Below are 110,309 nucleotides of genomic sequence, written 5' to 3' on the forward strand. Positions count from 1 at the left end.
GCGCCCGCCGCATCTCGTGGCCACACACATCACACGTCACAGCCGGATCCTGTCATGCAACGCCACACCCGCCGTCGGCAGCGGAGTCTTCGACCGAACCGCATTTTGTTAGGGGTTCTTAGTGAGCTCTTTCAGAGCGGCCACTGATCGGGTGACGGGCTAACGTCCCGCAACGCACGAAGCTCCCGTGCCGTTGAGAGAGGTGTTCGACGTCTCAACTCATCAGCTCAGAAGCCTCGTTGGTTCCCCATCCTGCCGCACTCGACCTGCCGCACGTCTTGGTCGAGTGGGTATCCATGCTCATCGTCACCCGTGAGGGTGACCGATACTGCAAGCTCCCGCCCCACCAGCGTGCCCTGGTCGGCCTGGTCGGCCTGGTCTACCTTCGTCGGCGCTACACGCTTACGCAGATCGCCGCCGGCTTCGGCATATCCGTCGGCACCGCCCACGCCTACGTCACGGCCGTCGTCGAGCACCTGTCCCGCCGGGCACCCGGACTGCTGCGGGTCCTGCGCGAGACGGATCCGGATCACGTCCTGCTCGACGGGACGCTCGCCGAGTGCGACCGCGTCGGCGACAGCCGGGCCGACTACTCGGCCAAGCACCGCCGGCACGGCGTGAACGTGCAGGTCGTCGCCGATCCCACGGGCGACCTCCTGTGGATCTCGCCCGCGCTGCCCGGCCGCATCCACGACCTGACCGCAGCCCGTACCCACCGCATTATCCGGATCTGCGAACGCCAGGGCGTTCCCGTCCTCGCCGACCGCGCCTACATCGGGGCCAGGCCCTGGGTGACCACACCGATCAGACGGCTTCCCGGCCGGGACCTCGCACAACCCAGCGGACAATCAACCGCGCCCTGTCAGCGGCGCGAGCACCGGTCGAACGAAGCATCGCGCGACTGAAGCCCTGGCGGATCTTCCGCCAGGCTCGCTGCAGTCCCAACCGCATGACCGTCATCGCCGCAGCCATCCTCACCCTGGAGCGTCACCGCTGAAAAGGCTCAGTGACCGCCAGGCGTGTCCCAGAGCTGCCGGAAGGTGCGGTTGCTCGCTGTCAATGAGGGAGCCAGCGGACGCGTGCCAGATCAAGCGGTCAACCACGGACACTCAGAGCCCGTGGCGGGGTAAGCGCCCGTTGAGAGACTCGTCGTCTGGCACCCGCGACGAGCTGCGAGAACGTATCCATGCGTTGCGCCAGGCTTACAAAGCAGATGTCGGCGGTTCGAAACCGTCCGCGCCCACAGACGAGAAGCCTCCGGCCGCAGCGGCCGGGGGCTTCTCCGCTTTGCTCGTGCGGGCCTCGTCGTCCGGGATCCGATCGGTGCCGTCGTCTCCGTCTCAGGCCCGGTGAGTGGGCGTTCCCCCATCGTTCAGGGCGTTGCTGATCTCCACCAGGCGGCTTCGGGGCAGGGCGAAGGCGTTGTCAGGGTTCCGGTAGGAGTGCCCTCCGTCGTTGATCCAGGCGCCGTCCGCCCGTCTCCAGTGGGCGTGGGCCCACTGGCCCTGGTTGTCGAGGAGGATGCGCGCCACCTCCGCGGATTCCTCGATGACGGTGAGGGCGGCGAGCGCGGAGGTGAGGGTGGCGGCCGCGTCGTCGGGAAGCAGTGCGTCGCCGAGCGTCGGGAAGAGCAGCAGGAGGCGGGCGTCGGCGCCGTCGAAGCCTTGTGCCGTCGGCTGCCGGGCGACGGACAACAGCTCCGGCCAGGCCAGGCCGGGCCCCATGAAGTGGCCGTCGTCCACGGCGACGGTCTCCGCCACCGGCCACGTCGGGTGATGGAGCAGGTAGTCCACCCCGCGCTCTCCCTCGATGTTGCGGTAGACGACGTGGAAGGTGTGCCCGGAGCGCAGGGGCACGTCGAACACCGGCCAGGCGCGCTCGTCGTGCAGCAGGTGGAGCAGGTCCATCGCGGCCTCCCAGTCGGCGCCGAACGCGGCCCGCTGAGCGTCCTCGCTCCGCAAGCAGGTGCCGAGGTGCACCGGCCAGAACAACGGGTCGTTCAGATAGGCGGAGCCCTGGACCAGCGGGCCTTCCTCGTAACCGGGAATCTTCAGCACGGGAGGATGGTGGCACGGTGGACTGACACCGCTTCGGCCGCGGGCTGTTCGAGCGGCCGGAATTCGTCTTTCTCAATTCTTGCTCAGAAGGGCGCTCTTTTCTGCCCGATCTCCGCGCCCATGGTTACGGTCGTCGCAGGGGTCGCCTCACTGACCTGGCAGGCGGTCCCGTGAGCGGTCTTGACGTGGGGGAAGCGTGCGGATGACGGAACGGGGCGGGCCGGACGGCGGGAGTGGTGGTGAGTTCGTGACGGCGTCGCGTAGGTCGTCGGTCGCGGTTCTTGTTCTCGGGTCCCTTCTGGTGGCCGGGTGCACCGAGAGTGCTGAGCCGGTGGGTGCTCCCTCGGTGTCGGTGGGGGTGAAGACGCCTCGGGGGGAGAGCGAGGGAAGTCAGGGGGAGCGGGCCAAGGCCGTGCTCGAGACGGTCTCGGGGGATGATCAGGGATTCGTGGAATCCGGGGTGGAGCGTGTGAGGGAGGGCCTGCACCATCGGTCCTCGCTCGTGAAGGGGGAGGTCTCCGTGGTGTGTGTGGGGACCGGGAGCGTGCGGGTCGTCGTCGGCGGTGGGGATCCGCAGGCCGTGCCGTGCGACGGGGTGGCCGTGAGGCGGGACGTGGAGAGCGCCCCGGAGGAGTTGCCCCTCGACGTCACCGCGGAAGCCGGAGCCACGGGCATGATCGCCTGGCAGGTCGTCTCCGTGGCTTCGGCTCCCTGAGTCGGGTCTCTCCGGGGGTCAGTAGGCCCGGGCGAAGACGCGGGCGCCGTTGTGGAAGGTGATGGTCAGGCCCGTCTGGGAGGCCGCTTCCGGTTGGGTGGACCAGCGTTCGACGGACGCGATCTCCGGAGAGGCGGCCTGGGCCAGGGCGGCGGCGAGCCAGGCCTCGGGGGAGTCGGTCTTCCGGGGCGGCTCCCCGGCGGGGATCGGGGCGCCGGTGGACGGTTCGTCGAGGAAGCCCTCGTGCTTGGCGCCCTCGGGCAGCTGACCGGTGAACTGCCACCGGCTCTCGGTCGCGCCCACCGTGATGACCACGCCGAAGGGGTGCTTGGTGTCACCGGACTCGGCGAGGGTCTGCACGCCGTCTGCTGTCGGGCTGTTCTTCACGATGTCGACGACGAAGTCGCTGAATCGCTGGGGGCGCATGTGCGGGCATGTCCTTTCTTGCGGGCTGTCCATCCTAGGGATCGTGGGGCGGGTGGTCGGATCCGCATGCGAAAGCCTCGGGCCGTGATCGGTCCGGGGTCCTTTGTGTTCGGGGTGGGGCTGCGTCAGGTCGAGTCTTGATCACTACCGTCTTCTTGTTGCCCGCCGTCGCTTCGGCGGCCCCTGGAGGCGGGGAGAATTGACGCGGACCTCGGGCCGCGGGTGTACTCCCCGCATGGCTGAAGCGGGGGTCGCGCCCGAACAGGGCGCGCAGGGCGGCGAGATGACGCCGCAGCGGTACATCGAGACGCGCGTCGAGCAGTACCAGGGGTGGTACGACGCCAAGGCGACCCACATGAAGGCGATGCACCTGCGGATGCGGACCGTGTCCGTCGTCGGCGGGGCGTTCGTGCCGGTGTTCGTGAACCTCGACCTGGGCTTCGCGCGGATCACGGCCACGGTCCTGAGCGTGGTCGTCGTCGCCGCGGTGTCGCTGGAGAGCGTCTACCGGTACCGGGAGCAGTGGAAGAACTACCGCTCCACCGAACAGCTCCTCGGGCACGAGCGCGTCTACTTCGAGACGAAGGTGGGGCCCTACCGCGGCCTGTCGAAGCGCGAGGCGTTCTCCGTGCTGGTCGCCCGGGTCGAGAAGGCCATCGCCAACGAGAACTCGGCCACCCTGAACGTCATGACGCTCGGCGGGCAGGTCAACTCCGACGTGCAGGTCGGGGTTCCCGCCGCCCGTACCGAGAGCGTGGTCGTGGAGAGCGTCCGGGCCGAGAGCGTGCAGACCGAGAGCGTGAAGGTGGAGAGTGCCCGGAGCGGAGTGGGCGGGGAGGGCGGCCAGTAGGAGCGTTTGTGGTGTGGGCCCCGGCGGTCTCCGGAGCCCACCCCCTCAGACGCGGTGCCGCGTCAGCACCACTTGTAGTCCACCCGCGTCGAGTTGTACGAGCAGGTGTCGACGCTCGCGCCGTTCGACTTGCGCAGCGTCGCCGTGTCCCGGTCGTTGTTCCAGACGTACGCCCCGCGGTTCTGGTAGACGTTCGCCGAGGTGTTCGTGCCGCGGCCCGTGCGGACCGTCACGGTCTTGCCCTTGCCCAGGACGAAGTTGCCGAACGTGTACTTGTGGTTGGCCGCGTCCGTGAGCGTCCAGCCCCGCAGGTTGACCGAGGCGCCGGTCGTGTTGCGTATCTGCACGTACTCGCCGTTGAGGCTGGCGGTGGACCGGTTGTCCGAACCGGGGCTGTCGTACCAGATCTTGTAGAGGTGGACCGAGCCGGCGGCCTGGGCCTGCGCGGGCAGCAGGAGGACGCCGGAGGCGGCGGCCGCGGTCACGGCCGCGAGCGTGCGTGCACGAAGCATGGATGTCCCTCGATTTCTGCCGGGTCCCCGCCGATGGGGATCCGGCGAGCACACAGGATACGCACGATCTTCACCCCCTCCGCACAACTTGCGGGAAAGCGGGGGCGGGAGGAGGCACGCCTGTTCTAGGCTCGCCGCATGGTCAGCGACGCCCCTCGGGACACCGACGCTCTCCGGGGCGGCGATACCCCCCGAGGCGGCGATACCTCCCGGGTCACCGACGCCCTCCGGGTCACCGACGCCCTCCGGGTCACCGACGCCCTCCGGGTCACCGTCCTCGGATCCGCCACCCCCTACCCCCGCCCGGGCAACGCCTGTTCCGGTTTCCTCGTCGAGGGCGGCGGCGCGCGGGTGTGGGTCGACGCCGGAACCGGCACCCTCGCGGAACTCCAGCGGTACGTCGCGCTCGACCGGGTCGACGCCGTGTGGCTCTCCCACCTGCACGCCGACCACAGCGCCGACCTCCTCACCGCCTCCTACGCCCTGCTGTACGCCGGGCTCGACCTCCCCCTGCCCCTCCCGCTCCTCGGCCCGCCCGGCACCGCCGACCGCCTCGCCGGCTTCCTCACCAACGGGCCCGTCCGCAGCCCCGTCGAGAAGGCCTTCGCCGTGGAGGAGCTGTACGACGGGCACGTCACCCGGATCGGCGGCCTCACCCTCCGCTCCCGGGCCGTCGAGCACGGCGGCCCGTCCGCCTTCGCCCTGCGCGTCGAGGACGGGCGGGGGTGCTCGCTCGTGTACTCCGGGGACTGCAAGCCCTGCCCCTCCCTCGTCGAACTCGCCCGTGACTGCGACCTGTTGCTCTGCGAGGCCGACGGGGACGGCCCCGGGCACCACTCGGCCGCGCAGGCCGGGCGGAGCGCCGCCGAGGCGCGGGCCCGCCGCCTCGTCCTCACCCACGTCGGACCCGGTACGGAGCCGGGCGAGGCCGTCGCGCTCGCCGCCGCCGCGTATTCCGGGGAGGTCGCCCACGCCGACCCCGGGCTGCGGTTCGTCCCCGGGGCGGGCCGGGAGGAGTGGATCGAGACCCCCGCCGGACCGGGTGCGTGACGCGGGCCCGCGCCCCACGGGCCCCCCGCGCGGCCCTCACGCGTCGAAGTCGTACTCCAGGACGTACGACGACGAGTCCAGGGTCATCTCGTTCAGCTCCACCGCCACCCCCGCCTCCGTGAAGGCCGTGCGGTCGACGAGGATCACCGGCGTCCCGAGCTCCAGGGCCAGCCGCTCCGACTCCTCCGCCGTCGGCATCCGGGAGCGGATCTCCTCCCGGAAGCGCACCGGCCGCCGGCCCAGCTCGGCCAGGCGGGCGTAGGTGCCGCCCGGGCCCGTGTCCCGCTCGGCGATCGGCGTCCCGCGCACCAGCTCGGCCGGGAGGTACGAGACGGAGAACAGCACCGGCCTGTCGTCCAGGACGAACCGGCGGCTCCGGACGCAGACGGGCGCGCCCGGCGGCAGGTTCAGCGCCTCCGCGACCCGGGCGCCGGCCTCCGCCTCGCCCACCTCGATCCGGTCGACCACCAGGTCCCGGTCCTCCACGTCCGCCGACCAGATCGAACGGCCACCGCCCCAGAGGTCGCCCGCCAGGCGCGGGATGCCCCGGCGGCGCAGCGGGCGGAAGACGCGGACGAACACCCCGGAGCCCTTGCGCGCCTCGGCGAGCCCCTCGGTCCGCAACACGGAGAGGGCCTGCCGGGCCGTCATCCGCGCCACCCCGTAGGTCGCCATCAGGTCGTTCTCGCCGGGGAGCCGGTCGCCCGGCGCGAAGGCGCCCGACCGGATCGCGTCCCTCAACTCATCAGCGATCCGCTGGTACTTGGGCCGTCGAGCGCTGTCCTGGTCGGTCACGGGTGGACCACTCCCTTCATCTGCGGGACACCCTACGGCGCGCCCCTCGACGCGGAAGCACACGTGTACGCCGTCCCGACCGGTCGATCCATCCATCGGGGGACATCTCTAGAGATACGTTGACAGGGCCGGGTCGCCGCGCTTCCCTGAGTGTCCCCATGCTTCAGGTTCCGGGACGGAGGGGACGCGTGCAGCCACTGCCCGAGGTCGGTGACCTCGTCCGTGACACCGCCACCGGGCGGGTCGGGTTCTACGTGGACAGCGTCTCCGGGCGCTTCCGCATCCGTGCCGTCCACGGCGGCACCGAGTGGGATGCCGAGCCCGTCGACGTCCAGCCCGCCACGCCCCTGCACGAGCTGCGGGCCCGTACCGCCGAGATCAACGCCCGGAGCAGACGCGGCCTCGGCGGCGTCGGGGCGTAGGGGGGCGTGATGGCGAGCCGGGCGGTTGTCAGTGGGGCGCGCCACACTGGAGGCATGTGCCGCAGCATCAAGACGCTCCGCCCGCCCGTGCTTCCCGAGGAGGCGACCGAGGACGACATCCGCGCCGCCGCCCTCCAGTACGTCCGGAAGGTCTCCGGCTTCCGCGCCCCCGCCGCCCACAACCGCGAGGTCTTCGAGCGGGCCGTGGACGAGATCGCCGAGGCCACCGCGAGACTCCTCGACGGCCTGGAGGTGCGCGGGGCGCACCCGCACCCCGCGAGGGCGCGCTCGTGACCCGCGCGAACGCACCCGCGCCCAGTAGGACCGCGCCCGTCCTCAGGAAGCGGGCGCCGGAGCCGTGGCCGGACGGCGCAGGAGGTACGCGGCGAGGCCGCCCGCCAGGAAGAGCGCGAGGGTCGACACCCCCGCGCTGAACCAGGTCGCGCCCAGCCACTGACCGCCCAGCCAGCCGAGCCCCACGCTGTACGACGCCCAGGTCACGCCCGCGAGGGCGGACCACGGCAGGAACTCCTTGCTCCGCCGCTTCGCCGCGCCCGCGCCCAGCGAGACCACGGAGCGGCCCGCCGGAGCGAAGCGCGCGAGCACCACGAGCAGTCCGCCGCCCCGGGCGAGCGCGGTGCCGAGACGTTCCTGCGCAAGGGAGAGGCGCCGTGAGCGGGCTATCGCCCGGTCCAGCCTCGCCCCGCCCCGGCGCGCCAGGCGGTACGCGAGGAAGTCGCCGAGCACCGAGGCCGTGGCCGCGCAGAGCAGCAGGGGGAGGAGCGACGGCACGTCGGGGGAGGCCGCGGTCGCCGTCGCGGCGGTCGCCGCCGTGGCCGCGGTGATCACCAGGAAGCCGCTCGGCAGCACGGGCAGGAAGACGTCGAGCAGGATCGACGTCGCCACCACCGGATAGATCCACGGGCCGGCGGTGAGCGACCGCAGCGAGCCCAGGCTGTCGAGCAGATTCACAGGGGCAGAGCCTACGCGGGATCGGGGTCCCGCCGCCGGGTGGGTGCCGGGCGGGCCCGGCGGGGTGCCGGCGCGCGACGTCGGTGCTGCGGACCGGTGTCACCGCCGGTGTCACCGCCGGTGCCGCGCGCCGGTGTTCGATCGTGCGGGAACCTGGAGGGAGTCGTCCGGTACGGGGTCGGTACCGGACGCACACCGCGTGCGGGAAAAGGCCGGAATCCGTGCTGCGGACCCCGGCCCCTTTCCTGTAGGACGCCGAGACTGATGAGCCTTCCGGTCCTGCTGGTCCTGTGCGTCTCCGGGCCGGGCGGGGGGACGGGGATCCGGCCCGGACCCGGGCTCAGGCCGTGACCGGCGCGGCCTGCTCCTCGTGCTCCTCGGTCTTCTTCGCGGTCCTCTCCCCGTGCGCGGTCGCGTCCGCGCCGTTCCGGCCCCCGGCCCCGAAGAGCCGGTCCAGGGCCAGCGCGCCCGGGCCGGTGAAGACGAGCAGGAAGAAGGCCCAGCAGAACAGGGCCGAGGTCTCGCCGCCGTTCTGGAGCGGGAAGAGGGCCCCGGGCTGGTGGACCTCGAAGTACGCGTACGCCATCGAGCCCGAGGCCAGGAAGGCGGCGCTGCGGGTGCCGAGGCCGAGCAGGACCAGGCCGCCCGCGACGAACTGGATCACCGCCGCGTACCAACCGGGCCAGGTGCCCGCCTCGACCGTGCCGCCGCCGTGGGCCCCGCCGAGGACGCCGAAGAGCGAGGCGGCGCCGTGGCAGAGGAAGAGCAGGCCGACGACCATGCGGAAGAGGCCGAGTGCGTACGGCCGGGCCTGGTCCAGGCGGGCCGTGAGGCCGGCCGCGCCCTCGGCACCGGTACGGGTGCCGGCGTTCGTGTCGACGGCCGTACCGGCCGCCTCGCCGGTCTTGCCCGGTGCGGTGGGATCGCTGGTGTTGCTCATGGGGTGGGACTCCTTCGGTCTGGCCTCGTCCGTCGGCGGACGAGGTGGGGGACGGAACCGATGAGTCCGTAGGTTAGGTTCACCTCACTAGTACTTGCAAGTTCAACATCGGACCGCCGGGAAGTGTGTGGTCGTGTTCACTTCCCGGCGAGCGTGCCGTGACGTTTCTTCAAGTGGACTGGTGTCAGCAGCCGTTGAGGACGGACTGGAGGGCGCTCTTCTCGGCGGAGTCGACGCTGAGGTTCCAGTGGTACTTCACGTGCACCCAGGCCCTGACGTACGTGCAGCGGTAGGCCGTCCGCGAGGGCAGCCACTTCGCCGGGTCGAGGTCGCCCTTGGCCTGGTTGACGTTGTCCGTGACGGCTATGAGCTGCGGGCGGGTCAGGTCGTTGGCGAAGGACTGGCGCTGGGCGGTGGTCCAGGAGCTGGCGCCGGAGCGCCAGGCCTCGGCGAGCGGGACCATGTGGTCGATGTCGAGGTCCGAGGCGGCGGTCCAGGTGGCGCCGTCGTACTCGGAGTACCAGCTGCCGCCGGTGGCGGCACAACTGGAGTCCGTGACGACGTTGTTGCCGTCCCGCTTGAGGACGGTCTCGCGGGTGTTGCAGGCGCCGGACTGGGTGATCCAGTGCGGGAAGAGGTCCCGGCTGTAGCCCGAGGTGGAACCTTCCGCCTTCACCGTGAGGGCGGCCAGGTAGGTGCGCGCGGTCGCGGCGCTGACCGGGGTGGGCATGGCGGCCTGGGCGGCGGGGGCGGTGGCGAGGAGGCCGGTGACGGTGAGGGCGGCGGAGGTGGCGAGCACGGCGAGTCGACGCGCGTAGACGCTGCGGACGGACATGTGAACTCCCTTGAGGTGGGGGGACCTTGGCGGGTGCCGTCCCCGTGGGGCACCGGGCGGCGGCCCGGTCATCGTGGCGGCGCCAGGTTTCCGTACGGGGTGCGCCAGGTAACAGGGTGACGACATGGGCACGTCACATCAAGGGGTGTGCGTGTGCTGACGGAGCGCCAGATTCCGCCCGGTGGTCGGGGGTTGAGGGGGCGGAGCGCGGGGTGGTGCGGGGTGCGGTGCGCGCGGGGGGCGCATACGGGGCGCCGCGCCGGTGGGGTGGCGCCGGTGGGTGGGGTCGGTCACCCGGGAGTGTGGGGCCGGGGGCCCGGCGCGTCCAGAGGCCCGGCGGAACGTGCGGCGCGTCCGCGCGGGCTCCGGGGTGTGTACGGGGCTCCGGGAGGGGCGTGCGGGGCTCCGGGGGCGTGCGTGACGCCGGGAGGCGTGCGCGCAAGTCCCTTCGCCCGTACGGAGGTTACGCGTTCGTCCGCGCGGGTGCCGGTCGGCGTCGGAGGCGGGTGGCCGCAACGAAAAGCGCTCGCGCGCGGCCGGACGGTCCGGCCGCGCGCGAGCGGGGGTGCGGGTGGGGGAGGGGCGTTACGACGCGGTGGTCGTCGTCAGCGTGATCGTGCCGTCCGGTGCCGCCTCGACCCGCAGGCGGGTGAGGTCCGGCACGTACGCGTCCGGTGCGAAGGCCGCCGCGCGCGGGCCCACGCCCACGACGCGCATGCCGGCCGCGCGGCCCGCCCGGATGCCGGCCTCGGAGTCCTCGAAGACCACGCAGTCCTCCGGGGCGAAGCCCAGTGCGGCCGCGCCCTTCAGGAAGCCCTCCGGGTCCGGCTTGCTGGCACCGACGCACTCGGCCGTGATCCGGATCTCCGGCACGCGCAGCTCCGCCGCCCCCATCCGCGCCTGGGCGAGCGCCTCGTCCGCCGAGGTCACCAGGGCGTGCGGCAGGTCCGCGATCGCGGCCATGAAGGCGGGTGCGCCGCCGACCGGCACGACCCCGTCGAGGTCGGCGGTCTCCTCGGCGAGCATGACCCGGTTGTCGGCGTGGTTCTCCTCCATCGGGCGGTCCGGGAGGAGCACGGCCATCGTCGCGTACCCCTGGCGGCCGTGGACCACCTGGAGCACGGCGTCCCCGTCCAGGCCCTGCCGCTCGGCCCAGCGGCGCCAGCAGCGTTCGACGACGGCGTCCGAGTTGACGAGGGTGCCGTCCATGTCGAGGAGGAGGGCGCGGGCGGTGAGCGTTGCCGGGGTGGTGGCAGGCATCGGGGTCTCCAGAGGGGGTGGCGCGGAGAACAAGGCGGACCCGCCCACCGGTCAGGGAGTGCGGGCGGGGCCACTTTGTTTTTTAACGATACAAAACCGGGGGCGGTCTTGGCCAACCGGCCCTCCCGGTGTCCGCATCCTGGGACTGTCGGCCGTCATCCGGTACCGCCTGTCGTCGCACCGGTCCCGGCCCCGATCCCGGCCCCGGCCCCGATCCCGGCCCCGGCCTTGGTCCCGGCCCCGGCCCGCGCCCTCGGCCCGTGACCCCGGGTCGCCCCGCCGCTCAGCCCCCCGACTGCTCCCCTTCCAGTACCGCGCGCGTGCTCGGCCCGTACACGCCCGGCGGGTCGTCCTGGATCGACCGCCAGCGCTGGAACTCCCGGACGGCCTCCCGGACCTTGTTGCCGTAGCGGCCGTCGACCGGGCCGAAGTAGACCCAGGCGGCCCGCAGCCGCCACTGGAGGTCCTCCACCTCGGGCCCCTCGTCGCCGTAGCTGAGGGTCATGGCCCGCTCGGGCTCCTCCGTCGCCTCCGGGGACCGCGTGGGCCCCGCGGTCGTCGCCGACGGCGTGCCCGTCGGCGACGCCGGGGCCGTGACGGCGGGAGGGGCCGCCGGACCGGTCGACGCGCCGGGACCCGCGGAGGCGTCGGCGGACCCCGAAGCCGAAGCGGAGGGGGAGGCGGAGGCCGTCGCGGACGGGGAGGCGGAGGGCGACGCGGACGTCCGGCGCGGCGTCGGGGACGACGACATCGGCTCCGGGCTCCCGGACGAGGGGGACGGCTCCTCGGACACGGCCGGGTTCAGGGACGCGCTCGTCGTCACCTCGGGCACGGCCGCCCGGTCGTCCGTCCCGCCCCCGCCGAGGGCGGCCGCCGCCAGGGCCGCCGTGCCCGCCACGGCGACGGCGGCCACCGCCGCGATCGCCACGCCGCGCCTGCGGCCCCGCGGCCGGTCCCCGCCGGGCGGGGGCGGCACCTCGCCGACCCCGCGCAGCAGCAGCGGCATCGTCTCGGAGGGGTCGCCCTCGTGGCCGGCGTACGGCACCGGCCCGGTGGCGTCCCCGTACGGGTGACCCTGCGGAGAGGGGCCCGGACGGACCGCCGCCAACCGGGCGGTCGGCGGATCCACGTCGGCGCCCCCCGCGCCGTACGCCTCCGCGTCGTGCGCCTTCGTTCCGTACGCCCCGCCATATGCCCCCGCTCCCGGCCCCGCCCCCGCTCCCGGCCCCGCTTTCGCTCCCGCCCCCGCTCCCGCGTCCTCCCCCGCGTTCAGCGTCACGTACGGCCGGATCCGCAGCGGATCGAAGTCCTCGGCCGCCGCCAGTTCGGCCCGGGCGCAGGCGCAGCCAGGTCTGTGTACACCGCATTCAGGACAGACGTGTCCGGTCATGATGGGTCCCCTCCCCGATACAACTGCGAGCGATTATGCAGCCCACCCCCTCCCGCTGGGGGAACAGGCGTGCCCCTCCGCAGGCCATAACCGGACATTCGGATCAGGATGGAGAGGCTGCCCGAGGAAAAGACGCCGAGGAGACGCCCATGGCCCAGGACCTACGCCCGTCCCCGCCCGGCGGAGGTGCCTCCGCACCGGGGGAGGGGCAGCGCCACAGCACCGTCCTCGTCGCGATCGGCGCGCTGCTGCTCGGCATGCTGCTCGCCGCGCTCGACCAGACCATCGTCTCCACCGCCCTGCCGACCATCGTCAGCGAGCTCGGCGGCATGGAGCACCTCTCCTGGGTGGTCACCGCCTACATGCTGGCGTCCACCGCCGCCACCCCCCTCTGGGGCAAGCTGGGCGACCAGTACGGACGCAAGAAGCTCTTCCAGGCCGCCATCGTCCTCTTCCTCATCGGCTCCGCCCTCTGCGGCATCGCCCAGAACATGCCGCAGCTCATCGGCTTCCGCGCCCTCCAGGGCCTCGGCGGCGGCGGACTCATGGTCCTGTCCATGGCGATCGTCGGCGACCTCGTCCCGCCCCGGGAGCGCGGCAAGTACCAGGGCCTCTTCGGCGCCGTCTTCGGCGCCACCAGCGTCCTCGGCCCCCTCCTCGGCGGCCTCTTCACCGAGCACCTCTCCTGGCGCTGGGTCTTCTACGTCAACCTGCCGATCGGGGTCGTCGCCCTCTTCGTGATCGCCGCCGTCCTGCACATCCCGGTCCGCTCCACGAAGCACACCATCGACTACCTCGGCACCTTCCTCATCGCCTCGGTCGCCACCTGCCTGGTCCTCGTCGCCTCCCTCGGCGGCACCACCTGGGACTGGGGATCGCCGCAGATCATCGGCCTCGCCGTGCTCGGAGCCGTACTCCTCGTCTGGTTCGTGTACGTCGAGGGACGGGCGGCCGAGCCCGTGCTGCCGCTCAAGCTGTTCCGGATCCGGACCTTCACCCTCGTCTCGGTCATCAGCTTCGTCGTCGGCTTCGCGATGTTCGGGGCGATGACCTACCTGCCGACGTTCCTCCAGGTGGTGCAGGGCGTCACCCCGACCATGTCCGGCGTCCACATGCTGCCGATGGTCCTCGGCCTGCTGCTCACCTCCACCGCCTCCGGCCAGGTCGTCAGCCGCACCGGCCGCTGGAAGGTCTTCCCCGTCGCCGGCACCGCCCTCACCGCGATCGGCCTGCTCCTCCTCCACCGCCTGACGGAGACCAGCTCCACCTGGGAGATGAGCGCCTACTTCTTCGTCTTCGGCGCGGGCCTCGGCCTCGTCATGCAGGTCCTCGTCCTCGTCGTGCAGAACGCCGTCTCCTACGAGGACCTCGGCGTCGCCACCTCCGGGGCCACCTTCTTCCGCTCCATCGGCGCGTCCTTCGGCGTCGCCGTCTTCGGCACGCTCTTCACCAACCGGCTCACCTCCAAACTGGAGGACGTCTTCGCCGCCGCCGGACCGGACCTGCCGCCCGGCGTCGGCCCCGGCCAGGTCGCCGCCGACCCGCGCGCCGTCGCCCAGCTCCCGCCCGAGCTGCGGCCCTCCGTGCTCCACGCGTACTCCACGTCCATCACCGACGTCTTCCTGTACGCGTCGCCCGTCGTCCTCGTCGCCTTCGTCATCGCCTGGTTCCTCAAGGAGGACCGGCTCCGCACCTCGGTCACCGCGCCCGACACCACGCAGACCCTCGCCTCCAACCCGGTCGAGCGCTCCTCGTACGACGAGTGCGCCCGCGCGCTGTCCGTCCTCGGCTCCCGCGAGGGACGCAAGGCGGTCTACGTGAAGATCACCGAGCGCGCCGGGCTCGACCTGCTGCCCGCCGCGAGCTGGCTGCTGCTGCGCATCCGCCGGCACGGCACCGTGGAGCCCGCCCGGCTCGCCGAGACCACCCCCGTACCGCTGCGGGCGATCACGGAGGCCTCCCGGCAGGTGGAGGAACGGCGCCTGGTCGCCCGCGAGGGCCTCCAGCTGATCCTCACCGAGGAGGGCGTACGGGTCTCCACCCGGCTCGCCAAGGCGCGGGAGGAGTCGCTCGCCGAACTCCTCGGCGACTGGTGGGACCCCGAACGGCCCACCGACCTGGTGAAACTCGTGGAGGAGCTGACGGCCGAACTGAGCGGCTCCGACGCGGAACGGCCCCGCACGTCGGAACCGCCCCGCGATCACCACGCGTGAGCGGGGGAGCGGGGGAGCGGGAGAGCACGTGAGCACGTGAGCACGTGAACGCTTGAGCGCGTGACGCGGTGGCGACGGCCCGTCACTCCGTCGCCGCCTCCCGCTCCCTCCGGCGCTCCTCGTACCGGTCGGGCGCGTAGAGGATCCACGACCAGGGCTCGGTGTACTCCTCGGCCACGGGCCCCACGCGGGCGGCGCCGTCGACACAGCGCGGATCGTCCCGCTCGGCCAGGCCGAAGGCCGCCCAGATCCGTGTCCGCTGCTCCTCGTCGTCGAGGAGCCCGGCCAGCGCGTCCCCGACGGCGGGCGCGGGATCCCGGCTCTCCGCGAGGTGGTGGGCGACGAGTCCACGGACGGCGGCGTCGGGGTCCCGGGCCAGGGTGAGCATGGCCTCCAGCCCCTCGGGGGTGCGGTAGGTCCACCACCCCCGGTCGCCCAGTGCCCGGCGCTCCAGGGCCCGGGGCACCATGAGGCGCACCCGCGGATCGGGGTGCGCGAGGTGGGAGAGCCCCAGGGGCTCGATCCTCGGGTCCTCGTGGTCGCCCAGACAGGCCAGGATCTCCGCCAGGACGCCCGGGTGCTCCTCCTCCGCCGCCCAGTCGAGGAAGAACTCCGGATTGCGCCGCGCGAACGGACCCGGGTCCTCGGACTCCTGGTCCCAGGTGTCGAGGAAGCCCACGACGTCCGCGCCGAAGCGCCGGTACAGGGGGTCGGAACGGGCGCGCAGCGCCGCCGCGGCCTCCCACGTCTCGTCGTCCTGCCGCTCGGCGAGGGTGGCGGTGATCTCCCACCAGGAGGCGAACCCACTGTCGGGGTGTTCGAGCGCGCACGCGCGTGCGGCCAGCTCGTCGACGCCCGGACGCAGCCCGAAGCGCTTCTCCAGGAGGGTGAGGACCCCTGTATGGCCGTCGCGGACGGCCGTCCCGCCGAGCCGGATCTCGTGGTACTCGGTGAACCACTCCCCGTCCCGCACCCGGACGGTCTCCACCGGGTCCGGGGAACCGGTCCGCTCGCGCAGCACGGCGACCGGGCCCCTCTCGTGCCACTCCCGGGCACGGGCCAGCAGTTCCGCGCGGGCGGCCCCGTCGAGCGGGGTCACATCCAGCAGGCTGGAGACGAGACCGACGGAGCCGCTGTCGACGGCCCGCAGCAGCGGGGTGCTCCCGTCGTCCAGCCGGCGGAGCACGTCCGCGCCGGCGGACGCCAGCTCCCCGGCGATCGACGACCTGAATGCGGCAACGGCCAGACAGAGCACGGACGTACCCCGCTCGTCGAGCGAATCAGGATCCGCGCCGTCCTCCAACAGGTTCCTGACGCCGCACTCGTCCCCGCTCGACACCGCCGCGACGAGCGGATCCCCCTCCATGCCTCCCCTCCCCCTCATACCGCTGCGACCGGAAGCAACTCCTTGCCGTACCAGATCTCCATGTACGGACCGGTGCAGTACGCCGGTATCTCCGCGTACCCGTGCCGCACGTACACGGTCCGCGCCTCGATCAGGTCCAGGCGCGTGTTGAGGACCGTCCGGCGGGCGCCGAGCGCGCGGGCCGCGTCCTCCAGGGCGTCCAGCAGGAGCCCGGCCCCGCCCCGGCCCCGGAAGGCGGGCCGCAGGTAGACCCGGGTCAGTTCGGCCCGGCCCCCGTCGAGGAGGAGCACCCCGCCGCATCCGGCCGGCTCGCCCCCGAACCGGGCGACCCGGAAGTCCCCGGTCGGCGGGGCGAGCAGCCCGGCCCCGTCGTCCGTCAGCCCCTCGTCGATCTCGGCCGCCGTCGCGGGCCGCTTCCAGTACCGGCTCGCGACCTCGTCGTAGTAGTCACGGCGCAGGGCGGTGGCGTCGGGAGTGCCGACGCGCTCGGGGGAGAGGGTCCAGGTCACGCGCGCCATTGTGGGACGCGCGCGACCGGCGGCGCACCCGGGTTTTACGGGCTCAGCCCTTCGGCGCCGCCTGCTGCACGACCTCGAACGACCACAGGGTCGACCCGGACGCGGCGGGCTTCGGCCGCTCGCCGCCGCCCTCGCCGCCACCCTGGTGGGCGGCCCGCATGGAACCGTTCATCCAGTTCTGGAAGTCCTCCTCGCTGCGCCAGCGGGTGTACACCAGGTACTGGTCGGTGCCCTCCAGGGGCCGCAGCAGCTCGAACCACTCGAACCCGTCGGACCCCTCGACGGCCCCGGCCCGCGAGGCGAACCGCTGCTCCAGCACCTCGCGCTGCTCGGCCGGCACGGTCAGGACGTTGATCTTCACCACACTGGGCACACGACACCTCTCAGCAAACACGGGCCGGGCGCCGCGCCCGGCCTCGAACGGACGCTATCCCAGGTAGGGGGCCGACCGGCGCTCCAGGGCGTGCCCGACGCGCAGCCGCTGGGTGTGGTGCATGGGGAGCGCGTCGAGTTCCCCGGGCGCCACGAAGCGGAGCTCCGTGCTCTCCTCCGAGATCGCCAGGGCGCCGCCCACGACCCGGGCCGTGAAGCAGACGTTGAACTGCCGGCGCACCTCTCCGTCGCCGTACGCGATGACGTGACGGGGGTCGGTGTACGTGCCGACGAGACCCGTGATCTCGACGTCCAGGCCCGTTTCCTCCTTGACCTCCCGCACGGCCGCGCCGGGCAGGGACTCGGTCATCTCCATCGCCCCGCCCGGCAGCGCCCACAGGTCGTCGTCACGACGCCGCTGGAGGAGGAGGCGGCCCGAGCCAGGAATCCCCGTCCCTCCGGGTAGAGGGGGAGCAGTCAAGATGCTCATAGAGGCAACGGTTCAGAGGCAGGGAGAGAACATGGGCGGCTTCGAGTCGACGGTTCCGGCGGACACGGTACGGACCCTGGCCGCGCGCTGGCTGTCCCGGCTCGGGGACGGGGACTTCGTCGTGTCGCCGGTCGGGTTGTGGCTGGCGCTCGGGGCCGTCGCGGCCGGGGCGCGGGGGCGGACCGCCGGGGAGTTGTACGGGCTGCTCGGGGTCGAGGGGGAGGCGGCCGCCGGGGCCGTGACCGGGGTCGGGCGGCGGCTCGCGGGGGCGGAGGGGCTCGCGGTGGCCACCGGGGTGTGGGCCCGGGTGCCGGTCCGCGAGGAGTTCCGGCGGGGGCTGCCCGACGTGCGGTTCGGGGAGTTGGGCGAGGGCGCGCAGAGCGCGCTCGACGCGTGGGTGCGGGAGGCCACCGGCGGGCGGATCGGGGGGCTGCCGCTCGGGCTCGACGGTTCCGAGGAGCTCGTCCTGCTCAACGCCCTCGCCCTGAAGGCCTCCTGGGCCGTGGCCTTTCCCCGGCACCTCACCCGCGACGAGCCCTTCACCGACGGGGACGGCCGCATCCGACCCGTACCGACCATGCGGCTGCGGATCCCGTCCGCCCGGGTCTGGTACGTCGACGGGGTCACCGTCGTGGAGCTGCCCTGCGCGGGGGAGGGGGCCGCCCCGGTGCGGTTCGTGCTCGGCGCGGAGGAGGCCGGGCCCGGCGAGGTGCTGCCCGCCGCCTGGGCCGGGCCCGGGGCGCGGAAGCGGCTCGCCGCCGACGCGGCCGACCTCCTCCTGCCGCGCTTCACCCTCCGTACGAGGACCGAGGCGCACGCGCACCTGGCGGCGCTCGGCCTCGACCTGGCCCTGCGCCCCGGAGCCGACTTCTCCGGCCTCTCCCCCGACCCCCTCTTCATCGACAAGGTGGTGCAGGAGGCGGTGGTCGAGGTCGCCGAGGAGGGCGTCGAGGCGGCGGCCGTCACCCAGGTCAGGATGGCCCGGAGCGCGGCCCCGCCCCGCCGCGAGGCGGTGGAGCGGATCGCCTTCGACCGGCCCTTCGGCGTCGTCGTCCTCGACGCCGAAGGGGAGTTGCCGCTCTTCGCGGGGTGGCGGCGGAGCGCGCCGACCCCCATGGACGGTCAGTCGACCACGCGGGCCAGCAGCAGCCCGTCGTAGCCCTTCGAGCCGACCGTCTGGAACGCGGTCGCGTCCAGGCGCGGTTCGCGGGCGACCAGGTCGAACATCTCGCGGGTGCCGGTGACGGACGGGTCGTCCGGGTGGGCGGTGGCGACCTTGCCGCCCCGCACCACGTTGTCGACGACGATCACCGTGCCCGGCCGGGAGAGCTTCAGGGCCCACTCCACGTAGTGCGGGTTGTTGACCTTGTCCGCGTCGATGAAGACCAGGTCGAACGGGCCCGCGCCCTCCGCCTCCAGCTGCGGCAGGCTGTCCAGGGCCGCGCCCGTGCGGACCTCGACGAGCTTGTCGAGACCGGCGCGGGCGATGTTGGAGCGGGCGACGTCCGCGTGGGCCGGGTCGTACTCCAGGGTGACCAGGCGCCCGTCGGCGGGCAGCGCGCGGGCCAGCCAGATCGTGCTGTAGCCGCCGAGGGTGCCGATCTCCAGGATGTTCCGCGCTCCCTGCACCCGGGCGAGGAGGTGGAGCAGCTTGCCCTGGTTGGGGGCGACGGCGATCTCCGGCAGGCCGGCCGCCGTCGAGGCGGCGAGCGCGGCGGACAGCGCCTCGTCGTCCGGGGCGAGCAGTTCGGTGAAGTAGGCGTCGACGTCGGTCCATTGCGAAGTGGTCATGCGGTCGAACGTACACCCGCCGCCGGGGCCCGGCGGCGTCGTGACGCCCGTACGGCCAGGAGCGTCGCCACCGCCGTGAGCAGCAGGCCGCCGCCCACCGTCAGGAGCCAGGCGGGGACGCCGCCGGCGACGGTCAGCAGCCGGTCGGTGTACACGACTTCGCGGTACGGGGTGTCGGCGACCCGCCGCAGGCGGTGGTCGTCGTCGATCCGCTCCGGGTGCGGGAACTCCTGCTCCAGGACCGTCAGATGGACCGGCCGGTCGCCCGCGAGCGCGGCCACGGCCCCCTCGGGCCGCTCGATCCGCCCCGCGAAGGTCACCTCGGGCCGGTCGCCGCCGATGGGGGAGCGGGGCTCCATCCGGTGGTCGGCCAGGACGGACAGGCCGAGGGTCTGGGGCGTCTTCGCGAGCCGCGAGAGCCGCATCGGATAGACCAGCTCGGGCGAGGCGAAGGCGATCCGCAGCGGGGTCAGCTCGCCCCGGAGGACGGAGCCCTTCTCCTCGGGCGCGAGGCGGACCGCCACGTACTCCCACGTCCGCTCGACGTACGGCCCGAGCGCGCCGGTGAGCCGGTCGGGCAGGTCGAAGCCGTTCGTGCGGAGCCAGTCGCCGAGCGCGTCCGGGTCGGTGGCGGTCAGCCGGGCCACGTCGAAGGGGCCGAGCCGCTCCCGGCCGACGACACCGACGCCGCTGCCCGCGCCGGGCGGCGCCCCGGCCCCGTCGCCGTGATCGGTGTCGAACGGCCAGTCGTCCTCGCGCGGCCAGAAGTGGAAGCGGTCGCGCCGCTCGGGCGCGGTGAGCCGGTCGATCTCGTCGAACAGCTCCGGGTCGCCGAGGGAGACGTCGGCCCGGCCCGGCACCGGCATGATCCAGGCCGCCCGCTCGGCGTCCCCATGGACGCTGAAGCGCATCACGATCGTCTCGGTGCGCCCGTCCCAGCGGACGGCGGACTCCTCGCGGTCGACGCCGATCCGCCGCGCCCCGTCCGGGATCATCGCGCCGCAACCGCAGGCGTACGCCGGTGCGACGAGCGAGCCGGCCTGGAGCGCGAGCAGCGCGACGAAGGCCGTCAGGATTCTTCTGATCAGGATGTGGTGTGTCCCCCGCATGGCGGTTTGGACGCGCGCGGGGAAGATCCGGTTCCTCGGGAAGGGCCCCCGGGAACGCCGCAGGCCCCGCCCCTCCGTGAGGAGGGCGGGGCCTTGCGTGTGCGCTGTGCGGTGCCGGGGCTGTTTCTCAGTACCAGCCGTGGGCCTGCCAGAACGCCCAGGCGGCGTTCGGGGAGCCGTAGCGCTCGTTCATGTAGTTGAGACCCCACTTGATCTGGGTGGCGGGGTTCGTCTTCCAGTCGGAGCCGGCCGAGGACATCTTCGAGGCCGGGAGGGCCTGGACCAGTCCGTAGGCGCCGCTGGAGGAGTTGGTGGCCTTGTGGTTCCAGCCGGACTCGTGGGCCACGATCTTGCTGAAGGACGCGTACTGCGAGGCGGGAACGATCTGTCGCGCGACATCCTGCGGGCTGGCGGCCGAGGCCGGGCCCGTCGTGCCGAGCACCGCGCCCGACGCGCCCAGCAGCACGGCTGCGGAGGCGGCGAAGGTCTTCTTGCGGGCGGCGACACGAGTGGTGAGCGAGCGGATCAAGGTTTCTACCTAACTTCGGGGACAGAGGCCGCGCCGGGCGTTTTCGGCACGCCGGAACCAGGGCCCCGGAGACCCGGGAACTGGAGGGACCGGCCTGCCTGAGGCGCTGCGGTGAGCACCGGCTGCCTGGCGACGTCCACCAGAGAAGCAGGGCCGGAACGGCGATGCAACGACCCCCTGTACGAGGAAGGTTCGGACCCGGGAGGAACGTCCCGGGCGGCGGGTGAGGTACGTTTCCGCAGGCTATGGGGGCTTGGGCGGGACTTTGGGTGGTTCTGTACTTCTACTATTCCGGCTCGTACGTGACCTAGGTCCTGTGGGGCGGCTCACTCGCGGAGGCCCCTTCCGGGCTCTCGAATGTGACCCGGGCCTCGAAGTTCGCCCGTCGCGTCGCCCGCCGCAGCGCCCTCAGGAGCGTGCCGCCGACCGTGAGCGTGAGGACGACGGTGAGCGCGGCCCGGCCGAGGTCCCAGCCGAGGGAGGTGGCGGTGACGTACGCGAGGAAGCGGACCAGGTTCTCGTGGAGCGGGGCGCCCGGCTGGAAGGAGATCCCGCTGCTCAGGCCCTGGAGCAGGACCCAGCCCTGGAGGTTCATGACCGTGCCGTACGCGAACGCCGCCGCGAAGCCGTACGCCGAGAGCATCAGGAGCTCGCCCCGGCCCCGCAGCGTCCGCTGCCCCGGCAGCAGCCCCGCCCCCATCGTGAACCAGCCCATCGACAGCATCTGGAACGGCATCCAGGGGCCCACACCGCCCGTGAGCAGCGCGGACGCGAACATCGTCACCGCGCCGAGGACGAAGCCGAAGCCCGGGCCCAGGACCCGGCCGCTCAGCACCATCAGGAAGAACATCGGCTCCAGGCCGGCCGTCCCCGCCCCCAGCGGGCGCAGCGCCGCGCCCACGGCGGCGAGCACCCCCAGCATCGCGACCGCCTTCGCGTCCATGCCGGAGTCCGCGATCGTCGCCACCACGACCGCGACGAGCAGCGGCAGCAGGGCCGCGAACAGCCACGGAGCGTCACCGGCGTGTGACGTCACGGCCGAGCCGGCGTCCGCGAACAGGGGCCAGCAGAAGGCGGCGATCCCGATCAGGGAGACGAGGACGAGGGCGGCGACCGAGCGGGGGCCGAGGCGGAGGGGGCGTGCGCTCATTCCGCTCCCTCCGGGCCTTCCAGCGCCCGCTCCACCTGCTCGACCGTGAGCCACGGCTGCGGGGCCAGGATCTTGGCCACCTGTGGCGAGAACGCGGGCGAGGAGACCACGACCTCGGCCGTCGGGCCGTCCGCGACCACCTCGCCGTCCGCGACGATCACCACCCGGTGGGCCAGCTCGGCCGCCAGCTCCACGTCGTGCGTGGCGAGCACGATCGCGTGCCCGTCCGCCGCGAGGGCGCGCAGGTGCTCGACGAGGCGGGCCTTGGCCGCGTAGTCCAGGCCCCGGGTCGGCTCGTCCAGGAGGAGCAGCGGCGGGCGGCCGGTCAGGACGACGGCCAGGGCGAGGGCGAGGCGCTGGCCCTCGGAGAGGTCCCGGGGGTGGGTGTCGTCCGCGACGCCCGGCAGCAGCTCGGACACCAGGGCCCGGCAGGTCCCGTCCTCCGCGCCCGCGTCCGCGTCGGCCGCCGCGCACTCGGCGGCGACGGTGTCCGCGTACAGCAGGTCCCTCGGCTCCTGCGGCACCAGGCCGACCTGGCGGATCAGCTCGCGCGGGTCCGTGGCGTGCGGGGCCCGGCCCGCGATCCGGACGGTGCCGGAGGTGGGGGCGATCATGCCGACGAGGGCGGCCAGGAGGGTCGACTTCCCGGCGCCGTTCCGTCCCATGAGGGCGACGGTCTCGCCGGGGTCGACGCGGAGGTCGATCGTGCGGAGGGCCTCCACGCGGGCGCGGCGGACGTGGAGGGAGGTGGTGAGGACGAGGGGGGTGGGGGGGTGTGCCTTGTCCTGGGGCTGGGACTGCGGGCGCCGTCGCGAGAAGAGGGAGAAGCCCCCACCCCGCCCTTTCCCGAAACCGGGGGCGCTGCCCCCGGGCCCCCGGCGGGTCGCGTCGCCGTCCGCGCTTACGGGGGCTCCGCCCCCGGACCCCCGCGCCTCAAACGCCGGCGGGGCTGAGATGCGGGCATCGTCCCCGGAAGGAGACGCCGAGCCGGTGGGTCGGGACGTGGTGGCGGTCCCCGTGTCCGCCGCATCCAGCCCGTCCGGCGTTTGAGGACCGGGGTCCGGGGCGGAGCCCCGGTTACGGGAAGTGGGGGTCCCCCCACGCCCTCGGGCGTAGGGGGAGGGGTGGGGGAGAGGCCCCGCAGGGACCCCCGCAGGAGTCCCCGTCCCGATCAACGGCTCCAGGCGCTCCTTCAGGCCCCCCGCCCTCCTCCTCGCGTCCCGCACCGTCAGCGGCAGTGGTGTCCAGCCCGCCAGGCGGCCCAGGGAGACCACCGGGGGGTGGATCGGGGAGAGGGACATGACGGTGGACGGGGGGCCCATGACCGCCTCCGGGAGGAGGAGGACCTGGTCGGCGTACTGGACGACGCGTTCGAGGCGGTGTTCCGCGAGGAGGACCGTCGTGCCGAGGTCGTGGACCAGGCGCTGGAGGACCGCGAGGACGTCCTCCGCCGCCGACGGGTCGAGCGCGGAGGTCGGCTCGTCGAGGACGAGGACCTTGGGGTGCGGGGTGAGGACGGAGCCGATCGCGACCCGCTGGCGCTGCCCGCCGGAGAGCGTCGCGATCGGACGGTCGCGGAGTTCGGCGAGGCCGAGGAGGTCGAGGGTCTCCTCGACCCGGCGCCGCATGACGCCGGGCGCGAGCCCCAGGGACTCCATCCCGTACGCGAGCTCGTCCTCGACCGTGTCGGTGACGAAGTGGGCCGACGGGTCCTGCCCCACCGTGCCGACCACGTCCGCCAGTTCGCGCGGCGGATGCGTACGGGTGTCCCGGCCGTCGACCGTCACCCGGCCCGTCAGCGTGCCGCCCGTGAAGTGGGGGACCAGGCCCGACACCGCGCCGAGGAGGGTCGACTTGCCCACGCCCGAGGGGCCCACCAGGAGGACCAGTTCCCCCTCCGGGACGGTGAGGTCGAGGTTCCGGAGCGTCGGCTCGGCGTCCTCCTCGTACCTCACGGAGACGTTCTCGAAGCGGATCACGGGTTCTCCTCGGGTACGGGGGCCACGAACGCCGGCACCAGGCCCACCAGGACCGACAGCGCGGGCAGCAGCGGCAGTTCCGGGGCCGCCAGGGGGACGACCCCGGGGTGCAGCGCCTCCGGGGCGTACGCGTTCGCCCGGATCATCAGGACCGCGACCGCCACCCCGGAGCCCGCCACCAGCCAGGACCGGGCGCCCCAGCGGTCGGGCCGGTACCGGGTGCGTACGGTCCGGCGCCCGCCGAGCCGGAGCCCGGCCACGGCGGCGAGGAGCCCGGCGCCGAGCAGCGGGAGCCCGTAGCCCGCGCCCTCCGCCGCGAGCAGCCCGTACGATCCGGCGCAGATGCCGAGGAGCCCGCCGAGGGTCAGGACGTTCGTGGTGCGGCGCACGGACGCCGGGACGTGGGCCGTCCGCCCGTAGCCCCGCGCGTCCATCGACGCCGCCACCGCGATCGAGCGTTCGAGGGCTCCCTCCAGGACCGGCAGGCCGATCTGGAGGACCGCCCGGACCCCGCCCGTGGGGCGGCCCCGCAGCCGGCGGGCGGTCCGCAGCCGGACCACGTCGGCGACCATGTTCGGCGCGAAGGTCATCGCCACGACGACGGCGACCCCCGCCTCGTAAAGAGCCCCCGGCAGCGACTTGAGCAGCCGCGCCGGGTTGGCGAGCGCGTTCGCGGCGCCCACGCAGATCAGCAGGGTCGCCAGCTTCGCGCCGTCGTACACCGCGAACAGCAGTTGCTCGGCCGTCACCCGGCCTCCGATCCGCACCCCCTGCGCCCAGTCGGGCAGCGGCACCTCGGGCAGCGTGAGGAGGAGGTGCGTGCCCGGGATCGGGGAGCCGAGGAGGAGGGAGAAGACGACGCGGAGGGCCACCACGAACAGGCCCAGCTTCACGAACGCGCCGTACGAGCGGGCCCAGGGCGCGTCCGTGCGGCGGGCCGCGACGACGTAGCCGGCGACGCCGACGATCAGGCCGAGCAGCAGCGGGTTGGTGGTCCGGGAGGCGGCGACGGCCAGGCCGAGCGCCCACAGCCACCACGCGCCCGCGTGCAGGGCGTTGGCCCGGGACGCGACGGGAGCCGTGAGCGCGCCGCGGAAGGCACGACGAGCGGGGGCGGTGCTCATCCGCGGCGGCGGGCCTTCCAGATCGCGGCCCCGCCGAGCGCCAGGACGGCCGCCCCGCCGACGAGCACGCCGACGGACGGACCGCCACCACCGTCCTGCTTCTCCCGCTTCTTCGGAGGGGTGGCCGTGGCGGTGGGCTCCTCGCCCACCTCCTCGCCGCAGCCCCGCGCCGGGTAGCCGGCGATCCCGCACAGCATGGCCCCGCTGTCGTACCGCAGCGGCTTCGCCACGGCGGCGAGCGCCTCCGCGCCGGTCGCGTCGGGGCGGAGCTGCGCGCAGCCGGTGGTGATCCGCCGCGGCGGCGGGGTCTCGCCGGGCGGGGCGTCGGCCGGGCCGCCGAAGTCGACGACGACCGCGACCCGCTTCGTGCCGTCCTTCGCCGCCACGTCCCCGCAGATCCGGGCGAAGTCCGGGGCGGCGGTGGGTTTGGCGGTGTCGTCGGCCTCCTGGCTGACCGCGAAGCGGAAGCCGACCGCGTCGCCGTCGGCGGGCCGGGCGGTCGCCGGGCCCTGCGTGGCGTACGCCCAGGGCTTGCCGCCGTCGCTCTCCCAGTACGACCAGTAGCGGTAGCCGGCGGCGTGCGCCGGGGCGGCCGCGACCCCGGCGAGGGTCAGCAGCGCCCCGGCCGCGGCGCCCGCGACCCTGGCGGTGGTCCTGGCCGCGCTGGTCCTGACCGTGGTCGTCCCGGCCGTGGTGGTCCCGGCCGCGGGGGTCCTGACGGCGGCGGAGGTCACTTCTTGCGGCCGCTCAGGAGGAAGCCGATGCCGACGCCGACGACCGTGCCGATGCCGATGATCCACCAGAGGTCGAAGCCGGAGTCCTCGTCGTCGCTGGTGGTGGAGGAGGCGGAGGTGTCGGGGCTCTTGGGCGCGGGCCCGGCGGCGTTGAGCCGCTCGACCAGGTCGACCGAGCCGAACTTGCGGGGGTCGGTCTCCGTCGCGCGGGCGGCCAGGACGAGCTGGGCGTAGGCGGCCGGGCCGTTCTCCTTCGCCCAGGCGGCGGAGTTCTTCTCCAGCCACTCCAGGGCGGGCATGGCCTCCTTGGCGGCACCGGCGGCGGAGAGCGCGACGACGGCGTCGGCGGTGTTGCCGAAGTCGGGCTGCTCGGCTGCATCGGCGGCGCCCGGCATGGGCGGCTGGACGAGGTGGTGGGTCTTCGCGAGGGCCTTCGCCAGGTAGGAGGCGCCGTTGAGGGCGGCCCGCTCGGGGGTCGGCTTCGACAGGTCGGCGCAGGCGGGCGCCTGCTCGGGGGAGGCCTTGGTGGCGACCATGCTCTTGCCGAGCCCGGCGAGGGCGGCGGCGGCGGTGGCGTCGGCGTTGGCGAACAGCTTCCCGGCCTTGTCGGGCTGGTACGCGAAGGCGCCGGGGCCCTCCTTGTCCGTGCAGGGCAGGGCGAAGGCGAGGAGCGCGTCGTAGGGGGTGCGGCCCCCGGCGGAGGTGAACGTGGTGGGGCGCGTGCCGGTCGCGGCGAGCGCGCCCACGACGACGGAGGTGGAGTTGGCGTCGCTGGCGCCGCCGACGCCGTAGCCCCAGCCGCCGTCCTCGTTCTGCACGGTCTTCAGCCAGGCGGTGCCGTCCTTGACGGCCTGGTCGGCCTTCTCGGGGGCGGCGCTCTGGCGGCGGACGGCGGCGAGCGCCTGCACGGCGACGGCGGTGGCGTTGGTGTCCCGCATCGTCTTCGCGTCGCAGGGCTTCGCGGCGTCCGCGCGGTAGGACGCGAAGGAGCCGTCGTCGCACTGCTGGCCGAGGAGCCACTCCACGGCCCGGTCGGAGGGCTGGTAGCCGGTGGCGCGCTGGGCGAGGAAGGCGAGCGACTGGCGCCAGACGCCGTCGTACGTCGGGTCCTTCGTGCCGTACAGACCGGCCGGGAGCTTCCCCGTGGTGGGGGTCGGGGAGGGGGCGGCGGAGGCCTGCCCGGCTGCTCCGGTGCCGAGTACGGCGACGGCGGCGAGCGCGGCGGCGGCTGCGCGGCGGACGGTGTTCATGGGGCCCTCTCCTGCGGCCGGGCACGGCACGTCTCGGGCACCGGGCTCGGCTCCGTATTCCTCGACGGTGCCGGCGGTCACGTCCCGTCCGGGGCATTCCGACTCGCCGCCCTCCGTGAAGGGGCGGCATACGGCTTGGGGCATCCCCTGCTCGAGCGCAGCCGAGAGCTTGGGGAAGGGTCAGTACCGGATTTCCACCGGTTTCCCCCCGTACGGGCATGATGACGACCCGCTCACTCTACCGGCCCGTACGCGCTGCTCACCGAGGGTGTGAGCGGCCTCGCACCGGTCCCCGGAAACGGACGGGCCGTCACGTCCCGCCCCGTGCGAAACTCCTGCGGCACCGCCGGACGATCACCGTCCGGCGGCGATCGACAGGGGTGGGAGACGACGGTGGGGAAGAACGTGCGCAAGGGGACGGCGGTCCGGGCGACCGTGATCGTGGCCGTGGTGCTCGGCGCCGCGGGCTGCGGCACGGGTGACGGCGGGCCGTCCGCCGTCCCGTCGGCGACGGCCCGGGCCGAGGACACCGGTCCGGTCACGAAGGCCTCGGCCCAGGCGGACATCGACGCGGCGGTCGCGGACGCGGGGGCCCCGGCCGACGATCCGGACTGGGCGAAGACGACCGCGGCCCGTTGCGGGGCCGGTTACCGCGGTTACGGGACGGAGGACGCGAAGGCCGATCTCGGCCGGTACGAGGCGGTGGTCGGCGAGCTGCGCGAGCGCGGCTGGCAGCCGTCCTTCGAGGTGCCCGAGCGCAAGGACGGGAACGGGACGGTCCAGATCGCCCACAAGTACTTCACGAAGCGCGGCTGGACCCTGTCGGCGGAGTTCCAGGGCTTCGAGACGGGACTGATCAACGTGTCGGCCGCCGACAAGGCCTGCATGGACGAGGTCCGGTCCCGCATCCCGCTCCCCGTGCAGTCCGCCCTGTCCGCGGGCGGGGCCGACGGACGGCGACCGTAGCGGCGGTCACCCGGTGGGCGCCCTCGTCCCGATCAGCCGGCACACCGTCTCGATGTCGATCTTCACCTGGGCGATCGAGGAGCGTCCCGACAGCCAGGTGATCAGGGCCGAGTGCCAGGTGTGCTCGATGACCCGGACCGCCGAGCGCTGTTCCGGCGTCGGGTGCCCGGTCCCCATCGCGTCCAGGACGATCGCGGTGGTCAGCCGCGAGACCTCGTCGACCTCGGCGCTCGCGCCCCGGTCCGCGAAGATCAGCGCCCGCACCATCGCGTCGGCGAGCTGCGGTTCCCGCTGGAGCGCCCGGAAGGCCCGCATGAGGGTCTCCGCGACCCGTTCCGCCGGGTCCGCGCCCGCCGGGGGCCGCTTGCGCAGGGTGGTGTGCAGGTGCCGGAGCTGGTCCTGCATCACCGCGACCAGCAGGTGGATCTTCGACGGGAAGTAGCGGTACAGCGTGCCCAGGGCCACGCCCGCCTCCTCGGCGACCTCCCGCATCTGCACGGCGTCGAACCCGCCCCGCGACGCGAGCCGCGTGCTGGCGTCCAGGATGCGCCGCCGCCGCGCCTCCTGACGCTCCGTGAGGGGTGCGGCGATGCCGTGGTCCGCTCTGTTCTCTGCGGTCATGGGGTCCCGATTCCGTGCGGTGGGGAGCGACAGTATGGCGGCGGCGGGGCCGTGGCGTGAATCACCCGCTCCGGATCTCACCGCGGCGCTACCTGCCGGTAGATTCTGTCCTTCCCGGACGGCCGGGCGACGGCCGAGTCTGTAACTTGTTCTAGATTAACGCCAGCGGTTACGCTCCGGCGAAACGCACGCTCGAAGGGGGCCGCGCATGACCGCCGAGGCCGTAGAGGCAGGCCCCCGACAGGGCGTCACCGACCCCGGTGACGTCCCCCAAGTTCTCGGCCGTGCTCGAACAGGGGGGACCCCCACGTTGCGGATCGCTCTCCTCACGTACAAGGGGAACCCCTTCTGCGGGGGCCAGGGCGTCTACGTCCGGCACCTCTCCCGCGAGCTCGCCCGCCTCGGCCACACCGTCGAGGTCATCGGCTCCCAGCCGTACCCGACCCTCGACGAGGGCGTGCCGCTCACCGAGATCGCCAGCCTCGACCTCTACCGCTCCCCGGACCCCTTCCGGACCCCGAAGCGCGACGAGTACCGCGACTGGATCGACGCCCTCGAAGTCGCCACCATGTGGACCGGCGGCTTCCCCGAGCCGCTCACCTTCTCCCTGCGGGCCCGGCGCATGCTCGCCGCCCGCCGCGGCGACTTCGACGTCGTCCACGACAACCAGACCCTCGGGTACGGACTCCTCGGCGGTCCGCGCGCGCTCGGCGCGCCCCTCGTCACCACGATCCACCACCCCATCACCGTCGACCGCGGCCTCGACCTCGACGCCGCCGACACCTGGAAGCGCCGCCTCTCGGTCCGCCGCTGGTACGCCTTCACCACCATGCAGAAGCGGGTCGCCCGCCGCCTGCCGTCCGTGCTCACCGTCTCCGGCACCTCCCGCCGGGAGATCGTCGAGCACCTCGGCGTCCGGGAGGACCGCGTCCGGGTCGTCCACATCGGCGCCGACACCGACCTCTGGTCCCCGGACCCCTCGGTCGCCGAGGTCCCCGGCCGGATCGTCACCACCTCCAGCGCCGACGTCCCCCTCAAGGGCCTGATCCACCTGATCGAGGCGCTCGCCAAGCTCCGCACCGAGAACCCCGACGCGCACCTCGTCGTCGTCGGCAAGCGCGCCGAGGACGGCCCGGTCGCCCGGGCCATCGAGCGGTACGGCCTCGAAGGCGCCGTCGAGTTCGTCAAGGGCATCAGCGACGCCGAGCTCGTCGACCTCGTCCGCTCCGCCCAGGTCTCCTGCGTGCCCTCGCTGTACGAGGGGTTCTCGCTGCCCGCCGCCGAGGCCATGGCCACCGGCACCCCGCTCGTCGCCACCACCGGCGGCGCCATCCCCGAGGTCGCGGGCCCCGACGGCGAGACCTGCCTCGCGGTGCCGCCCGGCGACGCGGACGCCCTCGCCGCCGCCCTCGGCCGGGTCCTCGGCGACCCCGACCTGCGCGCCCGGCTCGGCGCCGCCGGACGGGACCGGGTCCTCGACCGCTTCACCTGGGCCCGCGCGGCCCGGGGCACCGCGGAGCTGTACCGCGAGGCGATCGCCCGCCGCGGCGCCGCGGCGCGCGGAGGCGCCCGGTGACACCTCGTCCTGTTCGCCGGGTGCGGCCCGGTGGGCCGGTTGTGCCCACCCGTTCCGCCCCGCGGAACGCCTGCCCACAACCTTCCCTCCACCGCGAAAGCAGGCCCTCGTGCTGACCGTCGACTTCACCCGCTTCCCGCTCGCCCCCGGCGACCGCGTGCTCGACCTGGGCTGCGGTGCGGGCCGGCACGCCTTCGAGTGCTACCGGCGCGGCGCCCGGGTCGTGGCCCTCGACCAGAACGGCGAGGAGATCCGCGAGGTCGCCAAGTGGTTCGCGGCCATGAAGGAGGCCGGGGAGGCCCCCGCCGGCGCGACCGCGACCGCGATGGAGGGCGACGCCCTCAACCTCCCCTTCCCCGACGCCTCCTTCGACGTCGTCATCATCTCCGAGGTCATGGAGCACATCCCGGACGACAAGGGCGTCCTCGCCGAGATGGTCCGCGTCCTCAAGCCGGGCGGCCGGATCGCCATCACCGTCCCGCGCTACGGCCCCGAGAAGGTCTGCTGGGCGCTCTCCGACGAGTACCACGAGGTCGAGGGCGGCCACATCCGCATCTACAGGGCCGACGAGCTCCTCGGCAAGATCCGGCAGGCCGGCCTCAAGCCCTACGGCACCCACCACGCGCACGCGCTGCACTCGCCGTACTGGTGGCTGAAGTGCGCCTTCGGCGTGGACAACGACAAGGCGCTGCCGGTCCGGGCCTACCACAAGCTCCTGGTCTGGGACATCATGAAGAAGCCCGCCCTGACCCGGGTCGCCGAGCAGCTCCTCAACCCGGTCGTCGGCAAGAGCTTCGTGGCGTACGCCACCAAGCCCCACCTCCCGAAGGCCGATGCCGAGTGACGAGTCCCGAGCGGATCGCCGAGCACCTCGTCCTGCCCGGCGTGCTCACCGCCGAGCAGGCCGCCGAGACCGTCGCCGGGATCCTCGCCGTCCAGCGCGAGGACGGCGCCATCCCCTGGTTCCGCGGCCACCACCTCGACCCCTGGGACCACGTCGAGGCCGCCATGGCCCTGGACGCGGCCGGCGAGCACGCCGCCGCCGCCCGCGCCTACGCGTGGCTCGCCCGCCACCAGAACGCCGACGGCTCCTGGTACGCGGCCTACCACGACGGCGACCCGGAGCGGGTCACCGACCGCAGCCGGGAGTCCAACTTCGTCGCGTACGTGGCGGCCGGCGTCTGGCACCACCACCTGTCCACCGGCGACGACGCCTTCCTCGACCGGATGTGGCCCGTCGTCTACGCCGCCGTGGAGTTCGTCCTCGGGCTCCAGCAGTCCGGCGGCCAGATCGGCTGGAAGCGTGAGCCCTCCGGCGAGCCCGTCACCGACGCCCTCCTCACCGGCAGCTCCTCGATCCACCAGGCCCTGCGCTGCGCCCTCGCCATCGCCGAGGCCCGCGAGGAGCCGCAGCCGGACTGGGAGCTGGCGGCCGGGGCCCTCGGCCACGCGATCCGCCGCCACCCCGAGCGCTTCCTCGACAAGTCCCGCTACTCGATGGACTGGTACTACCCGGTCCTCGGCGGCGCGGTCACCGGCGAGGAGGCGAGGGCCCGGATCGACGCGTCCTGGGACGCGTTCGTCGTGCCCGGCCTCGGCGTGCGCTGCGTGGTCCCCAACCCGTGGGTCACCGGCGGCGAGAGCTGCGAACTCGCCCTCGCCCTCTGGGCGGTGGGCGAGTCCGACCGGGCCCTCACCATCCTCCAGGACATCCAGCACCTGCGGGCCGCGAACGGCATGTACTGGACGGGGTACGTCTTCGAGGGCGCCACGGAGGCCGACAAGGCGATGTGGCCCGAGGAGCAGACCAGCTGGACCGCCGGGTCCCTGCTGCTCGCGGTGGCCGCGCTCGGCGGCGAGGAGGCCACGGTCGCCGTCTTCGGCGGCGAGCGCCTCCCGGTCGGCCTCGAACCGGACTGCTGCGGGGACCTCACCCCCTGATACGAGCGCCTGGGACGAGCCCCCGGGACGAAGGGCCGGTACCCGTACGGAGCCGCCCCGGTGGCGCCCGTACGGCCCCGGGGCGAGGCTGGCGCCACAGCCCCCAGGGAGGACCCCGCCGTGCCCGGAACCCTTTCGCGCGGAGCCGTGGCGCTGCCGCTGTGCTGCGCCCTGCTCCTGACCACCGCCGCCTGCGGCAACGACGACGACGCGCAGAGCGCGAGCGCCTCCGCGAACCCGTCGGGGGCCCCGTCCCCGTCGGGCAGCGCCGAGCGGCAGAAGCTGGCCAAGACCCGGTTCGTGGCCAACGCCGGTCTCGCCGCGGGCGCCACGTACCAGTGGATCGTGAAGCCGTACCGCGCCGGCAAGTTCAAGAAGGGCGCGGACGGGCGCACCTTCGCCCTGGTGAAGGCCGGTCTCGCGGGCGCCTTCACGTACAACCGGCTCAAGGCGGCCGTGAACAACGCCCAGGGCGACCCGCTGCTCTCGAAGGCGGTCGCGCCGCTCACCGCGGGCATCGACTCGCTCAAGGACCTCGGCACCAAGTTCCGCAAGGGCGAGGTCGGCGAGGGGGACGTCGGTGCCTTCGAGAGCGTGATCAACAGCGTGAAGGACGCGGGGAAGAGCGCCGGCGCGGAGGTCAAGGACCAGGTGCCCAGCACGTCCCAGCTCGGCGGCTGAGCCCCGGGAACGACGAAGGCCCCCCGTCCGGACGGGGGGCCTTCGGCATGGACGGAACTCAGCCGCGCTGGATGCCGGTGGTGTCCTGGAGGACGCCGCGGCGCCCGTCCTGCGTCTGCGCCACCAGGGCCTGGCCGCGCTGCTCGACCGCCAGGTACCAGGTGCCGGGCGCCAGCTCCGCGATCGGGGCCTGTCCGCCGTCCTCCGCGTACAGCGGACGGGCGACCGGGACCGCGAACCAGAACGGGGCGAAGTCCGAGGCGGGCTGCGCCGGGGCCGGCTGCGGCTCGGGCTGCTGGGCGGCCTGCGGCTGGGGCTGGGGCTGCGGGGCGGGGGCCTGCGCGCCGAACGGGTGGCCCGCACCGTGCGAGGCGTCGTGCGCGCCCCCGTACGGCTGCTGCTGCGCGCCCGGGTAGCCGTAGCCGCCGGGGACGCCCTGCGGACCGGGCTGACCCGGCTGCATGCCGTACGGCTGCGGGGTCTGCGGACGCGGCGCGCCCACCAGCGGGGCCTGGAGGGCCGGGACGAGCGGACCGGCGACCGCGGCGGCGGCGAGGACGAGCGCGGCGATCAGGCCGAGGATCAGACCGGCGCCCGCGTCGACCTCACCGAGGTCGAGGACGGTCCAGAAGAGGGACCACGCGGTGAAGAGCGTCGCCGCGACCCCGACCTGGCCGAGGTCGAGCCCGAGGACCTTGCGGGGCTGGGGCAGCGCGCGGTTCAGGACGACCAGGGCCGCGCCGATCACTCCCACCAGGTAGACGCCGATGGCGTTCCCCAGCGAGTCCCAGGCGTTCGGGGCGTCGATCGTGAGGCCCTTGTAGGAGATGTAGTCCAGGAACGAGGCGATGAACAGCACCACCGCTGCGCCGATCAGCACGCCATCGCCTCGGGTGAGGGAGCGGATATTCACGTGAGAAGTCCTTCGTCGGGTCGTCGTCGCGTCGGTCGTCGTCGCGACGGAGTGGCGCTCGAGTTCGTGGCAGGGGGGTGGCCCCGTCGTACGGAGAATCTATCGCCCGCCGGTTCTACCCCTTGAGGTAGGTGCCGATGCCGTCCGCGATCCCCTGCGCCGCCTTCTGTCGCCACGCCGCCGAGGTGAGCAGCTTCGCGTCCTTCGGATCACGCATATTGCCGCATTCGACGAACACCTTGGGGACGGTTGAGAGATTGAGTCCGCCGAGATCGTCCCGCACGTCCAACCCGGTACCTCCGCCGAGGTAGTTGGAGGGCGCGGTGCCGGTGGCGCGGGCGAACCGGTCCGCGATCCGTTCGCCCAGCTCACGGGAGGGGCCGACGATCTTCGCGGTGTCGGCGGCGCCCTCCCGCACGCGCGCGGGGAGGATCACGTGGAAACCGCGGTTCCCGACGGCCGAACCGTCCGCGTGGACGGAGACGACGGCGTCGGCGCGGGCCTCGTTGCCGATCCGGGCCCGCTCGTCGATGCAGGGGCCCCAGGGGCGTTCGGCGTCGTGGGTGAGCACGACCTTCGCGCCCCGCGCGACGAGGAGGTCCCGCAGCCGGTGGGAGACGTCGAGGGTGAAGGACGCCTCGGTGTACCCGGCGTCGGTCGACGTGCCCGTGGTGTCGCACTCCTTGCGGTTCGTCCCGATGTTCACCTTCTGGTTGATTTCCTCGGAATGCTGGAAGTTGCCGGGGTTGTGACCGGGATCGACGACGACGGTCCTCCCGGTGAGGGAACGGTTCTCCGGCGCGGTGGAGGTGGAGGTGGGGGCGGAGGGGGAGGCGGGAACGGACGTGGACGGCTCCCGGGAGCCCGGGGCCTTGTCCGACGGCGGGGCGGCCGGGTCCGGGGCGGTCCCGCACCCGGCGAGCGCGGCGCAGCAGCCCGTGGCGGCGAGGACGAGGGCGAGGGTACGGCGGGCGGTCTTCCACTGGTCGTTCGGCACCCCGCGACTTTAGGCCGTGCGAAGGGCGAAAACGTGCAGGGGTGCGTCGCAGATTGGTCACCGCTCCCGAAGAACGGTGGACGCGTGTGCGGAGACGGTGAAGGGTATCCAGCAAGAGGCGACGGTGGAGTGCCACCGCGCATGGACCCACGAGGGGGACCGTGGTGGGGGAAGAACCGAACGACGCACGTCCCGAGCCGGCGGACAGAGTCCCGGGCGAGGACGCTCCGAACCAGAACCAGAACCAGAACCAGAACCAGAACCAGGGCCGCGGCGGGAGCGGGCAGGGCGGCCCGTCGGCTCCCGACCCGCGCGTGGGTCCGGCGCCCGAGGCGCCGCCCTGGGCCCCGGCGCGCCCGGCGGCTGCCCCGCCCCCGCCGGCCCAGCCGCCCGCCACGCCCACGCTCGCCTTCGGCCCGCCGCCGGAGGCGTCCGGGCAGCCGGCCGGACAGGACCCCCGACAGGCCCCCGAACAGCCCGCGGGCGAGCCCTCCGGCCCGGTCCCCGTCGGCGCGGGCGCCGCCGCGCCCGGATACGGCTACCCGCAGTCCGGCCCCGCGACCGCGCCCGGCTACGGGCCCCCGCCGGGATACGGACCGCCGGGGTACGGGCCTCCCGGCTACGGCCCGCCGCCCGGTCCCGGGACCCCGCCGCCCGCGCAGCCGCCCGGCCCGGCGAACCCGGCGCAGGCCGCCGCGATCGGCCTGCTCAACCTCTCCGGCCTCGGCCTGGGGTACGTGCTCCTGCGCAACTGGATCGGCGCCGCGCTCTGCTGGCTCGCCACGATCGCCCTGCTCGTGGTCGCGCTCCCCGCCGACGTCGACGGCGTGCCCGTCGGCGTCCTCGTCGGGTACGGCGTCGTCCTGCTCGCCGCCGCGGCCGACGGCTTCCGGCGCGGACTGCGCGCCACCCTCCGGATCGGCACCGGCCTCCGGCGCCTGGCGCTGCCGCTCGCCCTGGTGCTGCTCGCCGTGCCCGCCGGGGGCTCCCTCGCGTACGGGGCGGCCCGCGACGAGGCGAAGGAGGAGGCCCTGCTCGCCCGCCTCGCCACCGCCGACGAGCGGGTGAAGTCCGGCGAGGGCCTCCTCTTCGAGCGGGCCGAGCCCCTCTACCGGCTTGCGCTCGACACCTACCAGGACCTCGGCACGAAGCACGCGGGGTCGCGGGCCGGGAAACTGGTCCCCGCGCGCCTCGACGCGTACTACGCGCAGCTCTCCGCCCCGTACGAGAAGAAGGACTACTGCAAGGCGGTCGCGCCGCTCACGCACCTGCGGGGCCTGTCCGGCACGCTCGACAAGGACCTCCTCGGCTCCCGCCCGGCGAAGGCGGACGAGCCGCTGGCCGAGTCGCTCTACGAGTGCGGGACGGCCGCGCTCGGCGTGCAGTCCGCCGACCCCTCCGCCGACAAGAGCCTGAACGCGCTCCTGGAGACCTTCCCGAAGTCGGACCGGGCGACCCGCGTCGGACCGGCCGTCCGGGAGGCGATCAAGACGCGGTCCACCGCCATCGACGGCGGCACCGCCCCCTGCGACACGGTCGTCGAGCTGCGCACGATCAGCACCACCGTGGCCGCCATGCCGGACTCCGCCCTCGGGGGCGCCTCGGGGCAGGCGGAGGCGGCCGTCGAGAAGGGCGACTTCGCCTGCGGGACCTCGCAGTTCAAGAACAAGGACTTCGACGACGCGGCCACGACGATGACCCAGTTCGCCAAGGACCACCCGGGCAGCCCGAAGGCCGCGCACGCGCGCTCGATCGCCATCGCCGCCGAGATCGCGGACGAGGAGCCCGAGGCCGGCAAGAGCCTGCCCCCGGCGAAGGCTCCCGGCGGTGCCAAGATGGTCATGGTGGTGAGCAACGACGGCCCCGGCTCGGTCGACCTGCTCTACACGGGCCCGACGACCGGGAAGATCACGCTGAACGCGTGCGCGACCTGCACCAAGTACCCGGGCTCGGTCTTCCTGGACCCGAAGAAGATCAAGGCGTGCACCGGCCCGTCCTCGAAGTACCCGAAGGCGACTCTGCTGCTGCCCGCCGGCACCTACCACTTCCTCCAGAAGCGGGACGGCACCGGCACGTCGTCGGCCGGGGACACCAAGTCGAGCAAGACGAAGATCGAACCGGGCTACAGCTACACGAACTGCCTGTACGTGACGTCGGGATTCTGAGACGCGGAACCCCGCCCGGCGGCCGCCCTTCTCTCGTGAGGGGGCGGCCGTCGCCCGTTCCCGCCTCAGCGGCGGCGCAGCACGCGCAGCGAGTCGGTGACCGAGACCTCCTCGAAGTCGCCCGACTCCAGGGCGCGGAGGTAGATCCGGTACGGGGCCTGGCCGCCGTCCGCCGGGTCCGGGAAGACGTCGTGGATGACCAGCAGACCGCCGGGGGCGACCTTGGGGGCCCAGCCCTCGTAGTCGTTCACGGCGTGCTCGTCGGTGTGCCCGCCGTCGACGAACACGAGGCCGAGCTGCCCGGCCCACACCTTCGCCACCTGCGGGGAGCGCCCGACGACCGCGATCACGTGCTCCTCCAGGCCCGCCCTGCGCAGGGTCCGCCGGAAGGTCGGCAGGGTGTCCATGAGGCCCACCTCGGGGTCGACCACGGTCGGGTCGTGGTACTCCCACCCCGGCTGCTGCTCCTCGCTGCCCCGGTGGTGGTCCACGGTGACCGCGACCGTCCCCGCCTGCCGGGCCGCGTCCGCGAGCAGGATCGTGGACCGCCCGCAGTACGTCCCGACCTCCAGGAGCGGCAGCCCCAGCTTGGCGGCCTCGGCGGCGGCCCCGTACAGCGCGAGCCCCTCCCCGACGGGCATGAAGCCCTTCGCGGCCTCGAAGGCGGCAAGGATCTCGGGGTTGGGCTCGAACACGGTGGCTCCTACTGACGGGTACGGCGGTACGGGCGCCCATCGTGCCCTACCCGTCGCACTCGAACCACACCGTCTTCCCGCCGGCCCGCTCCTCGACCCCCCACCGGTCCGTCACGGCCTCCACGAGGACGAGTCCCCGCCCGCCCTCGTCCAGCTCCCCGCCCGCCTTCGCGACCAGGGTCCCGGGCACCCCGTCCGCCACCTCCACCCGCAGCCCGTGCGGCTCGCGCAGGATCAGCACGGAACACCTGCGGCCCGGCACGTGCCGGACGACGTTCGCGACGAGCTCGGTGAGCGCGAGGGTCGCGGGGTCGGACAATCGGACGAGTTCCCACCGCGTGAGGAACATGTGCAGGATGCGGCGCATGTGACCGGCCGAGTGCTCACCCACGGTGAACCCCATCCGGTAACTCGTGGCAAGTTCCGCAGGGTAGAGGTCTGTTGCCTGATTCATGCCCCCAGGATGGTCCTCTTTCGTTACGCTCGGCTACGGCCCGAACACAACGCCTTGATGCGTCGATCTGGGGGGTGACCTCGCCGTGGTCAACATCCGCAACCTCGATCCCAGCGCCTCGCCGCTGGACTATTACGGGGCGGAATTACGCCGTCTGAGGGAGGCGGCCGGACTGAACCAGTCGCAGCTCGGTGACGTCGTCTACTGCACGGGCTCGCTGATCGGCCAGATAGAGACGGCGAAGAAGGTCCCGACGAGGCGGTTCTCGGAACAACTCGACGCCGCGTTGATGACGGGCGGGACGTTCACGAGGCTGGTGGGCCTGGTGCTGCGGTGCCAGCTGCCGACCTGGTTCCAGCCGTACGCGGACATGGAGGCGCGGGCGACGTACATCTCCTCGTTCCAGCCCCAACTGGTCGTCGGTCTGCTCCAGACGGAGGCGTACGCGCGCGCCGTGCTCGGGGTACGGACGGAAGGGGATCTCGACGCCAAGGTCGCTGCCCGAATGGATCGGCAGCGGATCCTGGAGCGGGAGACGCCACCTCTGGTGTGGGTCGTCCTGACCGAGGCGGTACTGCGTCAGGAGATCGGAAGCAAGCGGGTCATGCGAGGCCAACTCGCCCACCTGTTGAGCATGCAGGAGCACGACTGGGTCAAGATCCAGATCTTGCCGTTCACGGCCGGGGCGCACGCTGGTCTGCCCGGCGAGTTCAACCTGCTGCGGTTCGACGACGACCCCGACCTCGTGTACACCGAGGACTTCGTACAAGGGCATATGACCGCCGATCCGGCCGCGTTCAGGGAGGGTTCGCTCCGTTACGATCACCTGCAAGCAGCCGCCCTCTCGGTGGAGGACTCGGCCGCACTGATCGCCCGTGTCATGGAGGAGCACTATGGGGAGCAACCAGAACCTGACGGGCGCGCGTTGGCGTAAGTCCTCGTACAGCGGCGACAACGGCGGTGACTGCGTCGAGTGCGCCCCGCTCGGCACCGCCGCCTGGCGTAAGTCCTCGTACAGCTCGGACACCGGCGGCAACTGCGTCGAGGTCGCCGACCTCACCGCGCACGTCGCCGTCCGGGACTCCAAGAACCCCGAAGGCCCCGCCTTCCTCGCCGCGCCGGCCGCCTTCGCGGCCTTCGTGAGCGCCGCCGCCGAGGGGCGTCTCGGCCGCTGACCGCGGCGACCCTCGTAGGAACGACGATCCCCGCCCCGGCACTACCCGCCGGGGCGGGGATCACGTACGTGGGCCTCGTCCGGGCCCGGCCTCAGAGGTCCAGCGCGTGGCCGGTCGTCGCGTCGACGTGGGACGGGACCTCGTCGTGGCGGTCGCCGACCGTGGACGTGCCGGTGGGCTCGAACAGGAGGATCGAGGCGCCGTCGGGGGAGGACGGGCGGTGCTCGGTGCCGCGCGGGACGGTGAAGACGGAGCCGCGGGGGAGGCGGACCGTACGCTCGCCGGCGGGCTCGCGCAGGGCGATGTGCAGTTCGCCGTCGAGGACGAGGAAGAACTCGTCGGTGTCGTCGTGGGCGTGCCAGACGTGCTCGCCCCGGACCTTCGCGACGCGGACGTCGTAGTCGTTGACGCGGGTGGCGACGCGGGGGCTCCAGAGGGCGTCGAAGGAGGCGAGGGCGGTGGCGAGGGAAAGGGGTTCGTTGCGCATGGACCGATCCTCGGCCGTGGCGCGGACCGGGCGCGAGTGCTAGGAATCGCACATGCCGCAAGGATCCTCGCAACCGCGTGCAGTCGCACCGCTCCACCGGGTCGTCGTGATCGTCGACGCGCACTCCAACCCCTTCGAGCTCGGCTGTGCCACGGAGGTCTTCGGGCTGCGCAGGCCGGAGCTGGGGGAGGGGCGGGAGCTGCTGTACGACTTCCGGCTCTGCTCGCCGGATCCGGACACCCTCATGCGGGACGGCTTCTTCACCCTCACCGGGGTCGCCGGCCTGGAGGCGGCGGACGGGGCGGACACGGTGATCGTGCCGAACCGGCCGGACGTGGAGGTGCCGCGCCGCCCGGACGTGCTCGACGCGGTGCGGCGGGCGCACGCGCGCGGGGCCCGGCTGGTCGGTTTCTGCAGCGGGGCCTTCACGCTGGCGGAGGCGGGGGTGCTGGACGGGCGGCGGGCCACGGCGCACTGGCAGTGGGCGGACTCCTTCCGGCGGCGGTTCCCGGCGGTGCGGTTCGAGGAGGACGTGCTGTTCGTGGACGACGGGGACGTCCTGACGGCGGCGGGGAGTTCGGCGGCGCTCGACCTCGGGCTGCACGTCGTCCGGCGCGACCACGGGGCGGAGACCGCGAACGCGGTCAGCCGGCGCCTGGTCTTCGCGGCCCACCGGGACGGCGGGCAGAAGCAGTTCGTCGAGCGCCCCGTACCGGACGTCCCGGACGCGTCGCTCGCGCCGGTCCTCGCGTGGGCGCAGGAGCGGCTCGACCGGCCGCTGACCGTCGCGGACCTGGCGGACCGGGCCGCCGTCAGCCCGGCGACCCTGCACCGCCGCTTCCGGGCGGAACTGGGCACGACGCCGCTGGCGTGGCTGACGGGCGAACGGGTCGCCCTGGCCTGCCGGTTGATCGAACGGGGCGAGGTCCGCCTCGACGCGGTCGCCCGGGGCAGCGGCCTGGGCACGGCGGCCCACCTGCGCACCCTGATGCGCCGCGAGACGGGCCTCACGCCGACGGAGTACCGCCACCGCTACGGGCCCCGGTACGGCGAGGGGGCGGCATGAAAGCGTGTGAGGGACACGGGCACGAGGGAGGGCATGCGCATGGGGTACGGAGTCTCCCTGCACCGGTTCGCCGACGGTGAGCCGGAGGTGCTGGACGACCGGGTGATCCGGGACGTGCTGGCGCCCCACGTCGCACGCGCGGGCCGGGACGCCGGGGAACTGCTGATCCGGGCGGCCGACGGGGGAGAGGCTGAGGTGGACGTGAGCGCCACCGGCGTCGGCGTGCACCGTTTCCCGCCCGGTGGCGTCGTGGACCTCGTCGCCGAACTGGCCGGCCGTCTCGGAGCCGCCGTCGTCCTTCCGGACGGCGTCCTCGTGGGCGACGAGGAACAACGGGCGAACCTGCCGGACGGGTTGCGGGAGACGGCCGTCGTCGTCGAGATGACGGGGCCGGGCCTGCGGGGCGCGCTCGACGGCTGAGGACGGGGACCGGCCCGTTCGGCGGGGACCCGGAACGTGATCACGACGAGGAGGCGGACATGGAAGCCCGTGAAGAGGACCCGTACCCGGACGTGACCGCCGCGGGCGGCCTCGTACAGGCCCTGCGGGAGGAGGCGGCGCGGCGCGGCCGTGACATCGGGCTGCCGTCCTGGGCCACCGACCCCCTCGCCGTCGACACGACGAGGGGCTACCTGTCCGTCGACCTCGCGCCGGAGGAGCGCCTGTTCCGGCTCCGCGTCCACATCCCCGACTTCGGCTGGGACATCGGCTCCACGGACGACCTCGGCACGCTCGTGGAGGCGATCGCCGCGTGGTGGGAGGGCGTGCCGTACGACGAACTCGCGGCGAGGTTCGGCTTCCTGGACCTCGACGGGTTCACCGGGGCGCTCGCGGCCGGGGAGCCCACGGCCACGCAGTGGGCCGGCCTCCTGTCGTCCGCGTACTACCGGGGGCAGCGGGACCTCCTGCGCCGCCTCCACGCGGACGGGGCGCTGCGGAACGCGTTCCCGACGATGTCGCACCGCGCGGTCCGCCTCCAGGTGGACCCGATGCACCGGGAGAGCCGCCAGGTCCTGGTGTACGAGCGGAGGGACGGGCACTACGAGGTCGTACGCGCCGGGGCCGCCCCGACCGAGGTCCCGGACGACGCCCTGATCGCCCACCTGCGGGCGGCGCTGTACGAGTGAGTTCCCCGGCCGGGGCTTCCCGCCCCGTCAAGAGGCCCCCGCCAGGATCGCCCGCAGTCCCCGTACCCCCGCCTTCCACTCCTCCCCGCCCGACTCCTCCCACAACTCCAGCAGCTCGGACGGCTCGACGAGCACACGGTCCAGGGCCGCCACGGCCTCCGGACGGAGCTCGGCCGGGAGCACGGGCAGCGGCTCCTTCGGACCGTACGACGTGGTGACCGGCTCCCCGCCGGGGCACTGCGCCGCGAGGAGGGCCGCCGAGGCGATCGCCTCCACCGCCACGTCCGCGTCGAGGTACTCACCACCGGTGCCGACCACCTCCCGGAAGGCCCCGCGCAGCACCTCCGCCTTCTTCTCCACCGGTGCCTCGTCCACCCGGTAGGAGAAGTCGGCGGCGGTGTCGTTGTCGAAGGGGCCGATGTCCCAGGTACCCATGGCGTACTCGCTCTCTCCAGTCGTCCGGACTCGTGGAGATCGTGACAGGCCCCACTGACAACGGGCGGTCCGCTCAGTCCTCGACGCCCAGGTCGGCGCGCATGGCCTTCTTCATCGCACCCACGTAGGGCCAGACCTCCTGGTGGAGTTCGTCCTCCATCGTCAGCAGTTCGGCCGCGTACGCGGTGGGGTTCGCCGCGTACTTCCTGAGCTTTCCGTAGGCCGCGTTCAAGCGCGACTTGGCCGCGCCGGAGGGGCGTGACACCACGTCGGGGACGATCATCTGGGCCTCCGCGTAGCTGTCCCGGTAGGCCAGCCTGGCCGTCTCCAGGTTCTCCAGGGACGCGGCGACGTCCTCGCCGCGTTCCAGTGCGTGGAGGTGGTTGGTCATCTCCGTCAGGTACTGGCGCGCGGCGGTGTTCAGCCTGATGTAGCAGGCGCGACGGAGCTCCAGGGTCTCGCGCTGTTTCTGCAGGGCCCGCTCCGCCCGGAGCAGCTCCTCGGCGTGGTCGCGTTCCTCGCGCCGCTGGTCGGCGGCGGCCTGCAGCTCCATGCGTTTGGTGCGGTCCGCGCGGACCTGCGTCAGGAGCGCGGCTCCCAGCGTTCCCGCCACGCCGACCACCGCGATCAACAGCGCCGACCAGTTCCCGCCCATGTTCCCTCCCGTGTACGGCCCGGTCCCCGGGACGATGCTGTCACAAGGGGGACCGGCTCAGGCGCGGTAGCCGGGCCAGTGAGGGTCCTCCCAGCGGGCGGGGCCGGTCAGGCCCATGAGCCTGACGCGGTGGAGCAGGTCCTCGTGGTCGCCCGAGGGGCCGAGCCGGGCGGGGGCGTGGCGGACGAGCCAGGCGGCGAGCTCGGTCCGGAAGAGCTCCTCGTTCTCCTCCTCCCAGGTGTCCCAGGGGAGTTCGTCGCCCAGCAGGTCGTAGTCCCAGTGGCCGGCGGCCTCGGCCAGGTGCCGGTCGGCCACGTCCTCGTCGAGCGCCTCCCAGACCGCGAGCCACGGGCCGAGCGTGCCGGACGCTTCTGCGCACAACGCGAGGAGTTCGTGGACGGGGACGACGGGGTCCGGATCGGTGAGGGCGTGGGCCCACCAGGCGCGCAGGAACTCCCGCACGGCCTCCGCCTGTCGCCCGGGCCACCGCCACCACTCGCCCCGGACGATCGCCCGTCCCACCTCGTGCATGCCGAGCAGGGGCTCCACCCGGCCGGCGACGAGCACCCCGGCGAACTGGGGCAGGATGCGGCGCAACACCGCGCCCTGGTCCCTCCAGTCGGGAGCCGTCCACGTGCGGTGCAGGAGGTCCGGGTCGAGCACGACGTCCGGGACCTTCAGGAGCGCCAGTTCCTCCTCGCTGCCCCAGTGGCAGTCGCACTGGACCTCGTCACTTCGGGCGGTCATGCCGCGGAAGGTGACGGCCAGGCCGTCCAGGGCGTGGTCGAGGCGGATTCGTGCGGGGGTCTCGTCGACGTTCATCGGTGTCGGGACCGCCTTGCCGGTACTCCGGACGACTTTCGCCGGCCCAAGATTCCCACCCTACCGGCCCCGGACGCCGTCGTTCGCGGGGGAATGCGAGCGGACGGTGGAGGGGCGGTCCGGACGCGGGCCCCGTGGGCCGGGACCGGACCGGGATCGGGCCACGGCCGTAGGACCCACGGCGTACGTACGGGTCGGAGGCCTCTGCGACCATGACCGTCATGCCGCAGACCGACTCCGTCACCAGCACGTCCCCCGCCCCTCCCGTCCCCGCGTCCCGCGCCTGGGCGGTCGTTCTGGTCGCCTGTGCCGGGCAGTTCCTCGTCGTGCTCGACGTCTCCGTCGTGAACGTGGCGCTGCCGTCGCTGCGGGCCGACCTCGGGCTCTCGGCGCTCGGTCTGCAGTGGGTGCTCAACGCGTACTCGATCGCCTTCGCCGGGTTCATGCTGCTCGGCGGGCGGGCCGCCGACCTCTACGGGCGCAAGGCGATGTTCCTGCTCGGGCTCGCCGTGTTCACCGTGGGGTCCGTCGCGGGCGGGCTCGCGCAGGAGGGCTGGCAGCTCGTCGCCGGGCGGGCCGTGCAGGGGCTCGGCGCCGCCGTCCTGTCGCCCGCCACCCTGACCCTGGTCACCGGCGCGGTCGCCCCCGGGCCCGCCAGGACCCGGGCCATCGGCACCTGGACGGCGGTCGGCGCGGCCGGCGGCGCGGCGGGCGGCTTCGTCGGCGGCCTCCTCGTCGACCTGCTGTCCTGGCGCTGGGTCCTCCTCGTCAACGTCCCCGTCGGCGTCCTCGTCCTCGCCGGCGCGCTCCTGTGGCTCCGCGAGAGCCGCCCCGGCACCGGCCGCCGCCTCGACCTGCCGGGCGCGATCCTCGTCACCGGCGGGCTCGCCACCCTCGCGTACGGCATCGTCCAGACCGAGGAGGCGGGCTGGGGCGACCCCAGGACCCTGCTCACGCTCCTCGGCGCGCTCGTCCTGCTCGCCGCGTTCGTCGCCGTGGAGGCCCGCGCGGCGGCCCCGCTGATGCCCCTGAAGATCTTCCGCACGCGCACGGTGTCGGCGGCCAACTCCGCGATCATGCTGTTCGGTTCGAGCTCCTTCGGCATGTGGTTCTTCATGACGGTGTACGCGCAGAACGTCCTCGGCTACACCCCGCTCCAGGCCGGCCTCGCCCTCGCCCCCAGCTCCCTCGCCGTCGTCCTGGGCTCCAAGCTCGCGCCCCGCCTGATGCCGGCCCTCGGCGCCCGGACCCTCGCCGTCACCGGCGCCCTCGTCGCCGCCTCCGGCTTCGCCTGGCAGTCCACGATGGGCGTCGACGGCACCTTCCTGACGACCATCCTGGGCCCCGGCATCCTCATGATGGGCGGCATCGGCCTGGCCACCACCCCGCTGGCCACCCTCGCCACCTCCAGCGCCGCCCCCGGCGACGCCGGTCTCGTCTCCGGCCTCGTCAACACCTCCCGCACCATGGGCGGCGCCCTCGGCCTCGCCACCCTCTCCACCGCCGCCGCCGCCGTCACCGGCCCGGTCCACGGCACCCCGGACCCGGCCGCCCTCACCTCCGGCTACGCGGCCGCCTTCCGCGTCTCCGCGTCGATCCTGCTCGGCGCGACCGTCCTGATGCTGCTGTGGCTGCCGAGGTCCGGGCGCCGGGACGCCGAGCACCCCTAGGGCGCTTCGTCTGGATCGTCCGGCGCTGCGTAACATCGCTCCTCAGGGGTGGGGAGGCGCAAGCGTGGGATTGTTCAGAAGCAAGCGCGGTGGGCAGCGGGTGCCTCCGCCCGAGCTGGTTGCCGAGGCCAAGGCGAATCCAGGGGGCTGGGTATACGAGATCGACGGAAGCACGGTCGATGATCCGAACGGAGCCGTGCCCCCTGAGGCCATCATCGCGGCTTGGCAGGTGGACGCTCGCGGCCGGCTCTCGGGCGGCTACCAGGCGAACCCGAACTACCGGCCTGGGGCGACAGAGCAGTAGCTCGTATCGGACGAGGCGATACGGCCGTTTCATCCCGGTCGTCGACTCGTTGGTCTGGCCGTGCCATCGACTGACGCGCGGTGGGCGCGGATCGAGCCGTTGCTCCCGGACCGGACGCCGCGGCGAGGTGGCCGGTGGCGGCACCTGGGAACGGCCGTTCACCGCGCTGATCGCGCAGGCCGACGCAGAGGAAGACCTCAACCGGATCGTCTCGGTCGACTCGACCGTCGTCCTCCGCGTCCCCCGGCGGCGAGGGCGGCCCCGCACCGGGCCGGACGTGGTCCTGGCCGGCAAGGCATACTCCTCACGCGTGATCCGCGAGCACCTGCGCAAGCGCGGGATCCGGGCGGTCGTCCTCATCCCGGCCGACCGACGCGGCCACCGTCTGCGGCGCGGCGGCCGGGGCGGCAGGCCACCCGCCTTCGACCGTGGGGCATACAAGCAGCGCGACACCGTCGAACACCGCATCAACCGCCTGAAACAGTGGCGAGGCATCACCACCCGCTACGACAAGACCGCGACCGTTTACCTGGCCGGACTCCACATCGCGGCATCTTCATGTGGTCTGCGCGGTGATCCGAACGAAACGCCCCGGGTTGCGCCAGCGGCCGGGTCTCCGGCGGCGGCAGCGAGGCGTGTGCGTCCAGGGCCTCCTCGGACGGAGGGAGCAGGCGGTGCCGCGCGGGTTGCGTATCCGGCCAACTGCCTGGCAACTTCCCCTTGTTCTGCTGATTTCAGGCCGATGCCCTGTTTATGTTGTGGGTATGACAATGGATCGGGCAGAGGTCGCGGAGGCTCGGTCGCACGTCGAGGCGGCATTGAAGAGCCTGCTGGCGTGCACCGAGGCGGACGACCCGCTGGGGCAGGCCCAGATCAGCAGCCTGCGGGCCGTCATCTGCCTGCTGCGGAGCAGGCAGGGACCGCTCGCCGCAGGGGAGCGCTGGGAGCTGCTGGACAAGTCGCGCGTTCGCACGAGGTCCTCTCTCACCATGATCTCCCACGTCCTGAGCCAGGAAACCGTCGGCGCATGAGCAGGTCCGGCCCCCGACGGCGTCCGACTATGCGAGAGCAGGTGTTCCGCCGGGTGCCGCTCCTGCGGACGCCGCCACGGCCTCCTCTTCCTTGGCGAGGCAATAGCCCAGTTGAAGACGGTTGTCGGCGCCCATCTGCTTGCGGATGCGGGCCAGGTGGTTGTGGTAGGTCCGCGGGCTGACCCCGAGACGGCGGGCGATCGCCGCGTCCGTCAGTCCTTCCACGAGCAGCCGTTTGATCATCTCGTGGATGGCGGGCATCACTTCGGTGGAAGCCCGAGTGGTTGAGGCGGGCCTGAACTGGACGGCACGCTGCCAGTTCCGGTCGAACACATCGGCCAGGAAGCCGACCAAGGCCTTGTCGTGCACGACGACGGCCACGGTGCGGTCCTGCTTGGCCGGCAGCAGCGCCTGCTTGCGGTCGATGACGAAGAGGCGCTCGAAGAACTCGTCCAGGGTGCGGACCTCACCGCCGGCCTCGGTCACAGCGGTGACGTAGGCCTTCGTCGGCTCGTTGAAACGCGCCGAGTGCTGGTAGAGCGTCTGCATCCGCACCCCGCGGCGCAGCTGGTCCTGGGCGAGCGGAAGAGCCGCCTCCAGAGTGGCGGCGGACCGGCCGCTACCCGGCTGGGCGGTCAGGATCTCCTCGGCCGCCTCGCGGCTGGCCCGGTCGACGTACTCGCGGATCTCGTTCATGCCGTGCAAGTACTCCACCGGCTGCGGGGCGCGCTCGCGCTGTGCTGCGTACATCCGGATGACGGGTTCGAGCTCGCGCTCCACCTCTGCCGCCCGGAGTTCCGCCCGCCAGGCGCGGGCGCGCCAGGCGGAGGTGAGGCGGCCTTCCACGCGGCGGGGGTCTATCGCCTGCAGGATCGTTCCGTCGGGGGACGGCTCAAGGAGTCCGAGCTCGACGAGTTCGGACACGCCGGGGAGGTCCACACCGGGCGTGAAGGCCTCTCCCCGGATCGTCCGGTCGAAAGCTTCAAGGGCTTCAGGCGACAGTTCCAGCCGTCCGTTGTCCACCTTCGACCGCATTTAGCCCCCTCAGATTCTTGCATTGCGCTAACCGGACGTGGCCGGTTGATGGCGATCCTAGCGCGGCTCGACCTAGCCTCAAGGAGGTCGAAGTCGACCCCTTGCACACAAAAGAAAACAACAGCGCAAATCGCATGAGGAGCAACAAAATGGCTCACAACAGTGGTCGATCCATGCGTTCCGTCTCCCGGCGGACGGGCGTGATCATGTGGGTCGCCGCGACAGCACTCCTCGCAGGTTTCGGCGGTGCCCAGATGTCGTTCGATCTCGGCTGGGACTCCCCGGCCCCCCGCACGGCCGCCGCCGATCTCGGCTGGGACTCCCCGGCCCCCCGTGCGGCCGCCGACCTCGGTTGGGACGCCCCTCCGGCCCGCCGCGCCTGACGATCCGACCGGGCGAGCGGGCCGCTGTGCGCCGCTGCGCCTCATCTGAAAGGAGAAGTGCATGGACACCGGCCACGAAGCCCTTCGCTTCGGTGACGTGCTGCAGCGGTCTCGCAAGCGCGTCGGGCTGACACAGGAGCAGCTCGCGGGCCTGTCCACGGTAAGCGTCCGAGCCATCAGGGATCTGGAACTGGGACGAGCGCACCGCCCCCGCGGCCAGACGGTGAAGCTCCTCGCCGACGCCCTCCGGCTCAGCGGCTCCCCGCGCGTGCTCCTCGAGTCCGCGGCGGGCCGGCCGGCTGAAGGCACCACCCTGCTGCGGATGTACGAGGGCGAGGCAGGCGCGCCCCCCGCTCCGACCGGACCGCTGTTCGGCCGGGTGCCCGAACTGGCCGTGATCGGCGAGGCCCTGGACCGTGAGCGGATGGTGGCTCTGGTGGGGCTGGCCGGCGTCGGCAAGACCCGACTGGCCCTCGAAGCGGTCCGCCGCCGCAGCACACACGGCGGGACCCCGACCCCCACCGTGTGGATCCCCCGCTCCGACGCCATGCCCCGTACCGGACCGGCCGCCGACCACTCGCGTGCCATGTTCATCTCCTGGGTGGTGGACCGCCTGCGCGGCGCGGAGCCTGTCGAGGAGCTGGCCGCCTTGATCGGCGACCGACCCATGGTGCTGGTGATCGACGCATACGAATCCTCCCCGGTCCGGCCGGAAATGCTGAGGTCGATCCTCGACCGGTGCGCCGGGCTGCAGGTGCTCGCCACGACCAGGGGAACGCGTCCATTCGCGGGCGTCCGGGCCGTTCCCGTACCGCCGCTACCGCTCGCAGCGACTGACAACGCGTGCGGTCCCGTCGGCGGGAGCTGTGCGTCGCCCGCCGTCGAACTGTTGCTGTCGCACCTGCGCTACACCCGTCCGACGCTGATCCATACGGAGGCCACGCTGGAGGCGGTGGCAGCCCTCTGCCGCACGCTGGACGGCATTCCCCTCGCTCTCGACCTGGCCGCCGCCTGGTTCCCCGTCTACCTGCCCGAGCAGATGGTGGCCATGGTTCAGGAGGGCCCACTGGACCTCTTGGAGCTGGTGCTCGGGACCGAGCCCGACGCGGGGCCCGGCTTCCGCACCCTGGTGGCAGAGGCGGTGTCCCACTTGAAGCCCGCGGAGAGCGAAGTGCTGCACGCGCTTCTGGCCAGGGATTCCTCCTGCCCCGCAAGCCTGCTGGTCAGGCAACTGGGCCTGCCCGTCGCCGAGACGACCCGCGCCCTGCACGCGCTGCTCCAGCGGGGGCTGATCCGGCACGAGACCGCGGCCGACGGGGCGGCCTCCGTGGAGGTGCTGAATCTGGTCCGGCACGTCGTGGCTTCTTCGCCCGGGTCGTGCGGAACCGCTTCCGAGTACACCCGGCCCTGATCCAGCGCTACGAGACGCCCCCTGGGCCCCGCTTTTCAGCTGCCGGTCTCCTGCCGAGCACCTGCCGACCAGTCGGAATGCCCGTCCTTAAGCTGATCGGCGTGTCCCTTTCCGCGGGTGCGGAACGAGCGAACGGAACCCAAGAACATGCCTGTTGCAGAAGCGTTTCCCGATGGAGGAGACACGGCGTCCCTCTTTCCGTTCGGGGGTTCGTGCTCGCTGCCGGGACATTGCGGGACGCTGCGGCGCACCGTTCTCCTGCCGGAGGAGTACGCGCACCGGGCAGCCGATCTGCTGCCCGCCGCAGCGCTGGTCCTCGGCCGGAAGTACAGCAACAGCACGGCCTTCCGCATCGGCGTCCGGCGGTCCTCCTGGTCCCCGGCCGACCGGAGCGCCGCCCTCGCCGTCACCATGCCGTCGTCGATGACGGCACGGCAGGTCCGCGAAGAGGTCGCGCGAACCCTGACCGGGCTGACTGCGGCCCCCGCCCCCCTTCCGGACACCGTGCCGCCGACCCTGCACTGCGTCCTGGACGGACCCGCTGACGATCGCCACGGATTCGACCTCTCCCTCTCGGTCGAGTCCCGGCCCGGACAGCGGACCGCACTGCATTTGGACTGCCACGAGCACATCCACGACTCCGCGTTCGCCGACCGGATGCTGGGCCACCTCGTGACTCTCCTCGGCCAGTTGGACGCGGAGCCGGACGTGACGATCGCGGGCCTGCGGCTGCTGACCGACCCCGAGCGGAGCCGGCTGCGCGAACTGAGCAGCGGCACCCGGCAGAAGCCGTACCCGAGCGAGAGCTCCATCTACACCCTCTTCGCCGAGCAGGCCGACGCCCATCCCGACCGGGAAGCCGTCAGCCACGACGAGGGCACCCTGACCTACCGGGAGCTGCAGGAACAGGCGCTGACCCTGGCCCTGGCCCTGCATGCCCGAGGCGTGCGTCCGCACGACCGCGTCGCGTTCCTGCTGGACAAGACCCCGCGGCTACTCGTGGCCATGCTCGCCGTCCTCCGCCTCGGGGCAGCCTATGTGCCCATCGCCGCCGGCGTTCCCGAACGGCGGCGCGCCTACCTGCTCGCCGACAGCGGCGCCTGCCTCCTCCTGTCCGAGGGCCCGGCGCCCGCGACCGACATTCCGGTCCTGGACCTGGCACAGACGTACGCGATCACGGATGCCGGGCACCGGCTACCGGACCCGGTCACCGGCCCGCTCGATGCCGCGTACGTGATGTACACGTCCGGCACCACCGGTCGGCCGAAGGGCGTGCTGGTCAACCAGCGCGCCGTCGTCCGCTTGGTCAAGAACACCGATTACGTGCGGCTGTCGTCCGACACCCGGATTCTGCAAACGGGCGCCATCGCCTTCGACGCCACCACCTTCGAGTTCTGGGGAGCACTGCTCAACGGGGGGACCGTCGCCCTGGTCCCGAGCGAGGAGGTCGTCGACGCGGCCGGCCTCGGCGCCGCCCTCGCGCGACACCGGGCCGACACGCTCTTCCTGACCACGGCTCTGTTCCACCAGATCGTGGAGCAGGAACCTTCGGTCCTGGCAGGCTGCCAGGTGCTCATCGGAGGCGAGACCCTCTCCGCACGGCACCTGACCAAGGCGATGGACGCGTGCCCCGGCAGCGAGTTCATCAATGTCTACGGCCCTACGGAGAACACCACCTTCTCCGTGACCCATCCCGTCACCGCGCGGTACACCGGCAGGGTGCCGATCGGGCGCCCGATCGCCCGCTCCACCGCGTACGTCCTGGACCTCGACGGCAACCCCCAGCCCCTCGGCGTCCCCGGTGAGCTGTACGTCGGCGGCGACGGACTCGGCGACGGGTACCTGAACCGCCCCGAGCTGAACGCCACCGCCTTCGTGCGGGGCGGGGCCGGGGAGGAGCCCGAGCGGCTCTACCGCACCGGTGATCTCGCCCTGTGGAACGAGAGCGGGCAGCTGGAATTCCTCGGCCGCACGGACCACCAAGTGAAGATCCGCGGCTACCGGATCGAACTCGCCGAAGTCGAAAGCCAGTTGACCCGACTGCCCGGGGTCCGCGAAGCCGTGGTCCTGCTGCGCCGCCGTGGCGCCGACCTGTCCCTGCTCAGTGCCTACGTCACCGCCGACGGGCCCGTCGACGCCGAGGCGCTGCGCGAGGGGCTCCTCGAGGAGCTCCCCGACCACATGGTGCCCGCGGAGTTCACGCAGGTCGACGCGATGCCGCTGAACCGCAACCAGAAGATCGACCGGGCGACGCTGGCCGCACTGGACCCCGTCGCCGCCGCCCCCGTCGCAGCGCGCCTCCGCGCCCCGCGCACGGCGACGGAGGTGACGGTGGCCGCCGTCTTCGCCGAGGTCCTGGGGGTGCCCTCGGTGAGCCTGGACGACAACTTCTTCGACATGGGTGGTCATTCGCTGCTCGCGACCCGGCTCTGGAGCCGGCTCCGGTCTGCGCTCGGCAGGGAGTTCCAGCTGCGGCAGATCCTCGACACCCCGACGGTCGGGGGTCTCGTGGCGAGCCTGGAACGGGACGGGGCGTCCACGGTCGCGCGTCCGAAGCTGGTCCGCCGGTCGTCCTGACGGCTCTTTTCTCGATTTGGAGTGGTAAGCATGTTTCCGTTGTCGTTCGCCCAGCAGCGGCTGTGGTTCTTCAACCGGTTGGAAGGGCCGAGCCACACGTACAACGTCCCGGTGGTGATCCGGATGTCCGGCACGCCGGACCCGGCCGTCCTGGAGGCGGCTCTCGCCGATCTCGCCGGCCGGCACGAGAGCCTGCGGACCGTGTTCGGCGAGGCGGACGGCGAGCCGTACCAGCACGTCCTTCCCGCCGGCGAGGCCGCTCTGGTGCCGGAGCGGCGGGACGTGGACCGGGAGAAGACCGACGCCGTACTGCGCGAGCTGGCGGAGCTTCCCTTCGACCTGGACGCGGACGTCCCGCCCGTGCGGGCCCACCTGCTGCGGATCGCCGAGGACGAGCAGGTGCTGGTGCTGGTGCTGCACCACATCGTCTGCGACGGATGGTCGATGACACCGCTGCTGCGGGACCTCGGCCAGGCGTACGCCGCGCGGGCCGAGGGCCGCGCGCCGGTATGGGAGCCGCTGCCCGTGCGGTACTCCGACTACACCTTGTGGCAGCGCGACCTGCTGGGCAGCGAGGACGATCCGCAGAGCCTGGTCCGCCGGCAGCTGCAGTTCTGGCGGGACTTCCTGGAAGGGCTCCCGGACGAGCTGGACCTCCCCCGGGACCGGCCGCGCCCGCAGGCCGCGAGCTACCGCGGCAAGGAGATCGGCTTCCGCATCGCCCCGGAGGTCCACGCCGGGCTCGCGGAGATCGCCCGGCAGACCCGCAGCACCCTGTTCATGGTGGCGCAGTCCGCCGTCGCGGCGCTGCTCTCCCGCCTGGGCGCGGGTACCGACATCCCCCTCGGCACGGCCATCGCCGGGCGTACCGACAACGCGCTCGACGACCTCGTCGGCCTCTTCATCAACACCCAGGTGCTGCGCACCGACGTGTCCGGACGCCCGACGTTCCGGGAGCTGGTGGAGCGGGTGCGGGAAACCGGTCTGGAGGCGTATGAGCACCAGGACCTGCCCTTCGAGCGGATCGTGGAGGAGCTCAACCCCGTCCGCACCCGCTCCCGGCACCCCCTGTTCCAGGTCGGCCTCGAACTGCACGGCGGCGCGCTGGAGCTGGAGCTCCCCGGCGTGGATACGCGGGTCGAACTGTTCAAGATGGCGCTGTCGAAGTTCGACCTGTCCTTCGTCCTCGTGGAGCAGCGGGCACCGGACGGCACCCCGCTGGGAATCGACGGCACCCTCGAGTACGCGACGGACCTCTTCGACGAGGGCACCGCGACCGTGCTCGTGGACCGGTTCGTCCGGTGGCTCGGGCAGCTGGCGGACGACCCGGACGGCGACCTCGCCACGGTCGACGTCCTCACCCGGGCCGAGCGCGACCTGCTGGAGCAGTGGACCGAGACGGCCTCGGAGCTGCCGGACAAGACCATCGGCACCCTCTTCGAGGAGCGTGCCGCCGCCACGCCCGACGCGCTCGCCCTCGTGGCCGGGGACACCCGGCTCACGTACGGCGAACTCAACGCCTGGGTGAACCGTCTCGCCCACCGCCTGCTGGCACTCGGCGTCGTGGCCGACGACCTGGTGGCCGTCGCGCTGCCGCGGACAGCGGAGGCGATCGTCGCCTGGCTCGCGGTCGTCAAGGCGGGCGGCGTCTACACCCCCGTCGACCCGCAGAGCCCCGTCGAGCGGATCCGCACCGTCCTCGCCGACGCCCGTCCTGCGGTGCTCGTCACCACCGAGGACGTCGCGGCCGGCCTGCGAGTGGCCGTACAGCTGCCGGCCCTGGTCACCGAGCACAGGCAGCAGGACCAGCCGGAGCACAACCCGACCGACGCGGACCGCCCCGTCCCGCTCGGCCTCGACCATGCCGCGTACGTGATCTACACCTCGGGGTCCACCGGCCGGCCCAAGGGCGTGACGGTGCTCCACCGTGCCCTGACGAACCTGTGGCACTTCCACACCGGCGTCACGTTCCCGCAGCCCACCGGCCCCGAGGACCGCAGGCGGGTGTCCCTGTCGGCCTCGCTCGCCTTCGACACGTCGTGGGAGGGCGTGCTGGCCATGATCGCCGGGCATGAGCTCCACCTGCTGGACGAGCTGACCCGCCGCGACCCCGCCCGCATGGTCGACTACGTGGTCCGCCACGGTGTCGCCCAGATCGACGTCACCCCGAGCTATGCGCAACAGCTGCTCGCCGAGGGGCTGCTGGACGGCGACACCCCGCTGCGGACGCTGATGCTCGGCGGCGAGGCCGTCAGCGAGACGCTGTGGAGCGAACTGCGCACCGCACCGGCCACCACCGTCTTCAACTACTACGGCCCCAGCGAGTTCTGCGTCGAGGCGTCCGGCTGCGCGCTGCCCGAGTACGAGAGTGCCAGCATCGGCCGCCCCGTCCACAACACCCGGGTACACGTGCTGGACGAACAGCTCAACCCGGTGCCGCCGGGTGTGCTGGGCGAGCTCTACCTCGCGGGCGCCAACCTCGGCCGCGGCTACATGGGGCGTGCGGCACTGACCGCCGAGCGGTTCGTCGCGAACCCGTACGGCGCACCCGGCGAGCGCATGTACCGCAGCGGCGACCTGGCCCGCTGGACGACGGACGGCTTCCTGCGCTTCGCCGGCCGTTCCGACGACCAGATCAAGCTGCGCGGCTTCCGGATCGAGCTGGGCGAGATCCAGGCGGCCGTCGACGCCCACTCCACGGTGGCGGACTCCGCGGTGATCGTCCGCGAGGACGTACCGGGTGACAAGCGCCTGGTGGCGTACGTCGTCCCGGAGAGGGGCCACACGGTGGACGTGGCCGCGCTGCGCGCCGAACTGGCGCTGGTGCTGCCCGACTACATGGTGCCGGCTGCCTTCGTGCCCTTGGACGTGCTGCCGTTGAACCGCAACGCCAAGCTCGACAAGCGTGCGCTGCCGGTCCCGGACTACGGATCGCTGTCCTCCGGCCGGGCCCCGGTCACCGAGCGGGAGAGGGCGGTCGCCGGACTGTTCGCCGAGATCCTCAAGGTCGAGGCGGTGTCCCTGGACGACAACTTCTTCGAGCTCGGCGGGCACTCGCTGCTCGCGACCCGCCTGGTGAACCGGATCCGGACCGTCCTGGGCGTCGAGGCCAATCTGATGAAGCTCTTCGACAACCCCACCGTCGCCGGCGTGGTGGCGAGCCTGGAGCAGGAACCGACCACCGGGGCGGAGCGCCCCAAGCTGGTACGCCGCACGGCGTGACCGCGACGCTCACGGGGCGGGTGCCGCGCAGCGGCGCCCGCCCCCTTGCGTGCAGGACAGACCCGATCGGACAGGAGAGACAGTGACACCGGAGATCGACGACCGCTTCGCGGCCCTCAAGGCGCGGTACGGGACGGATTCGCTGGAGCGGGTCGAGGAGATGCTGGAGCCGCGCCGCCGCAGCGACCGGCGCCACCCCCTCCAGCAGGCGGCCAAGTGGGTGCTGCCCGGAATCCCCCAGCAGCCGTGGCACGACCCGTACGCCTACCCGGAGCTGCTGCCGCTGGTCACCGCGCTCGAGGAGAACCACGCGCGGATCAAAGCGGAACAGGAGCTGGCCTGGGAGCAGCGCCGGGCGAGCTTCACGGACTACGAGCACTACCTCGTCCGCCAGCGCAACTGGCAGGCCCTCTACCTTTACCGCGACGGGGCACTGGTGGCGGACTCGGAGCCGCTCGCCCCGACGGCCTACAAAGTGCTCAAGGAGAACGCGGTCGACACCGGTGTGATCTGTCCGCTGCTCGAATCGCACTTCTCCACGCTGCTGCCCGGCGGGGCCATCAAACCGCACTGCGACCTGTGGAACTTCAGCATCAACCTGCACCTCGCCATCGACATCCCCGAGGGCACGGGCATCAGGGTGGCCGAGGAGACCCGCACCTGGGAGGAGGGCAGGACCCTCCTCTTCGACTACTCCTTCGAGCACGAGGCGTGGAACAGCGGCGACCGCACGCGGACCTGCCTGCTCGCCGACCTGTGGCATCCCGACACCACGGTGCCCGAGCGGGCGGCCCTCACCGTGCTCATGACCGAGATCCAGAAGATGATGGCCGGCTGACCACCGCCCGCCACGCGTTCCCTACTCCACATTCCTCACGAGGGGCCCCTGTGACGTTGACCTACTCCGCCAAGGCGGTGCTCGACCGGATCGATCTCGCCGATCCCCAGCTCTTCGCGGAGCCGGGGCACCACCGGGTGTTCCGGCTCCTGCGCGACCACGCCCCGGTGCACTGGAACCCGCAGCAGTCCGAGCCCGGCTTCTGGTCCGTCACGCGGTACGAGGACTGCCTCGCGGTCCAGAAGGACGGAGCCACCTTCAGCTCGGCCGGCACCAACACGCTCGGTGCGCAGCGCTGGACCGGCGACGAGGGTTCGGGCCGGATGCTCACCCACACCGACGGCCCCCGGCACACCGAGCTGCGGCAACTGGTCAACCGGGCGTTCACGCCGCGCGCGGTCGCCAGGCTGGAGCCGTACATCCGGTCGGTGATCCGGCAGTCGCTCGACGAGGCTCTGGAGCAGGGCGAGGTCGACTTCGTCGACACCGTCGCGCTGCTGCCCGTGGCCTCGATCGCCGCGCTGCTCGGCGTACCGCAGGAGGACTGGGCACTGTTGCTGCGCCTGACCACGGCAGCGTTCGGATCTGCCGACCAGGACCTGCGGACCTCTCCGAGCGCCCGTGCCAGTGCCGCCATGGCCCACGCGCAGCTGCTGCTGTACTGCCAGGACCTGATGAGCCAGCGCCGGGTCTCGCCGCGCGAGGACATCGTGACCTCCCTGGTCGAGGCGCAGGACAAGGGGCTGCTGGACGAGGAGGGCGCCATGCTCTTCTTCGACCTGCTGCTGCTCGGCGGGAACGAGACCACCCGGCACGGCGCCGTCGGCTCGCTGATCGCCTTCATGGAGCACCCGGAGCAGTGGCAGCGGCTGCGCGCGGACCGCGGCCTGCTGAACACCGCGGTCGGGGAGGTCCTGCGGTACGTGTCGCCGAGCCAGCACGTGCTGCGCCGGGCGGAGCGCGACGTCGAACTGCACGGTGTACGGATCGAGGCGGGCCAGGACGTGGCGATCTGGCACTTCTCGGCCAACCGGGACGAGCGCGTGTTCGCGGACGCCGACCGGTTCGACATCGCCCGGACGCACAACCCGCATCTGGCGCTGGGATCGGGGCCGCACTACTGCCTGGGAGCGGCCCTGGCCACCATGGAACTGCGCCTGTTCCTCGACGAGCTGTGCGAACGGGTGGGCTCCGCTGTCATGATCGAGCCGCCGGTGCGGCTCGCGTCCACGGTCATCAGCGGGTACAAGCACCTGCGCGTCCGGCTGCTTCCCGCATGAGCCCGCAGGGAACCGATTCCGTGACCACTTCCGCACCTGCCGCCGCGGCCGGCCCTGCCGCGCCGGCGCCCGCCGCCCCCCTGTGGCGCAGCAGGAACTTCCTGCTGCTCTGGGGCGGCCAGACCGTCGGCGAGCTGGGCGCGCGGATCTCCGGCGTCGCGGTGCCGCTGCTCGCGGCGACCACGCTGCACGCCAGTGTCTTCCAGATATCCCTGCTGTCCTTCCTCGGCTGGCTGCCGTACCTGCTCTTCTCGCTGCCCGCGGGGATCCTGGCCGACAGGGTCGACCAGCGGAAGCTGATGATCGTGTGCGACCTGGCCCGCATGGCGCTGATGCTCTCGCTGCCGCTGGCCGCGCTCCTGTGGGAGCTGAGGCTCTGGTACCTGTACCTGGTCGTCGGCGTCTGCGGGGTGTTCACCGTGCTGTTCAACGTGGCGTACAAGAGCATGCTGCCCAGGCTGGCCGGACCGGACCGGCTGGTCGACGCCAACGCGAAGATCGTGATGAGCCAGGAGTTCGCCGAGCTCATCGGGCCGACCGTCAGCGGTCTGCTGATCGGCCTCGTCGGCACCGCCCGGACCTTCTTCAGCAACGGGCTGGCCTTCCTCGTCAGCGCGGTGACGCTCGCGCTGCTCCGGGAGGCGCCCCGGCCTGCGGCGGCGGAGGCGTCCGACGGCGGCGGGCGGGCCGGGCTGCGGGCCGAGATGAGCGAAGGCCTCGCCTTCATCCGCAGCCGCCCGATCCTGCTGGCGATCCTGGCCTGCACGGCCACCTCCAACTTCTTCGTCATCGCGAAGAGTTCCATCGAGGTCACGTTCCTCGTCCGCGAGCTGCACGCCTCCTCGCTCGCGGTCGGCCTCGTCTTCAGCGTGAGCGCCGTCGGCGGCCTGGCGGTCGGCGCCGTGGCGAGCCGGCTCTCCCGCCGGATCGGCACCGCCCGCATCATCTGGGTGGCCATGGCCGTACCGGGCCCGCTGTACGCCCTCATGCCGCTGGCCACGCCGGGCTGGGGGCTGCTGACGTACGGCTTCGGCCTCGCGGCGTTCTCCGCGAACGTGGGCCTGTACAACATCGCGGCGACCTCGTACCAGCAGCAGGTCACCCCCGCCCACCTGCTCGGGCGGGTCAACGCGGCCTTCATGTGGATATGCCTCGGCGTCATCCCGATCGGGGCACTGTTCGGCGGCGCCCTCGGAAGTGGGCTGGGCCTGCGCACCACGCTGTGGATCTGTGTGCTGGGGACCTGGAGCGCCGCGCTCTTCGTCGTCTTCTCACCGCTGCGGACGATGCGGGACATGCCCGCGGAAGGGACCTCATCACCGTGACCGCCAAGACACTGCACGCCTGGTTCGCCGACAGCGTCCGGCGGGTGCCCGAGGCGCCCGCGCTGGTCATCGCCGGGCAGAGCCTCACCTACGCCGAACTGGACGCGGTCTCCCGGTACGTCGCGGGCCGTGTGAGGGGGGCGGACCCCCGTGCGGGCCGCGTCGGGCTGCTGGCCTCGCGCAGCGTGGCGTCGTACGCGGGCTACCTCGGCACCCTCCTGGCCGGTGGCACCGTCGTGCCGCTCAACGAGGCGTACCCGGCGGAGCGCAACCGCAGGATCCTCGAACTCGCCGGGCTCGACGCCGTCTTGGCCGACGCGGCGCAGGACGCCTCGTTCGCGGACGGGACCGGGGTCCCGGTCGTCCGCATCGGCGCCGACGACGTGACACGGGCCCTGCGGGAACGCGGTCCGGCGCCCGCCCCGGCGGGGGAGCCGGGCGACCCCGACGACACCGCCTACATCCTGTTCACCTCGGGATCCACCGGCGTGCCCAAGGGCGTGCCGATCCGGCACGGCAACCTCGACGCGTTCCTCCGCCACCACATCGCCCGCTACGACGTGGGGCCCGGTTGCCGGCTCTCGCAGACCTTCGGCCTCACCTTCGACCCCTCGGTGTTCGACATGTTCGTCGCCTGGGGCGGCGGCGCGGCGCTCGTGGTTCCCACCCGCGAGGAGCTCCTCGACCCGGTCTCCTTCGTCGCCGGCAACGCGCTCACCCACTGGTACTCCGTACCGTCGATCATCTCGCTCGTCCGGACGGGGGGCTCACTGACACCGGGCAGCATGCCCTCACTGCGTCGGAGCCTGTTCGCCGGCGAGCAGCTGCCCCTGGAACAGGCCCGGGCCTGGAAGGAGGCGGCGCCGGGCAGCACGGTCGAGAACCTGTACGGGCCGACGGAGCTCTCGGTGACCGTGACGGCGTACGCCCTGCCGGGCGACACGGCCGACTGGCCGGCCACGTCCAACGGGACGGTGCCCATCGGCACCGTCTACGGGCACCTCGACCACCGGGTCGACCCGGAGACGGGGGAGCTCCAGGTACGCGGACCCCAGCGGTTCGCGGGCTACCTCGACCCGGCGGACAACCGGGGCCGCTTCGCGGAGCCCGACCAGGGCGGCGAGCGGGAGACGCCGAGCCCGGACGCCTGGTACCGCACCGGGGACCGGGTGGCACGGGAGGACGGGCAACTCGTCCACCTGGGACGGCTCGACCAGCAGGTCAAGATCATGGGGCAGCGGCTGGAGCTGGGCGACGTCGAGGCGGCCGTGCGCACCTGGGGCGGGCTGGGGGACGTCGTGGTCGTCGCCGCCCCCGGGGCCTCGGGGGAGTACCGGCTGACGGCAGTGTACAGCGGCCAGGAGACGGCGCCCGCGGAGATCCGCGCCCGCCTGCGGGCGCACCTGCCTTCCCACATGATTCCCAGGCGATTCGTCCATCGGCCCGCGCTGCCGCTCAATGCGAACGGGAAGTTCGACCGCGCCGCGTGCGGTCTGCTCTGATCCATTCCGGCCCGCATGCCGACAGGGGGGAGATGGATAACGCCTCCCAACTGCCGGTAATCCACCGCCCATGATGCCGGATCGGTCCTTCCTTTCTTCCTAGGCTTGGAGCATTACAAAGAGCCTGCGAGAAAGGGAATGAAATGGCGAATCCGTTCGACGACGAAGAGGGTGTTTTTCTCGTCCTGGTGAACGCCGAGGGCCAGCACTCCCTGTGGCCCGCGGCACGCGCCGTTCCGGCCGGCTGGGAGTCGGTGTCCGGTCCGGATTCCCGGCAGCGCTGCCTGGAGCGCATAGAGGAGAGCTGGACCGATCTGCGACCGGCGAGCCTTGCCCGGGCAGCCGGGTGACCCAGGTGAAAATAGCGACACCGCAGCGCATCTTCGAGCGCTCCCGCGTCAATCCGCAGGACCAGAACGCCTTCGTCGCAAAACTCGCCATAGCCCTGGCGATGGGCGCGGCAGGAATTTTTCTGGTACTGACACAGAATCTTTTCGGCGTGGCATCGGGGATTCTCCTGCTGGGAATTCTCTACACCCACATGGTGGAACTCCAGCACCAGTGCCTGCACCATTCCGCATTTCTGAAGGTCGGGCTGCACCGCACGGTCGGCGTCGTACTGGGCCTCCCGATGTTCGTCTCATACAGCCACTACCGCATCCGGCACCTGCAGCACCACCGCTTCCTGGGGACGGACCAGGACACCGAGTTCTTCGGCTTCGACACGCGCCAGCCGCTGACTCCGGCGGTCGTGCTCCGGGGCCTCTTCGACTACCGGCGGCTGGGCACGGTGGCCGCCGAGAGCTACCGCAGCTGGCGGGGCACCTGGCAGTACGGCAACGGCCAGGTGTCCGAGCGGATCCGCCGCAACAGCATGACCGAGTACCGCGCGATGGCCGTCCTCGCCGGCATCGCGGTGGCGGCCGCAGCCGCGGGCCACGGCGTGCTCGTGCTGGAGCTGTGGGTGGCACCCCTGCTCCTCGTGGCGACCCCGATGCACTTCCTCGTCGAACTGCCCGAGCACATCAGGTGCGAGAACGACACCACCGACGTGCTGCGCAACACCCGCTCCATCAGCGGCAGCTGGTTCAGCACGTGGCTGACCAACGGGAACAACCTGCACGTCGAGCACCACGCCGCGATGACGGTGCCGATCAACCGGCTGCGTGAACGCCACGACGAGGTGAAGGAATTCGCCAAGTTCGTCGACCACAGCTACTGGACCTTCTACCGCGCGGTGATCCGCGAAGTGCTGGCCAACGCGCGCCCGCGCAGCCGTACCGCGGCCCGGGGATAACCCCCCGCCGACGCCACGGCCCATCAGGCCCAGGACCACAGACCTCATGAAAGGCAACGCTGCGATGCTCACTGCCCCCGCCAAGGAGGCGCACACGGCGGACACCCGGGACCCCCTGGGTACCGTGCGCTATCTGCCGTCCCTGTCGCTCGACGCGTACCGGAAGGACGTCGTCGCCGACAGCTCGCTCCTGCGCTCGGTGGTCGACTTCGGACGGCCGGGGGCCGAGCTCGCCCTTTCGGTCCTGGAACGGACGGTCACGGAGTTCGACACCGACGAAACCGGCCGCGGGGACTCGTACCGCACGGCGCAGAGGGACGCGTCGGTCCGCTGGACCGGCGTCGAGCAGCTGTTGGGGCTGTGCGCACCGGACGGGCCGGCCGTGGTGCTGGACATCCTCGGCGGGGACGGGACCCTGGCCCGGGCCGTCGCCGAACTGGGCGGCGGGGCCACCTCGGGAGTCACCTTGCTGACCTCGGACATCTCCGGGGAGATGGTCAAGGAGGCGCTGGCCCAGGGCCTGCCCGCCGTCCGGCAGGCGGCGGACTTCCTCTTCGTTCGCGAGGGTTCGGTGGACGCGGTCCTCCTCGCCTACGGCACCCACCACATCGCCCGCCAGGACCGCCCGGCCGCGGTTCGCGAGGCGCTGCGGGCCGTCCGGCCCGGTGGACGGGTCGTGCTCCACGACTTCGACGAGGCCAGCCCGATGGCCCGGTTCTTCACGCAGGTGGTCCACCACCGGTCCCCCGGCGGACACGACTACCCCCACTTCACCCGCGCCGAGCTCGTAAGCCTCTTCGCGGACGCGGCCACACCGGCGCGGGTACTCGACGTGTACGACCCGCTGGTCGTCCGGGCCGACTCGGAGGAAGGCGCGCGCGAGGCCATGTGCGCCTACGTCGGCGGCATGTACGGGGTCTCCGGTTTCTTCGAGGAGCTGGGCGGCGTACAGGAGGCCTGGAGCCTGCTGGAGGAGGTCTTCGACCACACCGACTACCTGGCGGGGCTGGGTCGCACCGGTGACTTCCCCGCCGCTCCGCGCATCCGCGAGGCCGACGGCTCCTTCGTCGCCGAGGTTCCACGCGTGTCCGTCGTCGCCGTTGCGCAGAAGGCGGTCTGAACCATGAGCCACTCGCACCTCCTCGATCTGCTCGAAGCCTCGCGCGCCCTCGGAGACGAGCGCCCCGCGATCGTCAGCGCCGACGGCGAACTGGGCTACGGGGCCCTGTGGCGCCGCGTGGACGAGACCGCCGCCCTGCTGGCGCGCTCCGGCGTGGGCGCGGGCGACCACGTGGGGCTCCACTTCCTGCGGTCGGCCGACTACGTGACCTCCCTGCTGGCGACCCTGACCGTGGGCGCGGTCGGCGTGCCCCTCGACCCGGAGTACCCGGCCGAGCGCATCGACCAGATCATCGAGGCCGCCGATCCCCGTGTCATCCTGCGCAACGGCGCGAGCCGGCACGGCGACGAGCTGCTGCGGCCGGACCGCTGGGTCGACGTCGGCGGGCCGGACGGCGCCGTCGACCCCGGCACCGCCTCCACGTCCCGGCCCGCCGGCGCGACCGCGCAGGACCCGGCGCTGATCCTGTTCACCTCCGGATCGACCGGGAAGCCCAAGGGCGTTGTACTCCAGCACGGCGGCCTGTCCAACCGCCTGGCCTGGGGCCACGAGCGGTACGGCATCGCCGCCTCCGACCGGGTCCTGCACAAGGCCTCGATCGCCTTCGACGCCTCCCTGCACGAGATCTTCTCGCCGCTCATCGCGGGCGGCACGCTGGTGATCGCGCCGCCGGGGCTGCAGTTCGACAGCCGCGGCCTGATCCGGCTCATCCAGGACGCCGGGATCACCACGGCGCACTTCGTGCCCTCGATGCTCCGGCACGTACTGGAGGAAGCCGAACTGGAGTTCTGCGACGACCTCCGCCGGGTCTTCTGCGGCGGCGAGGCCTTGGACATGGACATGGTCGGCCGCTTCCGCAAGGCGCTGCCGCTGTGCGACCTGTTCAACCAGTACGGCCCCACCGAGTGCTCCGTCAGCGTCACGTACTGGGACGCCTCCGAGGAGTTCGGCGGCGCCATCGCACCCATCGGCCGCGCGGTCGACGGCGCCGAACTCCACGTACTCGCCGAGGACATGACTCCGGTCGCCGAGGGCGAGACCGGAGAGCTGTGGATCGGCGGCATCCAGGTCTCGGCCGGCTACCTGGGCGACGACGAGCAGACCCGGGAGCGCTTCGTGCCCGACCCGTTCGGTCCGGCCGGCCGGATCTACCGCACCGGCGACCTCGTACGCCGGGCCGCCGCCGGGTACCTGGAGTTCCGCGGGCGCGTCGACGACCAGGTGAAGGTGCGCGGCATCCGCGTGGAGCCCGGCGAGGTCGGGGCCGTCCTGCGCCGGCACCCGATGGTCCAGGACGCGGCGGTCGTCGCCGTTCCCGACGAGGACAGCGGTGTGCGCCTGGTCGCCTACGTCGCCGCGAAGCGCAACCACGCGCCCGTCGTCGACGGCCTTCAGCGCTTCCAGCTGCCCGGCGGCCTGGCCGTCGCCGCACCCTCCGCCGACGAGGCGCTCTTCCTGCACCGTCAGATCTTCGAGGAGGACGAGTACTCCCGCTTCGGCGTCCACCTCGGCCAGGGCGCCGTGGTCGTCGACGTCGGCGCCAACATCGGGCTGTTCTCCCTGTGGTCCCACCGGCAGGCCGACGGGGTCCGGCTGCTCTCGGTCGAGCCCAATCCGGACGTCCTTCCCTTCCTGCGCTCCAACCTCGAACTGAACGCCGTGGCGAGCGAGGTCGTCCCGGTGGCGCTGACGGACCGCGTCGGGAGCGAGGAGCTGACCTCCTTCCCGCAGCTCACCTACCTGTCCGGACTCGGCGCCGACCGGGAGCGGGCCGCGGCCGACCTGGTCCAGTCGCACTACCGGAGTACCGTCATCGGCGACGGCGACCTGGCCGAGGAAGAGCTGTCCTCCCTCCTCGTGGCCGCCGAGAACCGGCTCGCGGCCACCTCGCACACCGTCGCGACCACCACCCTGTCGGCCCTCTTCGAAGAGCACGGGCTCGACCGGGTGGACCTCCTCAAGATCAACACCGAGGGCGCGGAACTCGAAGTCCTGCGGGGCGTCCGCCCCGAACACTGGTCCCGGGTCCGCCAGGTGTGCCTGGAGGTCGAGCGCGCGAGCGTGGTCGGCGCGAAGATCAAGACCTTGCTGGCCGACGCCGGTTTCGAGGTGAACGAGGTCGACGACTGGTGCGTCGGGACCGACGCCGACGTCACCTACGTCTACGCGACCCGCGGGACCGTCGGGACCGCCTCGGCCCCCGCTGCGGCGGCGGCTGCAGCCGCCGCGCCCGACACGTTGCTCACCGCCCGCGCCGTCCGGGCCCACCTGGCGAGCGCCCTCCCGCCGGCCATGCGCCCGCAGCAGATCGTCTTCCTGGAGGAGTTGCCCCGCCTGCCCAACGGCAAGGTTTCCAAGCTCGACCTCCCCGAGCCCCCGGCCCCCCACCGCGGCACCGGGGAGGGCACCGCGGGGACGGGGAGCACCCCGGACCGGCTCCGCGAGATCTGGCGCCGCGTCCTCAAGGTCGACGCGGTCGCGGACGACGACGACTTCATCGCCCTCGGCGGACACTCCCTGATGGCGCTGCGCATCTGCGGCCGCGTCCGCGAGGAGACCGGAATCCACATGACCCCGGACAGCTGCCTGCGCGCCCCCACCTTCGGGGCCTGGCTCGCCGAGGCGACCCGGCCGACGGGCGGGTGACGCGGTGACCGTCACCCTGCGGGCCGGCCGGGAGCTCTCGGACATGCAGCAGTCCATGCTGGCCCACGAGTCCATCGGGGCTCTGCCCGTCTACAACATGCCGCTGTGTTTCGAGATCACCGGGGCGGTCGACGCCGCGGCGCTGGAGGCGGCGCTGCACCACGTCGTCCGCCGGCATCCGGTGCTCAGCTCCACGTACGCGGACGGCAGGGCCCTTCCCCTCCCGGAGTCCGCGCCGCTGCCCCCGCTCCACACCGCCGTCGAGCGGTGTGCGGACGGAGCGGTCCCGGCCTCGCTGTCCCGGCTGTGGGAACGGCCCATGGACCTGGGCACCCGTGCCCCGGTGCGGGCCGGGTTCGTATCCGCCTCCCCGGACCACCACTACTTCGGTCTCTGCGTGCACCACGTCGCGGGCGACAGCTGGTCCCTCGCGCTGCTGCTGGAGGAACTCGGATCCGCCTACGGCGCCCTGCGCCACGGCGACGAGCCGGAAGCCCGGCCGCCGGCCCCGGACTTCTTCGACCACGCGGCCGAGGAGCAGGCCCGGAGCTGGGACACCACCTGGTGGCGGGCCCGGCTGGACGGCGTACGGCCGCAGCCCCACCCGCGCACCGACCCGCCGCCCCCGGCCGAACGGGGCACCCTCGTCGAAACGGGACTGGAACTCGATGCCGCGGCCACCCGCGGGGTCCGGGAACTGGCCCGCACCGCACGGGTGTCGCCGACCGCGGTGCTCCTGACCGCGGTCAGCCTGGCCGTCGCGGACGCCGGGGCGGCCGGCGCCGGCGGCACGGAGCACACGTCCACGGTCGGGCTCCCGGCGGTCCTGCGGGACGCGTACGCGCTCCAGGCGACCATGGGCCCCCTGCTCACCACTCTCCCGGTGCGCACCGCATGGCGGGAGCGGGCGACGAGCACCGAGCTGGTCCAGGCGCACGCGGACGCGATCAGCGGGGCGCTCGCCCACAAGGACGTCCCCTACTCGCGCGTCCTCAAAGCGGCCGGGGTCCGGCGCAGGCCCGGGACCGCTCCGCTCTTCCTGCACGTGGTCAACGCCGACAACGAGACGCCGCGACTACGCCTGTCCGGAGTGCGCACCGTGCTTCGGCCCATCACGCCCAAGTGGGCAATTTTCCCCGCACAGTGGGAATTCAGTTGGAAAGCGGTCGGAAATATCCGCGGAGTCCTCCAGGTCTCGGCGGACGTCTTCACCGCCGAGCAAGCACAGGACTGCGTCGGCAGGTTCCGTTCCAGCCTCACCCGTCTGCTGATGTCGGACACGAAAGGTTTCTCGTGAGTTCCTCGCCACACACCGCATGGCCGCCCGCCACCGAGGGTCGGCTGGAGGAGGTCCTGAGCGGCCTGTTCGCCGAGGTGCTCGACCTGCCCCGGGTCGGGGCCGACGAGGACTTCTTCGACCTCGACGGCGACTCGCTGTCGGCCATGCGGCTGATCAGCCGGGTCCGGGCCGTCCTCGGACTGGAGTTGAACATCCGCACCATGTTCACCGCCCCGACGGTGCGCGGCGTAGCCCGCGCCCTCGCCGAGGCGGCGGCCGAACCTGCCACGGCACCGCGGCCTCGCACCGGCCCGCAGCGCGGCGTGCGCCCCGAGCGGGTGCCGCTGTCCTTCACCCAGCAGGGGCTCTGGTACCTGTCGCTGCTCCAGGGCCCCAGCCCCACCTACAACATGCCCCTCACCGTGCGGCTGACGGGCCGGGTCGACACCGCGGCGCTGGAAGCCGCGCTGGGCGACTTGGTGCAACGCCACGAGTCCCTGCGCACCGTGTACCCCGAGGACCTCGGGGTGCCCTACCAGCAGGTGCTGGCACCGCAGGCCGCGCGCCCGGCCCTGCTCCGGGTCTCGTGCGACCGGTCGGACCTGGACGCGGCCGTGGCCGACGCGGCACAGGACGTCATCGACATCATGACCGAGGCGCCCCTGCGGACGTGGCTGTTCACCGCCCAGGACGACCCCGCCGAGCACGTCCTGCTCCTCCTCCTGCACCACATCGCCGCTGACGGCTGGTCCCTCCGGCCCCTGATGCGGGACCTGAACCGCGCCTACCTGGCCCGGCTGGAGGGGGCGGCCCCCGACTGGGAGCCGCTGCCCGTGCAGTACGCCGACTACGCCCTGTGGCAGCGCGACGCGCTGGGCGAGGAGAGCGACCCGGCCAGCCGCCTGTCGCAGCAGGTCGCCTACTGGCGGCGGGCGCTCGACGGACTTCCGGAGCAGGTGGAGCTGCCGGCGGACCGGCCGCGCCCGGCCGTCGCCAGCCACCACGGCGCCGCCGTGGAAGTCGTCGTCGACCGCACGGTCCACGAGCGACTGGCGCAGCTGGCCCAGGCACGCGGCGCCACCCTCTTCATGGTCCTCCAGGCGGCCTTGGCCCTGGTGCTGACCCGTTCCGGGGCCGGCGAGGACGTTCCGATCGGTACGCCCGTCGCGGGGCGCGCAGACGAGTCCCTCGACGGCCTGATCGGCTTCTTCGTGAACATGCTGGTCCTGCGTACGGACACCTCGGGGAACCCGACGTTCGGCGAACTGCTGGAACGGGTGCGCACAGCCGACCTGGAGGCATACGCACACCAGGACGTCCCCTTCGACCGGCTCGTCGAGGCGCTGAACCCGAAGCGGTCGGCAGCACACCACCCCCTGTTCCAGGTGGCGCTGGGCTTCGGCGGCCGCGGCTCCGCCGCGCTCGAGGCCGCGGGTCTGCGGGGCACCGCCGGACTGGCGCCCACACCCGTCGCCAAGTTCGACCTCGGCCTCTACCTGGACGAGGTGCAGGGCGCCGACGGATCCCCCGAGGGCATCGCCGGAGTCCTGGAGTACGCGACGGACCGGTTCGACCGGGCCACGGCCGAAGGCCTGGCGGCCGACCTCGTGCGGCTGCTGGCCCTGGTGTCCGAGCACCCGGACGCACCTGTCGGTACGGAGGGATAGGACATGCAGGAGACCGCGGCGCCCCCCGTGCGCTACTACCCGGAACTCGGCTCGTGGGTGATCGCCGGACACGATGCCGCCCAGGCCGCCCTCGGGCATCCCGGACTCTCGTCGCGCACCGCCGAGAACGGCATCTACCTGCCCGCCGACATGCGCGAGGAGTGCGCCGATCTGCTGGACGTCATAGGCCGGTGGTTCGTGCTGCTCGACGGTGAGGCGCACACGACGGGTCGGCGCGCCGTCCAGCGCATGTTCTCACCGGGCAGGATGCGCAGGATCCAGGAGGAGATCCGCGGCATCGTGGCGCGGGCCGTGGAGGAGTTCCCGAAGGACGGCGCGGGTGACGCGGTCACCCAGCTGGCCAACGTGATCTCCGCCCGCACCATGGCCCACCTCCTCGGGCTCCACGACGTGCCCGTGGACCGGCTGCACGAGTGGGCCGGGGCACTGGCCGACTTCCTCGCCGCCTCGTACCGCCGGGACTTCGCGGTGCGCGCGCAGCAGGCCGTGCGCGAGATGGGCCGGGCGCTGAGCAGCGTGGACGACGAGGACAGCATCTGGAACCTGGCCGTGGGAGACGACAGGGACCGGCTCGCCACCTGCTCGATGGTGCTCTTCGGCGGCCTCGAGACGACCGCCTCGCTGATCGGCCTGTCGCTCTGGTACGTGCTGGAGAACGACCTGTCCGCGACGGTCCGCGCCCCGGGGGCGACGGCCGCGACCGACTCCCTCATCGAGCGGGTGCTGGAGTTGTACCCGCCGCTGGGCCACGTGGCACGCACCGCGGTCACCGACCTGGAGATGGCCGGCTGCCCCATCGCCGCCGGCGACCTCGTCCTCGTGTCACTGACCGGGAACGACCCCTTCTCCGCCGGAGCGGCCCGTCCGGACCGTCCGGCCGCGCACGTCCCGAACGGCGCCCGGCCCGACCATCTCGCCTTCGGCCACTCCATGCACTACTGCATGGGCGCGACGCTCGCCCGGATGGAGGCGTCGATGCTCCTCTCCCTGTTCTGCGAGCGGTTCCCGACAGCCCGGGCCGGCGCCGTGAAGTGGAGCAGGAACCGCACGTACCGCGGTCTCGCCCACCTTCGCATCGAGCTTTGACCTGTCATCCCGTGTTCGGAAAGAGGTAGGAGGAAACAGTGGTCACCGTATACACCACCTTCCCGTCGGCGACCGATTGCACCCCGTGGGAATTCCGTGAGCGCCTGGCCCAGGAGGCCAAGTGGGCCGAGGCGGCCGGCATCCGGGGCATGCTCGTCTACAGCGACAACACGCTCCTCGACCCCTGGGCCGCCGCGCAGCTCCTCATCGAGAAGACCGAGCGGTTCGTCCCGCTCGTGGCCGTGAACCCGGTGTACATGCACCCGTTCAGCGTCGCCCGGATGATCAGCAGCATCGGCTTCCTCCACGAGCGCCGGGTCGACCTGAACTACGTCACCGGCGGGTTCCACCGGCACCTCCAGGAGCTCGGCTGCGGACTCGACCACGACCGGCGCTACGACCGGCTCACGGAGTACGCGGAGGTCGTCCGGCAACTCCTGGACGGTGGCCGCCCGGTCTCCTACGACGGCGAGTTCTACCAGCTCAAGCACGCGGCCATCACTCCCCCGCTCGAACCCGCGCTGAAGCCGGGGGTGTTCGTCTCCGGCACCTCCGACGCCTGCCGCACGACCCAGCAGCGGCTCGGCGCCACCAGGTTGTCCTACCCCCGCGAGATCGGCGAGTACGGGGACGGACAGCCGCTCGCCGGCGGTGGCATCCGCCTCGGCATCATCGCCCGCGACACCGCCGAGGAGGCCTGGGCCGTCGCCCACGCACGGTTCCCCTCCGACCCGCTGGGCGAGGAGGTCCACGAGATCGCCGCCGAAACCGTCGAATCGCAGTGGCACCTCAGCCTCTCCGAGGACGCGTTCCGGTCGCACTCGCCCAAGGACACCTACTGGCTCTATCCGTTCCGCGCCTACAAGACCTTCTGCCCCTACCTCGTCGGCACCTACGAGCAGGTCGGCGAGCTGCTCGCGCGCTACCTGGCGCTCGGCGTCTCGACCCTCATCCTCGACGAGATCACCGAAGAGGCGGACCTGCACCACTCGATGCGCGCACTGCGCCACGCCCAAGGGGAGACCGCATGATCCCGCTGTCCCACGCCCAGCGCAGGCTGTGGTTCATCGACCAGCTCGAAGGGCCGAGCGCCACCTACAACATCCCGGTGGTCCTCAGGCTCTCCGGCGACCTGGACGTGCCCGCCCTGCGCGCCGCACTCACCGACGTCGTGGACCGGCACGAGACCCTGCGGACCCTGGTGGGCGACACCGGCGGCGAGACCGTGCAGAAGATCCTGCCCCGCGACGCGGCCGAGGTGCGCCTGGAGGCGCACGACGTACCCGCGCAGGAGCTGGAGGCCGCGGTCGCACAGGCGTCCTCATACGTCTTCGATCTCGCCGGGGAGATCCCCGTGCGCGGCTGGGTGTACTCCACCTCGCCGACCGAACACGTCCTCGTCGTCCTCATCCACCACATCGCGAGCGACGGCTGGTCGACCGGACCGCTGCTGCGCGACCTGTCCGAAGCCTACGCCGCGCGCCGCGACGGTGCGGCTCCCGCCTGGCCCGAACTCCCCCTTCAGTACGCCGACTACACCCTGTGGCAGCGCGAACTGCTCGGCGACGAGAGCGATCCGGACAGCCTCGCCGGACGACAGCTGGCGTACTGGCGGGACCAACTCGCCGGTCTGCCCGAGGAGCTGCGGCTGCCGACCGACCGGCCCCGCCCCGCCGTCCCCGGCTACGGCAGCCGGATCATCGAATTCCGGCTCGATGCCGACGTGCACGCCCGTCTGGACTCCCTCGCCCGCGACCGCCAGGCCACCATGTTCATGGTGGTCCAGGCCGCGCTGGCCGTCCTGCTGACCCGGCTCGGCGCCGGCACCGACGTACCGGTGGGCTCGGTGACAGCCGGGCGCACCGACAGCGCCCTCGACGACCTGATCGGGTTCTTCGTCAACACCCTGGTCCTGCGCACCGACACCTCGGGCGACCCGACGTTCACCGAACTGCTCGACCGGGTGCGGCGCACCAATTTGAGCGCCTACGCGCATCAGGACGTCCCCTTCGAGCGCTTGGTGGAGGCGCTCAACCCGGCCCGGCACACCGGACGCCACCCGCTCTTCCAGACCCTGCTGGTCTTCCAGAACAACGACGAGGGCTCCCTCGACTTCCCGGGCGTGGACGTGTTGCCGTGGGAGGGCAACCAGCAGGTGGCGAAGTTCGACGTGAGCCTCGGGATGGCCGAGACGCGCGGCCCGGACCGGGAGCCGGCAGGACTGCGGGGAGGCTGGGTGTTCGCGGCGGACCTGTTCGACGCGGAGACCGCGGAGGCCGTGTCCGCACGCTTCGTCCGGCTGCTGGAGGCGTTCGCCGCCGACCCCGGGCAGCGGATCGGGTCCGCGCCGCTGCTGGACCCGGCCGAGCACCACCGGCTCGTGCACGCATGGAACGACACCGCGCGGCCGGTGCCCCAGGAGCTGCTGCCCGAGCTGTTCGACCAGCAGGTGCGGCGCACCCCCGAGGCCGCGGCCCTGGTGTGCGGGGAGTCCCGGCTGACCTACGCGGAACTCGACGCCTGGTCGAACCGGCTCGCGCGGCGGCTCGTACGGGAGGGGGCCGGGCCCGAGACGCTGGTGGCCGTGTCGGTGCCGCGCTCCGCCGAGATGGTGGTGGCCGTCTGGGCGGTGCTCAAGGCGGGCGCCGGCTACCTGCCGCTCGACCCGGACCTTCCCGCAGGGCGGGTGGCGACGGTCGTGGCGGACGCGCGTCCTGCACTGCTGGTGACCACGGGGAGGCAGGAGGGTGCCGGGCACGCCGCCGGACTGCCCAGGATCCTGGTGGAGGAGGCCGCCGGCGACGGCTCGCTCCTGTCCGGTGCCCCGCTCACCGATGCGGACCGCCGCAGCCCGCTGCTCCCGGACCACCCGGCCTACGTGATCTACACCTCCGGATCGACGGGCCGGCCCAAGGGCGTCGTCGTCCCGCACCGCGGGGTCAGCGCCCTGGCCGCGTGGGCCGGGGAGGGGTACGGTGCGGACCGCCTCGCGCACGTGCTGGCCGCGACCTCGCTCAGCTTCGACGTCTCCGTCTTCGAGGTCGTCGTCCCGCTGGTGTGGGGAGGCTGTGTCGAAGTGGTGCGCGACCTGCTGGAGCTCGCCGAGCGCCCCGGCTGGTCGGCCACCCACGTCGGCGGTGTCCCCTCGGCCTTCGCCGCCCTCGCGGGGCGCGAGGACCTGGACGTCAGAACCGGCACCGTGGCCCTGGCCGGAGAGGCGCTCTCCCCGGGAGTGGTGCGCAGGCTGCGGGCCGCCCTGCCCGGGGCCGAGGTGGTCAACCTGTACGGGCCCACCGAGGCCACCGTGTATGCCACGGCGTGGTTCGGCGCGGACGACCCCGGAGCCGACGGGGGTGCCGCCGCGGTGGTACCCATCGGCAGCCCCCTGCACAACACCCGCGCCCATGTCCTGGACGAGAGGCTCCAGCCGGTACCGGTCGGGGTGACCGGCGAGCTGTACCTCGCGGGTGCGGGGCTGGCCCGGGGCTACCTGGGCCGGCCTGCCCTGACCGCCGAGCGTTTCGTGGCCTGCCCGTTCGGCGCACCGGGGGAGCGCATGTACCGGACGGGCGACCTGGTCCGCCGGCAACCGGACGGGCGGCTGGTGTTCATGAGCCGGGTCGACGACCAGGTGAAGCTGCGCGGCTACCGCATCGAGCCCGGCGAGGTGGAGTCCTCCCTCCTGGACCACCCGCAGGTGGGGGCCACTGCGGTCGTGGTGCGCGAGGACGCGCCGGGGGACCGGCGCCTGGTGGCGTACGTGGTGCCGCGCGACGGGGCCGCCGTGGAGGCGGGGGTCCTGCGGACGCACCTGCGGGAACGGCTGCCCGCCTACATGGTGCCGTCGGTCATCGTGCTCCTCGAAGCCCTGCCGGTGACGGCCAGCGGCAAGGTGGACCGAGCGGCGCTGCCGGTGCCGGAGACCAGCGGGTCGGTCTGGCGGGGGCCGAGCACACCGCGCGAGGAGACGCTGTGCGCGATGTTCGCAGAGGTACTGGGGGTCGAACAGGTCTCGGTCGACGACGACTTCTTCGAACTCGGCGGCCACTCCCTGCTGGCGCTGAACCTCGTCGCCCGGGTGCGCTCGGCCTTCTCGGTCAACGTGCGGTTCCGGGACTTCTTCTACAACGCCACCGTTTCGGACCTCTCGCGGATGGTCGAAGGGGACACCCGAGCCGGAGGTGCGGCCGGTGCCTAGCCCGATCGACACGCGCCCGTCCGCCCGCCTGATCCCGCTGGGGTCCGCCGACCCCGACCGGGATGTGATCTTCCTGGTCCACGCCATCGGCGGAACCGTCCACTCGTACGCGGCCCTCGCGAAGTGCCTGCAGAAGACCCACGCGGTGGTGGGCATCGAGGCCTTCGGCATCCGCGACGACGACCCCCCGGTCAACACGCTGGGAGAGATCGTCGAGCGCTACGTCGAGGCGGTGCGAACCGTGTCGCCCGCCGGTCCGTACCGGCTCGGCGGCTGGTCGATGGGCGGCATAGTGGCCTTCGAGATGGCGCGGCGGTTGGAGGAGGAGGGCCAGGAGGTCGGGTGCGTCACCCTCCTGGACTCCCCGTACACACTCAGCCGGGCGGACCTGGGGTACGCGGACACGAGCGGTGGACGTTCGCTGGCGGCACGCTTCGCCGAGGACGTATCGGATTCGCTCGGGTGGAGCATGCCCGCGGCCGGACTCGTGGACGCCGATCCTCTGGGCTGGCTCGCTGCGGCCATCGCCGGTGGCGGCGGAGAGGAGGCGGCCGACCGGATCGAGGTCGTGCGCGAGGAAATCGAGCGGCGCTTCGCCGTGTTCGAGGCTCATGCCGAGGCCCTGGCCGGCTACCGCCCGAGCGGGACGGTCGCCGCCGACCTGCGGGTGCTGATCCCGTACGACTCGCCCAACCTCGGCACGGCGTCGGGCTGGGCAGCGGCGACACGCGGCCGGTTCCGGCACGGGGAGGTGCGGGGCGACCATTACACCTTCCTGCGCGCGCCGGTCGTCACCGAGGTCGCGGCGTTCGTGGCCGCGGGGAGGTGATCACCTCCCCGCGGCGCTCGGCCCGGGCCACCTGCTCGTCCGACGGCGCGAACGTGATCACGGATGTGGCGCCGCCCCAGCCGCCACGAACGACGTCCAGGCATTGAGCTGTTTCCAACCCGATGGCGATGTCCGTCAGTTGGCCGGCTCCGCGGCGTGATGAAGCTCCTGGCAGGAGGTGCCACGACCAAGATCCACCGTGTCCCACCAGGAGCTCCGCGTGCTTGTCCACCCGTCGTCGATCGATCTGTCCAGCCGCACCCTGCGCCACCTGAGCGCTCAACTGCATGCCCGGCGGCGGGAGGTCGGAACGCGCCGGCGGCGTCTGCCCACGGACCGACAGGCCCCGCTCGCCTCGGCCCACCCGCGATGCGGCGATACCCGTGCCCAGCTCGCCGCCGGGTTCCGCACCGGCATCGAGACCGTCTGTCGCTCCGTACGCGAGGCCGTCGACGTCCTGGCCGTCCTCGCCCCGACCCCGACCGAGGCGACGAAGACCATCCGCACCAAGGCGTTCGTGATCCTGGACGGCACCCTCCTGCCGACCGACCGGATCGCCGCCGACACCCCGTACCACTCCGGGAAACACAAGCGTCACGGCATGAACGTCCAGGTCCTCACCGATCCGTCCGGTCGGCTGTTGTGGGCGTCGCCCGCCCTGCCCGGGTCCTTCCACGACCTGACCGCCGCACGGACCCGCGGGATCACCGGCGCGCTGGCCGCGGCCACTCCGAAGGGCTGGCGCCTTCCGCGGAAGCTCCGCTGCGGCACCAACCGCGTCACCGCGATCGTCCAGGCCGTCCTCGTCCTTCACCACGCGTCAGCGTGAGGTTGAAAAAGGCTCGGTCTTCGGTACCGAGGACCGCCGGCCCGTCTCCCGCGAGCAGGCGCGGGCGCCGGCCGACCGGCTGTGGCCGGAGCGGGTCGCGGAGCAGGCCGCGTGTCGGGGCGAGACCGACCCTGAGCGGCTCACCCGCGCGTTCACCGCCCTGGAGGAGTCCGGCATCACCGCCCGCGAGAACTTCGCCTGCTGCCGTGCCTGCGGCCAGTCCGAGATCGGCGACGAAGCAGGGCCCGACGCCCGCGGCTTCGTCTACTTCCACACCCAGTGCACGGACTCCGCCGCGACCGGCCACGGCCTGATGCTCCTCTACGGGGGCTTCGACGGCTCGTCCGAGACCACCGCGGCCGTCGGCCGCGAGGTCGTGGCCGCCCTCGCCGCGGTCGGCCTCCCCACCGAGTGGGACGGCGACCCCGGCCGGGCCGTCACCGTCACGCCCCTGGACCGGCGCCGCCGCCTCGTCGGTCGGGGGCGGGCTGCGAACCGGCCGTATCGGTCGCTGCGGCCTGTGAACCGTACGGTTCAGGCGCCGTCCGTGAGCCGTACGGTCCGGGCCCCGCCCGCGAGCCGTACCGTTCAGGCCCCGCCCGTCCGGCGCCGGCCGGGCGACGACGCCGGCCAGGCGACGTCGTCGATCGCGAGCCACGGCGCGACCGCCACCGCCGAGGGGGTGAGGCCGGTGAACTCCCTGACCTCGCGGTGGAGATGGGACTGGTCGGCGTAACCGCTCCCGGCGGCGACGTCGGCGGCGGCGTGCCCGGCCGCGAGGAGACGGGCGGCGCGGTCGAACCGCACCAGCCGGGCGGCCCGCTTGGGCGCGACCCCGAGCTGGGAGCGGAAGCGGGCCGACAGGCGCTTGCGGCTCCAGCCGACCTCGTCCGCGATCCCGTCGACCCGCACCCGTCCCCGGCGGCCGAACGTCCGCCGCCAGGCGTGGGCCACCTCCGGATCGACCCGGGGGCCGGTGCCGAGCCTCCGGCCGAGGGCGTCCGCCGCGAGCGCGAACCGTTCGTCCCACGACCCGGCGGCACGCAGCCCCTCCTCGAACCGCTCGGCGTCACGGCCCCAGACGTCGGCGAGGGACACCACCTCCCCGCCCGGCCCGGCCGGCATACCGAGGACCGAAGCCGCCACGACCGGATCCAGCCGGATCTGGAGGCACTCGCCGACCCGGCCGCCCGCCCGGAGGTCACCGGGGAGGAGCCCGACGACGACACTGCCGCGCCCGTGCCGGTCCCGCGTGCGGTGGACAAGGCTCCCCTCCCCGCTCAGGTCGACGAGCAGGGTGACGGCGGGGTGCGCGACCATCGCGATGTCCACGGGCGCGGGGACGCCGTGGCGGAAGCCGGCCATGCCGACCCCCGGCATCCGGAGCGGGGCGCGCGGGACCACGACGTCCACGCGCGTCCAGTCGAGCGGTGCTTCCGTCGGCCGCATGGAACCAGCCTAGGGGCGTACGGGCGGGGTGTCAGCGCCCGGCGCCGTGAAGCCCAGCAGCAGTGCGGCGGTCCTGCCGGGCGCTTCGAGCACGGCCAGGTGCCCGACGCCGGGCAGCGTCTCGACCCGCGCGCCCGGCACCGCGTCGTACCGGTGCGCCGACGACGGCTCCCAGCGGGGGTCGGCGCCGCCGAAGACCACCAGCAGGGGCACCCCGAGGGCGGCGAGCCGCTCGGGCACGCTCCGTTCGGCGATGTAGGCGCCGTTGCACCGCAGCACCGCCCTGGTCGTGCGGTACGTGCCGTGCCGCAGGTCGGCGACCATGTCGTCCGGGACCTCCACCGGGCGGGCGGCCGTCGCGCCGATCCCCTTGCGGATCACCGCGTCCGAACGCCACGCCCACAGGAGCGGACCGAGGGGCGGGGCCAGCAGGACCCGGAGGAAGAGCGGCTGCGGGAGCAGCGCGTCGGGGGCCGGACCGGAACTGATCAGCGCGAGCGACCCCACCAGGTCGGGGCGCCGCTCGGCGAGCGCGGTGGCGACGTAACCGCCGCTGGAGTGCCCGGCCACGGCGACGGCGCGCAGCCCGAGGCCGTCCAGCACCGCCGCCACCCGGTCCGCCTGCGCGGGCACGTCGTACGACGGCGCGGGCGGGGACTGCCCGCAGCCCGGCAGGTCGACCCGGACGACGTGGTGGTGGCGGGCGAGCGCGGGGACCACGGGCCCCCACGTGGCGCCCGAGGCCCCCGATCCGTGGATCAGCAGCAGTGGGGGCGCCTGCCGTGGACCGTCGTGGACCACGTGCAGTCCGTGGGCGCGCCCGGTGTCGTGTTCACCCGTGAGTTCGCTCATGGAAGGAGCATGCGCGGACCGCCGCCCGCCGGTCTTGTACGTATGTCCGCGCGGAGCCGCCGCACGGCCGGCCTCGTACGTGTGCCCCGCGCGGCTCAGAGCCAGCCCTGCCGGCGGGCCGCCCGCACCGCCTCCATGCGGTTGCGGGTGCCCGTCTTGCCGATCGCGGAGGACAGGTAGTTGCGGACCGTGGACTCCGAGAGGTGCAGGGCGGCCGCGATGTCCGCGATCGTCGCGCCGTCCACCGAGGCCGCCAGGGCGTCCCGCTCGCGGGCCGTCAGGGGGTTCGGGCCCGCGCCGAGGGCCGCCGCCGCGAGCGCCGGGTCGACGACCGTCTCGCCCCGCAGGACCGTGCGGACCGCCTCGGCCAGCTCCTCCACCGGTCCGTCCTTCACCAGGAACCCGGCCGCCCCCGCCTCCATCGCCCGCCGCAGATAGCCCGGCCGGCCGAACGTCGTCAGGATGAGGACCCGGCAGTCCGGCACCTCGTCCCGCAGGTCCGCCGCCGCGTCGAGCCCCGAGCGCCCCGGCAGCTCGATGTCGAGCAGCGCCACGTCCGGCCGCGCCACGAGCGCCGCGTCCACGATCTCGTCCCCGCGCCCGACCTGCGCGACCACCTCGATGTCCGGCTCCATGCCGAGCAGCAGGGCCAGCGCCCCGCGCATCATCCCCTGGTCCTCGGCGAGCAGGACTCTCACGGACTTTCCCGGGCGGTGGTCCCGCGGCATCTCGGTCACGGGGAACAGGGTAGGGCGGACGGGCCGGGTTAAGGTGATCGCGCCCCGGGGGGACGGGGCCGGAATCCGTGGAACTTCGTACGTATGGGGTGGGGAAATGCCGAAGCACCGGCTGTCCAGGAAAAGCCGCTACATCGCCCTGGCGACGACCGGCGCCGCCGTCGTCGCCGGTGCCGGGATCGCGGCCCAGACCTCGATGGCCGCCCCCGCGTGGCCCGCGCAGAAGACCTACACCGGCCGGGCGTTCGACGCCTGCACCGCGCCCTCGCTCGCCGCGATGACGGCCTGGAAGAAGGACGCCTACTACGGCGGCGTCGCCGTCTACATCGGCGGCAAGAACCGCGGCTGCGCCCAGCCCAACCTCACCAAGCCCTGGGTGAAGTCGGTCGACGCGCTCGGCTGGCGGATCATCCCCCTGTACGTCGGCGCCCAGCCGCCCTGCCAGAAGAGCCTCAACAAGGAGCGGTTCACCGCGGCCACCGCCGCCTCGGTCGGGGCCGCCAACGCCAACGACGCGGTCGCCAGGGCCGCGGCGCTCGGCATGAAGCCCGGCAGCCCGATCTACCTCAACATGGAGTCGTACGACATCGCCGACAAGGCCTGCAACGACGCCACCCTCGCCTACGTGCGCTCCTTCACCAAGACCCTGCGCGCCAAGACCTACCGCGCCGGCCTCTACGGCTTCAGCACCTCCAGCGCCAAGGCGATCGCCACCGCCAAGGACCGCACCGACCTGCCGGGCAACCTCTGGTACGCCCTGTGGAACGGCCAGGAGACCACCACCAAGGACTGGCCCTGGGACCCGAAGCTGTACACCGACCACAGCCGCGGCCACCAGTACAAGGCCAACAGCAAGGAGACCCGCGGCGGTCACACCATCAACGTCGACCGCAATGCCTGGGACGCCCCGGTCGCCATCGTCGGCTGACCGGCCCGTCAGCAGCGGTCGATCCGTGCTCCTTCGGGTCCGGCCCCCGCTCCGGGTCCGGCTCCCGGCCCGGTGGCCTCCACGGGGAGTTCCGCGACGACCCTGAACCCGCCGCCCGGGGCCGGTCCCGACTCCAGCGTGCCCCCCGCCGCCGCGAGCCGCTCGCGCAGGCCGCGCAGCCCGCTGCCGGGGCCGTCCGGTCCCGGCGCGGCGGCCCCCGGCCCGGGGGCCCCGTCGCCCCGGCCGTCGTCGGTGACCGTCAGACGGGCCCGGCCGGCCGCCGGGCCGGAGACCTCGACGACGCAGCGGGACGCCCCGCTGTGCCGCACCGCGTTCGTCACCGACTCCCGCACCACCCAGCCGAACAGCGCCTCCGCCGCCGGTTCCAGGAGCGGCCCCGAGCGGCGCACGACCGGCTCGATGCCCGCCGAGGAGAGCGCGTCGCGCGCCCGGTCCAGCTCGGCCGCCAGACTCCCCTCCCGGTAGCCGGTCACCGCCTCCCGGATCTCGGTCAGCGCCTGTCTGCCCACCGACTCGATGTCCGCGACCTGCGCCAGGGCCGCGTCCAGGTCGCGCGGGGCGAGTCGCCGCGCGGCCTCCGACTTCACCACGATCACCGAGAGCGTGTGGCCCAGGAGGTCGTGGAGGTCGCGCGAGAACCGCAGCCGCTCCTTCTCCACCGCCGTCCGCGCCAGCTCCTCCCGGGTCGCCCGGAGCTCCCGGACCGTCTCGTTCAGGGCGAGGATCGCCGCTGTCACCATCACCGAGATGAACGTCCCGTACACGACCCCGAACGAGTCCCAGCCGTCCCGCCAGAACGTCACCGCCCCCACCCCGGCGACCAGCGGGAAGGTGATCCGGGGCAGCAGCCTCCCGCGCCGCACCACCGCCCCCACCGCCAGGCCCAGGAGCGGGAAGAGCAGCAGCCACTCCCGGCCGTAGCCGATCGCGAGCCCGAAGGTGAGCGCCGCGAGCGCGCCGAGCAGCCACCAGGTCAGCGGCGCCTCCCGGACGCGCGGGTCGAAGGCGCGCAGGACGATCGCGATGTACAGGGAGTTGAAGGCGAGCAGGCCCAGGCCGCCGATCCACGGGTTCGGGGCCTCGCCGCCGAGCAGGTGCGAGAGCGCGCCCAGGCCCATGAGGAGCCAGGGGAGCAGGCTGAGCCCGCTCGGCCCCCGCTCCCGCAGCCGTTCCCTGCGCCGCCGCCAGATCTCCATGGTCCTCTCCCCGACTCCCGCGTCCGTCACGCCGTCCGTGCCGAACGACGGTACGAGACCGCCGCGTACGCGCCGAACAGTGCCGCCCACCCGGCGAGCACCGCCAGGGCCGCCGCCCCCGGCGCCCGCCCGTCCGTCACCGCCACGCCCAGCTCCGTGAACCGGTTCGTCGGGGTGTACTCCGAGAGCGTCCGGAGCCAGTCGGGGAAGAGCGCGACCGGGAACCACAGGCCGCCGGCGACCGCGAGCCCCAGGTTGCAGGCGACGTTCACGGCGCCGGTGGTCTGGGCCGTGAGCCGGTAGCCGTTGCCGATGCCGAGCAGCGTGAAGGGGAGCGAGCCGAGCCACAGCGTGACGGCGACGGCCGCCCACTGCCAGGCCGCCATCCGCACCCCGTTGGCGAGGCCGCCCGCGAGCAGTACGCCCGTGAGGGCGGGCAGGACGACCACCGAACCGGTCAGGGCCCGGCCCGTCACCACCTGCCGGGGCGTCATCGGGGTGATCCTCAACTGCCGCAGCCAGCCGGTGGACTTGTCCTCGGCGACCCCGGTGCCGAGCGAGAGCGCGGCGCCCAGCGCCCCGTACGCCGCCATGCCGACCATCGAGGCCGTCCGGTACGCGCTGTCGTTCGCGCCGCCGAGGTTGGTGAAGAGGAGGTACATCATCACCGGAATGCCGACCGTCGAGATCGCGAATCCGGTGTCGCGCAGGGTGCGGCGCACTTCGAGGCGTACGTACGCGGTGATCATCGGGTCGTCTCCAGGGTCGTGAGCGGCTCGGGGGCGGAGGACTTGCGGGTGAGGGCGAGGAAGGTGTCGTTCAGGGAGGCCGGGGCGACCTCCAGGCCCCGGATCGCGTCCCGCTCCGCCAGGGCCCGGACCGTCGCGTCGGAGTCGGCGGTGCGGAGCCGGGCGCGGTCGCCCCGGATCTCGTACGAGGTCACGCCGGGCAGCGCGTCGAGCCAGGCGGCCGGGCCGCCGGCCAGGTCGAAGGAGACCAGGCCGCCGCCGACCGCCCGCTTGAGCTGCTCGCTGGTGCCGTCGGCGGCGACCCGTCCGGCGTCGAGGACGACGATCCGGTCCGCGTACGCGTCGGCCTCCTCCAGGTAGTGGGTGGAGAACAGGACGGTGTTGCCCCGGCGCGCGTAGCCGCGCATCGCGTCCCAGAACTCCTGCCGGGCCTCGACGTCGAGGGCGGCCGTCGGCTCGTCCAGGACGATCAGCTCCGGGTTCCCTGCGAGGGCGACGGCGAACCGGACCCGCTGGACCTGGCCGCCGGAGAGCCGGTCCACGCGGCGGTCGGCGAGGCCGGTCAGACCGGCGAGCGCCAGGGCCTCCGCGACCGGCATCGGGGCCGGGTAGGTGCGGGCGACGAAGCCGACCAGCTCGCGGACCGTGACCCGGGGGACCGGCCGGCCCTCCTGGAGCATCGCCCCGACCCGGCCGGCCGCGACGGCCCGGGCCGGCGGCCCGCCGAAGAGCTCGACCCGGCCGTCGTCGGGCTCGTCGAGGCCGAGGAGCAGGCCGATGGCGGTGGACTTGCCCGCGCCGTTGCGCCCGAGCAGCGCCACGGTCTCGCCCCGCCGCACGGCGAGGTCGAGCCCGTCGGCGGCGCGGACGGCGCCGTACGCCCTGGTCACGGCCCGGAAGGCGATCGCGGGCGCTCCGGTCGGATCGTTCTTCTCCTGCTCCTGCTGCTTCATGACCACGACGTTACGGAGAGTGAGGGGCATCCCGGTAGGCCGTTATGTACGCGTCCGACGGTGACAAATGTCCTGGGGGTCGATCCCGTAAGGGTCCTGACGTGCCGTCGGCGAGGGTTCCCAAGCCCTGCCGCCTCGGCTATACAGGAGGGCCACCGAACTGGAACGCGTTCTACGTCGATCGCGTGCGAGCCGACCGCGTTCCGGGGCGACCCCGTGAGGAGCAGCAGCCCGATGCCCATCGACGCAGCCAAGGCCGTCGCCGCCGAACCCCGCAGCACCGAGATCACCTGGGACCACAAGGACGTCCAGCTCTACCACCTCGGCCTCGGCGCGGGCACGCCCGCCACCGACCCCGCCGAACTCCGCTACACCCTGGAGTCCCGGCTGCACGTCCTGCCCAGCTTCGCCACCGTCGCGGGCGGCGGCATGGGGATCGTCGACGGGCTCTCCGCCCCCGGCGTCGACGTCGACCTCATGAGCGTCCTGCACGGCGCCCAGTCGCTCACCCTCCACCGTCCCCTCCCCACCGGCGGGCGCGCCGTCTCCACCTCCCGCGTCGCCGCCGTCCACGACAAGGGCAAGGCCGCCGTCCTCGTCCTGCGCTCCGAGACCGCCGACGCCGACGGCCCGCTGTGGACGAGCGACGCCCAGATCTTCGTGCGCGGCGAGGGTGGCTGGGGCGGCGACCGGGGCCCCTCCGACCGGCTCGCCCCGCCCGACCGCGCGCCCGACCGGACCGTGGAGCGGCACGTGCGCGAGGAACAGGCCCTGCTCTACCGCCTCTCCGGCGACTGGAACCCCCTGCACGCCGACCCGGAGTTCGCGGCCCTCGCCGGATTCGACCGGCCCGTCCTGCACGGGCTCTGCACCTACGGGATGACCCTCAAGGCCGTCGTGGACACCCTGCTCGACGGGGACGTCACCCGCGTCCGCGCCTACCGCACCCGTTTCGCGGGGGTCGTCTTCCCCGGCGAGACCCTGCGCGTCCGGATGTGGACCGTGGAGGGCGGCACCCAGGCGACGGTCACGGCGGCGGAGCGCGACGACGCCCCCGTACTCGCCGACACCTTCGTGGAACACGCGTAGGGCCTGTCCGGCGGATCATGGCCCAGGGCGGCCGGGAACGCACGCGTACGGCGGCCGGGAACGCGGAAGGGCCCCGGGGTCTCCCCCGGGGCCCTCTCCTTCATCGCACGCGCCCGGTCAACCGGACGCCCCGGTCACTGGGCGTCGGGTTCGCGGCGGTGACGGCCGTGCGGGGAGGACGAGGAGTCCTCCGCCGGCGAGGCCTCACCACGATGCCGCCCGGAGCCGTGCGACTCCGTACCCTCCGTGCTCGCTTCCGACATGCTGCAACTCACCCCGTAGAAATCGTTCCTGCCGTGCGGCCCGAGATTCTAGCCAGCGGGCCGCCGGTCCGTGAGGGGAGCCTGCTGGAGCGGTACGGGACGGCACACCCGGGGCTCCTCGGGGACCGTCACCGGCTCCGGCTCCGGCACGGGATCCGGCTCGGGCGGCGGCTCCAGGGCCGCGAGCCCGCACGGCGTCCCCGGCGTCGCGTACGGCAGCCGCAGCACGCCCCCGGCCGTCCACAGGCCCGCGCCCGCCAGCCAGCCCCGGGGGGCCGCCAACTGGTCCATCCGGCGGGACGAGGGCCGCCAGGTCCCCACCCAGCTCCCGGCCGCCGCGTCGATCCGCAGCGCCACCGCGCAGTTCTCCGGCACGAGCACCTGCCGCGGCTGCACGGCGAACGGCGTCACCGCCGCGTCGTCGAGCCGCAGGCAGTCCGGGAAGCGCACCGGGAGCAGGCTGCCGAGGACGCCCCAGCCGAGCCGGTCGTGGCCCGGCGACGGCGCGTCGGAGCGGATCAGGAGCAGTCCGCTGTCCGGGTCCGCGAGCAGCAGTCGGTCGTCGCTCTCCTCGGTGATCTGGAGCAGCGGCGTCACCTCGCCGCCCCGCTCCAGGTCGACGGCGACCGCCTTCACGGGCCCGTCGCCGAGCCGCCGGTCCAGGGCGAGCATCCGGCCGGTGCGGTCCAGCCACACCCCGCCCGAGCAGCGGCCCCGGACCTCCGCCACCTGCTCGGGGCCGAACGCCCCGCCCGCCACCAGCCACAGCGTCGTGGTCCCGGGGCCGACGCACATCGCGTACGCGCAGATGCCGTCCGGCGAGGGCGGGAGCAGCACGAGCCCCTCGGAGCCGGGCGCGTCCACCGAGCCGAGCCGGAACTCCCCGGTGGCCGGGCCGGTGGGGTAGAGCAGGGAGAAGGAGTGCCGCCGCCCGTCCACGCGGCGGCAGACGAGGACCCGGCCGTCCGCGAGGGGCAGGAGCTGGGCGCCCGGGTCCTCCGGCTGGTCGAGCGGGAGCGGCACGGCGTACGGCTCCGGGCCGTCGAGGGTCCACCTCTCCACGTACAGGGCGTCCCCGGCGCCCGCGAGCCTGGCCGCGTACGCGCCGTTCGCCGTGGTCGTGAACCCCGTCGGCCGGCCGGTGCCCCCGCCGTACTTCCCTTCGCGGTCGTCGTCCTCGGCCGTCGTCTCGATGGCACACGCTGTCATCGACTCGTCACCTCCGGCGACGAAGCTAGTTTTCGCACTTCCAGCCGAACAACACGAGCCCGCTCACTTCACACATAAGGGTGGCCGTCCGGCGGTTCTGCTGAGCGGGGGAGGGCGGGTGTGCTGGAGTGACCGGCGGTGACCCGGGTAAGGGGAGCCTAAGTGGAGTCGACGGCTCCGGTGGTGGGGACGACCAGGGGCGGTATTGCGGACGGGGCTGTCCACAGGGGCTTGGAGCCTGGGCGGGGTTATCCACAGGCCAGGGCGGTGGAGCGCGCGGGACAGGTAGCCTTTCCTCCGTGCCCCGTCTGTCTGAAGTCATCGCCGAGCTCGACGCCCTCTGGCCGCCCGACCGGGCCGAGCAGTGGGACGCCGTCGGCACCGTGTGCGGCGACCCCGACGCCCGGGTCGGCCGCGTCCTCTTCGCCGTCGACCCCGTCCAGGAGATCGTCGACGAGGCCGTCTCCCTCGGCGCCGACCTGATCGTCACTCACCACCCGCTCTACCTGCGCGGTACGACGACGGTCGCGGCCGGCCACTTCAAGGGCCGCGTCGTGCACGACCTCATCAAGAACGACATCGCCCTCCACGTCGCGCACACCAACGCCGACACCGCCGACCCCGGCGTCTCCGACGCCCTCGCCGGCGCCCTCGACCTGCGCGTCACCGGCCCGCTCGTCCCCGAGAACGGCCTCGGCCGGATCTGCGAGCTCGACCACCCCGAGACCCTCGCCGAGTTCGCCGCCCGCGCCGCCGCGCGGCTGCCCGCCACCGCACAGGGCGTCCGCGTCGCCGGCGACCCCGGCATGACCGTCCGCCGCGTCGCCGTCAGCGGCGGCTCCGGCGACAGCCTCTTCGACGCCGTGCGCGCCGCGGGCGTGGACGCCTTCCTCACCTCCGACCTGCGCCACCACCCCGTCTCCGAGGCCACCCAGCGGACCCCGCTGGGCCTGGTCGACGCCGCCCACTGGGCCACCGAGTGGCCCTGGTGCGAGCAGGCCGCCGCGCAGCTCGACGCGATCTCCGACCGTCACGGCTGGGACCTCCGCGTCCACGTCTCGAAGACGGTCACCGACCCCTGGTCCTCCCACCACACCTCTCCTGGAGCCCCCAACTGAACGCCGCGCCCGCCGACCAGATCCGCCTCCTCGACGTCCAGGCCCTGGACACCCGCCTCCAGCAGCTCGCCCACAAGCGCCGCTCGCTGCCCGAGCACGCCGAGATCGAGGCGCTCACCAAGGACCTCACCCAGCTGCGCGACCTGCTCGTCGCCGCGCAGACCGAGGAGAGCGACTGCGGCCGCGAGCAGACCAAGGCCGAGCAGGACGTCGACCAGGTCCGCCAGCGCGCCGCGCGCGACCAGCAGCGCCTCGACTCCGGCGCCGTCTCCTCCCCGAAGGACCTGGAGAACCTCCAGCGCGAGATCGTCTCCCTCGCCAAGCGCCAGGGCGACCTGGAGGAGATCGTCCTGGAGGTCATGGAGCGCCGCGAGTCGGTCCAGGAGCGCCTCGCCGAACTGACCGAGCGCGTCTCCGCCGTCCAGGCCAAGACCGACGACGCCACCGCCCGCCGCGACGCCGCCCAGGCCGAGCTGGACGCCGAGGCCGCCTCCGTCACCAAGGAGCGCGAGCTCGTCGCGGGCTCCGTCCCGGCCGACCTGCTCAAGCTGTACGAGAAGCTGCGCGAGCAGCAGGGCGGCGTGGGCGCGGCCCGCCTGTACCAGCGCAAGTGCGAGGGCTGCCACATCGAGCTCAACATCACCGAGCTCAACGAGGTCCGCGCCGCCGCCAAGGACGCGGTCGTCCGGTGCGAGAACTGCCGCCGGATCCTCGTCCGCACCTCGGAGTCCGGCCTGTAATGACCTCCGCGCGCGAGCTCGTCGTCGAGGCGGACGGAGGCTCCCGGGGCAACCCGGGACCCGCCGGGTACGGGGCGGTGGTCCTGGACGCGGCGACGGGCGAGACGCTCGCCGAGGCCGCCGAGTACATCGGTGTGGCGACGAACAACGTCGCCGAGTACAAGGGCCTGGTCGCGGGCCTCAAGGTCGCCCGGGAGCTCTTCCCGGACGCCACCGTCCACGTCCGCATGGACTCCAAGCTGGTCGTCGAGCAGATGTCCGGCCGCTGGAAGATCAAGCACCCGGACATGAAGCCGCTCGCGGCCGAGGCCGGCCGGGTCTTCCCGGCGGGCCGCGTCCGCTACGAGTGGATCCCGCGCGAGCGGAACAAGCACGCGGACCGGCTGGCGAACGAGGCGATGGACGCGGGGAAGCTCGGCCGCCAGTGGGAGCCCTCCGGCTCCACGGCGTCCCTCGACGCCTCCGCCGCCCGCAACGCCGCCGCCCCACCGCCGTCGGGCCCGCCGGGCGACGCGCGGGCGGGCGCCGCGCGGGCGAGGGCGGCACTGTCGACGACCGCCGCCGGTACGAGTGCGGGTACGCGTACGAGTACGGGTACGTCTGCGGGCACGAGCACGGGTACGGGCGCCTGGCCGGCCACGGACGACGGCCTGTTCGCCGCCGAAGAGGCCACGGCGACCTCGTCCGCCACCGAAGGAGTCACCGAGACCTCGGCCACCGTCGAAGAGGTCACGGCGACCTCGCCCACCGCCGAAGAAGCCACCGCGACCTCCTCCACCCCGGTCGCCTCGGGCGACTTCGAGGCCGAGGCGGGCGCCCTGGCGCCGACGGGGCACGCATCCGGCACCGCCTCCCCGGCCCCTGCACAGGGCTGGACCGCCCCCGACATGGGAGCGCCCGCGACCTTCGTGCTGCTGCGGCACGGGGAGACGGCGCTCACGCCCGAGAAGCGGTTCTCCGGGAGCGGCGGGACCGACCCCGAGCTGTCGGCGGCCGGGCTGCGGCAGGCCGAGGCCGTGGCCGCCGCGCTCGCCGCCCGGGGCACGATCCAGGAGATCGTCAGCTCGCCCCTGACCCGCTGCCGCCAGACCGCCGCCGCCGTCGCCGCCCGCCTCGGACTCGGCGTGCAGGTCGAACAGGGCCTGCGGGAGACCGACTTCGGTGCCTGGGAGGGGCTGACCTTCGGCGAGGTCCGCGAGCGGTACCCCGAGGACCTCGACGCCTGGCTCGTCTCCCCGAAGGCCGCGCCGACCGGCGGCGGCGAGAGCTTCGCGACCGTCGCCCGGCGCGTCGCCGCGGCCCGGGACCGGCTGACCGCCGCCCACGCGGGCCGCACGGTCCTCCTCGTCACCCACGTCACGCCGATCAAGACCCTGGTCCGGCTCGCCCTCGGCGCCCCGCCGGAGTCCCTGTTCCGCATGGAGCTGTCGGCCGCCTCGATCTCGGCCGTCGCCTACTACGCCGACGGCAACGCCTCCGTGCGCCTCCTCAACGACACCTCGCACCTCAGGTAGGGCGGTGGTGGAAAACGGGTGGCGGGGAGACCCGCCCCCGTACCATCATCACCGCCCATGACCTGGCACTTCACCGAGGATCCCGCCGTCTTCCGTGCGGCCGTCGGCGCCCTGCTGTCCGCCGAGCCCGCCCGCAACACCGGCCTGCTCACGCTCATGGACACCGCCGGGCGGCTCGGCTGGTGGACCGAGCCCGACGGACGGGTCACCGGGGTGCTCGTGGTGGCCGCGCCGGGGCAGCCGACCTTCGGGACGGTGACGCCGGAGGCGGCCCGCGCGCTCGCCTCCCTGCCGGGCCCCTTCGGGGACGAAGGGGTGACCGTCCTGCGGGGCGAGACGGCGGCCGTCGAGGCGTTCGCGGAGGCCACCGGACGCCCCTGGACCGCCACGGCCCGGATGCGGCTCTTCCGGCTCGGGACGCTCACCCCGCCGGACCCCGCCCCCGCCGGACGCGCCCGCGTCGCCACTGCGGCCGACGTACCCCTCGCCGCCGCCTGGGCGCGGGAGTTCGTCCGGGACATCGGCGAGGAGCCGGGGGAGGACTACACCGATTACGTCACGGAGCGGATCTCCGACGGCCGCCTGCTCCTCTGGGAAGAGGACGAGCGGGAAGGGGACGAGCGGGAAGGGGGCGAGCGGGAAGGGGGCGGCGGACGGTCCGTCTCCATGGCCTGCTTCTCGCCCGTCGCCGAGGGCCAGTCCCGCGTCCACTTCGTCTACACCCCGCCCGCCGCCCGCGGACGCGGGTACGCCGCCGGGGTCACCACCGCCGCCACCCGCGCCGCCCGGGACGCCGGGGCCGCGCAGGTCCTGCTCTTCACGGACCTGGCCAACCCCACCAGCAACGCCCTGTACCAGCGGCTCGGCTACCGCCCGGTGACCGACCACCTGACCGTCGCGTTCACCGGCCGCTGACGGGCGTCCGCAGCGCCGCCGCCTCGCGCGCGAGGGACTCGACCCGGGCCCAGTCGCGGGCCGCGAGGGCGTCGGGCGGCAGCATCCACGTACCGCCGACGCAGCCGACGTTCGGCAGGGCGAGGTAGGCGGGGGCGGAGGCGAGGGAGACGCCGCCGGTCGGGCAGAAGCGGGCCTGCGGGAGCGGGCCCGCGAGGGACTTCAGGTACGGTACGCCGCCCGCCGCCTCCGCCGGGAAGAACTTCATGGCGTCCACGCCCTGTTCGAGCAGCGCCACGACCTCCGAGACCGTCGAGACCCCCGGCAGGAAGGGCACGCCCGACTCCCGCATCGCGCCGAGCAGCCGCCCGGTCCAGCCGGGGCTGACCAGGAACCGGGCCCCGGCGCCGACCGCGTCCGCGACCCCGGCCGCCGAGACGACGGTCCCGGCGCCGACGACCGCCTCCGGCACCCCGTCCGCGATGGCCCGCACGGCGTCGAGCGCGGCCGGGGTGCGCAGGGTGACCTCGACCAGCGGCAGCCCACCGGCCACCAGGGCGCGGGCCAGGGGGACCGCGTCGGCGGCGTCCTCGATCACCACCACGGGGACGACGGGGGCTTCCGGGGCAAGGTCGAACACGCTCGTCATGGCCTCATCCTGACGAGGACGAGCGCCACCCGCAACGAGCATTGCGCAGGGCGCAACGGCCTCTTAGTGGATCTCGTCCACCAGGACGTCCAGCGCCCCCGCCCTGCCGCCCTCCTCCACCACGTACCGCAGGTCCCGCAGCGCCTCCACGAGCTCCGCCGGGGTCGCCGGCTCCGCGCCCGCCTCCAGGAGGCTCCGGACGATCCGGCCCTTCGTCGCCTTGTTGAAGTGGCTGACCACCTTCCGGGTCGGCGCGTGCAGCACCCGTACCGTCGCCGTCCGCGCCGCCACCTCCCCCTTCGGCCGCCACGCCGTCGCGTACGCCGACGAGCGCAGGTCCAGGACGAGGCCGTCCCCGGCCGCCTCGGGAAGCACGGAGGCCATCGGACCCCGCCAGTACGCGCCGAGCGCGCCGAGGCCCGGCAGCTTGATCCCCATCGAGCAGCGGTACGACGGGATGCGGTCGGTCACCTTCACGGCGCCCCACAGGCCGGAGAAGACCAGGAGCGCGTCCCCGGCCCGCTCCCGGGCCGCCGCGTCCAGGGTCGCCAGGCCGAGCGCGTCGTACAGGACGCCGGTGTAGACCTCCCCGGCCGGACGCGCGCCGGCCGTCCGCAGCTCGGCGTTCTTCGCGACCTCGCCGCGCAGCCCCTCGCTCAGGCCGAGCACCTCGCGGGCCTTCTCCTCGTCGGCGGCGCACAGCTCGACCAGCTCGTCCAGGACCGCCGCCCGCGCCTCCGCGAGCCCCGGCAGGGACAGCGACTCCGGCTTGAGGGGCGCCCCGCTCCCCGACGGAGCCTTGCCTTCGGAGGGCGGCAGCAGCACGAGCACGGTGGTTCTCCTTCGTACGGACGGGGGTGGGGGTGCGGCCCCGGCGGCCCAGCCTACAAAGCGCGTCCGATGCGCAGAGCGCCGCCGACCTACGGAGCCGCCCCGACATGACGAAGCCCCCCGACACGACGGCCCTCCCGACATGACGGCCCCCCGACATGACGAAGCCCCCCGACACGACGGCCCTCCCGACATGACGGCCCCCCGACATGACGGCCCCCCGACATGACGAAGCCCCCCGACACGACGGCCCTCCCGACATGACGGCCCCCCGACATGACGAAGCCCCCCGACATGACGAAGCCCCCGACATGACGGACCCGCCCCCGCCCCCTACGCTCGGTCCATGCCCCGCCGCCCCATACACGTGACCGGCCCAGCCGAGGCTCCGCTGCGGGCCGCCCTGCGCGCACTCCGGACCGAACTCGCGGTCCCCGAGGCCTTTCCGCCCGCCGTCCTCGCCGAGGCCGAGGCCGCCGCGAAGGCGCCCCGGCTCCCGGCGCACGACGCCACCGACCTGCCCTTCTTCACCGTCGACCCGCCCACCTCCACCGACCTCGACCAGGCCGTGCACCTGGCCCGCAGGGCCGACGGCGGCTACCGCGTCCACTACGCCATCGCCGACGTCGCCGCCTTCGTCGCGCCCGGCTCCGCGCTCGACGCCGAGGCGCACCGCCGGGTCCTCACCCTCTACTTCCCCGACGGGAAGGTCCCCCTCCACCCCGCCGTCCTCTCCGAGGGCGCCGCCAGCCTCCTCCCCGGCGAGCCCCGCCCCGCCGTGCTGTGGCGGATCGACCTCGACGCCGAGGGGCGCAGGGTCGCCACCGACGTCCGCCGCGCCCTCGTCCGCAGCCGCGCCAAACTCGACTACGCGGGCGTGCAGCGGCAGATCGACTCCGGCACCGCCGAGGAGCCCGTCGCCCTGCTCCGCGAGATCGGGCGCCTGCGCGAGAACATCGAGATCGAGCGCGGCGGGATCTCCCTCGACGTCCCCGAGCAGGAGATCGTCGAGCGCGACCACGGCTACGACCTCGTCTACCGGGCCCCGCTCCCCTCCGAGAGCTGGAACGCGCAGATCTCCCTGCTCACCGGCATGGCCGCCGCCGACCTCATGACCGCCGCCGGCACCGGCATCCTGCGCACCCTCCCCACCGCGCCCGACGGCGCCGTGGCCCAACTGCGCCGCTCCGCGCAGGCCCTCGGCGTCGAGTGGCCGCACCACGTCCCGTACGCCGACGTCGTCCGCTCCGCCGACCCCTCGAACCCGCGCCACGCCGCCTTCCTCCAGGAGTGCACCACCCTCCTGCGCGGCGCCGGGTACACCGTCTTCACCGACGGCCACGTCCCGGTCCCGGCCGTGCACGCCGCCGTCGCCGACGAGTACACCCACTGCACCGCCCCGCTGCGCCGGCTCGTCGACCGGTACGCGAGCGAGCTGTGCGTGGCGGCGGTCGCCGGGGACGAGCCGCCCGAGTGGGTGCGGGCCGCCCTGCCCGCGCTCCCCGACGAGATGGCCACGGGCTCGCGCCGCGCCGGCGCCGTCGAGCGCGAGAGCGTCGACATCGTCGAGGCGGCGCTCCTGAAGGACCGGGTCGGGGAGCTCTTCGACGCGTACGTGATCGACGTCAAGGAGCGCGAGCCGTCCACCGGCACCGTCCACCTGGACGACCCGGCGGTGGTCGCCCGGATCGCGGGCGGCGAGTCCGCGCTGCCGCTGGGGGAGTGGCTGCGGGTCAGGCTCGCGGAGGCGGACCCGGGGCGGGCGAAGGTGCTGTTCGCGCCCGCGTGAGGGCTCCGTACAGGGCTTGCGGGTCGTCGGCGTGGACCCTGACGACCCGTACGGGCCGGGGCGCGCCGAACAGCCGGGGCGCGTCGACCGGCCCGGTCAGCTCGACGGTGACGGAGGTCTGCGCGCCGACGGCGAGGTTCAGTTCGCCGTCGGCCCTCTCGTGGGAGAACAGCGTCTCCCGCCGGACGGACGCGATCCGGTCGAGCGGGATCCGCAGGTCGACGTGGGCGGCCTGCCGCAGCCGCAGGACGCCCCCGGCGAGGACGTGCGGGCGGGTCGCGGAGGCGGCGTGCAGGCCGAGGACGAAGAGCACGGTGTAGACGTCCAGGACGAGGACGATCCCGTGGACGAGGGGCCACCGGGCGAGCAGGTACGACAGGCCGACGGTCTCGACCACGCAGACGAAGGCGAAGCCGTACATCAGCGCCGCCTGGTCGCGGGCGTGCGGGAACACCCCGTCCGCGCCGGCGGTCCCGTGCGGCCGGCGCGCCACCCACCGCCCCAGGCTCGCGAACAGCCGCAGCTCGTGCCCGAGGAGCCGCAGCACGGGCGCGGGCACCAGCTCGGCCACGGCCTCCCGCCGCGCGAGCCCGCGCCGCCGCAGCCGCAGGTAGGCGAGGGCTTCGGCGAGGAGAAGTACGCAGACGAGGGCCTCGGCGACGCCGAGAACGACACCGGGGAGGGGCGCGCCCCCGGCGAGACGGACGACGAGGACGACTTCGAGGGGAAGAAGGACCCAGGAGAGGCGTCGAAGGAACACCGTCACGAGGCCCCCTCCTGCCGCTCCTGCACGAGCCGTATCGCGAGGCGTACGGCCGCCTCCTGGGCGGGGGCGAGGTCCGCGAAGACGGCGTCGGCGAGGAGGACCCCGGGCAGGCGCCCGCCCACGGCCCGCTCCGGCGGCCCGGCCCGCTCCGGCGGCCCGGCTCCCTCCGGCAGCCCGGCCCCGGCCGCGTCCGGCAGGCAGTCGGCGAGCACCCGGGCGGCCCCCTCCACGCGGGGATCGTCCGGCGCGGCGTCCTCCAGGGCGTCGAAGAGCGCGTACACCTCGTGCGCGGACGAGGCCGCCCCGCGCAGGGTCTCCATCAGGCGCGCCCGGTCCTCCGCCGGTACGACGGCGTCGAGCAGGGCGAGGACCTCCCGGTCCTTCGCGGCCATGGGGGAGGCGGGCAGCTCGCCCAGGCCCGCCAGGAGCGCGGCGAACTCCGGCGAGACGGGCCCGTCGGCGGGCAGCCGCCCGGCCCGCGCCTCGGCGAGCAGGACGGCGAGCCGCTCCCGCCGCTCCCGCAGGACGGCCTCCTGCCGGGCGAGGTCGTCGGCCAGCTCCTGGAGGACCTCCACGAGCCCGCGCCCCTCGTCGCCCGCGAGCACGTCCCGCACCTCGTCGAGGCCGAGCCCCAGCTCGGTCAGGCGCCGGATCCGGGCGAGCAGGACGGCGTCCCGGACGCCGTACTCCCGGTACCCGTTGGCCCGTCGCGGGGGCTCGGGCAGCAGCCCGGACTGGTGGTAGTGCCGCACGGCCCGGGGGGTGACCCCGACCAGGGCGGCGATCTCGCCGATGCGCATGGGGCCAGTAGAAACCCTGACGCTGCGGCAGGGTCAAGCGCGGGCCGGTGCGGCGGGTAGCATGGTCGGCACGGCAGACGAGCCGGGCGGGCGGCCGCGTGGGGATCTCCGGATCCTCCCGAGGAACGTCCGGGCTCCACAGAGCAGGGTGGTGGCTAACGGCCACCCGGGGTGACCCGCGGGACAGTGCCACAGAAAACAGACCGCCGGGGACCTCGGTCCTCGGTAAGGGTGAAACGGTGGTGTAAGAGACCACCAGCGCCTGAGGTGACTCAGGCGGCTAGGTAAACCCCACTCGGAGCAAGGTCAAGAGGGGACGCTCCGGCGTCCCTGCGCGGATGTTCGAGGGCTGCTCGCCCGAGTCCGCGGGTAGACCGCAGGAGGCCGGCGGCAACGCCGGTCCTAGATGGATGGCCGTCACCCCGACGACCGCGAGGTCCCGGGGCACAGAACCCGGCGTACAGCCCGACTCGTCTGCCGGCCTTCGTGAGGAGGGCCCCGGCCCGGGTGTCAACCCCCGGGCCGGGGCCCTCTCGCGTACGCCCGCCCGCACCCCGACCCCGATCCCGGCCGTCACGGCTCGGGTCCGGAGGGTCCGGCGGCACGGCCGCCTCCCGCAAGGACCGCGACGCCTTCCGCGCCACCGACGAGGCCGGTGACCGGTCCCGAACAGATCTCGAACGAACCTTCGGTTAAGGTGCGCGGATGATATTCGGACGCAAGTCGTTCCCGGCCGCGGTGGAGGCCTTCGAGACGGCCGTACGGGCCCGGGACGCGGATGCCGCGGAGCGGGCCTTCGGGCGGTTGACGGACACGGTGGGCAGGGCCCGGGACGCGGAGCTGCACGCGGCGGGCCCGCGCCTCGCGTCCTTCCTCGGCGAGGTCCCGCCCGGCCCCCGCGCCACGGTCGCCGTCCTGGTCGGGGCCTGTGTCGAGCGGGGAGCCGATCCGGTCGCCTGCGCGCCCGCCGTCTTCGCGGGCGCGCGGGACGCGTTCGAGCGGGCGGCCGACTTCTGCGCGTCCTGGAAGGAGGCCGGCCGCGGCGAGCTGCCGTCCCACGAGGGCGAGGCCCTGGAGGAGGCCGACTTCGAACGGATCGGCTTCGAGCCGGTGACGGCCTGGCAGTCGCTCCCGCGGTTCGAGATGGCGTGCGTGGCGATGCTCAACTCCCCGGCCGTACGCCGGACCGCCCCCGGCAGGGTCGAGTTGCGGGACGCCGTGGCGCGCGTCGCCGAGCTGTCGGACGAACCGTTCCAGTGCCTCGTCTACGCCCTCGCCGTCCTCGACGACGAGCCGTTCGTCGCGATCGACCGCGCCACCGGCGCCGGTTTCGCCCTGCGCGCCTCCGGCATCGGCGACAACTTCCAGCTCCACACGCTCCTCGCCGACGTCCTGATCGGCGGCGGGCACCTGCCGGGCACGGCGCCCTCGCCCGAGGCCGTCGCGATGTGCCGGGACCGGCCCGGGCAGACGTCCACCACCGGCTCCTTCAACCTGGTCGGCGCGGACGGCGAGTGGATCTGGAACGAGGGGAGCCCCGCCGACGTCCCGGTCGTGGACGGCGTGCGCCTCGTGGTCCTCGACCCGCCTCCGTACGAGCGGAGCTGGTCCGCCGGCAGGTTCTTCCCCGGCATGACCGGCGAGCTGGTCCTGGAGCGCGTCCTGGCCGCCGAGGAGAGCCGGGCCCTGCTCGCCCAGGTGGCCCAGCCCGGTCGCTGACACGCCGGGGCGTGCGGCCCGGTTCCGGTGGAAGGGCGGGGCGGGCGGTGTACCGGTAGGGCATGACCATTCCCGCGGAGCAGCTCTCCGACCCGGCCGTGCGCGCCTTCGTCGCGGCCCTCAACGCCAACGACCAGGAGGCCTTCCGGGCGGCCCTCGCGCCCGGTGCCACCATGTCCGACGACGGTACCGACCGGGACCTCGACGAGTGGACCGAGAAGGAGGTCTTCTCCTCGCGCGGCCACATGGAGGTCGAGTCCCAGAAGGCCGACGGGCGCGACCTCGTCGCCCGCTACCGCAACGACACCTGGGGCGAGATGCGGACCCGCTGGCGGTTCACCGTCGAGGACGGGAAGGTCGCCCGGTTCGAGACCGGGCAGGCGTAGGCAGGAGCGGGGCCGTGCGCCGGCCGGGGGATCAGCCCCGGCCGACGTACGGCATCGCCGTCGCCATCACCGTCGCGAACTGCACGTTCGCCTCCAGCGGCAGGCCCGCCATGTGCACCACCGTCGCCGCCACGTCCGCCGCGTCCATCACCGGCTCCGGGGCCAGCCGGCCGTCCGCCTGGAGGATGCCGGTCTGCATGCGGGCCGTCATGTCGGTGGCCGCGTTGCCGATGTCGAGCTGGCCGCAGGCGATCCGGTACGGACGCCCGTCCAGGGACAGGGACTTCGTCAGGCCCGTCACCGCGTGCTTCGTCGCCGTGTACGCGATCGAGTGCGGGCGCGGCACGTGGGCCGAGATCGAGCCGTTGTTGATGATCCGGCCGCCCTGCGGCTCCTGCTCCTTCATGGCGCGGAAGGCCGCCTGGGCGCACAGGAACGCGCCCGTCAGGTTGACGTCGACGACCGCCCGCCAGGTCGCCGGGTCCAGGTCCTCGACCGGGGTCCCGCCGCCCGCGAACGTACCGGCGTTGTTGAAGAGCAGGTCCACGCGCCCGTAGCGGTCCCGTACCGAGGAGAAGAGGGCCGCGACCCGCGTCTCCGACGTCACGTCCGTCGGGACGCACAGGAAGTCCCCGTCCGGGGCGAGTGCCGCCGTCTCCTCCAGGGGCTCCGCCCGGCGGCCCGCGAGCGCCACCGACCAGCCCGCCGCCGCGAGCGCGAGGGCCACGCTCCGGCCGATGCCCGAACCCGCTCCCGTCACCACTGCGATGCTCATGGGCGCGCAGCGTACGCGAGACGCGTGCCCCGTGAACTCATCCGTCCGACACGTGGATGTTCTGTACCCGACAACACGCGGTCGCCCCGGCCCCCTCGAATGACGGACGGACAGCATTCGTCAGGGGAGGGGCACATGAGTCGGACGCATGAGCATCACCAGGAACTCCGGGAGGCCGCGCGGCACTTCGGGCGCCGGCGGTTCCTCACCGTCACCGGCGCCGCCGCGGCGCTCGCCTTCGCCACCCAGCTGCCCGCGGCCGGCTCCGCGGCCGCCGCCGAGCTCGACGCCCGGCGCGTCACCGAGGACCCGTTCACCCTGGGCGTCGCCTCCGGCGACCCGCTGCCCGGCTCCGTCCTGCTCTGGACCCGGCTCGCGCCCCGCCCCTTCGAGCCCGACGGCGGACTGCCCGACCGGCGCGTCACCGTCCACTGGGAGCTCGCCCGCGACGAGCGCTTCCGGCGGACCGTCCGGCGCGGGGCCGCCACCGCCCACGCCGAGTTCCGGCACACCGTCCACGTCGAGGTCGAGCACCTCGAACCCGGCCGGGAGTACTTCTACCGCTTCCGCGTCGGCGCCTGGACCAGCCCGGTCGGGCGCACCCGCACCGCCCCCGCCGCCGACGCCCGGAACACGGCGCTCTCGCTCGCCGCCGTCTCCTGCCAGGCGTACCACGACGGCCACTTCACCGCCTACCGCCACCTCGCCCGGGAGGACGTGGACGTCGTCTTCCACCTCGGCGACTACCTGTACGAGTACGCGGTCAACTCCGCCGGTGGCGCCCGCGCCTACACCGACCGCGTCCTCCCGGCCGTCTTCGACCGCGAGACGCTCACCCTGGAGGACTACCGGCTGCGCTACGCCCTCTACAAGACGGACCCCGACCTGCGGGCCGCGCACGCCGCCCACCCCTTCGTCGTCACCTGGGACGACCACGAGACCGAGAACAACTACGCGGGCGACACCCCCGAGAACACCGTCCCGCCCGAGGAGTTCCTGCTCCGCCGCGCCGCCGCCTACCGCGCCTACTGGGAGCACCAGCCGCTGCGCCGCCCCCAGCTCCCCGACGGCCCCGACATGAGGCTGTACCGGCGGCTGGGCTTCGGGCGCCTCGCGCAGTTCGACATCCTCGACACCCGCCAGTACCGCTCCGACCAGGCGTACGGCGACGGCTGGCAGGTCCCGGGGCCCGAGTCCGAGGATCCGTCGCGCACCCTGACCGGCGCCACCCAGGAGCGCTGGCTGATCGACGGCTGGCGCCGTTCCCGGGCCCGCTGGAACGTCCTGCCCCAGCAGGTCGTCCTCGCCGAGCGCCGCGACCGCCCCACCGCCGACTTCAAGCTCTCCATGGACTCCTGGGACGGCTACCCGGCCTCCCGGCAGCGGATCCTGGCGGGCGCGCAGGCCGCCGGCGTCGACAACCTGATGGTGCTCACCGGCGACGTCCACGTCTCCTACGGCCTCGACCTCAAGGCCGACTTCCGCGACCCGTCCTCCCGGACCGTCGGCACCGAGATCGTCACCACCTCGATCACCAGCGGCAAGGACGGCGCCGACCGCCCCTCCAACTACGACAAGCTCATGCAGGCCAATCCCCACCTGCGGTTCTTCAACGGGCGGCGGGGGTACGTGAAGGTCTCCCTCGGCCGCGAGAGCGCCCGCGCCGACTTCCGTACGATCCCGTACGTGACGACGCCGGGCGCCCCCGTCACCACCGCCGCCTCCTTCGTCACCGAGGCGGGGAACCCGGGGCTCGTACCCGCGTAACCGTTCGTACGGACGTCACTCCCCGGGATAGCGGACGCCGATGCGGTCCCGTACCGCGTCGAGCGTCCGCATCACCGCGAGCGAGCCGTCCAGCGGCACCAGCGGGGACTCCTTCTCGCCCGCGCGCAGGCAGCGCATCACCTCGGCGGCCTCGTGCCGGAAGCCGTGCGGATCGGCCTCCGCCGTGAACTCCTCCGGCTCGGCGCCCTCGCGGTGCAGGGTGAACCGCTCCGGGAAGAAGAAGCCGCGCGGCACGTCGATCCGGCCGAGGGAACCCGTCACCGAGGCCGTCAGCGGGGTGTCCGCGGCGATCGAGCAGGACAGCAGGGCCGACGCCCCCGTGCCGGACCAGCCCAGCAGCATCCCCGTGTTCAGGTCGACGCCCTCCGGCGAGAGCAGCGCGTGCGCCTGGACCGAGTCCGGCTCGCCCAGCAGGAGCTGCGCGAACGCCACCGGGTACACCCCGAGGTCGAGCAGCGCCCCGCCGCCCGTCTTCGGGTCCCGCAGCCGGTGGTCGGCCCCGAACGGGCCCGCGAGCCCGAAGTCCGCCTGGACCGTGCGGACCTCGCCGACCGCCCCGTCGCGCACCAGCTCCGCGATCCGCCGGATCAGCGGGTTGCAGTACATCCACATGGCCTCCATCAGGAAGAGGCCCCGGTCCCGGGCGAGGGCGACCAGCTCCGCCGCCTCCCGGGCGTTGAGCGTGAGGGCCTTCTCGCAGAGCACCGCCTTGCCCGCCTCCAGGGCGAGGCCGGCCGCCGTCCGGTGCGCGTGGTGCGGGGTCGCCACGTACACCACGTCGACGTCCGCGTCGGCGAACAGCCCGGCCCACTCCCCGTACGCCCTCGGTATCCCGAACCGCTCCGCGAAGGCCTTCGCGGGCGCCTCGCTGCGGGAGGCCACCGCCACCACCTCGGCGTCGTCGAGCGTCCGCAGGTCGGTGGTGAACCGCTCCGCGATGCCGCCCGTCGCCAGGATCCCCCAGCGCACCTTCTCGCCCATGTCCCACCCGTCTCACAGAGGTCTCGACCATGCCGGTCGAGCTGAGAGCATAGGCAAGGATTCAACGAAATGGAGCTGTCGATGCCGGAGAGCGGCCAGAGAACAACACAGGGGAACACGACCGAAAAGGCGCCTGTCGCTCCCGACGCGGCCGGCGCCTCCGCCGGGATCACCGTCCCGACCGGGTCCGCCGCGCCCGCCGCGCCCGCCGGGTCCGCCGCCGGGTCCGCCGGGTCCACCGCCCCCGCCTCGCCCGCCGCCCCCGGCGTCGTCGCCGCCCGGCGGACCGGCCTGCTCGTCACCCTCGTCCTGGGCGGCCTCACCGCCCTGCCCCCGCTCTCCATGGACATGTACCTCCCGGCCCTGCCGGAGGTCACCGGCGCGCTGCACGCGCCCGCCGCCACCGTCCAGCTCACCCTCACCGCCTGCCTCGCCGGCATGGCCCTCGGCCAGCTCGTCGTCGGCCCCATGAGCGACAAGTGGGGCCGCCGCCGCCCGCTGCTCGTCGGCATGGTCGTGTACGTCCTCGCCACCGCCGTCTGCGCCCTCGCGCCCACCGCCGAGACCCTCATCGGCTTCCGGCTGCTCCAGGGCCTCGCGGGCGCCGCCGGCATCGTCATCGCCCGCGCCGTCGTCCGCGACCTCTACGACGGCGTCGAGATGGCCCGCTTCTTCTCCACCCTGATGCTGATCTCCGGCGTCGCCCCGATCGTCGCCCCCCTCATCGGCGGGCAGATCCTGCGGATCACCGACTGGCGGGGCGTCTTCCACGTCCTCACCGGCGTCGGCGTCCTGCTCACCCTCGTCGTCCACCGCTTCCTCGCCGAGACGCTGCCGCCCGAGCGGCGCCACGAGGGCGGGGTCGGACAGGCCCTGCGCACCATGCGGGGACTCCTCGCGGACCGGGTCTTCACCGGCTACATGCTGACCGGCGGCCTCGCCTTCGCCGTCCTCTTCGCCTACATATCGGCCTCGCCGTTCGTCGTCCAGGAGATCTACGGCGCCTCGCCGCAGACCTTCAGCCTGCTCTTCGGCCTCAACTCCGTCGGCCTCGTCGCCGTCGGCCAGGTCAACGGCAAGCTCCTCGTCGGCCGCGTCAGCCTCGACAAGGTGCTCGGCTGGGGCCTCGGCGTCATCCTGCTCGCCGCGTCCGCGCTGCTGCTCATGACCAGCGGGGTCTTCGGGAAGGCCGGGCTCGTGCCCGTGGCCGCCGGGCTCTTCGTCCTGATGTCCGCGATGGGCCTCGCGATGCCGAACACCAACGCCCAGGCCCTGATGCGCACCCCGCACGCCGCCGGGTCCGCCTCCGCGCTCCTCGGCACCTCCTCCTTCCTCGTCGGCGCCGTCGCCTCCCCGCTCGTCGGCATCGCGGGCGAGCACACGGCCGTCCCGATGGCCGTCGTCCAGCTCACCTGCGCCGTCCTCGCCCTGGCCTGCTTCCTGGGCCTGTGCCGCCCGTGGCGGAAGGCCCCGGGCACGGCTCGGACCGGGAAGGCGCAGGACCCGGCCGCCTAGACTGCCCCGGTGAACGCCTCCGCTCCCTCCGCCGACTCCCTGCGCGCCGCCCTCGCCGGTCTCCTCGACGGCCTGCCGCCCCACCGGGCCGCCCAGGCCGTCGAGCGGCTGATCGCCAACTACCGGGGCACCACCCCGACGGACGCCCCCGTGCTCCGCGACCGCTCCGACGTCGCCGCGTACGCCGCGTACCGGATGCCGGCGACCTTCGAGGCGGTACGGGGCGTCCTGGACGCCCTGCGGGAGGCCGCGCCCGAGTGGGCGCCGCGCACCCACACCGACGTCGGCGGCGGCACGGGCGCGGCGAGCTGGGCCGTCGCGGAGGCCTGGGGCGGGCAGCGGCCCCGCACCACCGTCCTCGACTGGGCCGAGCCCGCCCTCGCGCTCGGCCGCGAGCTGGCCGGCGACGTCCTCGACGCGGAGTGGCGGCGCGAGCGGATCGGCGGCGCGCTGCGCCTCGCCGACACGGACCTGGTCACCGTCTCGTACGTCCTCAAGGAGCTGACCGAGGCCGACCGCGCCTCGCTCGTCACCGAGGCGGCCCGCGCCGCGCGGGCGGTCGTCGTGGTCGAGCCGGGCACCCCGGACGGCTACGAGCGGATCATCGCGGCCCGCGCCCTGCTCGTCGGGGCCGGGTTCACCGTCGCCGCGCCCTGCCCGCACAGCGGGGCCTGCCCGATCGCGCCCGGCACGGACTGGTGCCACTTCTCGGCCCGGGTCAGCCGCTCCTCGCTGCACCGGAAGGTGAAGGGCGGCTCGCTGGCGTACGAGGACGAGAAGTACGCGTACGTGGCCGCCACCCGGTTCCCGGTGGACCCCGCGGCCGCCCGGATCGTCCGCAAGCCGCAGACCCGCAAGGGCCTGGTCCTGCTGGAGCTCTGCGACCCCGAGGGCCTCTCCCGCGACACGGTCACCAAGCGCCACGGACCCCTCTACAAGCAGGCCCGCGACGCGGAGTGGGGCGACCCGTGGCCGCCGGAGGGGGACACGCTCTGAGGCCCGGCCGGGGGCACGGCACTCGGCGCGCCTCCTGACGCCCGCCCGGGACTACGGCCCCCGGTGCGCCTTCCCATGCCCGTCCGGCCTCACAGCCCCCCGCCCGAGGCCACCGCCTTCAGTTCCGTGAAGGCGTCCCGGACGAGGCGGGCCAGGTCCAGGCCCTCCGGGTCCACGATCCAGCGGTCGAAGGCGACTCCGAAGGCGGCCGTGCCCGCCTCGGCGGCGAGGCGGGCGGCCGGTTCCGGCACGCCCCGCTCCCGCAGCGCCCCGGCGAGGGCCGCCGCCAGGGCGGCCAGCTTGATCAGCTCGCGCTCCCGCAGCTCGGCGTGGGCCGCGATGACGGCCTGACGCCGCCGGGCCAGGTCCCCCCGCTCCCGGAAGAGGTCCGAGGCCGCTCGGAGGGCGGCCGACACGGCGTCGATCGGCGCCGTCTCCGGCGGGACGTCGGCGAGCGCGCCGACCACCCGCTCCAGGAGCGGGTTCCCGTGCGGGAAGAGGACCTCGCGCTTGTCGGCGAAGTGCCGGAAGAAGGTCCGCTCCGTGAGCCCCGCCCGCTCGGCGATCTGTTTCGCGGTGGTCGCGTCGAACCCGTGCTCGCCGTACAGCTCCAGGGCCGCCTGCTCCAGTCGGCCGCGCGCGTTCGGCTCCCATCTCCCCATGCCCCGATGGTACGCGACGACAGTCGCTGTCATCACGTGTTAGCTTCGATGTCAGTGACTGTCATCGCTTCCGTGGTGCCGCGTCCGTCGGCGCCCCTGGCAGTGGCTCGTACAAGGAGGTCTTTGCCATGCGTGTTCTCGTCACCGGCGCGACCGGGTGGATCGGTTCCGCACTCGTCCCCGACCTCGTCGACGCGGGGCACCGGGTCGTCGGGCTCGCCCGCTCCGACGCCTCGGCCGCCGCGCTCGCCGCCGCCGGGGCCGGGGCGGTCCGCGGCTCCCTCGACGACCTCGACGTCCTGCGCGGGGCGTCCGCCGCCTCCGACGGCGTGATCCACCTGGCGTTCGACCACGAGACCGCCTTCGCCCGGGGGGACATGAGGGCCGCCGCCGAGGCGGACCGCCGTGCCGTCGAGGCGATGGCGGAGGCGCTGACCGGCACCGGCAGGCCGTTCGTCCTCGCCTCCGGCACCCCCGTGGAGGAGGGCCGGACGGCCACCGAGCGCGACGGGCACGACGTGCCCCCGGTGGACGCCGTCCCGTCCGCCGCCGCGGGCGCGGTGACCCGGATGGCCACCGGGGAGTACGTGCTCGGGCTCGCGGACCGGGGCGTGCGCTCCTCGGTCGTGCGCCTGCCGCGCACCAACCACGGCGAGGGGGACCAGGGCTTCGTCGCCACCCTGGTCCGCACCGCCCGCGAGCGGGGTGTCGCCGGTTACTACGGCGACGGGACCAACCGCTGGCCCGCCGTCCACCGCGACGACTCCGCCCGCATGTTCCGGATCGCCCTGGAGACGGCCCCGGCCGGCTCGACGCTGCACGCCGTCGCCGACGAGGGCGTCGCCCTGCGGGACGTCGCGGAAGTCATCGGGCGCCGGCTCGGCCTGCCGACCGCCTCCGTGCCGCCCGCGGAGGCCGCGGGCCACTTCGGTTGGCTGGCCGCGGTGCTCGCCGCCGACCAGCCCGCCTCCAGCGCGCTGACCCGCGAGCTCACGGGATGGCGGCCCGTACGGCCGGGGCTCCTGGCGGACCTGGAGGCGGGGCACTACTTCCGCACCCCCGCCTGAGGCGCGTCGCCCCCCTGCCGCGGCGCGGCACGGGGGCGACGGTCCGTTCCGTACGGGGCGCTACGGCCGCAGCTCCTGCGTGCAGCACTTCACGCTGCCGCCGCCCTTGAGGAGCTCGCTCAGGTCCATGCCCACCGGCTCGAAGCCCCGCTCGCGGAGCGGGCCGAAGAGGCCCACCGCCGCCTGCGGCAGCAGGACGTTCCGCCCGTCGCCGACCGCGTTGAGCCCGAAGGCCGCCGCGTCCTCCTCCGTCGCGATCAGGGCGTCGGGGAAGAGCCGGGCCAGCACCGCCCGGCTGCCGGGGGAGAAGGCCGCCGGGTAGTACATGATCTCGTCGCCCGCGTCGTCCAGGACGCACAGCGCCGTGTCCAGGTGGTAGTAGCGCGGGTCCACCAGGTCCAGGCCGATCACCGGGCGCCCGAAGAACTCCTGCGCCTCGCCGTGCGAGAGCGGGCTGGCGCGGAAGCCGCGCCCGGCGAGGATCCAGGAGGCGGTGACGGCGAAGTCCCCCTCGCCCTCGTTCACGTGCTCCGGGATCCGCAGGTCCTCCTCCGCCCAGCCGTGGTCGCGGAACCAGGCCAGGTGCGCGTCGGCCTCGGCCGCGCGCTCCGGATACGCGAACCTCGCGCCGAGGACCCGGCCCCCGACGACGGTCGCGCCGTTCGCCGCGAAGACCATGTCCGGCAGCGCCGGGTCCGGCTCCAGGACCTCCACGGTGTGGCCGAGCGCGCGGTAGCGGTCCCGCAGGTCCTCCCACTGGGCGAGGGCGAGCGGCAGGTCGACCGGTTTCGTGGGGTCCATCCAGGGGTTGATGGAGTACGTCACCGTGAAGTGCGCGGGTGGGCACATCAGGTAACGGCGGGGCGAGGGCGAGCGCGGAGTGGTGCGCAAGAAGGGCTCCTCACGGACGGGCGGTGGGACCGGGATTCGGTGGACCCCATGGTCCGCTCTCGGGGCCCTGTGCGCAGTGGGCCGTTCGGGTGGTTCGACGACCACCCGTCAAGGCGAGACGTGGCGTCTCGTCTGCTGCTAGATTGACCCCATGCCCAAGACCACCCCCGGCTCCACGCCCGGGCCCGCGTCCAAGCCCGCCCCCGACGCCTCCCGCCGCAGCGAGCGCTCCCGCCGCGCCATCTTCGACGCCGCCCTCGCCCTCGTCGCCGAGAACGGCTACGCGAAGACCACCGTCGAGGGCATCGCCGCCCGCGCCGGCGTCGGCAAGCAGACCATCTACCGCTGGTGGCCCTCCAGGGCCGCCGTCCTCCTCGACGCCTTCCTCGACCTCCAGGTCCGGGCCCAGGAGGCCACGGGCGCCGACGCCGGAAGTGAGATCCCCGACACCGGCGACCTCGCCGCCGACCTCAAGCAGGTCCTGCGCGCCACCGTCGACGAGCTGAACGACCCCGTCTTCGAGGCCCCCACCCGCGCCCTCGCCGCCGAGGGGATCGTCGACCCCGACCTCGGCGCCCGCTTCACCGAGGCGCTGCTCGAACCCCAGCTCCAGTACTACGTGCGCCGCATCGAGGCCGCCCGGGACGCCGGTGACGTCGACCCCGGCACCGACCCCCGCCTCGCCGTCGAACTCCTGGTCGGTCCCCTCCACCACCGGTGGATCCACCGCACCCTGCCGCTCACCCACGCCTACGCGGACGCCCTGGTCGACCACGTCCTGCGCGGCCTCGCCCCGAGGGCCTGAGCGGCCGGGGACCACCCCGGTTCCGCACTCCGGTCACCCGGGGCGCAGGATGGTGGGACCATGGGCAGAGCCGAACGGGCGAGCGCGAGGTTGTGAGGGGATAGATGGGCGACGGCATCGGCCGCTACCGCGGCACGGAGGGCAGACTCCCGCAGTGGCTGCGCAGGCGCCCCAAACGCGCCGCGGCCGAGGACGGGAACGACCGCGAGAAGCTGCTCCTGGCCGTCGCCGCCGCCGGGCTGCCGCTGGCCCCCGCCGCGTACCCCGTCGGCTACAGCTGCTCCTGCGAGCGGATCGGCTGTCCCACCCCCGCCCGCCACCCCGTCTCCTTCGCCTGGCAGACCCAGTCGACCACCGACCGCGGCCAGATCGAGCGCTGGGCGCGCAACGAGCCCCGGGCGAACTTCGTCACCGCCACCGGTATGGTCCACGACGTCCTCGACGTGCCGCTGGCCGCCGGTCGCGCCGCCCTGGAGCGCCTCCTCGCCGAGGGCGTCGAGGTCGGCCCGGTCGCCGAGTCCTCCGCCGCGGCCCCGGACGGCGGCCGGATGCTCTTCTTCACCGCCACCCGGGGCACGCCCGAGGACGAGGACGAGTGGTGGCCCTGTGAGCTCGACTGCCACCCGGAGACCATGGACGAGCACCCGGGGCTCCGCTGGCACTGCCGCGGCAGCTACGTCCTCGTCCCCCCGGCCCGGCTCCCCGGCGACGAGGACGCCCACCCGGTCGTCGCCTGGGTGCGCGGCCCCGAGCACCCGCTGCCCGACCCGCTGAACCTCCTGGAGACCCTCCAGGACGCCTGCGCCCGCCACGTGGCCGAGCGCGGGGCGGCCGGCGACGGCGAGCACGCGGCCCACGAGATCGCCTGGCCGCTGACCCGCTGACCCGCTGACCCGGTCGGGAACGGGGGAACGGGGGGAACGGGGCGTTACGAGCCCACCGCGCCCACCACGCCCTGGAGCCGGCCCGTGACCGTCACCCCGTCCCGGTCCGCGCCCGCCGGCTTCACCAGGACCGTCTGGCTGGTCACCCACTCCCGGGTGACCGTGTTCTTGACCTCGCCGGTCATCAGCGCCTTCACGTCCTGGGGGACCTTGGGCCGGTAGCCCGGCGCCGCCGTCTGCCGCTCGAAGTACCGGGTCGCGAAGAAGACGAGCGCGCCCCCGTCCCGGGTCCGCAGCCCCAGCGGCGCGAAGTCCCCCCGGTCGGTGACCCGGTCCACGTACTGGGTGGCGAGCCCCGGCCGCTTCGCCGCCTTCTCCCGCTGCGCCCGCCACCCACTGGTGTGCGGACCGGCCGCGAACGGCCCCGGCTTCCCGTCCCTCAGGTACGCCACGTACTCCGCGCCCAGCTTCCCGGGCGCGACCGCCAGCGCGTCGGTGTCCGCGGCGACCGGCACCGCGTACCCCTCCTCCTCGGCGAACGCGGGCACCTCGTCCGCGCCCATGACGCTCAGGTAGGCGGCCTCCCACCGCTCCTGGGGGCCGTTGCGCACGAAGACCAGGAGCCAGCGCCGGTCGTTCGAGCCCCGGTCGACGTCCCGGTTGGAGTCGGCGTCCGCGACGAACCAGCGCGGCCAGCCCGCCTTGCGGGGCAGCAGGAAGCGCGCGTCCGTCAGCTCCAGCGGCTCGTGCTCCGCGTTGCCGTCCGGGCTGGAGACCGCGCGGGCGCGCAGCCCCGCCTGGTTGATCTCCCCGAGCGGCCCGGTGACCCGGTCCGCGTCCAGAGCCGGGTCGTACGCCTCGTCGGCGCGGTTGAAGGCGGTCGTGAAGTCCGTCAGGGCCTTCGCCGCCTCGGCCTCCGTCGCCGGGGGCAGCAGCGCCAGCTCGCCGTGGACCGTCACGCAGCCGCTCGCCGTCAGCGCCAGGGCGGTCGCGGCGGCCGTCGCCGCCAGCAGCCTCACCGGTCGCGCCGGCCTCCGCTCACGCGGTCGTCCCGGCGCTCGCCCCACCCTCAGCCTGCTCATCGGTCGCCTTCTGCTTCTTCTCCCGCGCGGACGGACCCGACCCTATCGGGGACAGGAAGAGCGCGAGCGCCGGGACCAGATACAGCGCCCACACCGTGACCTGAAGGACCGTCGGGTCCGGCTGGAAGTTGAAGACGCCCTTGAGGAGCGTGCCGTACCAGCTGTCCGGCGGGATCGTCGCCGAGACGTCGAAGGCCTTGTCCGCGAGGCCGTCGAGGAAGCGCGCCTCCTGGAGGTCGTGCACGCCGTACGCGAGGACGCCCGCCGCCACCACGACCAGCATCCCGCCGGTCCAGGTGAAGAACTTCGCCAGGTTGATCCGCAGCGCGCCCCGGTAGAACAGCCAGCCGAGGAGGACCGCCGTGAGCAGGCCGAGGAGGACCCCGGCGAGCGGCTCGAACGAACCGCCGCCGGCGCCGCCCGACGAGGCCGCCCGCACCGACGCCCACACGAAGAGCGCCGTCTCCAGGCCCTCGCGGCCCACCGCCAGGAAGGCGGTGACGACCAGCGCGCCCGTGCCCATGCCGAGCGCCGCGTCCAGCTTCCCGTGCAGCTCGTCCTTCAGGTGCCGGGCCGTGCGCCGCATCCAGAAGACCATCCAGGTCACCAGGACCACCGCGACGATCGACAGCGAGCCGCCGAGCAGCTCCTGCGCCTCGAAGGTCAGCTCCCGGGAGCCGAACTCCAGGCCGGCGCCGAAGGCGAGGGAGACGCCGACGGCCACGCCGATGCCGGCCCAGACCGGCCGCAGCGCGTCCCGGCGCCCGGTCTTCACCAGGTACGCGACGAGGATGCAGACGACCAGACTGGCTTCGAGGCCCTCGCGCAGGCCGATCAGATAGTTGCCGAACACGGCTTTCCCCTCCGGGTGTTACGTGAACAGGGCACGGCCCCACCAGTCGTCGCGGTCGCGGACGCCCGGGGGGACCGCGAAGACCGCCGAACCCACGTGCTGGATGTACTCGTTGAGCGCGTCGGCGCGGGCCAGCGAGGTCTGCACCGGGACGAAGCCGGTGCGGACGTCCTTCTGGTACGCGAGGAAGAACAGGCCCGCCTCCAGGCGCCCGAGGCCGTCCGTGCCGTCGGTGAAGGAGTACCCCCGGCGCAGGATCGTCGCGCCTCCGTTGGTGTCCGGGTGGGCGAGGCGGACGTGGGAGTCCGGCTTCATCGCCTTCAGGAACGGTTCGTCGTGCTCCTTCGCCTTCCCGACGGCGGCGCCCTCGCGCTTGTCGCGGCCGAAGACGTCCTCCTGCTCGGCGAGGGAGGTGCGGTCCCAGGTCTCGACGTTCATGCGGATGCGCCGGGCGACCAGGTAGGAGCCGCCGTCCATCCAGGCCGCCGGGCCCTCCGCGTCCTTCCCGGAGACCCACACGTGCCGGTCCAGGCGCGCGGTGTCGGTGCCCGCGACGTTGCGGGTGCCGTCCTTGAAGCCGAAGAGGTTGCGCGGGGTCTGCGCGTCCGGGGTCGTCGAGGACGTCTTGCCGAAGCCGAGCTGCGACCAGCGCACCGCGACCTTGCCGAAGCCGATCCTGGCCAGGTTGCGGATCGCGTGCACGGCGACCTGGGGGTCGTCCGCGCAGGCCTGGACGCACAGGTCGCCGCCGCTGCGGGCCGGGTCCAGGTTGTCGCCGGGGAAGCGGGGCAGGTCGATCAGGGCACCGGGCCGCCGGTCCTTCAGGCCGAAGCGCCCGTCGAAGAGCGAGGGCCCGAAGCCGATGGTGAGGGTGAGCCGGGAGGGCTTGAGGCCGAGGGCCTCGCCGGTGTCGTCCGGCGGGGCCTCGGGCAGCCCGCCGTACGCCCCCTCGCCGACCTCGGCGCCGGCCGTCAGCCGCTCGGCGGCCCGCGTCCAGTCCTTCAGCAACTGCACCAGCTCGGCGCGGTCCTTCGTGGTCACGTCGAAGGCGGCGAAGTGCAGCCGGTCCTGCACGGCGGTGGCGATGCCGGCCTGGTGCGGGCCGTGGAAGGGCACGGCCCCGCCCGCGTCGGCGGCCGGCACCGCGCCGCCGTCCCGGGTCAGGGCGACGGCGCCGCCGGCCGCGGCGGCACCGAGCGCGAGCCCGGCGCCGCCCCAGCCGATGACCGCGCGCCGCGAGGGCGCGGGGCTTCCGGGCGCGGCGGGCCCGGCCGTCTCGGCCGTTTCGTTGACGGGCTCGCTCATCTCGGGATCCCGCTTACTTGACGACGGCGGCGGCCAGCTTGGAGAGCGGCTCGGCCAGCGCGTTGACGCCGTCCGACAGCTCCTTGCGCTGCTCCTTGCCGACCTTGTCGTACGAGGTGAAGTCGTAACCGGTCTTGTCCTGGCGGTACTTGTCCAGAAGCGTGTTCAGGGCGGCGAACCGCCTGTCGAGGTCGGCGACCAGCTTCGGGTCGTTCTTCGAGGCGACGGGCTTCAGCAGGTCGAAGGACTTCTGCGCGCCCTCGACGTTGGCCTTGAAGTCGACGAGGTCGGTGTGGGAGTAGCGCTCCTCCTCGCCGGTGACCTTGCCGGTCGCGACCTCGTCCAGGAGCTCCTTGGCGCCGTTGGCCATGGAGGTCGGGGTGATCTCGGCCTTGCCGACCCGCTTCACCCAGTCCGCGAGGTCCGCGTCCAGGGCGTCCGCGAGCTGCTTCTCCCGGGGGGTGATCTTCTTGTCCTGCCAGAGCGCCTTCTCCAGGCGGTGCCAGCCGGTCCAGTCCTTCGCCGGGTCCTGGCCCTCCTCCAGGCCGTCCTCGCGGACGTCCACCTTGGGGTCGATGTCGCCGAAGGACTCCGCGACCGGCTCGGTGCGCTCCCAGCCGATGCGGGAGGCGGCGTACGCCTTCTTGGCGCCCTCCAGGTCCCCGGCGCGGACGGCGTCGGTGAAGACCTTCACCTTGGGGAGGGTCTGGTCGGCCTGCGCCTGGACGTACTGGCGGTAGGCGGCGACGGCGGCGTCCATCTCGGGGGAGCGCTTGGTGCCGGTGGCGCCGTCGCCGGTGACCTTGACGGCCTGGCGGATGCCGGTGCCCGTCATGCCGGGCTTGCAGGCGATCGCGTAGTCGCCGGCCTTGATCTCG

At 73.4% G+C, this 110,309-nt stretch carries 105 protein-coding genes, 1 other RNA gene and 3 pseudogenes (1 of these 109 running past the window's edge); 59 read left to right on the forward strand and 50 right to left on the reverse strand.

The window, feature by feature from the left end:
* The first annotated feature begins 239 nt into the window (after positions 1-239).
* A pseudogene (locus ACIP5O_RS24145) lies at positions 240-997 on the forward strand (transposase family protein).
* Between the two features lie 343 nt (positions 998-1,340).
* On the opposite strand, the gene ACIP5O_RS24150 reads toward ACIP5O_RS24145, so the two are convergent.
* A complete protein-coding gene (locus ACIP5O_RS24150) occupies positions 1,341-2,057 on the reverse strand; it encodes a hypothetical protein (protein ID WP_401296567.1) in 717 nt (238 codons plus the stop codon).
* 202 nt (positions 2,058-2,259) lie between these two features.
* Between ACIP5O_RS24150 and ACIP5O_RS24155 the strand changes: the two genes are divergently transcribed.
* Positions 2,260-2,772, forward strand: coding sequence for a hypothetical protein (locus ACIP5O_RS24155; protein ID WP_401296569.1), 513 nt, complete (start codon positions 2,260-2,262; stop codon positions 2,770-2,772).
* Positions 2,773-2,790: 18 nt separating this feature from the next.
* Here the strand turns inward: ACIP5O_RS24155 and ACIP5O_RS24160 are convergent, their stop codons facing one another.
* Positions 2,791-3,198, reverse strand: a complete 408-nt coding sequence (locus ACIP5O_RS24160; RefSeq protein WP_401296570.1) for a hypothetical protein — start codon at positions 3,196-3,198, stop codon at positions 2,791-2,793.
* 235 nt (positions 3,199-3,433) lie between these two features.
* Between ACIP5O_RS24160 and ACIP5O_RS24165 the strand changes: the two genes are divergently transcribed.
* The gene (locus ACIP5O_RS24165) at positions 3,434-4,048 is read left to right on the forward strand and encodes a DUF4231 domain-containing protein (RefSeq protein ID WP_401296572.1); all 615 of its coding nucleotides are present in this window, start codon (positions 3,434-3,436) and stop codon (positions 4,046-4,048) included.
* Positions 4,049-4,110: 62 nt separating this feature from the next.
* Here the strand turns inward: ACIP5O_RS24165 and ACIP5O_RS24170 are convergent, their stop codons facing one another.
* The gene (locus ACIP5O_RS24170) at positions 4,111-4,560 is read right to left on the reverse strand and encodes a lamin tail domain-containing protein (RefSeq protein ID WP_401296573.1); all 450 of its coding nucleotides are present in this window, start codon (positions 4,558-4,560) and stop codon (positions 4,111-4,113) included.
* 138 nt (positions 4,561-4,698) lie between these two features.
* Here ACIP5O_RS24170 and ACIP5O_RS24175 point away from each other — a divergent pair, with 138 nt between their 5' ends.
* Positions 4,699-5,610, forward strand: coding sequence for an MBL fold metallo-hydrolase (locus ACIP5O_RS24175; RefSeq protein WP_401296575.1), 912 nt, complete (start codon positions 4,699-4,701; stop codon positions 5,608-5,610).
* Positions 5,611-5,646: 36 nt separating this feature from the next.
* Here the strand turns inward: ACIP5O_RS24175 and ACIP5O_RS24180 are convergent, their stop codons facing one another.
* Positions 5,647-6,405, reverse strand: coding sequence for a GntR family transcriptional regulator (locus ACIP5O_RS24180; RefSeq protein WP_401296576.1), 759 nt, complete (start codon positions 6,403-6,405; stop codon positions 5,647-5,649).
* 188 nt (positions 6,406-6,593) lie between these two features.
* Between ACIP5O_RS24180 and ACIP5O_RS24185 the strand changes: the two genes are divergently transcribed.
* Together ACIP5O_RS24185 and ACIP5O_RS24190 are read left to right on the forward strand one after the other, a co-directional pair.
* On the forward strand, positions 6,594-6,827 hold the full coding sequence (locus tag ACIP5O_RS24185) for a hypothetical protein (RefSeq protein WP_401296578.1): 234 nt from the start codon (positions 6,594-6,596) through the stop codon (positions 6,825-6,827).
* A 54-nt stretch (positions 6,828-6,881) separates the two neighbouring features.
* Entirely contained in the window at positions 6,882-7,121 is a 240-nt protein-coding gene (locus ACIP5O_RS24190) for a DUF2277 domain-containing protein (RefSeq protein WP_401296580.1), read from the forward strand.
* A 42-nt stretch (positions 7,122-7,163) separates the two neighbouring features.
* Here the strand turns inward: ACIP5O_RS24190 and ACIP5O_RS24195 are convergent, their stop codons facing one another.
* The 5 genes from ACIP5O_RS24195 to ACIP5O_RS24215 all read right to left on the reverse strand — a co-directional run bounded on the left by ACIP5O_RS24195 (position 7,164) and on the right by ACIP5O_RS24215 (position 11,339).
* On the reverse strand, positions 7,164-7,799 hold the full coding sequence (locus ACIP5O_RS24195) for a DedA family protein (protein WP_401296582.1): 636 nt from the start codon (positions 7,797-7,799) through the stop codon (positions 7,164-7,166).
* Positions 7,800-8,139: 340 nt separating this feature from the next.
* Complete coding sequence (locus ACIP5O_RS24200) at positions 8,140-8,580, reverse strand: DoxX family protein (RefSeq protein WP_401296961.1); 441 nt, start codon at positions 8,578-8,580, stop codon at positions 8,140-8,142.
* Positions 8,581-8,923: 343 nt separating this feature from the next.
* Entirely contained in the window at positions 8,924-9,574 is a 651-nt protein-coding gene (locus ACIP5O_RS24205; protein WP_401296584.1) for an HNH endonuclease family protein, read from the reverse strand.
* A 585-nt stretch (positions 9,575-10,159) separates the two neighbouring features.
* Positions 10,160-10,834, reverse strand: a complete 675-nt coding sequence (locus tag ACIP5O_RS24210; protein WP_401296585.1) for an HAD-IA family hydrolase — start codon at positions 10,832-10,834, stop codon at positions 10,160-10,162.
* Between the two features lie 283 nt (positions 10,835-11,117).
* Entirely contained in the window at positions 11,118-11,339 is a 222-nt protein-coding gene (locus tag ACIP5O_RS24215) for a peptidoglycan-binding protein (protein WP_401296587.1), read from the reverse strand.
* Between ACIP5O_RS24215 and ACIP5O_RS24220 the strand changes: the two genes are divergently transcribed.
* Both ACIP5O_RS24220 and ACIP5O_RS24225 read left to right on the forward strand, forming a co-directional pair.
* The gene (locus ACIP5O_RS24220) at positions 11,338-11,907 is read left to right on the forward strand and encodes a hypothetical protein (protein ID WP_401296589.1); all 570 of its coding nucleotides are present in this window, start codon (positions 11,338-11,340) and stop codon (positions 11,905-11,907) included. The genes ACIP5O_RS24215 and ACIP5O_RS24220 overlap by 2 nt on opposite strands.
* Before the next feature lie 466 nt (positions 11,908-12,373).
* A complete protein-coding gene (locus ACIP5O_RS24225; protein WP_401296590.1) occupies positions 12,374-14,437 on the forward strand; it encodes a DHA2 family efflux MFS transporter permease subunit in 2,064 nt (687 codons plus the stop codon).
* Positions 14,438-14,519: 82 nt separating this feature from the next.
* Here the strand turns inward: ACIP5O_RS24225 and ACIP5O_RS24230 are convergent, their stop codons facing one another.
* Genes ACIP5O_RS24230 through ACIP5O_RS24245 form a run of 4 tightly spaced genes read right to left on the reverse strand, consistent with a single transcriptional unit; the run spans position 14,520 to position 17,183 of the window.
* On the reverse strand, positions 14,520-15,803 hold the full coding sequence (locus tag ACIP5O_RS24230) for a HEAT repeat domain-containing protein (protein ID WP_401296592.1): 1,284 nt from the start codon (positions 15,801-15,803) through the stop codon (positions 14,520-14,522).
* 14 nt (positions 15,804-15,817) lie between these two features.
* Positions 15,818-16,321 carry a GNAT family N-acetyltransferase gene (locus ACIP5O_RS24235; RefSeq protein ID WP_401296594.1) on the reverse strand — a complete coding sequence of 168 codons (504 nt, stop codon included), beginning with the start codon at positions 16,319-16,321 and terminating at the stop codon, positions 15,818-15,820.
* A gap of 43 nt (positions 16,322-16,364) precedes the next feature.
* Positions 16,365-16,694 carry an antibiotic biosynthesis monooxygenase family protein gene (locus tag ACIP5O_RS24240; protein ID WP_381389200.1) on the reverse strand — a complete coding sequence of 110 codons (330 nt, stop codon included), beginning with the start codon at positions 16,692-16,694 and terminating at the stop codon, positions 16,365-16,367.
* Between the two features lie 54 nt (positions 16,695-16,748).
* A complete protein-coding gene (locus ACIP5O_RS24245) occupies positions 16,749-17,183 on the reverse strand; it encodes an NUDIX domain-containing protein (RefSeq protein ID WP_401296596.1) in 435 nt (144 codons plus the stop codon).
* A gap of 31 nt (positions 17,184-17,214) precedes the next feature.
* On the opposite strand from ACIP5O_RS24245, the gene ACIP5O_RS24250 reads away from it, so the two are divergent.
* A complete protein-coding gene (locus tag ACIP5O_RS24250) occupies positions 17,215-18,342 on the forward strand; it encodes a serpin family protein (protein WP_401296598.1) in 1,128 nt (375 codons plus the stop codon).
* On the opposite strand, the gene ACIP5O_RS24255 is transcribed toward ACIP5O_RS24250, so the two are convergent.
* The 8 genes from ACIP5O_RS24255 to ACIP5O_RS24290 all read right to left on the reverse strand — a co-directional run bounded on the left by ACIP5O_RS24255 (position 18,306) and on the right by ACIP5O_RS24290 (position 26,849).
* A complete protein-coding gene (locus tag ACIP5O_RS24255; protein ID WP_401296599.1) occupies positions 18,306-18,974 on the reverse strand; it encodes an O-methyltransferase in 669 nt (222 codons plus the stop codon). The genes ACIP5O_RS24250 and ACIP5O_RS24255 overlap by 37 nt on opposite strands.
* Complete coding sequence (locus tag ACIP5O_RS24260; protein WP_401296601.1) at positions 18,971-20,083, reverse strand: DUF2330 domain-containing protein; 1,113 nt, start codon at positions 20,081-20,083, stop codon at positions 18,971-18,973. Before ACIP5O_RS24260 ends, ACIP5O_RS24255 begins: the two co-directional genes overlap by 4 nt.
* 127 nt (positions 20,084-20,210) lie before the next feature.
* Positions 20,211-20,612: a transglycosylase SLT domain-containing protein gene (locus tag ACIP5O_RS24265; RefSeq protein ID WP_401296603.1), complete on the reverse strand. Its 402-nt coding sequence runs from the start codon at positions 20,610-20,612 to the stop codon at positions 20,211-20,213.
* 307 nt (positions 20,613-20,919) lie between these two features.
* A complete protein-coding gene (locus ACIP5O_RS24270; RefSeq protein ID WP_401296604.1) occupies positions 20,920-21,762 on the reverse strand; it encodes an ECF transporter S component in 843 nt (280 codons plus the stop codon).
* Positions 21,759-23,741, reverse strand: a complete 1,983-nt coding sequence (locus ACIP5O_RS24275; RefSeq protein ID WP_401296606.1) for an ABC transporter ATP-binding protein — start codon at positions 23,739-23,741, stop codon at positions 21,759-21,761. Before ACIP5O_RS24275 ends, ACIP5O_RS24270 begins: the two co-directional genes overlap by 4 nt.
* Positions 23,738-24,865: an energy-coupling factor transporter transmembrane component T gene (locus ACIP5O_RS24280; protein ID WP_401296608.1), complete on the reverse strand. Its 1,128-nt coding sequence runs from the start codon at positions 24,863-24,865 to the stop codon at positions 23,738-23,740. Before ACIP5O_RS24280 ends, ACIP5O_RS24275 begins: the two co-directional genes overlap by 4 nt.
* The gene (locus tag ACIP5O_RS24285; protein WP_401296609.1) at positions 24,862-25,599 is read right to left on the reverse strand and encodes an SCO2322 family protein; all 738 of its coding nucleotides are present in this window, start codon (positions 25,597-25,599) and stop codon (positions 24,862-24,864) included. Before ACIP5O_RS24285 ends, ACIP5O_RS24280 begins: the two co-directional genes overlap by 4 nt.
* On the reverse strand, positions 25,596-26,849 hold the full coding sequence (locus ACIP5O_RS24290; RefSeq protein ID WP_401296611.1) for a prenyltransferase/squalene oxidase repeat-containing protein: 1,254 nt from the start codon (positions 26,847-26,849) through the stop codon (positions 25,596-25,598). Before ACIP5O_RS24290 ends, ACIP5O_RS24285 begins: the two co-directional genes overlap by 4 nt.
* Before the next feature lie 393 nt (positions 26,850-27,242).
* Between ACIP5O_RS24290 and ACIP5O_RS24295 the strand changes: the two genes are divergently transcribed.
* A complete protein-coding gene (locus tag ACIP5O_RS24295) occupies positions 27,243-27,815 on the forward strand; it encodes a hypothetical protein (protein WP_401296613.1) in 573 nt (190 codons plus the stop codon).
* 6 nt (positions 27,816-27,821) lie between these two features.
* Here the strand turns inward: ACIP5O_RS24295 and ACIP5O_RS24300 are convergent, their stop codons facing one another.
* Positions 27,822-28,436, reverse strand: a complete 615-nt coding sequence (locus tag ACIP5O_RS24300; protein WP_401296615.1) for a TetR family transcriptional regulator — start codon at positions 28,434-28,436, stop codon at positions 27,822-27,824.
* Positions 28,437-28,644: 208 nt separating this feature from the next.
* Here ACIP5O_RS24300 and ACIP5O_RS24305 point away from each other — a divergent pair, with 208 nt between their 5' ends.
* The 4 genes from ACIP5O_RS24305 (at position 28,645) to ACIP5O_RS24320 (ending at position 32,634) form a co-directional block, all read left to right on the forward strand.
* The gene (locus ACIP5O_RS24305; protein WP_401296617.1) at positions 28,645-30,012 is read left to right on the forward strand and encodes a glycosyltransferase family 4 protein; all 1,368 of its coding nucleotides are present in this window, start codon (positions 28,645-28,647) and stop codon (positions 30,010-30,012) included.
* A 109-nt stretch (positions 30,013-30,121) separates the two neighbouring features.
* The gene (locus ACIP5O_RS24310) at positions 30,122-30,856 is read left to right on the forward strand and encodes a class I SAM-dependent methyltransferase (protein WP_356544450.1); all 735 of its coding nucleotides are present in this window, start codon (positions 30,122-30,124) and stop codon (positions 30,854-30,856) included.
* Entirely contained in the window at positions 30,853-31,953 is a 1,101-nt protein-coding gene (locus ACIP5O_RS24315) for a prenyltransferase (protein WP_401296619.1), read from the forward strand. The genes ACIP5O_RS24310 and ACIP5O_RS24315 overlap by 4 nt, the downstream gene beginning before the upstream one ends.
* A gap of 120 nt (positions 31,954-32,073) precedes the next feature.
* A complete protein-coding gene (locus ACIP5O_RS24320; protein WP_401296621.1) occupies positions 32,074-32,634 on the forward strand; it encodes a hypothetical protein in 561 nt (186 codons plus the stop codon).
* Between the two features lie 58 nt (positions 32,635-32,692).
* Here the strand turns inward: ACIP5O_RS24320 and ACIP5O_RS24325 are convergent, their stop codons facing one another.
* Complete coding sequence (locus tag ACIP5O_RS24325; RefSeq protein ID WP_356544444.1) at positions 32,693-33,514, reverse strand: hypothetical protein; 822 nt, start codon at positions 33,512-33,514, stop codon at positions 32,693-32,695.
* A gap of 148 nt (positions 33,515-33,662) precedes the next feature.
* Positions 33,663-34,544 (reverse strand): N-acetylmuramoyl-L-alanine amidase, encoded by an 882-nt coding sequence (locus ACIP5O_RS24330; RefSeq protein ID WP_401296623.1) that lies wholly within the window; start codon positions 34,542-34,544, stop codon positions 33,663-33,665.
* 164 nt (positions 34,545-34,708) lie between these two features.
* Here ACIP5O_RS24330 and ACIP5O_RS24335 point away from each other — a divergent pair, with 164 nt between their 5' ends.
* Positions 34,709-36,709, forward strand: coding sequence for a hypothetical protein (locus ACIP5O_RS24335; protein WP_401296625.1), 2,001 nt, complete (start codon positions 34,709-34,711; stop codon positions 36,707-36,709).
* Between the two features lie 65 nt (positions 36,710-36,774).
* On the opposite strand, the gene ACIP5O_RS24340 is transcribed toward ACIP5O_RS24335, so the two are convergent.
* The gene (locus ACIP5O_RS24340; protein ID WP_401296963.1) at positions 36,775-37,350 is read right to left on the reverse strand and encodes a class I SAM-dependent methyltransferase; all 576 of its coding nucleotides are present in this window, start codon (positions 37,348-37,350) and stop codon (positions 36,775-36,777) included.
* A 100-nt stretch (positions 37,351-37,450) separates the two neighbouring features.
* Positions 37,451-37,807, reverse strand: coding sequence for an ATP-binding protein (locus tag ACIP5O_RS24345; RefSeq protein WP_401296965.1), 357 nt, complete (start codon positions 37,805-37,807; stop codon positions 37,451-37,453).
* Positions 37,808-37,943: 136 nt separating this feature from the next.
* On the opposite strand from ACIP5O_RS24345, the gene ACIP5O_RS24350 reads away from it, so the two are divergent.
* Together ACIP5O_RS24350 and ACIP5O_RS24355 are read left to right on the forward strand one after the other, a co-directional pair.
* Positions 37,944-38,792 carry a Scr1 family TA system antitoxin-like transcriptional regulator gene (locus tag ACIP5O_RS24350; protein ID WP_401296627.1) on the forward strand — a complete coding sequence of 283 codons (849 nt, stop codon included), beginning with the start codon at positions 37,944-37,946 and terminating at the stop codon, positions 38,790-38,792.
* Complete coding sequence (locus tag ACIP5O_RS24355; protein WP_401296629.1) at positions 38,752-39,033, forward strand: DUF397 domain-containing protein; 282 nt, start codon at positions 38,752-38,754, stop codon at positions 39,031-39,033. Before ACIP5O_RS24350 ends, ACIP5O_RS24355 begins: the two co-directional genes overlap by 41 nt.
* Before the next feature lie 91 nt (positions 39,034-39,124).
* On the opposite strand, the gene ACIP5O_RS24360 is transcribed toward ACIP5O_RS24355, so the two are convergent.
* Positions 39,125-39,520 (reverse strand): cupin domain-containing protein, encoded by a 396-nt coding sequence (locus ACIP5O_RS24360; protein WP_401296631.1) that lies wholly within the window; start codon positions 39,518-39,520, stop codon positions 39,125-39,127.
* A 52-nt stretch (positions 39,521-39,572) separates the two neighbouring features.
* Here ACIP5O_RS24360 and ACIP5O_RS24365 point away from each other — a divergent pair, with 52 nt between their 5' ends.
* Genes ACIP5O_RS24365 through ACIP5O_RS24375 form a run of 3 tightly spaced genes read left to right on the forward strand, consistent with a single transcriptional unit; the run spans position 39,573 to position 41,713 of the window.
* A complete protein-coding gene (locus ACIP5O_RS24365; protein WP_401296633.1) occupies positions 39,573-40,586 on the forward strand; it encodes a GlxA family transcriptional regulator in 1,014 nt (337 codons plus the stop codon).
* A gap of 39 nt (positions 40,587-40,625) precedes the next feature.
* Positions 40,626-41,006 carry a hypothetical protein gene (locus ACIP5O_RS24370; protein WP_401296634.1) on the forward strand — a complete coding sequence of 127 codons (381 nt, stop codon included), beginning with the start codon at positions 40,626-40,628 and terminating at the stop codon, positions 41,004-41,006.
* Between the two features lie 59 nt (positions 41,007-41,065).
* Positions 41,066-41,713: a hypothetical protein gene (locus tag ACIP5O_RS24375; protein WP_401296636.1), complete on the forward strand. Its 648-nt coding sequence runs from the start codon at positions 41,066-41,068 to the stop codon at positions 41,711-41,713.
* Positions 41,714-41,740: 27 nt separating this feature from the next.
* Here the strand turns inward: ACIP5O_RS24375 and ACIP5O_RS24380 are convergent, their stop codons facing one another.
* The 3 genes from ACIP5O_RS24380 to ACIP5O_RS24390 all read right to left on the reverse strand — a co-directional run bounded on the left by ACIP5O_RS24380 (position 41,741) and on the right by ACIP5O_RS24390 (position 43,625).
* Complete coding sequence (locus ACIP5O_RS24380) at positions 41,741-42,148, reverse strand: DUF4259 domain-containing protein (protein WP_401296638.1); 408 nt, start codon at positions 42,146-42,148, stop codon at positions 41,741-41,743.
* 73 nt (positions 42,149-42,221) lie between these two features.
* Positions 42,222-42,803, reverse strand: a complete 582-nt coding sequence (locus ACIP5O_RS24385; RefSeq protein WP_401296640.1) for a hypothetical protein — start codon at positions 42,801-42,803, stop codon at positions 42,222-42,224.
* 57 nt (positions 42,804-42,860) lie between these two features.
* Positions 42,861-43,625 carry a hypothetical protein gene (locus ACIP5O_RS24390; RefSeq protein WP_401296642.1) on the reverse strand — a complete coding sequence of 255 codons (765 nt, stop codon included), beginning with the start codon at positions 43,623-43,625 and terminating at the stop codon, positions 42,861-42,863.
* Positions 43,626-43,846: 221 nt separating this feature from the next.
* On the opposite strand from ACIP5O_RS24390, the gene ACIP5O_RS24395 reads away from it, so the two are divergent.
* From ACIP5O_RS24395 to ACIP5O_RS24405, 3 genes and pseudogenes are all read left to right on the forward strand, one after another.
* Positions 43,847-45,295, forward strand: coding sequence for an MFS transporter (locus tag ACIP5O_RS24395; RefSeq protein WP_401296644.1), 1,449 nt, complete (start codon positions 43,847-43,849; stop codon positions 45,293-45,295).
* Positions 45,296-45,816: 521 nt separating this feature from the next.
* A pseudogene (locus ACIP5O_RS24400) lies at positions 45,817-46,191 on the forward strand (transposase); the annotation flags it as partial.
* A gap of 172 nt (positions 46,192-46,363) precedes the next feature.
* On the forward strand, positions 46,364-46,630 hold the full coding sequence (locus ACIP5O_RS24405) for a hypothetical protein (RefSeq protein WP_401296984.1): 267 nt from the start codon (positions 46,364-46,366) through the stop codon (positions 46,628-46,630).
* A gap of 27 nt (positions 46,631-46,657) precedes the next feature.
* Here the strand turns inward: ACIP5O_RS24405 and ACIP5O_RS24410 are convergent, their stop codons facing one another.
* Entirely contained in the window at positions 46,658-47,665 is a 1,008-nt protein-coding gene (locus tag ACIP5O_RS24410; RefSeq protein ID WP_401296646.1) for a LuxR C-terminal-related transcriptional regulator, read from the reverse strand.
* Between the two features lie 149 nt (positions 47,666-47,814).
* On the opposite strand from ACIP5O_RS24410, the gene ACIP5O_RS24415 reads away from it, so the two are divergent.
* The 20 genes and pseudogenes from ACIP5O_RS24415 to ACIP5O_RS24510 form a co-directional block, all read left to right on the forward strand.
* The gene (locus tag ACIP5O_RS24415) at positions 47,815-48,048 is read left to right on the forward strand and encodes a hypothetical protein (protein WP_401296648.1); all 234 of its coding nucleotides are present in this window, start codon (positions 47,815-47,817) and stop codon (positions 48,046-48,048) included.
* 61 nt (positions 48,049-48,109) lie between these two features.
* Positions 48,110-49,459 carry a helix-turn-helix domain-containing protein gene (locus tag ACIP5O_RS24420; protein ID WP_401296650.1) on the forward strand — a complete coding sequence of 450 codons (1,350 nt, stop codon included), beginning with the start codon at positions 48,110-48,112 and terminating at the stop codon, positions 49,457-49,459.
* Positions 49,460-49,606: 147 nt separating this feature from the next.
* A complete protein-coding gene (locus ACIP5O_RS24425; protein ID WP_401296652.1) occupies positions 49,607-52,036 on the forward strand; it encodes an amino acid adenylation domain-containing protein in 2,430 nt (809 codons plus the stop codon).
* A gap of 30 nt (positions 52,037-52,066) precedes the next feature.
* Complete coding sequence (locus tag ACIP5O_RS24430) at positions 52,067-55,258, forward strand: amino acid adenylation domain-containing protein (protein WP_401296654.1); 3,192 nt, start codon at positions 52,067-52,069, stop codon at positions 55,256-55,258.
* Positions 55,259-55,340: 82 nt separating this feature from the next.
* Positions 55,341-56,096, forward strand: a complete 756-nt coding sequence (locus ACIP5O_RS24435) for an aspartyl/asparaginyl beta-hydroxylase domain-containing protein (protein WP_401296656.1) — start codon at positions 55,341-55,343, stop codon at positions 56,094-56,096.
* A 50-nt stretch (positions 56,097-56,146) separates the two neighbouring features.
* Complete coding sequence (locus ACIP5O_RS24440; protein ID WP_401296658.1) at positions 56,147-57,376, forward strand: cytochrome P450; 1,230 nt, start codon at positions 56,147-56,149, stop codon at positions 57,374-57,376.
* A 20-nt stretch (positions 57,377-57,396) separates the two neighbouring features.
* Positions 57,397-58,701 (forward strand): MFS transporter, encoded by a 1,305-nt coding sequence (locus ACIP5O_RS24445; RefSeq protein ID WP_401296660.1) that lies wholly within the window; start codon positions 57,397-57,399, stop codon positions 58,699-58,701.
* Positions 58,698-60,203: an AMP-binding protein gene (locus tag ACIP5O_RS24450; protein ID WP_401296662.1), complete on the forward strand. Its 1,506-nt coding sequence runs from the start codon at positions 58,698-58,700 to the stop codon at positions 60,201-60,203. The genes ACIP5O_RS24445 and ACIP5O_RS24450 overlap by 4 nt, the downstream gene beginning before the upstream one ends.
* A 143-nt stretch (positions 60,204-60,346) precedes the next feature.
* Positions 60,347-60,553 (forward strand): MbtH family protein, encoded by a 207-nt coding sequence (locus ACIP5O_RS24455; protein ID WP_401296664.1) that lies wholly within the window; start codon positions 60,347-60,349, stop codon positions 60,551-60,553.
* 149 nt (positions 60,554-60,702) lie between these two features.
* A complete protein-coding gene (locus ACIP5O_RS24460; RefSeq protein WP_401296666.1) occupies positions 60,703-61,500 on the forward strand; it encodes a fatty acid desaturase family protein in 798 nt (265 codons plus the stop codon).
* A 46-nt stretch (positions 61,501-61,546) separates the two neighbouring features.
* Positions 61,547-62,620 (forward strand): class I SAM-dependent methyltransferase, encoded by a 1,074-nt coding sequence (locus ACIP5O_RS24465; RefSeq protein WP_401296668.1) that lies wholly within the window; start codon positions 61,547-61,549, stop codon positions 62,618-62,620.
* Positions 62,621-62,623: 3 nt separating this feature from the next.
* On the forward strand, positions 62,624-65,266 hold the full coding sequence (locus ACIP5O_RS24470; RefSeq protein ID WP_401296670.1) for an amino acid adenylation domain-containing protein: 2,643 nt from the start codon (positions 62,624-62,626) through the stop codon (positions 65,264-65,266).
* Between the two features lie 4 nt (positions 65,267-65,270).
* A complete protein-coding gene (locus ACIP5O_RS24475; protein WP_401296672.1) occupies positions 65,271-66,563 on the forward strand; it encodes a condensation domain-containing protein in 1,293 nt (430 codons plus the stop codon).
* Entirely contained in the window at positions 66,560-68,212 is a 1,653-nt protein-coding gene (locus ACIP5O_RS24480; protein WP_401296674.1) for a condensation domain-containing protein, read from the forward strand. The genes ACIP5O_RS24475 and ACIP5O_RS24480 overlap by 4 nt, the downstream gene beginning before the upstream one ends.
* Positions 68,213-68,215: 3 nt before the next feature.
* Entirely contained in the window at positions 68,216-69,319 is a 1,104-nt protein-coding gene (locus tag ACIP5O_RS24485) for a cytochrome P450 (protein ID WP_401296676.1), read from the forward strand.
* 38 nt (positions 69,320-69,357) lie between these two features.
* The gene (locus tag ACIP5O_RS24490; protein ID WP_401296678.1) at positions 69,358-70,350 is read left to right on the forward strand and encodes an LLM class flavin-dependent oxidoreductase; all 993 of its coding nucleotides are present in this window, start codon (positions 69,358-69,360) and stop codon (positions 70,348-70,350) included.
* Entirely contained in the window at positions 70,347-73,517 is a 3,171-nt protein-coding gene (locus ACIP5O_RS24495; protein WP_401296680.1) for an amino acid adenylation domain-containing protein, read from the forward strand. Before ACIP5O_RS24490 ends, ACIP5O_RS24495 begins: the two co-directional genes overlap by 4 nt.
* Positions 73,510-74,346 carry an alpha/beta fold hydrolase gene (locus tag ACIP5O_RS24500; protein WP_401296682.1) on the forward strand — a complete coding sequence of 279 codons (837 nt, stop codon included), beginning with the start codon at positions 73,510-73,512 and terminating at the stop codon, positions 74,344-74,346. The genes ACIP5O_RS24495 and ACIP5O_RS24500 overlap by 8 nt, the downstream gene beginning before the upstream one ends.
* A 220-nt stretch (positions 74,347-74,566) precedes the next feature.
* A complete protein-coding gene (locus ACIP5O_RS24505; RefSeq protein ID WP_401296684.1) occupies positions 74,567-75,175 on the forward strand; it encodes a transposase family protein in 609 nt (202 codons plus the stop codon).
* 13 nt (positions 75,176-75,188) lie between these two features.
* A pseudogene (locus ACIP5O_RS24510) lies at positions 75,189-75,653 on the forward strand (DUF6891 domain-containing protein); the annotation flags it as partial.
* Between the two features lie 110 nt (positions 75,654-75,763).
* On the opposite strand, the gene ACIP5O_RS24515 reads toward ACIP5O_RS24510, so the two are convergent.
* From ACIP5O_RS24515 to ACIP5O_RS24525, 3 genes are all read right to left on the reverse strand, one after another.
* The gene (locus tag ACIP5O_RS24515) at positions 75,764-76,624 is read right to left on the reverse strand and encodes a helix-turn-helix domain-containing protein (protein WP_401296686.1); all 861 of its coding nucleotides are present in this window, start codon (positions 76,622-76,624) and stop codon (positions 75,764-75,766) included.
* 9 nt (positions 76,625-76,633) lie between these two features.
* Positions 76,634-77,476 (reverse strand): alpha/beta fold hydrolase, encoded by an 843-nt coding sequence (locus tag ACIP5O_RS24520; RefSeq protein ID WP_401296688.1) that lies wholly within the window; start codon positions 77,474-77,476, stop codon positions 76,634-76,636.
* 95 nt (positions 77,477-77,571) lie between these two features.
* Positions 77,572-78,204, reverse strand: coding sequence for a response regulator transcription factor (locus ACIP5O_RS24525; protein ID WP_356544803.1), 633 nt, complete (start codon positions 78,202-78,204; stop codon positions 77,572-77,574).
* Between the two features lie 106 nt (positions 78,205-78,310).
* On the opposite strand from ACIP5O_RS24525, the gene ACIP5O_RS24530 reads away from it, so the two are divergent.
* Positions 78,311-79,141 carry a glycoside hydrolase domain-containing protein gene (locus ACIP5O_RS24530; protein WP_401296690.1) on the forward strand — a complete coding sequence of 277 codons (831 nt, stop codon included), beginning with the start codon at positions 78,311-78,313 and terminating at the stop codon, positions 79,139-79,141.
* An 8-nt stretch (positions 79,142-79,149) separates the two neighbouring features.
* On the opposite strand, the gene ACIP5O_RS24535 is transcribed toward ACIP5O_RS24530, so the two are convergent.
* The 3 genes from ACIP5O_RS24535 to ACIP5O_RS24545 are packed head-to-tail and all read right to left on the reverse strand — an operon-like array spanning position 79,150 to position 82,060.
* Positions 79,150-80,358 carry a sensor histidine kinase gene (locus tag ACIP5O_RS24535; RefSeq protein ID WP_401296692.1) on the reverse strand — a complete coding sequence of 403 codons (1,209 nt, stop codon included), beginning with the start codon at positions 80,356-80,358 and terminating at the stop codon, positions 79,150-79,152.
* A gap of 26 nt (positions 80,359-80,384) precedes the next feature.
* Positions 80,385-81,107: an ABC transporter permease gene (locus ACIP5O_RS24540; protein WP_401296694.1), complete on the reverse strand. Its 723-nt coding sequence runs from the start codon at positions 81,105-81,107 to the stop codon at positions 80,385-80,387.
* On the reverse strand, positions 81,104-82,060 hold the full coding sequence (locus ACIP5O_RS24545) for an ATP-binding cassette domain-containing protein (RefSeq protein WP_401296696.1): 957 nt from the start codon (positions 82,058-82,060) through the stop codon (positions 81,104-81,106). Before ACIP5O_RS24545 ends, ACIP5O_RS24540 begins: the two co-directional genes overlap by 4 nt.
* Before the next feature lie 234 nt (positions 82,061-82,294).
* Here ACIP5O_RS24545 and ACIP5O_RS24550 point away from each other — a divergent pair, with 234 nt between their 5' ends.
* Complete coding sequence (locus tag ACIP5O_RS24550; protein ID WP_401296698.1) at positions 82,295-83,149, forward strand: MaoC/PaaZ C-terminal domain-containing protein; 855 nt, start codon at positions 82,295-82,297, stop codon at positions 83,147-83,149.
* Between the two features lie 311 nt (positions 83,150-83,460).
* Here the strand turns inward: ACIP5O_RS24550 and ACIP5O_RS24555 are convergent, their stop codons facing one another.
* On the reverse strand, positions 83,461-84,621 hold the full coding sequence (locus ACIP5O_RS24555) for a hypothetical protein (protein ID WP_401296700.1): 1,161 nt from the start codon (positions 84,619-84,621) through the stop codon (positions 83,461-83,463).
* Between the two features lie 299 nt (positions 84,622-84,920).
* Here ACIP5O_RS24555 and ACIP5O_RS24560 point away from each other — a divergent pair, with 299 nt between their 5' ends.
* The 4 genes from ACIP5O_RS24560 to ACIP5O_RS24575 are packed head-to-tail and all read left to right on the forward strand — an operon-like array spanning position 84,921 to position 88,908.
* Positions 84,921-85,739: a Nif3-like dinuclear metal center hexameric protein gene (locus tag ACIP5O_RS24560; protein ID WP_401296702.1), complete on the forward strand. Its 819-nt coding sequence runs from the start codon at positions 84,921-84,923 to the stop codon at positions 85,737-85,739.
* Complete coding sequence (locus ACIP5O_RS24565) at positions 85,736-86,479, forward strand: C4-type zinc ribbon domain-containing protein (RefSeq protein ID WP_356544801.1); 744 nt, start codon at positions 85,736-85,738, stop codon at positions 86,477-86,479. Before ACIP5O_RS24560 ends, ACIP5O_RS24565 begins: the two co-directional genes overlap by 4 nt.
* The gene (locus ACIP5O_RS24570; protein WP_401296704.1) at positions 86,479-87,993 is read left to right on the forward strand and encodes a bifunctional RNase H/acid phosphatase; all 1,515 of its coding nucleotides are present in this window, start codon (positions 86,479-86,481) and stop codon (positions 87,991-87,993) included. Before ACIP5O_RS24565 ends, ACIP5O_RS24570 begins: the two co-directional genes overlap by 1 nt.
* A 57-nt stretch (positions 87,994-88,050) precedes the next feature.
* Positions 88,051-88,908, forward strand: a complete 858-nt coding sequence (locus ACIP5O_RS24575; RefSeq protein WP_401296706.1) for a GNAT family N-acetyltransferase — start codon at positions 88,051-88,053, stop codon at positions 88,906-88,908.
* On the opposite strand, the gene eda is transcribed toward ACIP5O_RS24575, so the two are convergent.
* Positions 88,895-89,536 carry a bifunctional 4-hydroxy-2-oxoglutarate aldolase/2-dehydro-3-deoxy-phosphogluconate aldolase gene (gene eda, locus ACIP5O_RS24580; RefSeq protein ID WP_401296708.1) on the reverse strand — a complete coding sequence of 214 codons (642 nt, stop codon included), beginning with the start codon at positions 89,534-89,536 and terminating at the stop codon, positions 88,895-88,897. The two genes, ACIP5O_RS24575 and eda, sit on opposite strands and share 14 nt — an antisense overlap.
* A 63-nt stretch (positions 89,537-89,599) precedes the next feature.
* Positions 89,600-90,367 carry a peroxide stress protein YaaA gene (gene yaaA, locus ACIP5O_RS24585; protein WP_401296710.1) on the reverse strand — a complete coding sequence of 256 codons (768 nt, stop codon included), beginning with the start codon at positions 90,365-90,367 and terminating at the stop codon, positions 89,600-89,602.
* A gap of 346 nt (positions 90,368-90,713) precedes the next feature.
* Between yaaA and ACIP5O_RS24590 the strand changes: the two genes are divergently transcribed.
* Positions 90,714-92,156 (forward strand): RNB domain-containing ribonuclease, encoded by a 1,443-nt coding sequence (locus ACIP5O_RS24590; protein WP_401296712.1) that lies wholly within the window; start codon positions 90,714-90,716, stop codon positions 92,154-92,156.
* On the opposite strand, the gene ACIP5O_RS24595 is transcribed toward ACIP5O_RS24590, so the two are convergent.
* Positions 92,101-92,922, reverse strand: a complete 822-nt coding sequence (locus tag ACIP5O_RS24595) for a hypothetical protein (protein WP_401296714.1) — start codon at positions 92,920-92,922, stop codon at positions 92,101-92,103. The genes ACIP5O_RS24590 and ACIP5O_RS24595 overlap by 56 nt on opposite strands.
* Entirely contained in the window at positions 92,919-93,722 is an 804-nt protein-coding gene (locus ACIP5O_RS24600) for a MerR family transcriptional regulator (protein ID WP_401296716.1), read from the reverse strand. The genes ACIP5O_RS24595 and ACIP5O_RS24600 overlap by 4 nt, the downstream gene beginning before the upstream one ends.
* 78 nt (positions 93,723-93,800) lie before the next feature.
* Here ACIP5O_RS24600 and rnpB point away from each other — a divergent pair.
* From rnpB to ACIP5O_RS24615, 3 genes are all read left to right on the forward strand, one after another.
* Positions 93,801-94,199: RNase P RNA component class A (rnpB, locus tag ACIP5O_RS24605), an RNA gene on the forward strand.
* 228 nt (positions 94,200-94,427) lie between these two features.
* Complete coding sequence (locus ACIP5O_RS24610; RefSeq protein WP_401296718.1) at positions 94,428-95,441, forward strand: hypothetical protein; 1,014 nt, start codon at positions 94,428-94,430, stop codon at positions 95,439-95,441.
* A 62-nt stretch (positions 95,442-95,503) separates the two neighbouring features.
* Entirely contained in the window at positions 95,504-95,827 is a 324-nt protein-coding gene (locus ACIP5O_RS24615; protein ID WP_356544396.1) for a nuclear transport factor 2 family protein, read from the forward strand.
* Between the two features lie 31 nt (positions 95,828-95,858).
* Here ACIP5O_RS24615 and ACIP5O_RS24620 read toward each other — a convergent pair whose 3' ends face one another.
* Positions 95,859-96,602, reverse strand: coding sequence for an SDR family oxidoreductase (locus ACIP5O_RS24620; RefSeq protein WP_401296720.1), 744 nt, complete (start codon positions 96,600-96,602; stop codon positions 95,859-95,861).
* A gap of 135 nt (positions 96,603-96,737) precedes the next feature.
* Between ACIP5O_RS24620 and ACIP5O_RS24625 the strand changes: the two genes are divergently transcribed.
* Positions 96,738-98,369, forward strand: a complete 1,632-nt coding sequence (locus ACIP5O_RS24625) for an alkaline phosphatase D family protein (RefSeq protein ID WP_401296722.1) — start codon at positions 96,738-96,740, stop codon at positions 98,367-98,369.
* A gap of 15 nt (positions 98,370-98,384) precedes the next feature.
* Here ACIP5O_RS24625 and ACIP5O_RS24630 read toward each other — a convergent pair whose 3' ends face one another.
* Entirely contained in the window at positions 98,385-99,371 is a 987-nt protein-coding gene (locus ACIP5O_RS24630) for a Gfo/Idh/MocA family protein (protein ID WP_401296724.1), read from the reverse strand.
* 81 nt (positions 99,372-99,452) lie between these two features.
* Here ACIP5O_RS24630 and ACIP5O_RS24635 point away from each other — a divergent pair, with 81 nt between their 5' ends.
* Complete coding sequence (locus ACIP5O_RS24635) at positions 99,453-100,886, forward strand: Bcr/CflA family multidrug efflux MFS transporter (protein WP_401296968.1); 1,434 nt, start codon at positions 99,453-99,455, stop codon at positions 100,884-100,886.
* A gap of 9 nt (positions 100,887-100,895) precedes the next feature.
* The gene (locus ACIP5O_RS24640) at positions 100,896-101,882 is read left to right on the forward strand and encodes a small ribosomal subunit Rsm22 family protein (protein WP_401296726.1); all 987 of its coding nucleotides are present in this window, start codon (positions 100,896-100,898) and stop codon (positions 101,880-101,882) included.
* Positions 101,883-101,971: 89 nt separating this feature from the next.
* Here ACIP5O_RS24640 and ACIP5O_RS24645 read toward each other — a convergent pair whose 3' ends face one another.
* Positions 101,972-102,544 (reverse strand): TetR family transcriptional regulator, encoded by a 573-nt coding sequence (locus ACIP5O_RS24645; protein ID WP_401296728.1) that lies wholly within the window; start codon positions 102,542-102,544, stop codon positions 101,972-101,974.
* Between the two features lie 128 nt (positions 102,545-102,672).
* Here ACIP5O_RS24645 and ACIP5O_RS24650 point away from each other — a divergent pair, with 128 nt between their 5' ends.
* Positions 102,673-103,611 carry an SDR family oxidoreductase gene (locus ACIP5O_RS24650; RefSeq protein ID WP_401296730.1) on the forward strand — a complete coding sequence of 313 codons (939 nt, stop codon included), beginning with the start codon at positions 102,673-102,675 and terminating at the stop codon, positions 103,609-103,611.
* A gap of 60 nt (positions 103,612-103,671) precedes the next feature.
* On the opposite strand, the gene ddaH is transcribed toward ACIP5O_RS24650, so the two are convergent.
* The gene (gene ddaH / locus ACIP5O_RS24655; RefSeq protein WP_356544386.1) at positions 103,672-104,502 is read right to left on the reverse strand and encodes a dimethylargininase; all 831 of its coding nucleotides are present in this window, start codon (positions 104,500-104,502) and stop codon (positions 103,672-103,674) included.
* A gap of 151 nt (positions 104,503-104,653) precedes the next feature.
* On the opposite strand from ddaH, the gene ACIP5O_RS24660 reads away from it, so the two are divergent.
* Together ACIP5O_RS24660 and ACIP5O_RS24665 are read left to right on the forward strand one after the other, a co-directional pair.
* Positions 104,654-105,307: a TetR/AcrR family transcriptional regulator gene (locus tag ACIP5O_RS24660; protein WP_401296733.1), complete on the forward strand. Its 654-nt coding sequence runs from the start codon at positions 104,654-104,656 to the stop codon at positions 105,305-105,307.
* Between the two features lie 104 nt (positions 105,308-105,411).
* Entirely contained in the window at positions 105,412-106,191 is a 780-nt protein-coding gene (locus ACIP5O_RS24665) for a bifunctional DNA primase/polymerase (protein WP_401296735.1), read from the forward strand.
* 44 nt (positions 106,192-106,235) lie between these two features.
* Here the strand turns inward: ACIP5O_RS24665 and ACIP5O_RS24670 are convergent, their stop codons facing one another.
* The 4 genes in view from ACIP5O_RS24670 to efeO are tightly spaced (at most 18 nt apart) and all read right to left on the reverse strand, a layout consistent with a single transcriptional unit that may run on beyond the window.
* Positions 106,236-107,273 (reverse strand): hypothetical protein, encoded by a 1,038-nt coding sequence (locus ACIP5O_RS24670; RefSeq protein ID WP_401296737.1) that lies wholly within the window; start codon positions 107,271-107,273, stop codon positions 106,236-106,238.
* Positions 107,230-108,126 (reverse strand): iron uptake transporter permease EfeU, encoded by an 897-nt coding sequence (gene efeU, locus ACIP5O_RS24675; RefSeq protein ID WP_401296739.1) that lies wholly within the window; start codon positions 108,124-108,126, stop codon positions 107,230-107,232. Before efeU ends, ACIP5O_RS24670 begins: the two co-directional genes overlap by 44 nt.
* Positions 108,127-108,144: 18 nt before the next feature.
* Positions 108,145-109,431, reverse strand: coding sequence for an iron uptake transporter deferrochelatase/peroxidase subunit (gene efeB, locus ACIP5O_RS24680; protein ID WP_401296741.1), 1,287 nt, complete (start codon positions 109,429-109,431; stop codon positions 108,145-108,147).
* A 13-nt stretch (positions 109,432-109,444) separates the two neighbouring features.
* Positions 109,445-110,309: the 3' portion of an iron uptake system protein EfeO gene (gene efeO / locus ACIP5O_RS24685; RefSeq protein WP_401296743.1), read on the reverse strand. 293 nt of this gene lie beyond the right edge of the window; the window shows 865 of its 1,158 coding nt (coding positions 294-1,158); its start codon lies off the right edge, out of view; it ends in the stop codon at positions 109,445-109,447.

Origin of the sequence: Streptomyces sp. NPDC088915, from assembly GCF_044749825.1 — a bacterium.
In the GTDB taxonomy this organism is placed as follows: Bacteria; Actinomycetota; Actinomycetes; order Streptomycetales; family Streptomycetaceae; genus Streptomyces.

What these genes read in the sequence shown, in the direction of transcription:
- ACIP5O_RS24670 (WP_401296737.1), bottom strand. Translation starts at nt 107,273, where the DNA reads ATGAGCAGGCTGAGGGTGGGGCGAGCGCCGGGACGACCGCGTGAGCGG.
- ACIP5O_RS24355 (WP_401296629.1), top strand. Translation starts at nt 38,752, where the DNA reads ATGGGGAGCAACCAGAACCTGACGGGCGCGCGTTGGCGTAAGTCCTCG.
- ACIP5O_RS24410 (WP_401296646.1), bottom strand. Translation starts at nt 47,665, where the DNA reads ATGCGGTCGAAGGTGGACAACGGACGGCTGGAACTGTCGCCTGAAGCC.
- ACIP5O_RS24495 (WP_401296680.1), top strand. Translation starts at nt 70,347, where the DNA reads ATGATCCCGCTGTCCCACGCCCAGCGCAGGCTGTGGTTCATCGACCAG.
- ACIP5O_RS24485 (WP_401296676.1), top strand. Translation starts at nt 68,216, where the DNA reads ATGCAGGAGACCGCGGCGCCCCCCGTGCGCTACTACCCGGAACTCGGC.
- ACIP5O_RS24170 (WP_401296573.1), bottom strand. Translation starts at nt 4,560, where the DNA reads ATGCTTCGTGCACGCACGCTCGCGGCCGTGACCGCGGCCGCCGCCTCC.
- ACIP5O_RS24465 (WP_401296668.1), top strand. Translation starts at nt 61,547, where the DNA reads ATGAAAGGCAACGCTGCGATGCTCACTGCCCCCGCCAAGGAGGCGCAC.
- ACIP5O_RS24665 (WP_401296735.1), top strand. Translation starts at nt 105,412, where the DNA reads ATGGGCGACGGCATCGGCCGCTACCGCGGCACGGAGGGCAGACTCCCG.
- ACIP5O_RS24420 (WP_401296650.1), top strand. Translation starts at nt 48,110, where the DNA reads ATGGACACCGGCCACGAAGCCCTTCGCTTCGGTGACGTGCTGCAGCGG.
- ACIP5O_RS24530 (WP_401296690.1), top strand. Translation starts at nt 78,311, where the DNA reads ATGCCGAAGCACCGGCTGTCCAGGAAAAGCCGCTACATCGCCCTGGCG.
- efeB (WP_401296741.1), bottom strand. Translation starts at nt 109,431, where the DNA reads ATGAGCGAGCCCGTCAACGAAACGGCCGAGACGGCCGGGCCCGCCGCG.
- ACIP5O_RS24590 (WP_401296712.1), top strand. Translation starts at nt 90,714, where the DNA reads ATGCCCCGCCGCCCCATACACGTGACCGGCCCAGCCGAGGCTCCGCTG.
- ACIP5O_RS24345 (WP_401296965.1), bottom strand. Translation starts at nt 37,807, where the DNA reads ATGGGGTTCACCGTGGGTGAGCACTCGGCCGGTCACATGCGCCGCATC.
- ACIP5O_RS24280 (WP_401296608.1), bottom strand. Translation starts at nt 24,865, where the DNA reads ATGAGCACCGCCCCCGCTCGTCGTGCCTTCCGCGGCGCGCTCACGGCT.
- ACIP5O_RS24660 (WP_401296733.1), top strand. Translation starts at nt 104,654, where the DNA reads ATGCCCAAGACCACCCCCGGCTCCACGCCCGGGCCCGCGTCCAAGCCC.
- eda (WP_401296708.1), bottom strand. Translation starts at nt 89,536, where the DNA reads ATGACGAGCGTGTTCGACCTTGCCCCGGAAGCCCCCGTCGTCCCCGTG.
- ACIP5O_RS24570 (WP_401296704.1), top strand. Translation starts at nt 86,479, where the DNA reads ATGACCTCCGCGCGCGAGCTCGTCGTCGAGGCGGACGGAGGCTCCCGG.
- ACIP5O_RS24405 (WP_401296984.1), top strand. Translation starts at nt 46,364, where the DNA reads ATGACAATGGATCGGGCAGAGGTCGCGGAGGCTCGGTCGCACGTCGAG.
- ACIP5O_RS24370 (WP_401296634.1), top strand. Translation starts at nt 40,626, where the DNA reads ATGGGGTACGGAGTCTCCCTGCACCGGTTCGCCGACGGTGAGCCGGAG.
- ACIP5O_RS24645 (WP_401296728.1), bottom strand. Translation starts at nt 102,544, where the DNA reads ATGGGGAGATGGGAGCCGAACGCGCGCGGCCGACTGGAGCAGGCGGCC.
- ACIP5O_RS24520 (WP_401296688.1), bottom strand. Translation starts at nt 77,476, where the DNA reads ATGAGCGAACTCACGGGTGAACACGACACCGGGCGCGCCCACGGACTG.
- ACIP5O_RS24415 (WP_401296648.1), top strand. Translation starts at nt 47,815, where the DNA reads ATGGCTCACAACAGTGGTCGATCCATGCGTTCCGTCTCCCGGCGGACG.
- ACIP5O_RS24455 (WP_401296664.1), top strand. Translation starts at nt 60,347, where the DNA reads ATGGCGAATCCGTTCGACGACGAAGAGGGTGTTTTTCTCGTCCTGGTG.
- ACIP5O_RS24430 (WP_401296654.1), top strand. Translation starts at nt 52,067, where the DNA reads ATGTTTCCGTTGTCGTTCGCCCAGCAGCGGCTGTGGTTCTTCAACCGG.
- ACIP5O_RS24515 (WP_401296686.1), bottom strand. Translation starts at nt 76,624, where the DNA reads ATGCGGCCGACGGAAGCACCGCTCGACTGGACGCGCGTGGACGTCGTG.
- ACIP5O_RS24610 (WP_401296718.1), top strand. Translation starts at nt 94,428, where the DNA reads ATGATATTCGGACGCAAGTCGTTCCCGGCCGCGGTGGAGGCCTTCGAG.
- ACIP5O_RS24650 (WP_401296730.1), top strand. Translation starts at nt 102,673, where the DNA reads ATGCGTGTTCTCGTCACCGGCGCGACCGGGTGGATCGGTTCCGCACTC.
- ACIP5O_RS24160 (WP_401296570.1), bottom strand. Translation starts at nt 3,198, where the DNA reads ATGCGCCCCCAGCGATTCAGCGACTTCGTCGTCGACATCGTGAAGAAC.
- ACIP5O_RS24575 (WP_401296706.1), top strand. Translation starts at nt 88,051, where the DNA reads ATGACCTGGCACTTCACCGAGGATCCCGCCGTCTTCCGTGCGGCCGTC.
- ACIP5O_RS24550 (WP_401296698.1), top strand. Translation starts at nt 82,295, where the DNA reads ATGCCCATCGACGCAGCCAAGGCCGTCGCCGCCGAACCCCGCAGCACC.
- ACIP5O_RS24165 (WP_401296572.1), top strand. Translation starts at nt 3,434, where the DNA reads ATGGCTGAAGCGGGGGTCGCGCCCGAACAGGGCGCGCAGGGCGGCGAG.
- ACIP5O_RS24395 (WP_401296644.1), top strand. Translation starts at nt 43,847, where the DNA reads ATGCCGCAGACCGACTCCGTCACCAGCACGTCCCCCGCCCCTCCCGTC.
- ACIP5O_RS24230 (WP_401296592.1), bottom strand. Translation starts at nt 15,803, where the DNA reads ATGGAGGGGGATCCGCTCGTCGCGGCGGTGTCGAGCGGGGACGAGTGC.
- ACIP5O_RS24210 (WP_401296585.1), bottom strand. Translation starts at nt 10,834, where the DNA reads ATGCCTGCCACCACCCCGGCAACGCTCACCGCCCGCGCCCTCCTCCTC.
- ACIP5O_RS24205 (WP_401296584.1), bottom strand. Translation starts at nt 9,574, where the DNA reads ATGTCCGTCCGCAGCGTCTACGCGCGTCGACTCGCCGTGCTCGCCACC.
- ACIP5O_RS24425 (WP_401296652.1), top strand. Translation starts at nt 49,607, where the DNA reads ATGCCTGTTGCAGAAGCGTTTCCCGATGGAGGAGACACGGCGTCCCTC.
- ACIP5O_RS24175 (WP_401296575.1), top strand. Translation starts at nt 4,699, where the DNA reads ATGGTCAGCGACGCCCCTCGGGACACCGACGCTCTCCGGGGCGGCGAT.
- ACIP5O_RS24300 (WP_401296615.1), bottom strand. Translation starts at nt 28,436, where the DNA reads ATGACCGCAGAGAACAGAGCGGACCACGGCATCGCCGCACCCCTCACG.
- ACIP5O_RS24340 (WP_401296963.1), bottom strand. Translation starts at nt 37,350, where the DNA reads ATGCCCGTCGGGGAGGGGCTCGCGCTGTACGGGGCCGCCGCCGAGGCC.
- ACIP5O_RS24525 (WP_356544803.1), bottom strand. Translation starts at nt 78,204, where the DNA reads ATGCCGCGGGACCACCGCCCGGGAAAGTCCGTGAGAGTCCTGCTCGCC.
- ACIP5O_RS24155 (WP_401296569.1), top strand. Translation starts at nt 2,260, where the DNA reads ATGACGGAACGGGGCGGGCCGGACGGCGGGAGTGGTGGTGAGTTCGTG.
- ACIP5O_RS24250 (WP_401296598.1), top strand. Translation starts at nt 17,215, where the DNA reads ATGGGCGGCTTCGAGTCGACGGTTCCGGCGGACACGGTACGGACCCTG.
- ACIP5O_RS24225 (WP_401296590.1), top strand. Translation starts at nt 12,374, where the DNA reads ATGGCCCAGGACCTACGCCCGTCCCCGCCCGGCGGAGGTGCCTCCGCA.
- ACIP5O_RS24290 (WP_401296611.1), bottom strand. Translation starts at nt 26,849, where the DNA reads ATGAACACCGTCCGCCGCGCAGCCGCCGCCGCGCTCGCCGCCGTCGCC.
- ACIP5O_RS24385 (WP_401296640.1), bottom strand. Translation starts at nt 42,803, where the DNA reads ATGGGCGGGAACTGGTCGGCGCTGTTGATCGCGGTGGTCGGCGTGGCG.
- ACIP5O_RS24245 (WP_401296596.1), bottom strand. Translation starts at nt 17,183, where the DNA reads ATGAGCATCTTGACTGCTCCCCCTCTACCCGGAGGGACGGGGATTCCT.
- ACIP5O_RS24615 (WP_356544396.1), top strand. Translation starts at nt 95,504, where the DNA reads ATGACCATTCCCGCGGAGCAGCTCTCCGACCCGGCCGTGCGCGCCTTC.
- ACIP5O_RS24540 (WP_401296694.1), bottom strand. Translation starts at nt 81,107, where the DNA reads ATGATCACCGCGTACGTACGCCTCGAAGTGCGCCGCACCCTGCGCGAC.
- ACIP5O_RS24270 (WP_401296604.1), bottom strand. Translation starts at nt 21,762, where the DNA reads ATGAGCGCACGCCCCCTCCGCCTCGGCCCCCGCTCGGTCGCCGCCCTC.
- ACIP5O_RS24380 (WP_401296638.1), bottom strand. Translation starts at nt 42,148, where the DNA reads ATGGGTACCTGGGACATCGGCCCCTTCGACAACGACACCGCCGCCGAC.
- ACIP5O_RS24635 (WP_401296968.1), top strand. Translation starts at nt 99,453, where the DNA reads ATGCCGGAGAGCGGCCAGAGAACAACACAGGGGAACACGACCGAAAAG.
- ACIP5O_RS24625 (WP_401296722.1), top strand. Translation starts at nt 96,738, where the DNA reads ATGAGTCGGACGCATGAGCATCACCAGGAACTCCGGGAGGCCGCGCGG.
- ACIP5O_RS24555 (WP_401296700.1), bottom strand. Translation starts at nt 84,621, where the DNA reads ATGACAGCGTGTGCCATCGAGACGACGGCCGAGGACGACGACCGCGAA.
- ACIP5O_RS24235 (WP_401296594.1), bottom strand. Translation starts at nt 16,321, where the DNA reads ATGGCGCGCGTGACCTGGACCCTCTCCCCCGAGCGCGTCGGCACTCCC.
- ACIP5O_RS24190 (WP_401296580.1), top strand. Translation starts at nt 6,882, where the DNA reads ATGTGCCGCAGCATCAAGACGCTCCGCCCGCCCGTGCTTCCCGAGGAG.
- ACIP5O_RS24390 (WP_401296642.1), bottom strand. Translation starts at nt 43,625, where the DNA reads ATGAACGTCGACGAGACCCCCGCACGAATCCGCCTCGACCACGCCCTG.
- ACIP5O_RS24200 (WP_401296961.1), bottom strand. Translation starts at nt 8,580, where the DNA reads ATGGTCGTCGGCCTGCTCTTCCTCTGCCACGGCGCCGCCTCGCTCTTC.
- ACIP5O_RS24365 (WP_401296633.1), top strand. Translation starts at nt 39,573, where the DNA reads ATGCCGCAAGGATCCTCGCAACCGCGTGCAGTCGCACCGCTCCACCGG.
- ACIP5O_RS24360 (WP_401296631.1), bottom strand. Translation starts at nt 39,520, where the DNA reads ATGCGCAACGAACCCCTTTCCCTCGCCACCGCCCTCGCCTCCTTCGAC.
- ACIP5O_RS24545 (WP_401296696.1), bottom strand. Translation starts at nt 82,060, where the DNA reads ATGAAGCAGCAGGAGCAGGAGAAGAACGATCCGACCGGAGCGCCCGCG.
- ACIP5O_RS24535 (WP_401296692.1), bottom strand. Translation starts at nt 80,358, where the DNA reads ATGGAGATCTGGCGGCGGCGCAGGGAACGGCTGCGGGAGCGGGGGCCG.
- ACIP5O_RS24260 (WP_401296601.1), bottom strand. Translation starts at nt 20,083, where the DNA reads ATGCGGGGGACACACCACATCCTGATCAGAAGAATCCTGACGGCCTTC.
- ACIP5O_RS24220 (WP_401296589.1), top strand. Translation starts at nt 11,338, where the DNA reads ATGGCCCGCTCGGGCTCCTCCGTCGCCTCCGGGGACCGCGTGGGCCCC.
- ACIP5O_RS24255 (WP_401296599.1), bottom strand. Translation starts at nt 18,974, where the DNA reads ATGACCACTTCGCAATGGACCGACGTCGACGCCTACTTCACCGAACTG.
- ACIP5O_RS24470 (WP_401296670.1), top strand. Translation starts at nt 62,624, where the DNA reads ATGAGCCACTCGCACCTCCTCGATCTGCTCGAAGCCTCGCGCGCCCTC.
- ACIP5O_RS24305 (WP_401296617.1), top strand. Translation starts at nt 28,645, where the DNA reads ATGACCGCCGAGGCCGTAGAGGCAGGCCCCCGACAGGGCGTCACCGAC.
- ACIP5O_RS24375 (WP_401296636.1), top strand. Translation starts at nt 41,066, where the DNA reads ATGGAAGCCCGTGAAGAGGACCCGTACCCGGACGTGACCGCCGCGGGC.
- ACIP5O_RS24215 (WP_401296587.1), bottom strand. Translation starts at nt 11,339, where the DNA reads ATGACCCTCAGCTACGGCGACGAGGGGCCCGAGGTGGAGGACCTCCAG.
- ACIP5O_RS24630 (WP_401296724.1), bottom strand. Translation starts at nt 99,371, where the DNA reads ATGGGCGAGAAGGTGCGCTGGGGGATCCTGGCGACGGGCGGCATCGCG.
- ACIP5O_RS24620 (WP_401296720.1), bottom strand. Translation starts at nt 96,602, where the DNA reads ATGAGCATCGCAGTGGTGACGGGAGCGGGTTCGGGCATCGGCCGGAGC.
- ACIP5O_RS24600 (WP_401296716.1), bottom strand. Translation starts at nt 93,722, where the DNA reads ATGCGCATCGGCGAGATCGCCGCCCTGGTCGGGGTCACCCCCCGGGCC.